Here is an 88,528-nt window from a genome sequence, read left to right on the forward strand (position 1 = left end):
CCTCCAGTTCTTCAGCGTGTACTAAGTCAGTATGGCACGCAGAGTGTCAGGTAGAGGGAGTCCATATCATTCGTTATACATACGGAGAATATTATGAATATATGGATATTTAGCTCGGGGTTATTAGCCCTGCTTACTACGTTAGTGCATGTATTTGCCGGTCAAATAGATCCGGTTAGACCTTTTCTTAAGTCGAAGCTTGATGATACCCCGAAAGCAACGCTTCTAGCTTGTTGGCACCTTGTCTCGGTCACTTTATTTGTTAGCTCACTTATGCTTTTATACGTCGGTTGGTATGGTATTGATTCACTCGATTTCCTAATCCAATTGCTAGGTTTTTTATATATTCTGTATGCAATAGTGTTTGTGGTGGTTGGGTTGTATTTTTTTGGAGCTAAGGTTTTAGTAAAGCTTCCACAATGGATATTGCTCCTTCCAATCGGCTTGCTAGCAACCTATGGTGTAATGTATGTATAACAAGAGACTATTGCGTCAATAGCTAATTTTTGGCGCTATCTTCATCCCACATAATGCCGTCTCTTAGCATCGAATTTAGTATCACAACCATCTTTCTCATACAGGCAACTATCGCTACTTTTTTTGGTTTTCCTGCCGCAAGTAATCGTTCATAAGTAGCCCTAAATACCGGGTTACATTGTATGGCGGACATCATGGCCATGTATAAAACTGTGCGAACTTGGGCACGCCCACCTTGGATCATCCGCTTATCTTTGAGGCGTCCACTTTCTCTTGTTATTGGAGCGACACCGATAAGAGAAGACGCTTGTTTATTGGTGATAAAGCCAAGTTCAGGAACGTTACTTATGATAGTTGTCGCCACTTTGTCGCCATTTTATTTTCTGTTTTATTCTAAGGTTATGATTTTAAAGTTTTAATTTCTATAGTTAATATTATTTGGATTAACATTCATGAGGCCATTGCTCATAACGAGAAGACCATGGCCGAGAGCCCGAAAAAGGGCATGAGCATTGAGCGCGAAACGTTTTTGCTGCATTTGATTGCTAAAGAAATGTTGTAGCTTCAGTCTACTCGAACACGAGCCGAACATGAAAAAACGCCTCAGACTACCGAAATAGTTTGAGGCGTTTTTTATTGGCAGCTTTCCTCACCCCCGAGGTTCACTACGAGACAATCAAGCGAAGTTTTTGTCTAGATCTAAAGTACTAACTAGGTTGCGCTGTGTAAAATATCAACAATTGCTTAATGTGACTTTGAGCATGTTTCCTAGCCTTAGTGCGACTTAGTATGCAGAAATTATGTAATTATTAGTTTGGTGAATATTACATGGTGAGACCTAAATCTAGGCATATGGCCGAATTTTGAAGTGACAATATTGTGATGCCTTCGAAGAGAATATCGACACGGTTTGGTCAAACGCTAGATTCTTCGTAAACTCATGTATATGACTGACTAGTAAATTGAATTAGAAAAGGATTTTGTGATGCTTCGAGCTGTGGTATTGGCGATGCTGTTGATGATTTCATCATGGTCTATTTTTGCTGAAGAAGTGAAATACTCTGAAAAGGAATATGTTGATCGGCCATTAGTCGAGCGTTACATACTTGATGAGTTAAAAAGCCTGAGAACCGATCAGCAGGATTTAGAGCGTCGCCTAACGATTCAGATTACTGATAGAGAGCTAGATGTGGCCGATAAGTCATTAAATTATGTAAACGTGACGGTAACGTACTTTTTCTACATTATTGCAGGCGTGGCGTCTCTTATTGCCCTGATCGGGTGGCAGTCGTTAAAAGACATTAAACACAACACCAAAGAAATGGCTGACCAACGCTTAAACAAAATCGCTCAAGAGTATGAGAAAAAGTTCTTAGCACTAGAAAGGGATTTGAAACGTAAGACGCGAATTATCTCTGAGAACAACCGAGAGATTGAGATCATTAATGAAATACATAACCTTTGGTTGAGAGCGCAGAATGCGCAAACAGCAGAGCAAAAAATCGAGACTTACGATGAGATTCTGAAGATTCGTCCGGGAGACCTCGAAGCGCTAACGTACAAAGCCGACGCCGCAATGGAAATTCAAGAATATCATTGGGCGATGAGCCTATGTAACAAAGTGCTCGAAGTGGATGACAGTAACGCTCATGCTTTATATCAAAGGGCGTGTGCCTATGCTCGCTTGGGCGCAGAAGGGCAGGCGATCGATGATTTGATTCGCTCAGTAGAGGCTAGTGGCTCTATGAGAGAGTTAATTGCGGAAGAGCCAGATTTCGAGATGTTACGAGGGCTAGACAGGTTTGAAGCTTTGCTAGAGGAGTAACTTCCAAAGGCGACAGTCGCGCGTATTCAAAGCGATGCTACCTCAATGCGATTTGACTGGTATTGCCTACTTTATCGATGACTTGACTCTCGTCAAAGTAGGCAATAAGCATTGATTACTTAAAGCCGTAACGCTCTAAAATCTGTTTTGCTTGGGCACTCTTTAAATACTTCATGAAATCTTCAGTTGCTGGCGAGTTCGAGATTTTTGCAAGTGGATAATCAATTTTAGAATGAAGGAAGTCATTGAAATGATGAACGATTCTGACTTTTTCACTCGCCATTGCATCGGTCTTATACACCATACCCAGTGGTGCTTCGCCCAGTTCGACCAGAACTAATGCCACGCGGACATTCTTTGTTGATGCCAAGTTACGGTCTACCGCTTCCCACACCCCCAAAGTTTTCAGTGCTTCTTTAGAGTAGATGCCAGCTGGCACACTATCAGGCTGGCCAATGGCTAAGCGTTGGTTTTCAAGGTGATGTCCCCATTCTGATTGCTCAGCGACGTCAAAGCTCACAGTTGAATCTTTTGGCGAAATTAGAACCAGGCTATTACTTGCAAAAATAGATACGTTGTCTTGTTTGATTGTCCCTTGTTTAACTAAATGGTTAACCCACTTTTGGTTTGCAGAAATGAAAATATCCGCAGGCGCACCTCTTTCAATTTGTCTTGCGAGTGAAGAAGAGCCACCAAACACTGGTGTGATTTTTACGTCATGCGATTGAGTAAACGCAGCTGACAACTCTGTGATAGCGTTTGTCATCGAAGAGGCTGCGTAAACTCGGATAGTTTCTTCAGCGTGTGCCGTAAAAGACAACAATGTAAGTAACAGGGTACTAATCTTTTTCATGATTTCCATTAGGCTTTGTAGGGGTAAATAATATTTTATCGTTTTAGTTCGGTTCTGTACGTAAGTATTTTATCGGCTTGGTCAGTGATTGTAAGGGGCTTTAAATTCGTTACGTAGCCAACTTCTAAGTTGTATGACACTTTCCAGTTTTAGCTTCTCTGGGGGGCATACAAAATAAAAGTTTTGATGAGGGTTTTTGATCGCCGGACCAATTTCCCGAAGTAGTCCGTGAGCGATATCGTCTCTTACAAACTGCCTATGAGTGATGAAAATCCCGAGTTTACGAATTGTAGCTTGCACAGCTTGGATAGAAACCGGAAAAGATAGGTTGTTTCTACCCGATGGAACAGGAACATTATGGGCGTCACACCATACGGACCAATCATGCTTGCGTCGGTCATTCGTTACATTGATTACGGGGAAACGTTCTATTAGCTCGCTTGGACTGAGCTTACAACTTTTAGAAAGAAGCTCAGGGCTGCACACCATGATAAGTTCATCGTCACTCAACTTCTCACAATAATAGTCTTGCCAATCATCGGGGTTACCATGAACGAGTGCTGCGTCAATGCCTTGCTTTTCAAGTTGAAAAACGCCAGTCAAAGTCGAAATCCTGACATCCATATTAGGGGCAAACTCTTGAAACCCTTGAACTCTGGGGATCCACCAATGCATTGCGAGTGAGTTGATCATATTCAATGTTACCCGATGATCTTCTACAGCATGGATAAGCTCGTCTGTAGCATTCACGATACTCTCCAATGCTGGTGCTACTTTTTTATAGTAACGCTTACCATCAGCGTTGAGTTTTACGTTTCTGCCGGTTCTTTGAAATAGGGGTTTACCTATTTGTTGCTCTAAAGATTTAATGGATTGGCTGACCGCTGAGTGGCTGACACAAAGCAGATTAGCAGCTTCGGTCATACTGCCAGTTTCTGAAACCGCGACAAATGAATAGATAGATTTTAACGGGACTAGCTTTCTCATTGGTAAGTTTTCCTTACAGGTTAGTTCAATATTACTCGCTATTTATCCATTCGTCACCTGATTAGAATATCGTCATCAGGAGGTGGAAATGTCAAAAAATTCTCACGCTATTGCGTTTATGTTGCTTTCTACGTTTAGCCTTTCGTTCACTGGGCTAATCGCAAAGTATCTTTCACAAATATTATCTGTTGAGGAACTTAGTTTTATTCGTTTTGCTGCGCCAGCACTTTTATTGTTTGCTCTTCTTAGCATGAAAACGATACGAACTTTTTCTTGGCTAACGTTTAAGCCGCTCGTGATTCGAGGGCTCTGTATTGCGGCATGCCAAGTGTGTTTTCTATTGTCGTTACAAACTCTGACTTTGGTTGAAAGCATCGTACTATTCAGTTCAGGACCCTTATTTATCCCGGTGTTAGAAAAACTAATCTTTGGCACTCGAATTCCGCTGTTTACTATTGTTGCTTTATTGATGACATTTGGTGGTGTTTTACTGATGGCAGGTGACCCGACACAAATAGAAATGCGTGCTGAGTTAATGATTGGCGTGCTTGCGGGAATATTTAACTCGGGGTCGCAATTGAGTTTGTATCGAGCATCGAAGGGTAAGATGACTCCTGTAGAGCTGAACGCGTGGACCTTTTTGATTGCCAGCGCAATAGTTAGTCCTTTTCTTATTGGTTCGAGTGTTATTGGTCATGTGGACTTTCAGTGGATGCAAAGCCGCTACCTTTGGGGAGTGGTTGCCGTTGGCGTGTTAGTCATGTCTTGTTTGATCATCAATACGCAAGTCTTTCGCGCAAAAGCTTATGCGGTATCAAAGAGCAGCTCACAATTAGCACCACTAATTTATACCAATTTGATGTTTACTGGGCTTTGGCAGTACTTGTTTTTTGAAGACCAATTTAGTCGTACGCAAGTGCTAGGCATATTGTTTATTATTTCAGCCAGCCTTTTTAATAGCTTTTGGCCGAAACTGAATCAACACCGATTTGGGGGGATAAAGATAGGCACTCGTTCTTTTTGAAGTAAGGAGTGCCACTAAAAGAAAATTGTGTTTTGAAGGTTAGAATAGGGAGCGTATATATTCTTTGACTTTAAGGATGTGTTGCTCTCTATCGACTTCAGTATGTTGTTTCTCATCAAGGAAAGCCTTAGCGTATTTTTGGTCGACTTCGCCCTCTAAGAACAACACATACAGTTTAGGGTCTATATGTCCGCTGGTTGCCATCTCTGTCATGATATTCAACGACTCAGTGAGCGTTTTCGCTTTTTTATATGGCCTATCACTGGAAGTCAGCGCTTCAAATACATCAGAAATTGCCATCACTCTTGCGGGAATGGAGAGTTGCTCTTGATCTAAGCCTCGTGGGTAGCCTTTACCATCGACTCGTTCATGGTGGCCGCCTGCAATACTTGGGATATTTTGTAAGTGTTCAGGGTAGGGAAGTCGTTCTAACATCGAAAGAGTTTGGATGATGTGGTCATTTATTATGAAGCGCTCTTCATCATTCAATGTTCCTCGTCTAATAGAGAGGTTATGCAATTCTCCTCTGTCATATTTGACCTTGCCAGGCGTGAGCACAAAATCTTCTTTCCAAACATCCATCGGGCTAAAGCCTTGTTGCCACGGAATACGGTGTACATCCTTATCGGCGAGTAATGGCTCCATGGTAGGTAGATAAGCTTTTGTTTCATGACGTTGTTTTTCCACCCACGAAACCCCTAGTTGATCATCGAGCGTTCTTTTCCAAGTACGGCTAGCGATTTTTTGCAGACGCTCGACCTTTTCATCGGCCATGAACTCACTGCCCAAATTACACTCCGCGACGAACGCAAACTCTTCATCAAGTTCTGCGTGTGTTTGGTTGAGTAACGCTTTTTGTTTCTCCTCATCTTCGCCTTTACTCACCGCTTGCCAGTAATCGGACTCAGCCTGAATTTTCAGTACTTCGAAGCGCATTCTGACCTCATGAATTCGGTCGTAAATCGTTTCAAGCTTAGTCGCTTTATCAACCACATATTCTGGGGTCGTAACCTTGCCACAATCGTGGAGCCAAGAGGCCAAATTAAGTTCTTCCCATTGTTTGTTGTTCAAATTGAAGTGAGGGAAATAACGTTGGTCTTGTTCGGTGACTTCAGTGAGCCATTTAGTTAATTCTGGCACTCGCTGACAGTGTCCTCCCGTATATGGAGATTTTGTATCTATGGCAGAAGCGATCAGTTCGATGAATGCATTTAGCATGTCTTTTTGCTGCTGCATTTGGTCGATATTGTCTTTAGCAATTTCGGCAAAACTGAGTAGCTCTCTTAAAAAGGCATGTTTATCGGCTTGCATTTGAGTAATTGCACGTTCGTAGCCAATCACAACAATTCCGACGAGTTGCTTTTCTCTGTTTAGGAGTGGGAACAGATAAATATCGGAATTGAAGATGGAGTTTTGATGGCGTTTTAGAGCGTTATCGTCTCGGTTAATATGGATGGTCTCACCGGATTTCAGTTTTGAAAGTAACCAAGCTGTATCTTTAATGAATTCATTAATGTCTGCTTTAAAAGGAATAATGGCATGGTTTGCCGCAACAGTGAATTTGTCGGTTTCTTCAGATTGAACAAACAACACGATGGTTTCAGCTTTGGTGATCAAATAGCTTTGGTGAGCCACAGTTTTAGCTAATACGCTGAACTCTTGGTTGCTTGCGGTATCACGCAATAAGTTAAGCAAATCGTGAAGCGTATGCTCCATGAGCTCGATGGATAAAGTGAGGTTAGAGACCTCTTTTATCATACTCTTTGGATAGTGAGTTCGTTTGAAATCAAAGCGAGCGATATTATCGGTAAGCTCTACCAAGTTTTGCAAAGGCAGTGCTAGCCTTTTGGCTATCAACCATACAAATATAAAACAAGTGATGAGCAGGATGATCGCCACTGTAATTTGCTTATCTCGCATGGACAGTAAGTCGGCCAGCAGATCGTTTTGTGGGGTGGCTTCAGCGAGTAACAGGGTGACATTGTCTGTGAGTGTGACTGGAGCGATAGTCAGCGACCAAGCACTTAAGTTGTAATTCACTTCTTTAAATAGCGGCTTTTCATAGCTATCTTCGTTGAGAAGGCTCGCAAGTACGCTTTCCCGCAATGCCACCTGTTGTTGTTCATGAGGCATGCTCATATCTAACCCAAGTTGATGCTGACCTAGTAACTGAAATTCGTTATCGAATAACGCGAGCTTGGTTTGTGGCGAATAGGCGAGCTTACTAATTTGAGTTGATAGGCTTTGTAGGGTGAAGTCTGCACCGATAACGTGCTCACCGTCTGCTGAGCGTCTTGAAAGCGTGATACCGCTTGTTTTCAGGAAGTGGAACAAATACGGTTTGGACAATCGAATTTCCCCATCGCTCTCTGCGTTGGTAAACCAAGGCCTAGTTCTAGGGTCAAATGTATTATCGTTGTCTTTCTTATAGCCTATCTGTTTGTGGTTCCCGTCCAGGTAGATGGTTTCATTCTTACCTGTTAAATCGGCACTATTGATCATCATGGTTGCTTTTGGCGGTGCGCCGGCAGCCTCTCGTAATTTGTTTGTTCCTAATGGCCTGAAAATAGTAAAAGCGCCGTCATTTGCTGTATAAAATAGTGCGACTAAGTTGGGGTTTTGTTTAAAAATGAGGTCGATGGAAGCTAGCCAAGGCCGCTGTTCTAGGGATTGACCTTGGTGCCTTATGAAGGAGCTGACAGCCATGAAATCTAATGTGGTTAATACAGGCGCGACAGCTTGCTTGAATACGGATTCAAGTTTATTACTGTGCTCTTTACTGAGTTCTTGAGCGGTTCCCGTTAATAGTTCTTGGGAATGGCGATAGCTAATCGTGATAAGTACTATACCAACTATGGTCGTCAAGACTAAAAAGAGGCTCGTAATATGTATACTTAGCGGGTAGCGGCGTTTCTTCATTCAAAATTCCGTGAGAACGAACTCGTTTAAGTATTGCCTATGATTCTAAGGTTGCAAAAAAAACAACCAAAATTTAGTAGGTTGAATTTGACCTTAAGTTAAGCTACTAACAAATTACTCACTGGCTATGGTCAGGCTCAAAAGTGGGACTACGTGAAGTTTGGTGAAGCTTTTGGGCTTGAAATGAGTGGTTAATAATTAACTTTTGGTGAATTGCTCCTCAATTAGTAATGAGGCTGTTAGACTTGCACTATTGATGACTACTCTGAGCAATATTCGATGAAGTTACTGGTCGACACTCACACTCATACTTACGCAAGTGGCCACGCCTATAGCACCCTGATTGAAAATGCCCAATCTGCTAAAGAAAATGGAATAGAAATGTTCTGCACCACGGATCATTCAGAATCGATGCCGGGGGCTCCTCACTATTGGTTTTTCAGTAACCAACGAGTCTTGCCTAGGTTTATTCATGATATCGCGATTATTCGCGGCGTAGAGTCGAATATTCTGAATGTTCAGGGTGAAATTGACATTCACCCAAGCGTTGATCGTAACCTTGACTGGGTGATTGCTAGTTTTCATGAGCCAGTATTTCGTCCTTCAGATAAGGCAAGTCATACCCAAGCCCTTTTAAATACGATAGAAAGCGGGCGTGTCGACGCATTGGGGCATTTAGGAAATCCTAACTTTGACTTCGAATTTGATACCGTGATCAAATGTGCAAAAGAGCACAACGTCGCCATTGAGATAAACAACACCACTTTAAAAGGAAAGAGCCGAGTGGGGAGCGTTGAACGTTGTTACGAGATTGCCTCAATCGCTAAAGAGTTAGGCGTGTTCATTACGACGGGAAGTGATGCCCATTTTTGCCAAGATGTGGGCGGGTTAAATTTAGTCTCAGACCTACTCGACAAAGTTGGATTTGATAGCAGTAAGGTCATCACGCACTCCCCTAGACAATTTTTAGACTTCTTACAGTTACGCGGGCGCGAGCCAATCGCAGAGTACTCAGAACTTTAGGTTTGGTCTTTACGCATTTCGAAACACATATTTGTCTCTATGAAGGTAAATATTGGTTACACTAGCGCCATAATAAAAATGCCAATGGCACCATTTAGCTTGGAGATGTAATGAAAAACCGCTCTATTTTACTGTCGGGATTGTTAGCTGCGTCATTAGTCGCTGCACCAGTTTTTGCGAAAAGCTCAGAACTTAAAAAAAACATGCAAGAAATGAAGCTTGCCTTTAAGCAAGCTGCAGAAGCGCAAAGTGTTGAAGAAATGCAAAAGCCAATTGCAGAGTTAGACGCCTTGATTTTGGGGGCGAAGCAAGGGGTATACCCGACTGAAAAAGAAGCTTTGTATATGGAAGGCTTTAAGAAACTGTCTCTTTCTATCGATAATATTGAAGCTCAATTAGAGCAGGGTAACTTGGAGCAAGCTCAGCAGGAGTTGCGTGAAATTGATTCTCTGAGAATCGAATATCACGACAGACGTAACCCAAGTATCTGGAGCAAAATCTTCGGCTAACCTCGAGGATAAACATTCAACGTTTCAAACTTGATTTAAAAAAGCGCCAATTGAGGCGCTTTTTTGTTTTCTTATTATCCATTTACAAACGAGTAACGTGCGTTAGCTTCAATAAATAATAAACGCCCTCTATATCACTATCTTGTGTTGCCAGCTTGATCCATAATGTCGCAAATTTATAAACCCTGCAAATAATGCGCAAAACCCCATTTAACTTCTCAATGTTATTTGCGTCTGCTTTAAGCTGGCTGCTGGTAACGTTAATGCCTGTTATCAATGCTCATGGTAACAGTGCGGGAGTATGGGCAACGTTATGTACAGTTAATGGCTTTGAGCTTGTCCAAGTTGAAGAGGGACAGCCTGAGACACACAATGGAAAACCGTGTCCATTTAGCCATTTTTCAACCTTTCACCATGATGAACTTCCGACTACTTTACTAGCCACTCGGCATAGTCTGATTGTTTCTGATAGCTACGCTTTTTTGGCTCTAAGCGAACGCTTTAAGAAGCAAGCTCCCCGCGCTCCCCCTTCTTTTTTATTGTCTTATCACTCTATGCAATACGCATAACAACAAAATTAATAAATTAGATAATAAGTAAAGTTAACGTGCTCACTCAACTTTCTGGTTAACCCAGAATGCGACTGCGTGCGTGTAAAAGGAAAACGCAATGTTGAGAAATGACTCTCAAGCTACACAGACGAACACCAACTCTGGCGAATCACGCTCTAAAACCCTTTATTTTCTTACTTGGCGTTGGCATTTCTACGCTGGGTTATTCGTTGTCCCTTTTTTGATCATGTTAAGTCTAACGGGCTTAGTGATGCTTTTTGATGACGAAATTGAAATGGTTCGTTATCAAGATATCTTACAAGTTTCGGTATCTGGTCAACAACACGCCGCTTCCGAGCAGTTACTTGCTGTTCAGACTGCCTACCCACACGGCAATGTCACTCAATTTATTCCGGGAAAAGAGCAAGGGCTGGCGAACCGTTTCTCTGTGAAATTTGAGGATGGCTCTTCGGTGTTTGTCACCTTGGACCCTTATAAAAATCAAGTGTTAGGTGAAATAGATCGCAGCGACAGTTGGTATCAATTGGCGAATGATATTCATGGCTCGCTTCTAATTGGTGATTGGGGAGATTACCTAATCGAGATATCTGCGAGCCTCTCAATCTTATTGCTCGTAAGTGGCATTTATTTGTGGCTACCACGAGATAACGCAACTAAAGCTGGTTTTCTTAAAATTCGCCTGTCATCAGGGACTCGGTTCTTAATGCGCGACTTGCACGCAAATGTTGGTGGCGTACTTTCGCTAGTTCTACTGTTGTTCGTATTGTCAGGACTTGCATGGGCTGGCATTTGGGGCGGCAAGATGGTTCAAGCGTGGAGCTCATTCCCTGCTCAAAAATGGAATGATGTGCCTCTTTCTACGCAAACACACGCTTCGCTGAACCACGGTTCAGAGGAAGAAATACCGTGGAATTTGGAGCAAACACCACTACCGAAGTCACACGACCATTCGAATATGGAAGGTGATCACACGACTGATTTGATCTCAGCAAAAGGCGTTGGTATTGATGTGATGGTCGCGAAAGCAGAAAAGCTAGGATTTACTCAATACAAACTTAACTTTCCTCGTTCAGAAACGGGTGTATTTACCTTATCGGCCAATACGATGAGCGGAGATATTACCGACCCAACTCAAGACAGAACAACACATATTGACCAGTATTCTGGTGAAGTACTAGCAGACGTTACTTGGTTAGATTATAACTTGATGGCGAAAGCAATGGCGGCAGGTATCGCGCTTCACCAAGGGGATGTCAGCGTCATCAACAAAGCGTTTAATACTCTGTTCTGTTTGGCATTTATCTTAATTTCTGTTTCAGGCGGAGTGATGTGGTGGATTCGCCGCCCGTCTGGGAAGAAGCAATTGGGTGCACCACCTAAGTTTGCGGATGCTGGGTTGTGGAAAACGGGTCTTGTTGCGCTTATCTCGATTTGTATTTTATTCCCATTAGGTGGGTTAACAATCGTATTGGTGTTGCTATTAGATTGGTTGGTGTTTACGCGAGTAGAAAAATTGAAGCTCGCATTTAGTTAATCTATGACCCTCTCAAGTTGGGTTCTCAGCTTGAGAGGATTACGTTAATCAAGATTATTTTTGATAGAGCTCCAGCGGAAGTCCATCTGGATCTGCAAAAAAGGTAAATGCCTTTCCAGTGAATTCATCAAGACGGATGGGTTCTACCTCCACTCCTTTTAGTTCCAACTTCTTTTTTGTTTCGGTGACATCATCGACGATAAATGCGAGGTGTCTTAACCCTTGAGCTTCGGGGCGACTTGGACGGGGTGGTGGTTCAGGAAAGCTGAATAATTCGATTTGGGAACCGTCTGGTAGGCGCAAGTCGAGTTTGTAAGACGCGCGCTCGGAGCGGTAGTTTTCCGCAATGATTGGAAGGTTCAGGATCTCAGTATAGAAATGTTTCGATTTCGAATAGTCTGAACAAATGATTGCGGCATGATGGATTCCATTCAACATGATTATTGCTCGCTCGCGAGTTTATGGGTTAAGTGATTCATCGCGTAGTCAATGAATACCCTAAGCCGGGCTGGCATGTATTTGGTTTGTGCGTACTGCATGGCTATCGCACCATGATAGTTACTTTTGAGTGTCCAATCTTCAAGAACGGGGACAACTCTCCCTTCTTTCAGCGCATCTTGAATGACAAAGTCATGAAATATTCCAATTCCTAAGCCATCTTTCACTCCATTGAGGCGCATTTGTGAGTGGTTAACTGCGTAGGGCCCGCTAACTGCGACGGTGTGAAATTCATCATCTTTCAAGAAGTCCCAGATATGATCTTTGTCGTTTTCTGCAAGGTACAAGCAGTCGTGCAAGCTCAGCTGAGTTGGGTGGTCTGGTAGCCCTTTGGCTTCTATGTATTCAGGGCTAGCACACAGCACTAGGTTGGTTTTACCGAGCTCTTTAAGTACTAAGCTTTCATCGGGTTTATCCGTTAAGCGGAAAGCCACATCAATGCCTTGTTTGAATAGGTCGATATCGCCATCAGCGGCCCTTAACTTCAGTTGTATCTGAGGATATTGCTTCAGAAATGGTACGACGAATGGTTGTAATACGGAGTTAAGAAAAGCTTCTGGTGCAGCCACTGTTAGTGAGCCAGATGGTTCACTATGGTCTGATGTGGAAAGGTCTATGGCTTGCTGCGCTGCATTCACCATCACCATGCTTTGATCATAAACTTGCTGACCCGCTTGAGTGATAAGTAGGGTTCGAGTTGTTCTTTCAAAAAGTTTAACTGACAAAGCTTTTTCAAGGCGCGTAATGAGTTTACTGAGTGCTGAAGGCGTAACCCCGAGTTGTTTGGCCGCTGCAGTAAAGCTGCCTTCGTTCACCACCAATATAAACGAAGCTAAGTCAGGAAGTAACGCGATCAGTTTCGGATTAATCATAAGATTGTACACTCAGTTATTCGGGCATTTTTATGGTCGAGGTTTTGCTAAACCATGAATCGGGCTTTGATGAAGCGCAGATAAATAGACGTCGCGTCATAATACGCCAAAAGGTTGGGTAGATTAAGCGCTCCGTTTGGTAATACCGGATTTAGTGAAACTAGCCTAACTCTAATTGGCATGTAAATAAGAAGTGATAACAGAAAAAGGGTACAAACATCAGGGAGCTTCATTAAGAGACTTACTGGTTGATTTGATAAACTTTAACTCACATCTGTATTTATCCAACTAAATCCATATACTGGCTGAATAATAAACAAGAACCAGTTAGTCGGCTAAGGATGGTGTATGGATAAATCGGAGAGCTTATTTCAAATACAGAGAGTGCATAGGTTCAATTTTTCAGTATGGACGGTTCTGACAGGGACTCTGCTCGCGCGCACTAGTTATTTCATGGCCTGGCCTTTTTTGATTGTTTTTCTCTATCAAGATTATGGCGCATCAGCGATTGAAGTGGGCTTCATGCTTGCCACCTCTGCTGTTGTTGGTGCGGCTACAGGGCTGTATTCAGGTTACCTCTCAGATAAATTTGGCCGAAAATGGGTCATGGTCGCAGGGAGTTGGGTGGCGTCTATCGCGTATACCGGGATTGGGCTCGCGAGTGAAATATGGCAATTTTACTTTTTGCTTATGCTTACTGGATTAATGAGGCCAATGATAGAGGCGCCTGCGAAAGCGGTGATCGGTGATAACTTGGCAGATCTGAAAGATCGCGAATTAGCACTGAATATTCGCTATTTCTTGCTTAACTTAGGCGGTGCGCTCGGGCCTTTACTCGGTATTACACTTGCGTTGTCTCAGCCTCAAAATTTGTTTTTGATCACTGGCGCGACCTACGTGGTTTATGGGTTTTGGTTGTTGTTTGGTATTGAGCGTAAAAAGACATTCATCAAACCTGACGCAAGTTCAATTCCTAACTTTTCTAGCACCCTAAACGTCATAAGAAAAGATAATATTTTCATGAAGTTAATGATCGCAAACTTCATCATGATGTTTGTGTATGCCCAAGTGGAATCTTCTATTCCTCAAGTCATTGTTCGTTCTGATATTGTCGATGCTGCCCAATTGATTGCTAGCTTGGTGTTAGTGAATACATTGACGATCATAGTCTTCCAGTTTCCAATGTTGAAGTGGCTAGAACATATCCCTTTATTTGTGAGAACACGCATAGGCATGGTGCTGATGGCGATCGCGCAAATAGGGTTTCTCTTTACACCAGAAGATTGGCCAATAGGGTGGGGAATCGCTTGTTTTGTATTGAGCCTTGGTGAAGTGATTGCTTTTCCAACTTTGAACGTACAGATAGACCGAATGGCGCCTCCTCATTTGAGAGGTTCATATTTTGGTGCCGCGGCTTTGTATTCCCTCGGTTTTGCTATCGCCCCGTTAGTTGGAGGTGTAGTGATTGAAACGCTGAGCTCAAATTGGTTATTTGTTCTTTGTTTTGCTTTATGTCTCGTCATGATTTGGTTGTATTGGCTAGCCGAACATGCGGAAGATTGCGTAGAAAGAGAACCGATCACTCAAGCCTAAAGATATATCGCGAGTACAAGCCGCAGTTTTGATGCTTCAGAACTGCGGCTTTTTGCATTTTCAAAAGACGATTCACTAGACGTGTGCTCTTGCGACTCCTACTTTTAATGATAGATATGTGAATATATCTGGCTCACAAATGCTTGTTGGTATTGAAATTGCCTATACGGAAAAGTAAGAGTTTGTGGTGCTAGAATAATAAAGCAAGCATGACTTTTCAGTTTAATCTACTGAAATCATTACAAAAATAAGAAGCAACGATATGAGCGAAGCAAGTAGCACCATACTTACGGAAAGTGGGACAAATGAACTGGAGATTATCGAGTTTCATTTAGTGAAGCACCTCCCTGATGGTAGTACGAAAACGTGCTATTACGGCATCAACGTCGCTAAAGTCCGCGAAGTTATTCAAGTACCTGAAACAACAGATTACCCTAATGCTCAGCCTCATATGGTTGGGGTATTTTCTTCCCGTGATATTTTGACCCCTCTTGTCGATTTGGGGGGCTGGCTTGGATTACCCACGAGCAAAGACATGGCGAAAAAGTTCGTTATTGTGACTGATTTTAATCGGATGACGAATGGCTTCCTAATAGACAGCATAAGCCGCATCCATCGTATATCGTGGAATGATGTGGAGTCTCCGAGCCAATTCCTAGAGGCGGGTGAACAAGATTGTGTAGTGGCGGTTGTCCGTAAAGACAAAAACCTAATTATGATTTTGGATTTCGAGAAGATCATTGCAGACATTAATCCAGAGCTCAGCATGGAGAAATATGATGTCACCGTCGACAAATCTGTCGATTTGAACCAGCGCATGATCACCAAGCGAAACGCCAAAACCGTAATTGTTGTGGATGATTCAGCGTTTATACGTGGGTTAATCCAAGATACGCTGACCTCAGCGGGCTATAACGTGATTGCTTGTAAGGATGGTGGTGAGGGTCATGACAAGTTAATGGAAATAGCGGAAACAGCCAAAGAAGAAAACTTACCGACTAATGAACTCGTCAATGCGGTCGTCACGGATGTAGAAATGCCGAGAATGGATGGTATGCATTTGCTTAAACGCCTACGAGAAAGTGAGGCCTACTGCAATACGCCAGTCATCATGTTCTCTTCTTTAATGAGTGACGATAACCGAGCCAAAGCACTTGCCCTTGGCGCCAATGATACGATCACCAAACCTGAGATTGGCAAGATGGTTACTATGATGGACAAGTACATTTTCAACTAGCATACCGGCGAGTTCCCTTACCCACTTCTAGAACCGGAAAGCACTGCGTCTTGTGGTGCTTTTTTAAGGCGGGCGACTACCCATACATAGAGTCTGAGCCTAGAACACTTCTTTCTAATATCAGTGCGACCAATGGAATGTTCAGATAAGCAATAATTACCTAAACCGCTCAATTTATGTGACCGCTATCATTAATAGTAATTATTTGTGATTTTGATTCATTAATGTTTTTCCGGCCCGAGGGATAATCGTTTCTTGATGGTTCAACTAAAATGTTCATATTAGTTTTACAGTGTAAATGATCGTTTTAGGATCGTTTATATCCCTACATAATGCGGCGCGCGATGCTGCTGAATAATAACTAGGAAGGAATGAGACAATGTCTTCTGCATTTTACCAACAGATTCAAACTCAAATCGAAGAAGTTAAAGAAGAAGGTCTTTACAAGTCTGAGCGCATTATCACTTCTGCTCAAAAAGCAGCGGTTTCTATCTCAACTGGTGAAGAAGTATTGAACTTCTGTGCAAATAACTATTTAGGCCTTGCTAACCACCCAGATCTTATCGAAGCAGCTAAAGGCGGTATGGATCAGCACGGTTTTGGTATGGCTTCAGTTCGTTTCATCTGTGGTACTCAAGATTCTCACAAAGAACTAGAGCAAAAGCTCTCTACGTTCCTAGGTAAAGAAGACACAATCCTGTACACATCTTGTTTTGATGCTAACGCTGGCCTATTCGAAACCATTCTAGGTAAAGAAGACGCAATCATCTCTGACGCACTAAACCACGCTTCAATCATCGATGGTGTTCGCCTATGTAAAGCGATGCGCTTCCGTTACGCGAACAACAACATGGAAGAGCTAGAGCAACAACTTATCGCTGCTAAAGAAGCTGGCGCTCGCCACACGCTAATCGTAACTGACGGCGTATTCTCAATGGACGGCGTAGTAGCAAACCTTCCTGCTATCTGTGACCTTGCAGACAAGTACGATGCACTAGTCATGGTTGATGATTCTCACGCTGTGGGCTTCATGGGTGAAAACGGCGCTGGTACTCATGAGTTCCACAACGTTGTTGACCGCATCGACATCATCACAGGTACGCTAGGTAAAGCAATGGGCGGCGCTTCAGGCGGTTACACGTCTGGTAAGAAAGAAGTGATCGACTGGCTACGTCAGCGTTCTCGTCCATACCTATTCTCTAACTCTGTTGCTCCTGCAATCGTATCGGCGTCTATCCGTGTTCTAGATCTTCTAGCAGAATCTGGTGACCTACGTACAACACTATGGGAAAACTCTGCTCACTTCCGTACTCGCATGGAAGCAGCTGGTTTCACTATGGGTGGTGCTGACCACGCGATCATTCCAATCATGCTTGGTGATGCAAAAGTAGCGGCTGAATTCGCAGAACGCGCTCTAGAAAAAGGTATCTACGTTGTAGGTTTCTCTTTCCCTGTAGTACCAAAAGGTCAAGCTCGTATCCGTACACAAATGTCTGCAGCACACTCTCGTGAGCAACTAGACCGTGCAATCGATGCGTTCATCCAAGTTGGTAAAGACATGGGTATCATCTAATTTTATTGCAGCTTGTTGGCGTAACGATAATGCTGTGATGATTAGATAAGAACAATAAGATTTTTGATTCTCGCCTTGCAGTTAGGCGAGATGAACTAGGTAACATTATGAAAATTAAAGCACTTTCTAAACTTAAGCCTGAAGAAGGCATTTGGATGACCGAGGTTGAAAAACCTGAAATGGGTCATAATGATCTTCTTATCCGTATTAAGAAAACCGCAATCTGTGGTACAGACGTACACATCTACAACTGGGATGAGTGGTCACAAAACACGATCCCAGTACCTATGGTTGTAGGTCACGAATACGTAGGTGAAGTTGTTGGTATCGGCCAAGAAGTTCGTGGTTTTGAAATCGGCGATCGTGTATCTGGCGAAGGTCACATCACATGTGGTCACTGTCGTAACTGTCGTGGCGGCCGTACTCACCTTTGTCGTAACACTACTGGTGTTGGTGTTAACCGCACTGGTGCATTCTCTGAATACCTTGTGATCCCTGCGTTCAACGCGTTTAAGATCCCTGCAGAGATTTCAGATGATCTAGCATCAATCTTTGACCCGTTCGGTAACGCAGTGCACACAGCGCTTTCTTTCGACCTAGTAGGTGAAGACGTGCTAATCACTGGTGCTGGCCCAATCGGTATCATGGCTGCTGCGGTTGCTAAGCACGTAGGTGCTCGTCACGTTGTAATTACTGACGTAAACGAATACCGCCTAGACCTAGCTAAGAAGATGGGTGTAACGCGCGCTGTAAACGTGATGGAAGAGAAGCTTGAAGATGTAATGGCTGATCTAGGCATGACAGAAGGCTTCGACGTAGGCCTAGAAATGTCTGGTGTACCATCAGCATTCAACAGCATGCTAACTAACATGAACCACGGCGGTAAGATCTCTCTACTAGGTATTCCACCGTCAGACATGGCAGTAGACTGGAACCAAGTAATCTTTAAAGGCTTGGTTATCAAAGGTATCTACGGTCGTGAGATGTTCGAAACTTGGTACAAGATGGCTTCACTAATCCAGTCTGGCCTAGATCTATCTCCAATCATTACTCACCACTACAAAGTGGACGACTTCCAAGCAGGCTTCGATATGATGCGCTCTGGTATGTCTGGTAAAGTAATCCTAGATTGGGAATAAGTTACCTAAAGTCTAAATGAAAAAAGCTGAACCCTAGGGTTCAGCTTTTTTGTATCTGTTGCATGGAAACAACAATACGATGTTTGTAAACACGGTTAGATGTTGTGAAAAAGCACTTCTAATCTCAGTGTAATTTTGGCTTCTGTGTAATGGTAAGGAAGTGGTTCGGTTTCCGAATCTAAGTCCTTGTTCCAGTTATATTCGGGAATGATTTCGTAGAAAAACCATTTTCGGCCGTAGTTGTGGCGATAAGTGACCGACAGGTTTGTATTTTCGATGTAATGATAGGGGCGATTGCTTCCTAGAATACTCGCTTGATAACTCAACGCTTGTTCTTGCGAGATATAGTGATAAAAAGTCGTGCCGGTAGCAAATTCCCACCCTTTTAAATCGTCATCGTAATTTGCGTAGTTTGTCCACCTGAGTAAGTACTTTTTACTGAACGAGTGCTCAATGTCGAGTTGGCTAGATTCGCCGGTAATTCGCTTTTTCTGATACACCCTCTGTGTGAATCGACCAATTGTGGACGTGGTAAAGGGGTAGGTGTATTGATATCTAGCTTCAATCGACGGGTGAAAGGTCGCTTTCAGATTAAAGCTGCTTCGACCTTTTGCGTACCAGTCGTAACGAACACCGACTTGGCTTTCAAAATCTTCCGTTGTTTCCGGTAACAGATCGTATGGCCCATCTTCTCCTTCAGACTCAAGAACCACTTTAAGCTTTTTGGTGACTTTCGGTAAGTTAAAGCGCAGTTTGAAGCGGGTTCGGTACTTAAAATAGTATTCGTCTGAATACGAAAAATCGTTGTACCAACGGATCAAAGTACCCGCTCTTGCATCATCTTCCACGCGCTCATCTACGAAAAAGCTATCAAACCATACCGCCGGCTGACAAAGTTTAGTGTTCACATAATCAAATGCTTTATCAATGGAATGTGTGTCATCGGACTGGCTTAGGCAAACCGCCTCGGTTGCTGATGGCCGTGCTACGGTAGGGGTTTCTTCACTGTAGCTTAGCGAGGAATAGGTAATGATACTGAGAGAGATAAACGAGCGTAGGGACAACTGCAAATACTAAAGTGACGATTGGAGTGTTAATCATAACACTTGCTGATGGAATAGAGAGATTGAAAATGGTGTTTTATCAGTAGCTTTGAGCAGATATCAATTGAGTAAATCTTTTCTAACAAAGTCTTTACTCGTTAAATGAGTAATTTTTGGTATAGTTTCGCTCTTAAATTGACTCAAAGAAGTCGACTAAAAAACTTGCTCAATAGGAATATCGTCAGACATGACAAAATTAGAAAAATCAGTAGACAAGCAATTGATGTCTTCAGGTTATAAAAACCTTCAAGAACGCTTTTTTAGACTGCGTAACAATAAGATTTTCGAACTATTCGTGATTTCAGTGATCATATGTTCGGCATTGATGATAGGTGTGAATACCTACGAAATTCCGTCTAGCATAATGAGTATTTTGAAGGTGTTGGACTGGATGATCACCGTGATCTTCTTGGTTGAAATTGTCATTCGATTTGTCGGTGAGCCAGACAAAAAGCGGTTCTTTCACAACTTCTGGAACGTGTTCGATACACTCATCGTCGTGGTGAGTTTAGTGCCAATTCAAAGTGGAGATATGGCTGTACTAGGGCGTTTAGTGCGTATTTTCCGCGTTCTAAGAATGGTCTCAATTATCCCAGAGCTGCGATTGCTGATTAATTCGTTAGTAAAGGCGTTGCCTCAACTTGGCTACGTCATGCTGCTAATGTTTATCATTTTCTACATTTATGCGGCAGTCGGCGCGACTTTCTTTGCAGAAATTAATCCAGTCCTTTGGGGGGACATCTCTATCAGTCTATTGACTCTATTTAGAGTGATGACATTCGAAGATTGGACTGATGTGATGTATGAGACGATGACAGTCTACCCATTGTCGTGGAGCTACTATTTAACTTTCATCTTTTTCACCGCGTTTGCATTTCTAAATATGGTCATTGGCATTGTAGTAAATGTTCTTGAGCAAGAACGTCAGGCCATTGAAAAAGAAGAAACGGCGCAAGCCAATGAGCCAACTATGGCTGATTTAAAGCAAGAGCTCGATGAAATTAAGCAGTTGTTGAAGCAGCAAAACGGACAAGCATAACCTGTTCGTACACACCATCAACAAAAATGGCTATCTACACCAGATAGCCGTTTTTTGTTTCGTATTATTCGCAGGGCTTAAGGGGTTCTACATCATCCCCGACATGTTCTGCGTAACCTTTTGGCGGTGGAGTCCAGCCCCTTTCAGAGCGAGCATGTTTATCGGAACGATCTTTTTGCATGTCCTCTTTGATTCGTTCTTCTAAGTGCATGAACAGCTTGCGATAGTTGTTATCGAATCGCTCACCTTCTGCGTCATCAAGCCAAGCTTGATACAACATATCAGATTTCCGGTTCTCTACATTTTTGTAGGTTGATTTCTGTTGTTCTACGAAAAATGGATGGTACCCCAAACTCCGCAAGGCTTCTGAGCCCACTTCTAGAGCGGAGTGATAAGTTTCCGATTCAATAAAGTCGGCTCCTGCGGCTTTCAAACGGTAGCTATGGCCGCGGTCGAATGCACGCACTAAGATTTTTACTTTCGGGTAAGTGTGTTTAACATATTTCACTAATTCGACACTGCTGTCTTGATTGTCGATTGCCACGACCAAAAGTGCCGCTTCTTCAATTCCTGCGGTATGCAGCAAATCAGGGCGGGTAGCATCGCCGAAATAAGCTTTGGTGTTAATTTTACGTACCACGTCCACTTGGTTTGCTTGATGATCCAATACGACAGTGTTGACCCCATTCGAGACCAATAGTCGGTTCACGATTTGTCCAAATCGACCAATACCAGCAATGATGACTGTGCCTTTTTCTTTTATTTGGTCTTCTTCTCGGTCATTCGATGTTTGTTCATAGCGTGGTAAGATCACTTTATCAAACAGAATAAATAACCCAGGCGTCAGGAACATCGAGAGTGCGACCACTAAAGAAAGCGTTTGTGCAATCTCCAATGGCAGCACATGGTTTTGCATTGAGAAACTTAGAAGAACGAAACCAAACTCACCAGCCTGTGCAAGGCTTAAAGTGAATAACCAACGGTCGCTGTTTCTAATTTTGAAAATAAGTGCAAGAGAGAATAGAACGATTGCCTTAAGTAACATCACGCCAACGGTCAAACCGATGATCAAAGCAAAGTCGTCCAGCAAGATCCCGAAGTCGATCCCAGCCCCAACGGTAATGAAGAATAAGCCTAAGAGAAGCCCTTTGAAGGGGTCGATGTTAGATTCGAGTTCGTGGCGGAATTCACTGTTCGCAAGCACAACCCCAGCCAAAAATGTCCCGAGCGCGGGAGACAGCCCAACAAGGCTCATTAGGGCGGCAATGCCAATTACGAGCATGAGAGCCGTGGCGGTAAAGATTTCTCGTAGCCCTGAGCTTGCAACAAAGCGAAAGAGAGGGCGGCTCAGAAAGTGACCTCCAACGACAACAATGGCAATGGAGGCGGTAATGACTAACCCATAAGCCCAGCCAGGCAAGCCTGCCACTAAGCTAAGCTCTTCATGATGCTCTGCTGCAGTTGCGGTCGCCGTTTGGGCTTGTTGAACTAACTCTGGTAAGGCTAACAGAGGGATAAACGCCAGCATTGGAATTACAGCAATATCTTGGAATAACAGAACAGAAAAGGCATTTTGGCCACCTTCTGTTTTGCTTAACCCTTTCTCATTGAACGTCTGCAGGACAATCGCAGTGGAAGATAAAGCGAAAATTAAGCCAATCGTGAGTGAGATAGTCCAAGGCTGATTAAAGAACAGCGCTATCGCCATAACCATTGCGGTGGTGCCGCCAACTTGTAGGCCGCCGAGCCCCATAAGACGATTACGCATCGACCATAGCATCTTAGGCTCTAACTCTAGGCCAACGAGAAACAACATCATCACGACACCAAACTCAGCGAAGTGTTGGATCGTTGTCGTTTCTTCACCGACTAAGCCAATAATCGGGCCAATAACCACACCTGCGATGAGATACCCTAGAACCGAACCAAGTCCAAGTCTCTTTGCAATAGGGACGGCGATGACGGCAGCGACTAAGTAGATGAATGCTTGTAAAAAATATCCGGTCATTTGTTAGCCCTCGGCCGTCATTTCTTTTAGGTAGTGGTTGAGTTTTGCAACTTGGTTTGCGCGATTGGTATCAATGTTGTCGTTGACTAAAGCGGTTAATAGTTGACGATAAAGTTCGATATGTTGTTCAACTCGATTCTCTTCGACGGCGGTTCTCGCTCCAAACAGCGCAAATGGAGCTAAGTAATCCATGCCGCACAGCGAGGCCGTTTGTTCTAACGGATAGAGTAATTCTCGAATCTTAAAGTGGTTGTAGCCTTCGGATTGGTAGGCGTCTTCTTTAGCGCCAGCGGTAATGGCACAAAAGAATGATTTCCCCTGTAGCGCATTACCGTCTGTTCCATAGGCATAACCGTATTCTAACACTAGGTCTTGCCATTCTTTTAGGATTGCAGGAGTGGAATACCAGTACAGTGGAAATTGGAAAATAATGACATCGTGTTCGTCGAGGCGCTTTTGCTCTTTATCAATATTGATGTTGAACGTGGGATATTCAGCGTAGAGATCGACCGTTGTGACACCATCAACTTTTTGTGCTTGTTCGAATAAGGGTTTGTTTACTTCTGAACGATGCAAAGAAGGGTGGGCGAAGAGCACCAGCACTCGTTTTTTTGACATAAGCCCTCTGATTGAAATAGGTGATAAATAGAACTTAGAGGATGATAAGGTTAACAATAAATGAAAACCGCTTTCCTAACAATGATTTAGCACTGTTTGGCAAAGAGTGTTTGGAGTTCCTCTAGATTGTCGACAACGATAGATGCTTGATGACGAAAAGGCTTATCGAGACCGTTGGTCACTAAGCAAGAAGGCATCTGCGCGTTTTCGGCGGCTTCTAGGTCATATAAGTAGTCGCCCACATACAAGAGTTGCCAACTCTCTAATTGCCATTCCTGTTGGAGAGCCAGTAGCGCGTCGGGTTCTGGCTTGGGTGCAAATTCCTCACGCGATACCACTCGTTCGATACTAATTTCACAGTGCTCTAGTTTCATTTCTGTCGCGGTTTCACAATTTCTTGTCACGATACCTAAGTGGTACTCAGATTCCTTCAAATAATTGAGTAGCGACAAACAGCCCTTCATTGGAGCTGCGCTCGTGGCATCACTGAGTTCATGATCAAGAATTTGCTGGTGGGCCTGTTGCTGTTCCGCTTCACTTGGTAGCGCGTCTGCGAAGGTAAGCAAGTCTTGATTCTTAGGGCAACCAATTTGCTCTCTTAAATGTTGAAAGTTAATTTGCGAGCTGACCAAGGTGTTGTCCAAATCAAAAACGACGGCCTTGATCATCTTCACATTCAACGGTATTGGCATTTTTACTCTCCGAAGCAACAATTCTTGTCTAAGTGTAGTCTCATTTTGTGTTAGTGAACTTTACTATTTTCAGAGAGATAGCTACGGTATTCAAAAATAAGAATGAAAAAGGATGAATCAAGGCTATGGATCTTAAATCGCAGTGCACTCAGACAATTTCGGGTAACGAAGAACTGAGCCCCGCCTTATTATTCAAAGAAATGGCAGACTGGTGTGAAGCCAACCATACCCAACATGATATTTATGGTGATGGACAAACTATCCAAGAATTTGAACAAAAAGTTGCGGATTTGCTGGGGTATGAAGCTGGCTTGTTTGTGATTTCTGGCACCATGACTCAGCCCACGGTTTTGGAGTTAGCGTGTAAACAAAAAAATAACCGTTTAGTTGCGATGCATGAGTCGAGTCATATCTTCCGTCATGAGAGACAAGGTTACCAACTACAAAATCGATTCGATATTCTCCCTGTCGGTAATGCTTTTAGAACGTGGAACGTTAGCGATTTACAAGCGTGGCCAGATGATATTGCCGCTGCGCTTTATGAGTTACCTATGCGCGAAATTGGTGGCCAGCTGCCATCTTGGGAGGAGCTAGAGGCCATAAAGGCTTATTGTAGAGAGGAGAATATCCACTTACATATGGATGGAGCTCGCTTATGGGAGTGTGCGGCTTATTACGGCAAGGCTTATCATGAGATTGCTCAAGGGTTCGATAGCACTTATGTCTCTTTGTATAAAGGCATCAACGGTCTTGGTGGCTCGATGCTGCTTGGTGATAAAGCCTTTATTGAACAGGCCTCGATGTGGATGAAAAGGCAGGGTGGTAATGTTTATCATCGAACGCCTTACATTGTCTCTGCTGCGATGCAGTTTGATCGCCGCATCGAAGCTATGCCGAGTTTGTTTGACCGGACTAAGCAGATATACCAAATATTTCAGGATTACCCTAAGTTCACATTAAATCCAACTGAGCCGCAAGCCAATATGCTGCATCTCTACTTGCCAGTGAGTTATGAGAATGCCGTTATTTTTCGTGATCGGCTAGCGGAAGAAAAAGGCATTTGGCTAGGGCACCCGCAAGTAACAGCGCTGCCTGAACAAGCAATGGTAGAGTGGTATGTCGGCGATCGGCTACTCAATATGGAAGATCATAAGCTGATCGAAATACTCGATTGGCTTGTTTCTGAAATCGGCTAGCTCGGCCTACTGTGAGCGACAATGAAAAATGGAGAGTCTACACTCTCCATTTTTGTTTTTTGAAAAGATAACGAGGGATTCTCGTTTTTACATTAGGCTGAAGCGGTTACATAGCGAGCTTTGGCTTTTAACGTGAAGTTAACTAACGCTATCAGTACTGGCACTTCAATCAGAGGGCCAATCACACCCGCGAACGCTTGGTCAGAATTGATACCAAATACAGCGATGGATACGGCGATTGCGAGCTCAAAATTATTGCCCGTTGCTGTGTAGGCAATGGATGCATTTTTGTCGTAAGGAATCCCCATTTTTTTACCGATAAAGAAGCTAATAAAGAACATCAAGACAAAGTAGATGGTTAATGGGATGGCAATGCGAACCACATCAAGTGGCAGCTCAACGATCATTTCGCCTTTTAAGCTAAACATTAGAACAATCGTACCGAGTAATGCGATCAAGGTCATCGGCGAGATGCGAGGGATAAAGACTTGGTTGTACCAATCCTCGCCTTTCAGCTTAACTAAGACTTCTCGGCTGACAAAACCGGCCATAAATGGAATACCTAGGTAGATCACAACGCTCTCAGCGATGTCAGACATAGAGATATCTACGACCATGCCTTCGTAACCAAAAACAGGCGGAAGAACAGTAATAAATAGCCATGCCATAAAGCTGTAGGTCACAATTTGGAACGCGCTGTTTAACGCGACAAGTGCAGCCCCATACTCTTTATTCCCCCCACCAATGTCGTTCCAAACTAAGACCATCGCAATACAGCGTGCAAGTCCGATAAGAATGATTCCAACCATATAGCCTGGGTGATCACCGAGGAAAGTCAGAGCCAGAACAAACATTAGGATCGGGCCGACAACCCAGTTCATTATCAAAGACAATGTGATGGCCTGCTTATCATGTGTTACTTGCCCTAGCAGTCGATAATTCACTTTTGCCAAGGGCGGGTACATCATCAAAATCAACCCAATAGCTAAGGGGATGTTGGTGCTGCCAACGGACATTGATTCATTCCATTGAGTCACTTGCGGGAACGCGTAGCCAATTCCTACGCCTACTAACATCGCTACGAATATCCATACAGTAAGGAATCGGTCTAAAAACCCGAGTTTCGGTTGATCACTTTGATGAGTCATACTAATTCTCTTTTCGTTTATCGTCGAAAGGCGATTTGTTTGGTTAAGCCAAACCATAAAATCAGGTACGGCTAAGAGTTATCTATTGATTGAGATGTTGCTAGTACTGGTAGTCTAAAACGAGTTCGTTTCAGTTTAGTTAAAGACGTTCGACAGCAAGTCTGCATAATCTTTTAGGCGAGTTCGATTGACGCGATAGCACATTTTAGGCGGCATAGGCTCGGCAGTGATCAGTTTGGATTGCTTAAGAATTCTGAGGTGTTCAGAGACTGTCGATTGCGCTAATCCGAGTTCGGAAACTAAATCACTGTTTAGGCAACCATTAGAATTATCTAACGTTATAAGGATTTTAAGGATACGAACCCTCGCAGGGTGGGAGAGTGCTTTAGCGAGTGAGGCGAATTCCTTTTCTTTATTAAGCTGCTCTTGATTAGCAGAAAAATCAATGACGCTGTTGTTGCAGGTATTGCTCATAATAAAGGGTCTTATAGTTAATCGTCGAATTGCGATTAAGTGTACTGCAAGCGCACACTTCGATCAATCACGCTGGGGGGTGTTTTTGTCAGAAAGTGTATTAGAAAAGAGAAGTTGGGACGGACAAATATGGAAACGCCCATCCCTTTTTAGGGGCGGGCGTCATCTCGCGTTACATATATTGATTGATGTAAACATCGACCAAAAACATGAACACAGGAATGGTACTGAGAATTCCGAAACCAACGATAGGAATCCAGTTACTCATTTTCTTCTTGGGTTTCTGTGAGTTACTCATAATGTTCTCATAAGTGGTTCTATTGAGCTCACCACAGTATATCAGTCGTGACCTTATGATTCCTTGATGATGACTGAAAAATACTAACTGAACGGCTTTTTTCGTCATCGTATAGGACGGTCAAATAGATCACGCACGTTGAATTTGTTCGCGTGTTAATAATAGGTTCATGTTCGATTGGGTAACCTAGATACGAGAATGGGGTTAATCGTCTACGAAATTAATTAAAATCAATAGGATAACGAACATCTGCTAGTGTTATCGATTGAATTAGAATGTCATAATCCAACATTCATAATGGACGGAATGAATATAAGAAGACGTGGAATGTTTAAGATTGAAACGAATCGTTTAATTTTGAGGGACTTTCATACGGGTGATGCCAACGCCTATGTGCAACTCACCCAAGATAAAAAGTATCAAAGGTTCTACAGCGAAGAAGATTGCACCGCAGAAAAGTCGTTAGCATTGGTTCAAATGTTTACAGAACAAGCGAATGAGTCGCCAAGAAGCAAATTCCAATTGGCGATTACAGTGAAAGAAACCGGACAAGTCATCGGGACTTGTGGCATCCGTCTGGAAGGCAATCAACAAGCTTCCATGGGATGTGGAGTGGCAAGAAGCGCTCAAGGAACAGGGTATGCACTAGAAGCTGCATCAGCATTAATAGAGTTTGGCTTTAACTCCTTACATTGCCATCGAATTTACGCGGAAACCATTGCTGACAACAAAGCGGCTATTGCGTTGTGCCGTCACCTTGGTATGCGAGAAGAAGCCATTTTTAAAGAGCATCGTTACTTTAAGGATAAATGGTGGGACACCGCGATTTACGCATTTCTTAAGTCGGAATGGGAACAAAATCTAGCCGACTAAATTAGCCAGTTGGTTTGAGAAATATCGAATTACAGAGAGAGGTTGTATGAGAACGTTAGGTAATATTATTTGGTTTTTGTTTGGTGGCGTTTTTATGGGACTCGCATGGTGGTTCTTCGGGTTGCTGGCTTTCATCACCATCGTCGGAATACCGTGGGGCAGAGCGTGTTTTGTGATGGGAAATTTTTCATTTTTCCCATTTGGTCAGGAAGCCATTGCGCGAGATGAATTGACGAACGAAACGGATATCGGCACGAGCGGATTCGGCGTAGTAGGTAACGTGATTTGGTTCTTATTTGCAGGTATTTGGCTTGCTATTGGGCATATTGCGTCTGCAGTTGCCTGTTTCATTACTATCATTGGTATCCCTTTCGCTATTCAGCATCTAAAGCTAGCGTTGATTTCATTAGCTCCGATTGGCAAAACCGTTGTCGACCGTCGTGAGGCAGAAGCCGCTCGGGTTTCTAATTACCACCGAAATCGTTAAAAATGGGATGGCTGTGCCGCGATAATGGCAAGACGAAGCGCAGCCAAGCTCTAACTAAATCAGGTCTCAGATCATTGTATAAATTGCGGTAAGCGCTTGTGTTACTTAGATGTGTTCTAGAATTATGTTTTCACAGTATAAAAGTCGAGGTCGATGAATGAAGCAGTATGAAGGCAAAATGGTTGAGTTTATTTCGAGTAAAATGCTCACCGACGCTGCTCATGATTTGAGTCATATCCTAAGAGTGGTTAAAACAGCTAAGCAATTGTGTGCCGCTGAGCAGGCAGCCTATGAAGTAGTGGTTCCCGCCGCTTATCTTCATGATTGTTTTACCTTCCCTAAGAACCACCCTAAACGAAATCAAAGTTCTACTTACGCAGCCGATATGGCGATAGAATTTCTTTCGAGTATCGATTATCCCGAGCAGTATTTTCCTAATATTCACCATGCCATTGTCTCGCATAGCTACAGTGCGAATACCCCACCAGAAACATTAGAAGCCAAAATAGTTCAAGATGCAGATAGACTCGATGCGTTAGGGGCGGTTGGTATTGCTCGCTGTGTTCAGGTTAGTACCGCGCTTGGACGAACTCTCTATTCGCTCGATGATGCATTTTGCGAGCAACGAACACCGGATGATAAAACTTATACCATCGATCATTTTTATATCAAATTGCTCCACTTAGCCTCAACCATGAATACGTTGTCAGCAACCGAAGAAGCCAGCAAGCGTACCCAATTTATGAAGGGGTATTTAGAGCAGCTGGCTTCAGAAATCTAAGGCTATTTGGTAGGGATGATTTGATAGATATTGCCATTATCCGTGCTGAAGTATATATGATCGTCAGGGCTAATCGTAATATCTCGGATTCGCTCATTTAAGTCTTCAAACAATCGCTGCTCTTCGGTGAGGGTTTGAGAACCCGAAATCTCTATGACGTTGATATGGGTAAGTTTCAAAGCGCCCGCTAGTAACTTCCCGTTTAGATCTGGATAGTTGTTGCCTCGATATAAAACCAAACTGCTTGGCGCGATCGACGGCACGTACACAAGAGATGGGCTGGTAATGCCGGGAAGCTCTTTCGCTTCTCCAACGGATATCGGCCCCCAGTATTCCTTACCGTGAGATGTCACGGGCCAGCCGTAGTTTTTCCCTTTGGAAATCAAGTTAATTTCATCTCCGCCTCTTGGCCCATGCTCTATCGCCCAAAGTTGATTTGTGGATTGGTCAAATACAATCCCTTGAGGGTTGCGATGTCCATAAGTCCATACTTCATCAGCGTACCCTTTGCGGTTCACAAAAGGGTTATCGTGCGGCACGCTGCCGTCTAGGTTAAGCCTTAGGATAGTTGCAGCGTGGTTTGACAAATCTTGCCCATAATCTCTTTCACCACGATCGCCTAGCGTCATGAAAAGGTGCTCATTATTGTCAAAGGCGATTCGGCTCCCAAAGTGGCGGCCAGTATCAGACTCGGCACTCGTCACAAGTAGGTCTGCCCATTGGCTGAGCGTTCCATTTTCATAGCGTGCATGAGCTAATGTTGTGGCTGCCCCTTCATTTGTCGTTCGACTATAGGTGAAATAAAGCTGGTGCTTGTCTTTAGGTGAGAGTGCGACATCCAATAGCCCTCCTTGTCCGCCGGCATTAACCTGCGGAACGTTAAACAACTTGCGACGTTGGCCGTCGGGAAGTGTGAGTTGATAAATGGCACCACTTTTCTCGGTAACAATCAGGGTTTGATTGTCGAGAAACTGTAACCCCCACGGGATATTGAACCCGCTAGCGATTTTAGAAACTTGGTAATCCGCACCGAAACTATGAAAGCTCAGTAGCGTTAGGAAAACAAAAAGAGGAAAGGTTTTCATCCATAAAGTCCTTTGTAGAAGACAACTGCATTAACTTTGGCACGAAACCGCCAGATAAAACACCGAAATATGTGAGCTGACTCTATAACCCTAATTTTACAAACGCCCATATGCAACTAAGATTTATCAATAGTGGAAAGGAACCACATACGTTATCGCGAATAATTAGAATTATGGCTAGGTATGGAGACTCAACATGAGTGCAGAGCGAACGGTAAACTGCTGGGATGAAAACACGAAACTGGAAATAGCTGGGTCAGGGCCCTATGAAGGCGCGAATGATATCCAACAACGAGTCGAAGCTGAGCGATACGAGGCGATACACAGCCGGACTCAAACTCAGAAAAAACATAAATCGGGTGTGTCTCCGTTTGTGTTTAATTTCTCGATGGCGATCATCGTCTGGTTCTTTACGGTGCTCGGCGCGAGCATTTGGTTAATTAACTACCCTGCGATAATGGTGCTGTTTTACATTTTGACCAGTGCGATTACTTATTCTGTCTACGCTTTTGATAAAGACGCGGCTCGCCAAGGGCACCGTGGTGTCAGCAATAGCATCCTTCACCTATTGTCTTTAATCGGTGGTTGGCCTGGGGCGCTGTTTGCGCAGTGTATGTTTAGTCACAAGTATCAAGACAAATGGTTTGCAAGTATGTTTTGGTGCTCGGTGATGGCGAACTTTGGGCTATTTGTCTGGACATTTACTGACACTGGGAATGGCTACTTATTATCGGCAGTGCATTATTTAAGAGTATTACTCAGCTAGCATTGGCTTAGATTGAGTAAATACGCAAGAAACAAAAAGCCCCACCTAATTTAGGTGGGGCTTTTTCATATGGGTAAGGTTAGTGTTGCGTTACTTTGAACACATGAGACCAAATGTCACCGTTACTTGCTTCGTCAACACCGTCCCAATCTGTAGCGCGTGAGAAACCTTTCAGTGTGAAATCAACACCGTCAGTTGCCACTATCGCTAGAGTATCAGTACCTGTGTTTTCACCGTCTGTTAGCGTTACCGTCACAAGATTCGTTGAATCGTCTACAGACCAAGTCATCTCCATGTCGTCTTGAGCAGTTAGGTATCGGCCGGTACCACTCGTTTCACCTTCAGCAAGTTCGTTGAATTGGAATGTCTCAAATTCATCGTTTTCGCCAGTCGTAGAGCTTGTGAAAGTAATGTTACGGTCGAAGTATTCAGTACTGAACGCTGCATTTTCATTTGTTTTACAATCGTCAATCGCGTCTAGGTAATCCTGCATGCTCGCCATCGTTACTGGTTGGTCAGCCTCATCATCCCACTCGGTATCACCTTGGTTACACTCATATACCCCTGGAAGTACATCAGTATTAGTAAAGGTGTTTGTCCAAATTTCATTCTCTTCTGGCTCGTAGAACGCAAAGGTGAGTTGACCATTTTCGTCATTTAGCAGAGCGAAGTAGTCAGAGACTTCAGTCTTAGCTTCATCGTAGTAAAGAACTAAGATACCATCGTCGTTGATGCCCCATGAGCGGCTACGAGGAATACCATTACGGTAGTCGTATGCAGAATAATCTGCATTGAATAGATAGCCACGTGTCTCACCGTTACTCTTGAAGTTGCTAATGGTTTGGTCAGCTACATCTTGCTCAGAGATAGTTGGTATACCACCAGTACACTCGTCGTAAGCTGATACTTTCGCTTTGAAACTGTCGTAGCTAGCGCCTTCTGCATCAGAGAAACCACAAACCGCGTCGTCAGTCAGTTCAACAGTATCAGACCAAATCCACTGTTGTGCGCCTTCGTCAGTGGTTGTTTCTGTTTCGTAGAACTTCAGAGACCATGTGTCAGTACCCTGTTCAACCAACGCCCAGTACCACTTGTAGTCATCTTCAGGGTACGAGATTACAACGTAACCATCTTCAATTGCCCAGTTATCGGTGTAAGTATCACCACTATTACCTTTAGTAACAGTTACAGTGTTGTCCGCGTGGAAGTAGTAATCACGAGTATCGCCATCGCCTCTTACACGTTTGAAGTTTTGCTCTGAAACCATCTCGCTGGTGATAGCAGTTGCACCGCCACATGCAGTGATTGCAGACTCAAATTGCTCAAATGTAGCAGAACCATCATCGTCATCATCTTCAGTCGTACACTTAGATACAGGTACATCTGAAGCTGCTAAAAATGCATCTCTCGCTGTTTCATTAAAGAATACAGATTCGTCTTCTTCTGGTACGCCAGCTTTCTCAAGAGAACCTAAGTGAAGCTTGCCTTCGAAAACGCTGAATAGTACATGAGCAGAATCTTGGTCAAACTTCTCTCCCCATGCTTCTAGAGCGGCATCAGGAACGGTGAATAGAATAAACTCTTCACCGTTTTGTGACTCTAGCGTCCAAGTTGAAGAAGCGACACGTACTGCTTCTCCGTCAGACCAGTTCATAGAGTAAAAATTAGCCGTGTTGTCAGTGACAAGTTCAACGGTCACATCCCAGCCTACAGCGGCACCAACAAAAGTATTCGGATCAGCGACTTCTCCAACACTCGTAGCAACTTGGATCTCTGCTAGAGACGTACCGTCAGGTCCACTCGTTTCGTTTTCACCACGAAGTACCCAAGGGCTCCAATTTGTCCATAAGTAGTAAGCGTCATTTTGTGGAGCAAAAGTTAGTACAGTGCTTTGTGAACCTTCTGGATACGTAGCAGTTTCATCCTCTACAAAATCAAGACCAAAGCTATTTTCACTAACATTGAGACCACTTAAATCAACAAGGCTACCCGTTGCAGAATAAGCAATATTAGGGAACTCAGTCGGGTATGCCGTTAGCGAGTCACTTGAAGAAAGATCGATCGTGTAAACTTCAGGGATCGCAGTCCAGCCATCGTCAGTCAATTGGTAATCTGAGTCTGAATCAGTAGGAACCGAAACTAACGAGCCATCAGATTTCAAGCGTTGTACTTGAGTTAATGACGCTGAATCACCGTTCACAGTGAAGGTTTCTACATATAGCTGCTCGATATCTTCTTCTTCGTCATCCCAAGTAGAGTAGAAGCTGCCACTTGTTTGTAAGAATTCGATAACTTCTGCAATATCCGATATGCCAACCGTTGGATCTGTAGGATCAACATCCACTTCATCTTCAACACCGTCACCATCATCATCAGTATCGGTATTATTGCCCACACCGTCACCGTCAGTATCAAGGTGTTCGTTAGGATCTAAGTCGAAGGCATCATCTTCGTCTAAGTAACCGTCATTGTCGTCATCAGTGTCGGCATTGTTACCGATCTTGTCACCGTCAGTATCGACAGATTCTGTTGGATCTAATGCGAATGCGTCATCTTCATCGGCAACACCGTCACCATCGTCATCAGTATCGGCATTGTTACCAGTACCGTCACCATCGGTGTCTAGAGATTCCGTAGGGTCGAAATCGAATGCGTCATCGATATCAAGTACGCCATCGTTGTCATCATCGAGATCAGCAACGTCGCCTTTTCCATCTAGATCTGAATCTAAGTGTTCTGCTTTGTTGAATGGAAGAGCATCGACGTCATCGTTGTAACCATCGTTATCATCATCATCGTCTAAGGTTTGATCACCTAGACCATCTTCATCGAAATCAGACCAGTTTTCTGCGTCATCTTTGAAGGCATCATCAGTGTCTGCGACGCCATCTTTATCGCTATCAATATCCGCTTCACCTGATTTGTTGAATACAACGTCATCTAGGTTTTGGCTATCGTCTTCGATAACTGTTTTGATTTTTTGGTTAACAGTCGCGATGTTATCTAGCAACTCGTTCGTGCCATCGTCATCATTTGCTGCTGTTTCTAAGTCATCAGTGGTTTCTGGAAGTACACCTGCAGCGACAATACTACGAGCGCCAAATGCAGCTTCTGTATTGTTTTCTTCTTTGTAATCACTTAATACGGCATCTTCTTCGATACCTAGCTCTAAAGCGACATTTTGAACCGCGGTATCTATGTCTTCAGCTTGGCCAGATTCAAGTTGTACGTGAACAAGTGTCGATAGAGGGGTGACATCTTGCTGGCCTGCTGGAGCTGACATCACGTAGTCACTCGCTACAGCATTACCGGTATCTTCATCGATAGTTTCACCTTTAATCGCACGTACGACTACAGCGTATTGCTCTGGGTTTTCAATACCATCAACGTTTAAATTGGCTTTACCACCATCACCTGACGTAGCGGTCGGTTCGCCATCATCAAGTTGGAAGTTTCCGTTAAGATCTAGCCATACTTGCGCACCTTTTAGGTATCCGTCGATTGCGGTTACGCTATAAGAAGAGCTGCTGGCAGCATCACTTGAAGAACTCGAATCAGAGTCACTTCCACAACCCACTAAGCCAACTGACGCTGTTAGTCCTAGTGCTATCACTAATTTATTTTGCTTCATTAGTTTTCCCTAATATTACCAATGCAAATGGTTCGACCGGAAACATAAATTAGAGAGAAGTGATATTCAACGGAGTACTTTCGATTGAATTTTGGATATGAATCTTAACCTTTGGGTGATTTTAACGAGAGGTGTGCTTTATAAGTGATCGCTAATTGACTGAGATGTAAAAAGTTATCATTAGAATTATCATTAAACAGGGTGTCATGCTGAAAAGTTAGTGGGATGTTAATTTGTTATGTTACAGAGCTTCGTATTGTTTTTTGTGTGATCAATATCACCAAATTACCACTTCTATTGACAATGTCATGACAATTATTTAAGGGTGGTATCTCTTTGGGTGGTTTGACCAATGGGTAGGGAGGGGAAGTTGAGTTCATTTGCGGAAAAATGCTCTTACGTGGTAAGAGCATTTTATAGCAGGGATGTCGAAGAGTATGTATTAGATGGCTAACTGAAACCAACCTTTAAGGTCGCTAACGACATTATTTAGCATTACATTGCAGCTTCAAAAATGGCTGAAATCTCTTCATGAGTTGCTTGTTTCGGGTTAGTGAAGCCACACGCGTCTTTCAGTGCGTTGTCTGCAAGAATAGAAATATCTTCAGACTTAGCACCTAGATCTTTCAGGCCTGCAGGAATGCCTACGGCCTTAGATAGTTCCATGATTGACTCTAATGCTGCTTCTGCACCTTGCTCTGCTGTCATGTTTTCAACATCAACGCCCATTGCTTTTGCCACATCTCGTAGACGCTCAGGGCATACTTGTGCGTTGTAGCGCTGTACATGAGGAAGAAGAACCGCATTACAAACACCATGAGGTAGGTCGTAGAAACCGCCAAGTTGGTGTGCCATGGCATGAACGTAACCAAGTGATGCGTTGTTGAATGCCATACCTGCCATGAACTGCGCGTAAGCCATTTGCTCACGGGCTTCAATATCTTCACCATTACTTACCGCTGTGCGTAGGTGAGCTTGGATCAATTCAATCGCTTTAATTGCAACAGCATCGGTAATTGGCGTTGCTGCAATTGATACGTAAGCTTCGACAGCGTGAGTTAATGCATCCATCCCCGTCGCTGCAGTTAATGAAGCTGGTTTTGCAAGCATGAGTTCAGGATCGTTCACTGAAATGAGTGGAGTCGTATGTTTGTCTACAATTGCCATTTTGATGTGGCGTTCTTCATCTGTGATGATGCAGAATCGTGTCATTTCTGATGCAGTACCTGCAGTCGTGTTAATAGCGATAAGCGGCATCATAGGTTTTGCTGATTGATCGACGCCTTCGTAGTCACCGATTTTTCCGCCATTGCTTGCTACAAGCGCAATACCTTTCGCACAGTCGTGTGGCGAACCGCCACCTAATGAAATAACAAAGTCGCAGTCGTTTTCTTGAAGTAATGCCAGTCCAGCATTAACGTTGCCAATGGTTGGGTTTGGTTGGGTTCCGTCAAAAACAACAGTGTCGACGCTGCGTGCTTCGAGCAGTTGCTGAACCTGGCCAACGACACCGATTTGGTTTAGTACTTTATCAGTAACGATAAGTCCTTTTTTAAAGCCTTGAGATTGAATACTGTCCATCGCGTCTGTTAGACAGCCAGCACCCATAAGATTGATTGTAGGGATAAAAAATGCACTCGCCATTGGAATACTCCGTAAATATTATGTTTTGAATTGCAGTTATCATCGCTAGTCCATGTAAATAAAATATTGATCTAAAACAACAATCAAAACCAATATACCTCTTTGTGGTTATGCTTGTGATATTCATCATGTAGCAAACGTTTAGCTAATGTCACTTTCTAGATATTGATTTAGTAAATGCTTTAGTAGGGGATGTACCGTTTTCAATGCGGATAGAATTTAAAAAGCCCAGCGAGAGCTGGGCCTTTGAATTTTTGATTTTGGGGCAGATAACTGATTACGAATCGGAGAGAGAGTCACCGTCTTGTTCGTGCTCTTCTACTTCGGATTGGTCGATACTTTCCTGCGATTCGTCATCATCGTAATACTTCACTAAAAAGGGTGTCAGCATGACAGATGAGGGTAGGAAATGCTTCATAGACTAAACTCCTCGCGTTGAATTTCCTTCATCCTATAAACCTTCAAAGTGACAAAAGATGTTCTCGATCATGCCTGCGTTTAGATTATGCACTTGAGGCATATGTTTGGTCGAAAGTTGCTAGTTTTGTCACGTTATCAACGATAAATCTCATCCCAAGGTGGTGTGCCTTGACCTAGCTTGGCATGGAGGAAGTCAACGAACACCCTAACTTTTAACGGTAAGTATTTTCGCTCTGGGAACATAGCGTAGATTGAATGTTCCGGTAAAGGAAACCCTTTTAATATAGGCTTTAGTTTTTTCGATGCGATGTCTTTGCCAACTAAAAAGGTGGGGAGCTGAGCAATGCCTAATCCCGAAAGTAGCGCTTGTCGAATGGCTTCACTGTTGTTGACCTTGAGGTTTCCTTTGGGAAGCACCTTAACCCTATCCGTTGGGCCATCAAACGACCATTCACTCCCGCCCTTAAAGTAGGAATACTGTAGGCAGTTATGATTGACTAAGTCACTTGGCTTCTCTGGTTCACCGTGCTTCTCAAGATAGAGCTCTGAAGCACATAACATGCTGTAGCAGGGGGCAATACGTTTTGCGACTAAGTTTGAATCAGGTAGGTTTCCAATTCGAATCGCCATGTCGAAGCCGCCTTCAATCAAATCGACCATTTGATCCTCTAGCGAAAGGTTAATCTCGACTTGCGGGTGCTCTTCAAGAAATTCAGCGATTAACGGAGCGATATGAAGCACGCCAAAAGACATGGGAGCTGTAATAGATAGCTTGCCTTGAGGGGAGCCTTGTAGCTCGCTAACGGCGTCCAGCCCTTCTTTCGCTAATGTATTCGCTTGTGATGCGTAATCGTAATAGCGAAGTCCTGCTTCTGTCAGGTTGAGCCTTCGAGTGGTTCGGTTGAGTAGCCTAGTACCAAGTTGATCTTCTAGCTGGTTGATGCGCTTACTGACCGCAGACTTAGTAAGATTGAGTTTTTCGGCAGCAAGTGAGAAGCTGCCGCATTCGACAACGGTGACAAAAACAGGAATACAAGAAAAGTGATTCATAAATTTAGTTGACCAAAACTCAACAATAAGTTTCTTTTAGTGAGTATTATCAATGAATATAAAACAATTTAAACTTAGCTCCAATTAGATAAGGAACAAATATGAAGTACGATTGGATCTTTTTTGATGCGGATGAAACCTTGTTTCACTTTGACTCTTTCAAAGGCATGCAGTTAATGTTTTCTCGATTTGGAATTGAATTTTCTAAGCAGGATTATCATGACTACCAACAAGTCAACTTGCCTTTATGGGTGGATTACCAAAATGGCGTCATTGATGCCCATCAGTTGAAACATACCCGATTTGAAATATGGGCAAAGAAATTAGAAACGACGACTGCAGAGTTAAACACCGCATTTTTGGCCGCAATGGCGGACATCTGTACTTTATTACCTGGCGCGAAAGAGCTGATTGAATCTCTTCATGGCAAAGTCAATATGGGAATTATTACCAATGGCTTTACCGAGCTTCAAGCGATCCGTTTAGAAAAGATGGGAATGACCGATTACTTTAAGCATGTGATCATTTCCGAAGAAGTGGGTATTGCTAAGCCTGATGCCGGTATTTTTTCTCATGCTCATCGAGTTGTTGGCGAGCCAGAAAAGCAAAGAATGTTAATGGTGGGGGATAACCCGCATTCCGATATTCTTGGCGGGATGAATTTTGGCATTGAAACTTGTTGGTTAAATACCGCAGAAAGTGAAGCCCCTGAAGGGGTCAAACCTAGCTATCAAGTGACTTGTCTTAAAGAACTACAAGGGATTTTACTCGGTTAGTTTGCCTGTATGTTCTATGATTTTGGCGTACTCAATGTGTGCGCCATCTCTGCCTTTCCTTTTCACTTTATATAGCGCCTCATCTGCTTGATGCAGCATGCCTTCGTTAGAATAATGACCCAACATATGGTTTGGGAACACCGCGCCTCCGATAGACAGTGTGAGATGATCGCTACATAGCGAGCTCTTGTGCTCTATCATTTGAGCTTTGACTGAAAAAAGTAAGTCTTTTATTTTGGTTTCAAGTAAAGGCTTTGATTGAGCCTTAGACAAAATAAGAAATTCATCCCCCCCATAACGGAAAACTTTATCGTACCTTTCGTCGAAACAGCGCTTGAGTAATGTGGCGACTTGAACCAACACTTCGTCACCGCGCACATGCCCATAGCTATCATTGAACTGTTTGTAGTAGTCGATATCAATCAAAAGTACCGATAGCGAGTGCTCCTGTCGGTTTTCATTACGCCAACGGTCTAACGAACGGTTCAGTGACAAGCGGTTCAATAAACCACTTAATGGATCAATTTGTACGAGCGCCTTGAGTTCTTTTTTCTGAGCTTCTAACTGCTTTTTTTGAAGCTTATTCTGAATGTCGATGGCGATGTATGAACACAAATGCTTGACCAAGGAAAAGTGATAATCCTGATACGCGTGGTGTTGATGCGTTTGAATCGTTAGCACGCCAAGTACCGAATTCTCCAGTATTAAAGGGACCATGATAACCGACGGGTAGTCTTCATCTGTCTTGCCGACAAAGGCTTGCTCGGTAGGTGTTTTGTCTAGCAGCTGATTTAATACTGATGACGAGAACTGCCCATGAATATAGGGCGTCTTGTTGTTGATGCAATAGGTACTCAGCGTCGATTCATTAGAACATTGAATCGAGAATGGTGGCAGCAACTCTCCTAAATCGACAAACTGGTTGTACTCCAAAACATTATTGAATGGGTCATACATTCCAATGGCTAGGCAGTCTACTGGCATGATGGTATTAAGATCTTTATATAACCTCATTACCATATCCGTGAAGTCTGCGTGTGAACTTAGGTATTCACCAAATGAGGAAATCAGAGTTAAGTTTTTAGCAAGCGACTGAGCATTTTCTAATTCAGGCCTTTCCGAGTGTAATCGATAGAGCTGAGAAACGGCTTTATGGTTACTGTCTGAGTGCTGTTGTAGCGCTTTTGATTGCAGCTCAAACGCTTGAGCCACCATCCGGTGCTTTTTCTTGAGGTCATGTTCATATTGGCTGAGCGTAACCAATACCTCTGCAAAAAACTTGAGCGAAGCCGAGTCACTGTATTGTTCTGTCAGTTCAATGGCTTGGCTAAGGTAAGGCTCAAGCTTGTTGAAGTGTTGATGTTCGACGGCACAAGCGCAGTACTCTTTTAAGGTACAGATTAGAAAGAACGTTTCATTAAGCGATCTGGCACATTCTATCGCACGGGTAAACGCGTTCAATGCTGCGTTAATATCCTGATTTATTTCCAAGTGGGAAGCATAGGCGCTGAAATAAAAATATTCGCCGATCACGTTCGGATATTGCTTCAGTGCGTTTCGATACAAGGCAAATAGCTCGTCAGCTTTTTGGTAGTTGCCGAGTTTAGTGTTGACGAACGCTAAGTTGCTCAGAACGGGCATTGAGGTGATAGAACTTGGCTCGGAATTTTGTTTGAACGCGAGGTCAAAGTAATAGTGTGCTTTGGAGTAATCCTCAGTTTCAAGAAAGATGTAACCGAGGTTGTTGTCTATGCGACAAGTCAGTTTGTCATTGCCTAACGAATGACACTCTCGAGCTTTTGTAAAAGCGACAATGGCTTCGGAGTAGCTGCTTAATCGAACCAAAGCGACACCTACTCCGTATTCTACATAGTATTTCATCCCTGGTATTTCGCTGTTGTTACAACGGCTTAACGCGGTAGCAAACTTATTCAGAGCCTCTGGGATGAGACCTTCCCTGAGTGTGCGAAAACCTTGGAAAAAGAATGTTACTGAACCAGGAATGCTGAGCTCTCTCACAAGGGCTTCATGTTCCAATTCCGATTGAATGCATTGTATCTGCTGGGCACTTGCTGCCTCAATTACATCGTTGAGTCGCTGACATATAGAGTGGACAAAATGCTGAGCAGGCTTCATAAATCAAATACACGGGAAGAGTAGAAAGATAGATATTGTGCGTCGTATTGTATGTGGTGAAAAGTTAAACCTATCATTTATTCCGATGGGAGGTATGATACGCGCTGCTTGATAAGCACTTTGTTTTACTACTCAATAGTTTAGGATTTATCATGTTCGCTCGTCATCGGTTTACAGTATTTGGCTGCTTAGCAATATTGCTTTGGAGTTGCCTAATGGCACTATCAAGAAATGTTTCAGAACAGCTTGGGCCAATAGGTGGCGCTGCATCGATGTATACGGTCAGCTCATTGTTTCTAATATTGGTGATGGGGCTGCCTGACATTCGTAAGTTTTCAAAAACTTACCTCATTGCTGGTGGAGCGATGTTTGTGTGCTACGAGATCTTTTTGTCCCTAGCTTTGGGTATGGCAAACGATAGGCATCAAGCAGTAGAAATGGCGGTGATTAATTACTTATGGCCAGCGATGACAGTATTGGTTGCCGTTATGATGAGCAAGAAGAAAACCAATACTTTTGTTTATCCAAGTATCTTTGTGGCTTTCTTTGGCGTGGCCTGGAGCATCAGTGGGGAGCAAGGGCTTTCGGTTAGTCAAATCTCCGCGAATATCGCCACTAACCCTGCGACATACTCAATGGCGTTCTTTGGTGCAATAATCTGGGCGGTGTATTGTAATTTCACTCAAAAAGTGGCGAAGGGACAAAATGCGATTGTGCTGTTTTTCATCGCGACGGCAATGACTCTCTGGATTCAATATGCACTGAGCAATGAAACTGGGATGAAATTTACGGTCGAAGCGAGTATCGACTTGTTGCTCGCTGGGTTAGTCATGGGATCAGGCTATGCGTTGTGGAATGTCGCGATTCTGGGCGGGAATATGGTTTTACTCGCGACGTTATCTTATTTTACCCCGATTTTTTCTACCTTCCTTTCATCGCTAATCTTAGGGATTTCGTTAACAGGCACTTTTTGGCAGGGTGTCGTTATGGTGACTCTTGGTTCTTTTGCTTGTTGGTGGGTGACTCGAGAGAGAAAAGAAGTGCAATCTGTCCAACAACACGACCTGCCATGATTGCGAGTCGTTAACTCGCAATATTCAAATTGAGTTGAAGGTCGTAGGGTAATTGAGAAAGACGGCGTTGCAATCGGCGGCGCGTTCTTTCTAGTTCATCGACTTCAATCGTATCCGTGTCGCTGTGAATATCCACGTTCACACGTAGCTCTTGACCTACCTTAGTGACTCCCGTCAGCTCTAAATCCTGCTGAGCGTCTTTATCAACGGCAATAACATTTTGATCGACGGTTTCGCATATCTCTTTGTTTGCTGACATCATCAGTAACTCTCTCATTGCTTCTTTCAGCATGTCGAAAGGCACTTTAATAAAGTAGAAAGACATTAACAGCATCATCAGGGGATCCGCGTAAACTGCGTATTGGCTAAATGGTGATAGTGCTACCATCCATGCCACCACAAAACCGGCTGTAACCGCCACACTTAAAAGTGTATCCATTTGCCACTGTTTCGATTCCGCACTGATTAAGCCTGATGAAAAATGGCGACTTTTTCTCGCGATGTACCACCAAGCGTATCCGCAACCAATTACGTTGACGACACCGAAAAGCGTTGCAATGGAAGCGTCAACTTCGCGCCCACCTGAAAATAACGCGACGATCGCTGAATACAATGAATAACCCACAACAAGTAAAATGACCAAGGCCTTGATTGCGATAACAATTGGTTCTATTACTGCACGGCCAAAAGGGAAGTTTGAGTCAGAAGGACGATTGATGTAACGAGAGGCTGCTAGTGACAATAAAGTTAACAGCAAACTGATTAGAGAGTAGACACCATCAAACATGATAACCAGTGAGCCAACCATAAGACCAAGTATCAAGCCCCCCAATGCAAACCCAGATGCTAAAAGGGCTGAGAAGGTCAGTACACGGTTTTCATTTTGGCTTTTCCTGTCACACATGTTGATTTCCTACGTTTGAACACACTTCAATTGTTCGCATACGTAGGAAAATTTACAATGTTTTATCGAAGCGACGAATAGTCCTTCTTTAATGTGATTTGTATAAGTATTTATATTTCAAAGGGTTAAATAAATCAGGTGCTGGCAGTAATTTTGACGCTGACTGATTTGTGAGCAAGCTGGAAATGCAAATAAACCTTTAGAAATCGAATAAGTAGTCACTGAGCTTGTCTGCGAGCCAACTCATTCCTGGGTGCTCAGACATGCCCGCGGCAGTAAACATACAGTAATCTTCTTGCGTAAGACCATAAGTGTGTTTGATAACCGCGATCTCTTGTTTTCTTAGTAGATGTCGAATTAATGGCTCAGGGAGTACCCCCCAAGCTTCTTCTTTTAAGATGGTATCCAGCATGTAGTCAAAGCTAGAGAAACCGATATAACGGCGGGAAAAAGGTTCGAGTTCTGGGTTATCTTTTTCATTAAGGTAAACCATGGTCGCTTGCATAGCGTTCCGCAGTTCTTCGTCTGAAACTCGGCGCATTGCGCTGAGTGGGTGTCCTTTCTTACACACAGACATTAAGCGTATTTTGCCCAGAGGGTTATAAGTGATACGAGGGTCATCTACACGCTCATAATCAACACCAAAAGCGAAATCGACCTGTTGAGTTTCTACAAGGTTGGCAAGGTCACCACTTGAGGCAAGCACAATGTTAAAGGAAGTTGAAGGATAGCGGTTATTGAGTCTATGGGATAAATCCTGCCACATGTCATCGGGCAATGAGTCATCTCGAGCGATCCATATTTCGGCGTTAAACTCCCCTGAAACTTGAGCGCACGTTTGCTTGATTCTGGCTGCGGTCACCAACATGCTTTCGCAATCTTTGTAAACGGCTTTACCGGCTTCCGATAAGGTCACATGATTACCAGAACGAACGAACAACTCCACGTCTAACTCTTTTTCCAACGCTTTAATCGCCATGCTTAATTTGGTTCGATTGCACTCGAGCTGGCGAGCGGCTTCAGAAACAGAGCCTAGATCGGCAACAGAGCAAAAGGCTTGGATTTGAGAGAGGTTCATGTAATGTCCAATGAAATAACAGGGGGCAACCAGTATAATAATCGATTATTGTGCTAGTTATCTTAGAATTTATCCATCATTGGGTGATAACTCTATGACGGAAAGGACAATTTAGTTTACCCTGAGAGGGTTCCTAATATACAAGAAGTAATGATGGAGGCCATGATGGCGAACGAATGGGACGAATACGCACAAGATTGGGAAAAAGACCAAGCGACTGGTGTATTCGCGCAATCAGTATTTGAGCAATTGCAAAAGCTTATTGATCTAGATGGAACCCGTGTTTTAGATTTTGGTTGTGGTACGGGACTATTGAGCCAAAAACTTTCTCCTTTAGTTAAAGAAATTGTTGCTATCGATGGCTCAGAAGCAATGATTGAAGAACTCGATAAAAAAGAGTTATCCAACGTTGAGCCGGTTGTGGATTTTCTTACACGAGGTATTGCCGCTCAGCACCCTGCGTTTAGAAATCAATTTGATGCTGTCGTGGCGTCATCGGTGTGCGGTTTTATCCCAAATCTGCAAGACACTGTGAGCATGATTTATACTCTGCTTGAAGAGGACGGTTTGTTCGTACATTGGGATTGGTGCGTAGAAAGTGATGATGAAGAGTTTGGTTTAACACGTGCGAAATCTATTAACGTATTAACTGCAGCTGGCTTTTCTAATGTGGAAGTGACCACGCCATTTTCCATAGATACAAAGAAAGGTAAGCGCCTTGTCTTAATGGGCGTTGGCTACAAATCTTCAATGAGCAGTACGGTTCATTACGAGTAACAATCATCGGTAAGCGGTATTTGTTTTGGATTCTTCCTAATCGCTCATCATGACGTTAGCGTGATTAAAAAATAGCCTTTGGTGTTTTCGCCAAGGGCTATTTTTTTGCCACCAACAAACCTTAACCCTAATGCTTAAACCCATTCCTGCCCATATTAGAAACGTCGCGGTTTTTACCAAATTTAGAAAGTTGGTCGCAAAGTACTCGTTTTCCAAATTGGAAATTAATTGTTAATTATACTTCATTAGTGGAAATGACTAAGGGTAAGTAAAATAAGACCATAACAACAAAAGGGGTAATTTATGAGCCACGAACATTCTCAATTGCAAAAACGTTTCTCGGACATTATTTCTGACGCTAACTTATCTCCAAAACAAAAATCCAATTACTTGGCGTTAGAGGCAGAAGCTAGCCTTCCATACATGGAAATAAGCGCTGAAGCTAAGCTCGCCCTTGAAGAAGGGGTGTTGTGCGATATGTTTGAGGGCCATGCACCATTTAAGCCGCGTTATGTCTTACCCGATTATTCTAAGTACTTACATCAAGGCTCAAAGTATTTAGAACTTAACGCGGCGACCAATTTTGATGAAGCATTGAATATGCTGACGATCTTGTATCATCACGTGCCATCGGTGACCTCAATCCCAGTTTATCTTGGCCAACTTGATGATGTGTTGATGCCGTTTGTTGGGGATTTGACGGATGAACAGGTCTATCAAAAGCTGAAACTATTCTGGATCATGTTAGATCGCACCTTACCGGATGCATTTATGCATGTGAATATTGGCCCTTCAGACAACATCGTATGTCGCACGATTCTTAAAGTCGATGCGGAACTGAAGCAGATCGCGCCAAATCTAACATTCATGTATGACCCAGCGGTGACCCCAGACGATTTACTTCGTCAAGCGGCTTCGAATATATGTGAGTGCAGCAAGCCCCACATTGCCAACTACCCAGCACACGCAGGCGCGTATGGTGACAAGCGATTTGGCATTGTAAGTTGCTACAACTCGCTTCCTCTAGCGGGTGGTTCTAATACATTGGTTAGAATGAACCTTAAAGAAGTTGCGTTGAAGGCTAACAACATTCAGGAGTTTCTAGAAGAAACGCTTCCTAGCTATAGCCAAGTAATGGTTGAGCTGATGGATGTGCGTAGTGAATTCTTACACGAAAAATCCAATTTCTTTGAAGGCTTCTTAACAAAAGAGGGCTTAATCGAAGAAGCTCGTTTTGCGCCTATGTTTGGCATATACGGTATGGCAGAAGCGGTCAACAACCTAATGGAAAAAGAAGGTTGTCATGAACGTTACGGACACGGCGAAAAAGCGAATCAACTAGGGCACACCATTTCAGAGAAACTGGCTAAGCTAGTGGATTCTATGCCGGTAAAATATGGGTTGGATGGCAAAGCCTTATTGCACGCCCAAGGTGGCATCAGCTTAGATAAGGATGTGACACCAGGTGTGCGAATTCCTTATGGTACAGAGCCTGATCCGGTTTCTTACGTGCGCGCTACGGCAGGGCATCACCAGTTTTATACATCGGGGATCAGCGATATCTTGACGATCGATGAGACGGTTAAGTCGAACCCTGAGGCAATGTTCAACTTATGCAAAGGTGCCATTCATGCAGGTTATCGCGAGTTTACCGCTAACGTTGCTTCCAACGATCTAGTCCGTGTAACAGGGTACATGATCAAGTTGTCTGAAATTGCTAAGTACGACGACGAAGGGTCTCGCACTAACACGACATTTCTTGGGAATGAGGCAGCGAAAAATACCGGCATTCTGGACCGTAAACCGAGAGTCGCAAGTATTGAGATGTCTCCGGTTTATGAATAGTTTTCTGATCTAACAACTCATGGCTAGGGTTATTAAAAATAATAAGACAGAAAAACAAGCGAAGGTCAGCCGTGTGCTGACCTTCTCTTGTGTTGACGGACCTGGAAATCGCTTGGTGCTTTTTCTGCAAGGTTGCAATTTTGATTGCATCACATGCCACAATCCTCACACCATTAATCACTGTAATCATTGCGGTGACTGTGTTGAACCTTGTCCGAGCGGTGCGCTTAGTATAAATGAACGTGGCCATGTTGAATGGGATGCGACGAAATGTACTCACTGTGACAAGTGCATTGAAGTTTGTGATCATAAATCCAGCCCCAAAATCACCCAGATGTCCGTCACTGAGGTTGTCAAACTCATCCACTTCAATCGCTTTTTCTTGAATGGCGTAACGGTATCCGGTGGTGAAGCAACAATGCAGTTGCCTTTCATTATCGACCTGTTTAAAGCAATAAAAGAAAACGAAGAGCTCTCTCACTTAACCTGTTTTATCGACAGCAATGGTTCACTCCCTATCAGTGGGTGGCAGCGTGTTTTGCCCTACTTAGACGGTGTAATGGTGGATTTGAAGTCGTGGCAAGACGATACCCACCAATGGTTAGTAGGCAGAAGTAACCACCGAGTGTTTAAGTCTATTCAATGGCTCGCCGATCACGACAAATTGCATGAGGTTCGTTTACTTCATATTCCGGGGAAAAGCGACCTAGATAGTGAAGTTGTTGCGGTTGGCGAATACCTAAAGCGTTTACCGCCGAAAGTGCAAATCCGCCTGAATGCGTTTCAGCATCATGGTGTTCAGGGTGAAGCGTTAGAATGGCCAAAGTGTAGCGAAGAACAAATGAGCGCATTCCATGAGCAGCTATCTGTGTTTGTGCAACGGCCCATTATCACGCCAAGCGTATATGTTTAACCTCAGTTATTGAACAGGTAGAGAGCTTTCTAGGAATTGATCCCTTAACCATTTCATCGCTTGATCGTTCATATTAGGTTTACTCCATACCAAGCTGTAGGCGACTTTTCCATAGTCGAATGGAAGGGGTTTGCTAATGAGTCCCTTTGCTTGAAGAGCTTTCTGAGACCAAGCCTTAGAGCAGGTGAAGAGTAATTCCGTATGATGGCACATGACTGCCGCAGAGCCAAAATCAGAGACTGTTACGGCGATCTCTCTGGCTTTGTGTTGCTGCACTAAGTGCTGCTCGAAGTAAGGTTGAGACAGCTCTTTATCAAGAATGGCGACATGTTGATAGTCCAGATAATTCTCGATGGTGAGTGGTTGCTTGGCAAGCGGATGAGCAGCGTCCATCAAGCAGATCATTTCGTCTGAATGAATGGTTTGCCACACTAAATCTTTATTATTGGTTGGCGGCTGGCTTATATCGTGCGGCAGTAAGATAAAGTCGATTTGCCCACTGAGTAAAGCATCAAACCCCAACTGTTCCTTCGAATAAACCGTTAAAGAAGCTTTTGGCGCTGACTGAGTGGTGATGTTACCTATTATTGGCGCAAACAACTCAAATGTGCTTTCACGCATCGCTAGGCTAAAGCTTCCTTGGTACTCGACAGGAGAAAAGCTTTTTTGGTGCAATAGCCCGTTCATACTCGACAATATTGCGTGAACTGTCGGGGCAATTTGAATCGCGAAAGGTGTCGGGATGAGCTTGGTTCCATCTCGATAAAAAAGCTCGTCTCTGAGCAAACCTCTAAGTTGCGTTAAAGTTTTACTGACACTTGATGGACTAACGCAGAGTTGATCGGCAGTCAGGGTAACACTATGCGTATTGAGCATGATGTGAAGCGCGGTTAAGTGCTTTAAACTTACGCGGGATAAATGCAGGTAATCCATTGAAATAGCTCAGTAAATGATAACGAACTTAGTATAACGTTTACTGAGCATATAAGAACAATAGATTTATCGCCAGGTGAGAGTTATGAAATGACTTGCTCGATCTCTTCAAGTACTTCCGGGTTGGCGATTGCACCAATGTTTTTGACTTCTTGCCCATGGACAATTTGTTTAACGGCTAGCTCGACGAGCTTCCCTGATTTGGTTTTTGGGATTTGGCTGATGGAGTAAATCGATTTAGGTACATGTCTTGGTGAACATTGCTTTCTAAGTAAAGATCGAATGAGAGCTTCTGTCTTTTCATCAAGAACTTGTTCAGCCGCCATTTGTACAAAAAGTATGATGGACTCATCGTTCTGTTCTTTGCGTCCTACGGCAATAGAGTCGGTGATCTCTGGCATTGCGTTCACTTGCTGGTAGATTTCTCCTGTACCAATACGTACTCCGCCAGGGTTCAGAGTTGTATCACTTCTTCCGTAAAAAAGCATACCGCATTCAGGTGTCTGTTTAACATCGTCGCCATGATGCCAAATCCCTTCGAATTTATCCCAATATGCCGCATGATACTTTTCACCATCGTCATTCCAAAAACCGATAGGCTGGTTAGGAAAGCTGTTGTGACAGGTGAGCTCTCCACGTTGATTCACGACAGGTTGGCCATGTTCGTTCATCACTCTTATATCTAACCCTAAGCCACTTCCTTGGCACTCCCCCCTAAAGACAGGGCTAATGGGGTTGCCTAATACAAAGCACCCGCATATATCGGTACCGCCGGAAATAGAGGCAAGATGAAGATCGGGCTTGACGTTCTGGTACACGAAATCGAACTGTTCTGGGTAAAGCACAGAGCCGGTTGAACATAAGGTCTTTAAATCGGATAGATCAAAGACGTCTGAAGGCGTAAAATCGGATTTTTGAAGGGCCTCTAAATATTTGGCAGAGGTTCCAAATAAAGTGATTTGATGTTTAGAAGCTAAACCCCACAGTACGCTTGGAGATGGGTACATAGGGCTACCATCAAATATGACGAGAGTCGCACCACTCGCTAGGGCAGAGACATGCCAATTCCACATCATCCAACCGCAAGTCGTGTAGTAAAAGACTCTATCTCTAGGTTTGATATCACAGTGTAATTGGTGCTCTTTGAGGTGGTTTATAGTCGTACCACCGACCGAGTGAATAATGCATTTAGGTTTTCCAGTGGTGCCGGAGGAGTAGAGTATGAATAGGGGATCATTGAAGCTAACTCTAGTAAAGCCTAGTGCTTTAGGAGCGTTTAACGATTCCATGTTGCTCCACGACAAAACAATGGGCGATGTATCGACTTGAGCAGCATAGTGGATCTCGCAGTTTGAGATTAAGCTTGGGAGCTGAGCGATAATGGCTTGATTCTTTTCCCTCATATCGAAAGTTTTGCCATTAAAGGAATAGCCGTTACAGCAGAAAAACACTTTAGGTTGGACTTGGCTAAATCGCTCAATAACGCTCTCAACGCCGAAGTCGGGGGAGGTAGATGTCCAGACCGCACCAAGGCTTGTCGTTGCCAGCATAGCGATCAGAGTTTCCGAGATGTGAGGCAGGTATCCGGCTACGACATCCCCTTGCTTGATCCCTTGCTGTTGTAACCATTGTTGTACGCAAGAGACTTTTTCGGACAATTCTTTCCACGTCAGAGTGTGACCATCACCATTTTCATTTTCGAAAATCAGCGCAACCTCGTCACTTAACTGTTCCGAATACGACAATAAATTTTCTGCGTAGTTGAGTTTAGCCTGAGGAAACCATTGGGTATCTCTAGCCGATAGAAAGGTATCCCACTTGGCCTCATCGTCGATGGTTGTGAGGTTTCCTTTCTCTCCGATTAGCTGACAATAGTTCCAGACTTCTTGCCAAAACTGAGCGGAGTCCTTGACTGACCATGCTTGAAGCTGAGCGTAATCTTCAATGCCACCGACTTTATTTTGGAGTCGCTGAATAAATTCGTTGAGATTCGACTGCTGAACTCTTTGCTGAGTAGGCACCCAAATTGGCTGAGTAGACGGCATAACATTCCTTGAGAGTCCATTCGTTAATTGTATTAGTTTTGTTATAAAAACCTCGAATGTCAAAAAAAGGCGAAATTTTACCCTGCTGATAAATAAGGTAAAAAACTACAAATGTAAAATAAATGTTACAGATGTTGTTTGTTTAAAATTCCACCAACCATTGGCAGGAACAAATCGAGTAGATAGGCTTAAAAGTAACTCAATTGGAAAGGAGGGAGTGATGAGTAAGTATCATTCCAAGCCAGTAAATGCGGCAGGGATTGTCGATTGGAGCCATGAAGAAGATTTGATATGGCGTGACTTGCTGACTCGGCAGTTATCCGTCGTAGAAGACCGCGCGTGCCGTGCTTATCTTGAAGGTTTGGAAACGCTAAACCTGTCGGTGGATCGGGTTCCACAATTACCAGACATTAATCGCGTATTGATGGAGAAAACGGGCTGGCGAGTTGAACCTGTACCTGCGTTGATTAATTTTGATCGGTTTTTTGGCCTGCTGTCTGAGAAAAAATTTCCAGTGGCTACGTTTTTGAGAAGCCGTGAAGAGTTTGATTATTTGCAAGAACCTGATTTTTTTCATGAGGTGTTTGGTCATTGTGCAATGCTTACTCACCCTGACTTTGCTTCGTTCACGCATCGATATGGCCAATTGGGCGTCACTGCAACCAGTAAAGAACGGGCATATTTAGCTCGTTTGTATTGGTTCACCGTTGAATTTGGGTTAGTTAAAGAAAACGGCCAAACAAAAATTTATGGCGGAGGCGTATTGTCTTCTCCTGGAGAAACCGTGTATTCGCTAGAAAGCGAGGTTGCGCTTCGAAAAGCATTCAAGGTCTCAGATGTGCTTAGGACCCCTTATAGAATCGATATTATGCAGCCGGTTTATTATGAGTTAAGTGACATTTCGGACCTTTACCAGTTAAGCCAAATGGATCTGATGGAAAGCGTTCATCAGGCGATGGCACTTGAATTATACCCACCACTATTTGAACCAAAGGAAGTAACACATGCTTGATGAATTACGTTGTGAAGCTTGTAGCGTGGATGCTATGGCGCTGTCGAAGGAAGAACGAGAGTTACTTTTGACAGAGCTTAATGGCTGGACAATGCTTGAAAGGGATTCGATTCCTCAGTTAGAAAAAGTCTACAAATTCAAAAACTTTAAATTGGCGTGGGCATTTAGTAATCGAGTCGCTGAATTGGCAGAAGATGAATTCCATCACCCTTCGATTTTATTGGAATGGGGAAAAGTGACAGTAACATGGTGGAGTCATTCTATTAAAGGGCTACATAAGAATGACTTTATCTGCGCAGCTAAATGCGATTCATTGATTGAATAAATCCCTTTTCGTCACATCTCTTTAAACTGAATTACCTCCTAGCTTGATAAGTTCCCCTTCATATCTTATCAAGCTATTTTCATGTCTGTTACTTGAGCGGAAACCTTAGGCTCACCTGTTAAGCTCGCATCGTTACTCGCACTATTATTTTCAAATAGGGCGATCACTTCTTTTAAGCTCACGGGCTTGGATTTTAAATACCCTTGGATGTAGTCGCAGCCGAACCCATTCAATATTGAAAGTTGAGTATCAGTTTCGACGCCTTCCGCGACCACTTTTAGTGAAATAGTATGTGCCATGTTGATAATGGCTTTGCACAACTTGCTCGACTTATGACTTGGTTGGTCAATATTATCGATGAAGGTTTTGTCCATTTTTAGAATGTCGATAGGGTAATCGCACAGAACAGACAGAGAAGAGAAGCCGGAACCAAAATCATCCAGGTAGATGGTAACGCCGAGCTTGCGAATCTCCTCAAGCGCCTCAATGGTGCATTCAGAATTACTCAACAATAGAGATTCGGTAATCTCGACGCCGAGCAAATGTGCTGGGAAATTTGAATGGTGTAATTCATTGAGTAGCGTGTGCACAATATGATTCGATTCAAACTGCTTTGCAGAGACGTTGATGTTGATCCTCGGCACATCAGTGATCAGTGGGTTTAGCCAAAGTTGCTCTAAGGTTCGACAGGCTTCTTTCACAACCCAATCGCCAATTCTAATGATCAACCCTGTTTCCTCGGCGATAGGGATGAAGTCGGCAGGAGAAATCGAACCAAAATCATGATGTTCCCAGCGAATAAGCGCTTCGATGCCTTTGAAGCTTTGTGTTTTCTGACAAAATATAGGTTGATAAGCGAGAGATAACTGCTGTTGCTCCGTGGCGAGAGTCAGTTCTTGCTCAAGAGTAAATCTCTGTTTTGCTTGAACAAACATGGCGTCATCGAAAAATACAACCCCCTCATTGCTCGAGCGTTTCGCTTTGTACATCGCGGTGTCTGCCTCACGCAATATTTGCGCTAGGGTATACCGACGGTCCGTAACAAGAGAGACACCGATACTTGCCCCTAAATGACAAATGCGCCCGTTGATTTTGTACGGTTGAGAAATCAGATCGTTATATCGTCGTGCGATATCGTGTAAGGTCTTTTGTTCAACGTGATTATCAAGACACACCACGAATTCGTCGCCCCCAAAGCGGAAACAGATATCACCGTCGCGAGTATTTTTGTTTAGCCTACTCGCGACTTGTTGCAAGACTAAGTCCCCAATGAGGTGCCCCATAGAGTCATTGATCACTTTGAACCTGTCGAGATCAATGAATAGAACGGAAAATCCGTCAATTTCAGGATCCTGAATCTGTTTGATCTTCTTTGACAAGTGTTGGTTCAGCGCCTGACGGTTATGCAACCCCGTCAGATCATCACGGATGGCTTGTTGCTCGATAGAGCGTGTTTTGTCTTCAACTAACTTGTTGGAAATCTCTAATCTAAGGGCGTAGAAGCGCGCGCCCCACGCAACCGAGAAGGTGAGCAGTAAGATCAACAGCATGCAAGTACCGCCATAGATAAGCGTGCTGTGGCTGTTGTCTAATGTCGAGACTTCAATTCGCCATGTACTATTTAGCGCGGGAATATACAGATCTTTAGTGCGAATGACCTTTCTTTCGAGTCCTGTTTTTCTAATCAAGTCACTGTTTAAATGAGATTGAAAAATAGGGGCAGAGTCGACATTTGACGCTAAGTAAACGTTGATATTTAAAGATTGTGCGTTCACTTCGTCTTGCCAAGTAATGCCTAGAAACTCGTAGAAAGTGATGTTGGCGATAATGAATCCATCGAGTTGATTGTCTTGGTCTGACACATGTAGGTACAGCTTGCTACCGGGATAACCATCTTGCTGCACGTTTTGTGCAATCAGGTTTCCAGTTGAAAACGCTTTAGACATCGCTGAGATATCGGCACAATTGGCGTCGATGCTGATTCCCAGTGCATCGCTACCTTCAAATTGTGGGGAGACATAAAATGCGGGGAAAAGAGCTTGGTTAAATGGGCTGTTACAGACTTTAGAAACTTGAGGATTATATTGGACGCGATACCCTAGGTGACCTTGCTTTTTAGCTTGCTGCTCAAGGCTGGGAATATTGTGCGGCGATGTCTTTGGGGCCCAAAGAATAGACTGGATACCCGAATCTATTCCTGTTTTTTGGTCTAAGTAATGCTGAAACTGAGTTTGAGAGGGGCTATTAGCATGAAGAAGAAATGCTCGTGTTGAGTTCATTAGGTTACTGACAGACTCAAAAGAAGCATTGAGTGCTTTGATTTTATTATCAAACTGGATGTCGAGTTGATCTTGAAGCCGACGGGATTCATAGAAGCCGATCGTAAGGAAACTGGCAATCGCAGTCAAAATTCCTATAAACCATATGAGACTAATTGTTCTGTAACCAAAAGAACGCAACAATCGATAAAATCCAGTTAATGATCACTGAGTCTTATCATAGTGGTAAAGTTATCATTTGCAAATGATAATTGTTGCTATTTATGAAAGGTCTTATGAGTTATGGGGCTTAGCTCTCTCTGAGATAGAAAGAGCTAAGACTTCAGATGAATATTAGCGAGCGAGTTTATGATGGGCTCTTGAGAAGTGACCTGCGCAGAACGCACCTACAATGGATAACTCCCCAGCCAAACACAGTGCAGCACACACTTCCGCGAGCGCTTGAGAGTTTCCGTTACCATGTAACCCCATCAAATCGAGACAGGCCTTTTGGCTTGGTAAGCTTGTACCTCCCCCCACAGTACCAAGCATTAAGTTTGGTAGTGTGACACTGGCGTACAAGTCTCCTTTTTTGTTCAGCTCCATACGGGTCATGCCGATGGCAGATTCAGCAACGCACGCTGCATCTTGACCGCATGCAATGTATAACGCGGCTAGCGCATTCGCATAATGCGCGTTGATACCAATAGTGCCGCTTAAAGCTCCCCCGACAGTCGTCATCTGGCCAAACTGCATCATTTTTTCTGGGGTCGTATGTAAATACTTTTTCACCAACTCCGCTGGAATGTGCACTTCGGCGGTGACTTTTTTACCGCGTACACTACGTAAGGTTTGTGAATTAGCTTTTTTGTCACCAGACAAATTTCCATCTAGAAAAGCGTATTCTGGCTTAACAGGCGTATTGTGAATGATGTATTCAAATACCGCATTCGTTGCGATGGTCACCATGTTTTGACCTGAAGCGTCGCCTGTCAAAAACTCAAATACCAAGTAAACATGGTTGCCTTCGATATTAATATTAATGTCGGTGAGCTTGCCGTGAGAGGTAGTCGCTTCAGCTAATTCTTTGAAGGTTTCGTATTGAGTCACTGCCCAAGCAACAAACTGACCCGCTTCAACCAAACCATAAAATGCAAAACCTGGTGTTCTTGTTACCCCTTCGTTCAATAACATTGCGCTTGCTCCGCCACAGGCGGTGAGCAATTGAGAACCTCTGTTGTATGAGGCAACTAAAGCGGCTTCAGTCGTCGCTAACGGAACGAGATAGTCACCTTTTGCAAATAACCCATGGACGCGCAGCGGGCCTGCAATGCCCACCGGTACTTTCACTGTACCGACAAAGTGTTCAATGTTCTTTTGATAGGCTAGGCACTGCTGCTGAGTATGGGGATCGAGCAGTTCACTTTGAGCATCCGGCAAGTCAATGGATGCCCAGCGTCTGTCGATATTTTTTTCAGTTAAAAATGGGCTAGGGGTAAGCTTATTGGCAGGCTTTGAAAAATTAGGTTCGAGTTTAAGCTCTAATTCGTCTGCGGAGATATCGCCTCCTAAGATGGAAACATAGTCACGGCGGTGCAGATTGAGTTTTGGCATAGTCTTATTAGATTATTATTTTGCGCTGATTTTACCGAGTAAAATCTCAGAAACAAGCGCTGGATATAAGGAGTTACAGTTTGATCCGCTTGGCAAGATAAATCGTAGGTTATTTGCACAGAATGGGTGTCACCATTAACACCAGTTACATTGATTTAACGAGCAGATGCTAGATATGAATATCAAGTAAGCTACCTATGACTTCATTGTTACGTTCGACGACACTCGCGCCAATACGGTTGTAGCTTGAGCTTTGATTCAGTTTCATTAAAGCATCGGAGTGAGACGCAGGAGGCGGAGGTGAAGAAGACTCGTCTTTGGATTCTTCTTTAGGCAAGTCAACTTTATTGAAAGAAAGATCATTGCGCTCTTGTTCGTATTCAGAGGCTTGGTTTGCTTCAAGCGCAGCTTCTTCAGCCATCTTAGATGACTGCTGTATCAGCTGATAACCTGATTGAACCCCTGAAATTGGCATAATGACCTCAAAGCACAAACTTACATTGTAAGTTTAGAACGGTGAAATATTGTACGCAACCTCTACCGTGTAAAACCGTTTAGTTGAACAGCGCTGAGATCATTGAGTGCTCTTCGTCTGTCACGATGTCGGTCGGTTGAACATCAAGAGATTGATGTATTTCACCTTGTAGCGACTTGAGCTGTTGTGGTGTGAGTAACTGTAATTGCTGTTTTAATGCTTCAAATTGTTGTGTATTCATAGCGCTAACCTTAGCTTCTCGTTGAACGGCAGTGTTGACGAGTTGAGCGTTTTCTACTGTATTGTGTTCTTGAAGGTTTTTTAGTTTTAAGCTCTGAAAAATGTTGGAGTTTGAGTGAGTTCCTTTCATAACAAAACTCATTTTCCAAATGATGATGACCACTATAAGTTTTGGTGCTCACTTTTTGTCCGAGAACTGTCAGGGAAGGTCAATGAAAAGTAAATCAGGAAGGGAAAATGCACCAATTATGAAACAAGCTGATAACAGGAAATTGGTGCATTGAATGGGGTAATGAAACAGCGCTAACTCACTTTCACCGCGAATTTAGTGGCTAGTGTGTGCAGTTCCGGAAGCATTCGATAAATCAGGTGAAGCTGTTGTAGCACCATTCGAACGGAACTTTCGTCTTCTTCTCGCCACTCCGTTAGCCGCTTATCCAAATCTGGGTCGTGAATATTGCTTACGTCGCACTCTTCACAATGACTGTATAGCTGGGATTGCAAGGCTTCTAAGTGCTGGTGAATAACACGGTGCGCATCCAACACAAGTTTGTGGGTGCTCTCATCTGAAATTCGAGTTCGGTGTGCGCCAAGAGCGGAAATGTAGCTGAGTAGCGCGTGGTTCAGAGTTAAGAAGCGAAAACTCTCATCAACCAGCGTTCGATATTTTCCCGGCTCTACAAGCATGCTGCTGATCACCGACGTTAAGTTCGCATCATGGTTGTGGGCGCTACGGCGGGCAATTCGATAACTGAGATTGTCTTTTTTACCAATTCGATATTGGCCGATGATTTGCCCTAAATAGAGTTTATTTGAGTCAACCGCGTCGGCCATCACTCGGTGTAATCGTTTAGATTGCCAGTCGGGTAGAATATACATGACAGCCAGTACTGCGAGGCCGCAGCCAATTAATGTATCGGCAAGCCTTGGTAATACTACGGCATACCCTTCGCCTAATTGATTGAAACAAAACAGCACTAATAAAGTGATGAAGCCAGTGGCAAAACTATAGTTGTTGATCCTGAAGGCAAAGAACATAACCCCGGAAATCACAATAAACACCAACTGGCTTCCTTGCGATGGGAAGAATGTCAGTAATGGCACACCAATCAGCAAACCTGCCAGAGTCCCTAAGACACGAGCAGTGAGTTTTTGACGGGTTGCACTGTAGTTTGGCTGACACACAAATAAGGTTGTTAGCAGAATCCAGTATCCTCGCTCAATATCAAACCCTTGAATGATGGCATAACCGGCGGTGAGGGCTAGAGACATACGTATTGCATGTCGAAACAACATTGAATCTTTGTTTAAGTTCGCTTTGATCTTTAGCCACATTGCTTTCAAGTTATGTGGGTTGGTGTCATCTAACGTGTCTTCTTCAAGCTTCTCGGCATCAGGGTTGTTGATGTTAGAAAGTTGCTTTTCAACGGTCGCCAAGTTATTGAACAGGTAGCCTAGTTGTCCAAGTAAGGCTTTCCACTGTGGGTTATTTTGCTGTTCTAAATGCATGAGTGACGATTGCAACTCATCCAGCGCCATCATTGATTTATCGCTATGTTGGTATTCAGTTCCAAGCTGTAGGGAATTTGCAATATCACGACACGCATTAGCCTGAGCTTCAAGTAGGTATTTGAAGCGGAATAGTATGTCAGAACGTTCAAAATGCTGAGCGAGCTCTTGGTATCGGTAATGGCTAGAACTTACCCGTTCATGAATGTCTTGCGCCATAAAATAGATATTCAAAAATCGGTCACTAGGTCCATCAATGTGACCTCGCTTTGAGCGATTTAATAACGTTAACTTACAGGTGTTTAAAGCTAATACGGTACTGGCATTGAGCTTCGCTTCCGTAATACGAAAAGGCTGCGGTGTTAAGTCACGAACTGGGTGGAATAGCTCTGACTTTGAGTCCATGTAGTTAGCAACTTCAGAAAAAACATTGGCAAGGTTTTGTTGAACAGGCTGCATTGGCCAAATTATTTGCCAAATCATCGACATGAAATAGTACCAAGCGGCACCAGAAAGAAGCAGCAAAGGCTGGAACCATAGGTTTTCGCTCTCGTGAGCACCAAGCATGGCGTAAATGGCAATGAGCAGTGAACCAAAAGCGATGCTCGCGTATTTGGGCCCAATCGCGCCAAGTATGATGAACGCAAAAGTAGAGGCGAATAAACCAATCGCGAACAGGATTGGCGTGTTGAATAACAATTCGATTGAGAAAGCGGCGATCGCAAAACAGATGAACGTGAGCGTGAGCGCTTTGAGGCGGCCAGTGAAACTGTCATCACTTTCCGCAAGTGCAGCGGCGATTACGCCGAGTATCAAAGGTGTAATGAGCGTGTTTTGTTCAAAGTACCAAGCGGGTACGACAACCCCCAGTAAAGTGATTAATATCAAGACACTGTAGTTAAAGGTTTTATTGGCCCAATAGAGGCGTAAATTTGCGGACAACGACACTGTGATTCACTGACTAGGGAAAACCACAATCCTAGCAGAAATCAACAATAAGATTATGATTCAGATTCAGAATTACCATTAGATGTTCAGGAAATCACCAATAGGCAGCGTGACATTATTATTTCCTTTAGCATCGTGATATAAATCGAGTATCCCCAGACTAAGAGCGAACAAAAATGCAGCTGAGCGCGAATAAGACTGCACAGTTTTTTATTCAAAATGAATATCACCAAGTAGAACTCGACGAGCACAAACTGCTGCTCTCTTCCATCGGAAGTGAAGAGCGGATTCCGTTTACCGTTTGGAACGGGAAGGTAGCGGTGCGTCGTGGGATCTTCTGGGGTTCGTTGCAATTCTTCGCTCACACAAATGACGGGGTGGAACGAAGCTGGCTAGTTCAAGGGTTACCTTGGGACAAATGCAGAAAGTTTGCACGTACCGCCATTGCGGCTTACCAACAGTGGCACAACAAACAATGCGAGCAGCTCGTTTTACATTTACCTCAATGGGAATCTGAACTCCATCGTTTGGAAAAGTTACCTGCGTTTTTGTCTAATTCCAAGTTGTCGACTTGGGTGAACCAAGTCGAACAAGACTTAGGAGCTATGTCGATGACGCTTGAAGAAGCGGAGCAACGACTTCCTCATCGTATCGACAAGCTGCAGCCTTGGTTGAATGATTCATTTGAAACGCTCAAAGATAGAAATCAACATTGGTTAGATCAAGAAAGGGAGAACTGGCAAGTCCTCTTTTCTCAATGTGAATCGTCGCCATTAAACGTGTCACAGCAATATGCGGTGCTGCTGAATGATGATCATAATCTTATATTGGCGGGGGCGGGTTCCGGTAAAACCAGCGTACTTACCGCTCGAGTGGCCTATTTACTGCAAAGCCACCAAGCTCAAGCGGAGCAGTTGCTACTTTTAGCGTTTGGACGAGAAGCCGCCGAAGAGATGAAGCAGCGTTTAGACGACAAAGTCGGCTTATCTGCAGAGCAAGTTCAAGTAAACACATTCCATCAACTTGGTTTGAAAATCCTCAACCAGGTGGAGTCTGAACCTGTCGTTATTTCTCCTATCGCGTTAGACAGTAATCAAAAACAAGCCTGGTGCATTGATTGGTTGAAGAAGCATTGGATGACACCAACCAATTTCAAACGTTGGCAAAAACACTTATCCAAATGGCCGATTGCGTACTTAACGGGTGACGACGAGCTCGGTAGCCATGCGTCTAATCCAAAGCTGATCAGTTGGTTAGAAACTCAGCTGGAGCAATTAGTCGCATCAGGGCTTACTAAAAAAGAGGTTCAGCAACAGCTTGTAGACCATCAAGACTATACGCGCCTTAATAGTGAACTCGCTCTATGTTGGCCATGTGTCTCAGCTTGGCAAAAAATGCTGAAAGAACAGAAGCACATTGATTTCTCGACAATGATAAGTCGCGCGACCCAGTATGTAGAGAAAGGGCGTTTTGTGTCGCCTTGGAAGTTCATCATGATTGATGAGTACCAAGATATCTCTCCGGATCGTCTGGCCTTGGTTGAGGCTTTATGTTCTCAATCTGACTCTGAACCTAAAGCCTCCATTTTTGCTGTCGGCGATGATTGGCAATCTATTTATCAGTTTGCGGGCTCTGATGTAGATCTGACGACTGGATTTAAAGAAAGGTTTGAAAGCTCGACCGTCCATCACTTAGATACTACTTATCGCTTTAACAATACGTTAGGGGAAGTGGCGAACCGGTTTATTCAAGAAAACCCGAAACAGTTGCCTAAAACACTCAATAGCTTTAAGCAACAGAAGCAAAAGTCTGTTTATACAGCGCCAAGTAAAGATGTCGAGAAGATCTTAGATCAGATCAACGCTCAAGCTAAGAAGCCTAAGTCTGTATTGTTGCTAGGGCGCAATCATTACCATAAACCAGAGCTATTAGAAGACTGGCGAAAAATCTATCGTTCAATTGACATCAGTTTTATGACTTGTCATGCAAGTAAAGGTAAAGAAGCTGATTTTGTCATTATACTTTCGGTTGACGAAGGTCAGTTTCCAACGAAGAAAAAGCAGCTGCATATTGATGGTGCGTTAACTCAGTCATCAGATAATTTCCCTTATGCTGAAGAGCGTCGACTTTTCTATGTGGCGATGACTCGAGCTAAAGAAAAAGTTTGGGTAACTCATAGTGGGGATGGGTCTGGGTTCGTTCAAGAGTTGAACGAGAATGACTACCCGGTGATAAAGAAAAGATAAGGATTTCGGATGTTAGAACACGGTTCAATTAATTACATTGAGTTTGCAGCAAAAGATATCCCTGCAACCAAAGCATTTTTTAGTCAGGTGTTTGAATGGGATTTTGAAGATTATGGTGACGAATATGCCGCTTTTACTGCTAAAGGGTTAACCGGCGGGTTTTACGCTGCAGAGTTGTCATCCAGTGCAAGTAACGGTGGGGCACTGATGGTGTTCTACAGTAATGATCTAGAAAGTACGTTAAGTGATGTACAAAAAGCTAATGGCCAAATCAACCGAGATATTTTTTCATTCCCTGGTGGGCGCCGTTTTCATTTCATTGAACCAAGTGGTAACGAAATGGCGGTTTGGAGTGATAAGTAGTTAGCTTGCTCAGTAACACCGCAGTAAAAACAAAAAAAGCCAGTGTTTTCACTGGCTTTTTGACGATTGGAATCCGTGATTAGGTACGCTGAGACAGGTACGCTTCGTAATCCGGAATTTCGATATCGACTTCACCTTCTAGCAAGGTAGAGGTGAATAGAAAGTTTGCGGTCGCTCGGTTAGCGGCCACAGGAATATTCCACACACTTGCAATACGAAGAAGTGCCTTTACATCTGGGTCATGAGGTACAGCGTTGAGAGGATCCCAGAAGAAAACGAGCATATCTATTTTACCTTCAGAGATAAGCGCACCAAGTTGTTGATCGCCCCCCATAGGGCCGCTGATCATACTTTTAATGGCTAACCCGGTTTCTTTACTTAGCATCGAGCCCGTTGTACCTGTCGCAAACAAAAAGTGCTTTTGTAGCTTTTCTTTGTTTTCAGTTACCCATCTAAGAAGCTCTGGCTTGCAATTGTCGTGAGCAACAAGTGCGATATGTTTATGGGCTGGCATAGTGCGAGTCGTTTTTTGCATTAAGTGTTCCCTAATTATTATTCGTTTTCTGTTTCACGTTTTTACCACCGCCATCGACATTAAAAATTGGTCGATACTCAGAAGGAGATAAGGAGTCAGCAATGATATCTCCTTGTAAAGTAGAGTGGGTCAGTGGTTCGATTGTAGGTGCTGCTTTGACGTCATAGCCCTGGCCTCGAAGATAACGCACGGCTTGATGAACAGAGAGCCTTCCTTGTTCAACCATTTTATCAGTGGGTGCAAAGAGTACTTTTTCTCGTAGCAGGCCGCGATAAATACCATGACTCAAGTAACTTGAGACTAAGCCTATCTCTTTGGTTTTATTAGCCGCTCTAAGCTCACTGATCGCCGCTTCGATCGCCACAGCACTACCTACAATATACTGAATATCTGGCAAATCAATGACACGCTGCACTAAATTGCGCTGTAGCTCCTTGTCGTTGTCTGCCCAATAGCTAATTTCGATGTTGATGTCACTATTTTCGATTGCATCAAAGAAACCAAGCGCAACGGGTTTGGTTCCACCGCTGGATTGTGGGCCTAGTAACAAAGCGATATCTGTTTTTCCTGAACCTGCAGGGTGTTTTTGCGCTAAGAATTTACCGGCTTTATATCCCATCTCATACCAATCGACGCCTACGGTGCCTTTGAGTAATTTAGACTGCTCTTCGTCTAAGGAAAGGTTGTTAACCGTAGCGAATACAGGCGTTTGCCCGACCCAAGAGCTGAGATTATTGTAAAAAGCATCCGGCGAGACAGTGCCTAGAATGATGGCGTCAGCGCCCCAACGAGTACAGAGCTCCATTTGAGACTGTTGTTTGACTTTATTTGGGTAGCCACCTGCTTCTAAAACTCTTAGCTGAATGCCTTCTTTTCTCGCTTCCGATACCATTCCATAGTTGATGGATAACCAGTATGAGTCCTTCAAGTGAGGGTAAATCGCGCAGACTTTCTCAGGCGTTTGTTGTTGATTGGTTTGTGATGCAGAAGCAGTGAGAGCAAACGTAGCCCCACATGAAGTAAGAAATAATGATAAAGCGGCGCGTTTGATTGGCATGAATAAGCAGTTTATTGGCATTGGTTAAGTAAACACTGCAAAATATAGCGTATTCTGCAAGGGTAAAGAAGAACGATTTTAGGGTTTAGGGAATATGTTGTTAGCGACGGCGAGTATAGGTCGGAAGTTACTGGTTTCTTTTATTGCGATGGCAATGCTAGTAATGCTCTCCGCGTTGATCGGGGTGTCGGGTTTTAGCTTTGTTGCCAAAACAGAGCGAAATGTTGTTGACTCTGCTTTACCTGCGATGATTGAAGCAAGGCAAGTATCTGAGCTCAGTTCTCGTATTATTTCCTCGGTGCAAACGTTAACCAACGCCAAAAATGAAAAAGAGAGAAAAGCGGCAGGGACGGTTCTGTTCGACCAACTTGAATCTTTACTCAAACACATTAAAGAACTTGGAGTCGATTCGTTTGACTCTGAACTTCTCAATAAGCTAGAAACTCACGTACAAAGTGTTATCGATACACTGGCTGAGTTGGGCGTGTCTGTTGAAAGAAAACTATGGCTCACCAAAGAGTTGAACTCTCGAGTAGAGGAGATGCGCCAATTAGGTGAAGAACTTGAGCAGCTCACTCGCACACAAGTATTGAACACCAGCACGATTGCTGTTGCTAACGTTACCCATATTTATGACTTGTTAGAAACTCAGCAAATGGACAAGGCGTATCAAGCCCTGGATGCGCTTGTTGAGGTCGACCTTGACCTTTCAGAACGCTTGCATGAATTGCACCTGTTGGCATTTCGGATGTTGAATCAAATCGAAGAAACGCAAACCGTGACCAACGTTGAGCGTATTCACCAAATCCAATCCGAATTTGAATCTAACTTGAAAATCATGAAGCGTCGGGTTAAGGCGGTAGAAGATCCGACTCGTTCAGAACAAATGTCGGTGTTACTGAGTAGTTTGGGTCAGCGACAAGTTGTCTTTGATATCTTATTAAAAAAATACGAAAACGAGCAACAATCTGATTATTTGATGCAGAACACGCTGGAGTTGTTCGCGCAGCTTAATACCACAGTTAATACGCTGGTGGACGACTCTAATGCAAGTACCACTGAAGCGGTCGAAGAGCTAACAACGACCTTACAATATGCCCAGTGGTCACTTTCTATCATTTCAATTTTTGGTCTCATTATTGTCGCTTTCATTGTGTGGCGCGTCGTCTATGTCTCGGTAGTGAAAAGGCTGACCGAGTATTCAGCGGCACTGATGTCTATCGCGCAAGGGAGATTGAATATTGATATCCCAGTGAAAGGCAATGATGAACTGGCGCATATTGGTCAGGCGATCATTACGGCGCGAAATACTGCTCAGGCGCTGCAAGTTGTAGCGGTAGGTGAAGCGAAAGCTAAGCGAGAGCTAGAAGATCATAAAGAGCATCTAGAAGAGTTAGTCACTGAGCGAACTTACCAGCTTCAAAAAACCAATGAGCGATTAAACGTCGAAGTGCTCAACCATGCAAAAGCTCGTTCAGCAGCAGAGCAAGCTAACCGTGCTAAGTCGGCGTTTCTCGCAACGATGAGCCATGAAATTCGTACCCCGATGAACGGGGTATTGGGGACTGCGCGTCTGTTGAAAGACACTGGATTGAATACGCTGCAGTTAGGTTATGCAGATATCATTAACCGAAGTGGTAAAAACCTACTGGCGATTTTGAATGATGTGTTGGATTACTCGAAAATCGAAGCGGGTCATCTGGAGATTCGCCTTGCATCGTTCGATCTCCATCAAATGGTTCAAGACACCTACCAGTTGATGGAAGGAAGAGCTAAAGAGAAGTCCCTCGATTTTAGCTACTTTATCGAAAGTGACGTTCCAAAGTTTTGGCGTGGTGATTCTACGCGCCTTAGCCAGATCTTGAATAACTTGGTGGGGAACGCGATCAAGTTTACCGACGAAGGCTCAGTGGATATTTACATCAGCCTTGATTTAGAAAAACCGGACACTTTGCTCTTTGAAGTTTCGGATACCGGCGTTGGTATTTCAGAATCAGAGCAGCATGGATTATTCGATGCTTTTACCCAAGCAAGTTCAGGTCATCATAAACCCGGTGGCACGGGGTTAGGGTTGGCCATTAGTAAGCGAATTATGCAAGCGATGGGTGGGGATATTAGCGTTGAATCTGTTGAGGGGGACGGAAGTCGATTTTGGTTCTCGATTGAATTGGAAGAGGGCAGGGAAGTTTCCGTGTCTAAGATTGAAGCACCAAAAGAGCAAGTACGTGCCAAGGTACTTTTGATTGAAGATAATCCAGTTAACCGCATTGTTGGAGAAGGCTTTCTAAGTAGCCTTGGTCATCAGGTTGTGATGGCCGAATCAGGAACCCAAGCGAAAGAAGTCTTTGAACAGGAAGCCTTTGATATCGCCTTAGTTGATATCAACTTACCTGATTGCAGCGGTGATGATCTCATTCATGAGCTTAAAGCGATAGAAGCAAAAGGGAATAGAAAAGCCATTCCGATGGTTGCTGTTTCGGCTCATGTTTTTAATGAAGAAGTGGAAAGCTACATCACCGCTGGCTTTGATGGCTTTTTACCTAAGCCATTAGAGAAAGAAGCCTTGGCGACTTTGATTGTCTCTCAATTGATTGGTAGGAGATTGTTATTACCACAGGCAGAAGAAGCCCCAGAAAGCAGTAATCTGATTAATCATGTGCAGGCTAACGTAGTTGCTGAACAAGCAGCCAAAGAATCGCAGGAGAACGAAATGGTGATCATCAACCCGAGTATTATTGAGTCTGACCTGAACGTGTTAGGCAAAGAGAAAATGGCGCAAATCATTCAACTGTTTGAAAGCAGTTGTTTTGAGATCTTAGAGCAGTTGGACGCCAACTTGATCTCTGAGAATGGGGTTATGGTAAAGTCGTTAGCCCACAAAATGAAAGGCTCTGCCGGTAGCTTAGGGCTGGATGCGTTACTTGAATGTTGTAAAGCAGTGGAATCCAGCGCACAGCCATTAGAAAAATACCGAGAAACGAAAGAAGAGCTAAAAGCACTGGTCAAGGAGTCGATACAAGTGCTCAAACCTTATATTTAAGATTCAATACCGGATAACAATAAAAAAGCCCTCACGTCACGTAGAGGGCTTTTTAAATGTGCTTGAGACGAATTATCTAGATGGCAAATCAAGACCAATCATCATTGGAAAATAACTGCGTATCTAGGGCATTAGCATCGTCGTCAAAAGGATGCTCGGCACGACCTCTGAGAAGTTCCAGTTGATTCTCCAGCATGTTCATAGTGTCATAATCTCCTTCTGAACATGCAATGTAGATTTGTTGCTCAAGAGCTTCGATATTTTCTCTGATCCTCATAGGAGCCTCCCAGTGAGTATATTACCGATTCTCAAAGCGATTATAGTCCAGCAATCCGAACTCGATAGGTTGATTCTGTTGATACCACTGATGAACTCTGTCACTGAACGGCCAAAACTCATTGGAACTTCTGCGAATTGCAAAGCGATCCAGTAACTTAATATAGTCTTCCTCAGTTTTGAGATTTTTAAGACTTTTAACGAGCTCACTAATCTCTTTTTCTTCTAAGGAGAGGTAAGCCGCCGGATAACTGCCTATCACGCCCCGCACGAGGGTCAAGTCATCATTCGCGTAATCTCGGTTACTTTCTTCGTTAAATAGGCTAGAGATATTGCTATGGGCGTTATTGTGCAGCATGGTAAACAACTGTTCGTTGCCATTTTCGCCTTCAATCATCAACATGACGATTTGTGGAACCGTTGTTAACCCTTCGCCTTTGATTTGGTTGATAGAGTCAAGTAACGCTTCGTTTTCGGCACTGAACCCGGTGTTTACGATGTCGTATCGATTACTTAGCACTGGCGCCAACTTAGCTATGATCTGGTCGTATAGTTCAGATTGGTAATCTTCTGTTTCGTATACGACGCCGGTTGGTTGATCGAACGGCGCTATGTTGCGCTGTAGGAAATCACTGAGTTGAGTACTCTGGTTTTGATACCAATCGGAGTGGACTTGGTGACGAACTTCTTTAGGCAGCAACGTCAGGAAGTTACTTTCTCCTTCAAGTCGTAAAAAGTCCATGAACATGCGAGTGATTAGCTGATGTCCAAAATTGCCATAAACATCGAAACCCGCAACCAATAAGTAGTGGATGCGCTCTAAAAGAGCGTAATCGAGAACCCAAGTGGTTTTTGGTTTTTCACCGACAAGACCTTGAACAACAGAAGCACTATCAAAGTGTCTGAATACGGTTAAGGCGGCATTGGCATTTACACCGTCACCTTGCCAAATAACATCGGTCGTTAGGTTCTCACCATTTTTAAACCATTTATTGGTGAACTCCGATTTTGCTTCTAAGTAACGAGCTTGTTGAGCGGCATATCTTACCCAGTTGGTGACTGGCACTGTGTTGCTTTCTAACTCGCTTGGAAGCTTTAGGTTGTCTTTTTGGTTGGCGTAGAACTCGTTGATCTCAGGTAGATCGGATTTGTTTGGGTCGATGAAAACGACCCAAAAACGATCATTGATGACATTCAGTGCCAGCTGGCCACGACATACTGGCCCTTTAATAAACGCCATAATGGTGTTTTGAGCATTATCTAGCATGAAATTGAAACGAGCACTTACCGGCAGGGCCTCAAAAGCCGTCATTGGGTTTGCTGCTACATCGATTTGGTAACTAGGAAGTTTGTCGACAACGTATGGAGCGTCAATGAACCACTTTTTCCAATTACTCATACGTTCAGTATTTAAGGCAAATGGCATATGGGTTTTGTCGACAATGGTCCCTTGTTCTGGGACTAGCCGATAAAAAACACGATCGACTTTTGGATCGTCATAAGGTCGACGTGTTGAGATTCGCTGTATTGGCTGGCCAGGAGGGGTCGCTGACCGAACCAAGCTGAAGAAGGTTTGGCTTTCGCCTTCAAGCTCGGAGAAATACAAATGCGACAAAAACAGGTGTTCGTAGATATATCGAGCCGTAAGCTGATTTTTGCGTGAACTTTTGTTTAGCAGTCGTTCGTACTCGGCGACGAGCTGAAGCTCTTCTTCAGTTAGTGGAAGCGGCGCATTCATGATGCCGCCATTCTCTAACCAGCTCATTAGAGTCGTGTATTCAGCTCGTTCTAGATTCGGCATACCATAAGGCATTCCCCACGTAGGATGGTCTTGTTCGTATTGAGCGTATTCTTCAATCGTTGGGCAAGTTTGCTGTCTGTCTACCGAGAAATCAAAATCCTCTAGTTGAACTTGATCGGGTAGTGGGTTGTTTTCTTTTTGAAGTAACATTCTGGCCATTAAGCCCGCATCTAAGTTTGCGGTTGGGCTTTGAATGCGTTCATTCAAAATGGGGTGAAAATCAGCGTCTCGCCATTCTTGAGTTGTTACCGCATCTTCGAATAGACGAGTTGGAGCCGACGCTGTTAAACGCGTGCCTTGGTAGACTAATTCTTTGCTCGCACCACGGTCGATACCGTCTACTGACGACATTTTTAACTGACAAGGCGCATCGTAGCAGGCATGACAAACCACACAGCGATTATCGATGATAGGTTTTACTTCATCTAAAAAGTGTTGAGCTTGAGCAGATATAACCGGAGCGGTGCGGTCGCGAACTTCTGGCTTACCAAATAACTCGTCGTAATTGAGGCCGGCATAAACAGCACAGCCGGAAAAGACGCTTACGAAAGCTAATATAAAGATTTTTTTTAGATTCATGCGGACATAGAGAATTAGAATTTTTCCTAAGTATATCGCAAATGATTGAAAATGCTCATAGTCGCGGGGGAGATATTGGTCGTAACGATAGGGTAGGCGGAGAAGAGAGATAAACGGCAAAGCATCATTTGCTTTGCCGTGATAGCGATATAAAGGTGATGTTTAGTCGAGAACCGATTGGATATCGTCGATCATTATTTGGGTCGCTGTGATACCACTTGCCGAGATATACCAAGCTTCGGAATTAAGGTGCGCGATATTTTTGTTTCGAGCGGCATTTGTGTTGTTGATCAGTGCGTTATCAAACTGAGCTAAGGCTTTCCCTTGAGCACGGCCGATGGCTTGGTCTCTATCTAAGATCAACAAGTAATCCGGATTAGCGGAAGCAATGTACTCAAAACTAATCACGTCACCATGTGTCGATGTTTTGATATTGCTAGAGGCTTCTTTGAATCCAAATAAGCGATAAATCGCACTATAACGCGACTGTTCACCAAACGTGGATAGGTTGCCGCCGTTGCTCATTACCGTTAGGGCTTTGGGTGCCGACACTTTTGTTTTCAATCGAATATCGTTTATTTGAGCTTGCTGCTGAGCAATGGTGCGATTAACGCGCTCTTCTTGTTCAAAGATTTGCCCTATCATCTGCCATGATTGCTGAGTCGTGTTCCAGTAATTTTGCGGGTCCACCATGAACAGCACGGTCGGCGCAATTTTAGACAGCTCTTCGATTGAGCCGGAGCTACGGTTGCTGACAATAATGAGATCCGGTTTCAGGGAGTAAATCGTTTCAAAGTCAGGTTCGAAAAGTGAACCAACAGATTTGAATTCATCAGCTTGATACTTATTTAAATAACTCGGCATCGGTGCTTTTACGACACCAATTGGGTCAATTCCTAAATGGTCAAGCACATCCAAACTGTCCATACCGAGCACGATCACACGCTCAGGCATGGTTTCTAAGGTGGTAGTGCCCATAGGGTGAGTCACGGTAATGGTTTTTGCTAGTGCCAATGGAGCAAGTGCCATTAATGTTATTAGTGCGATAGCTTTGCTAAACGAGCCTTTTAAGATTTTCATGATCCTTCCTTTTAGAATGCGTAGCTAACGTTGAAACGCACATCACGACCGGCACTAGCATAGCCTTGTGCTACTGGGCTACCGACGTATTCCATGTATGAAGCGTGGTCGAAGTAATATTTGTCGAAAACGTTTTTAACACTGACGGTCAGTATCAGTTCTTCATCGGTGAGCGGGAGCCATTGGGCATAAATATCGTGAACGCCGTAGCCTGGCTTCTCTGGGTGGATAGATGGGTCGGCTACATTATCAAGACGCTCTACAAAGTTTGCTGTCCAACCTAGTTCAAGTTCGTGCAGTGGCGCATAAACCAGATCGAGAACCCAAGTGTCGCCCACAGAAGTACCTAAATTCATGTGGCTATCAGACAGTGGTTCGCCGTTCAATTCAGGACGGGATTGGCTGTAGCTTAGGTAGGCTGAAACTTCAGAGAATGCATAGCCTGCGTATGCGCTTACCCCTTGGTTATCTAAATCACCAATGTTGTTGAGTGAGGTGCCATCGTCGCCAACCACATCTTCAATTGTGCTATAGAAGAAAGTGATTCCAGCTACGAAATCGCCGGAGTGGTACTTCGCACCAAACTCGGTGTTTTCTGCGGTTTCTTCTTTGCGGTTTGGATCATTAGGCTTGTAGTCAATGATGAACAGTTCTTTGATTTGTTGTCCACGTATTGCTTGAGCGTAGCTAGCAAACAAGTTTAACTCTTCAGTTCCTTGATAGCTGACACCAACATTAGGGCTTAGACCTTTAGCATCGAGTTCTAAACCTTGTGCGTCTTCAAGCTCGTACCAGTCGTAGCGCGCCCCGGCAGACACGATCAGTTCGTCGGTAATGTTCCAGTCATCTTGAATGAATAGACCAAAGACCGTTCCTTTTTCTTCAGCTTTTCCAGTACCTGAGCCTGTGCTTAGAAGGGAGTCATCTTTTTTGTAGTCAGCACCAAAAATTAGGGTATTGCTTTCTAAATTTGCTGAGTTACTGACTTTTCCGCCAACAGTGGTAATCGAGCCATCTGTGGTTTGCCAACGAGGGTGATCTTTGTGCGCGATACGGTTTTCAGTGTGATACAGGGTAGATTCTAGGTTTAAATATTCGCTACCTTTGTACCCATGGTTCAGGGTAAAGGTTTCACGATCCGCCTCTTGCTCCAGTGGATCATTTTTAAAGCTTGGTTGGAAGTGCGGACGGTTTAAACGGCGTCCATTATCTTCACGGTAATCATAACTGATGGATGCGGTTTGAGATTCGGTTAACTGCCCTGAAAGCTTAATTAGTGCCACTTTTTGCTCTAAGGCAGTGTATGGCTGTTCTTCTCCTCTTCCGTCTTCGATGTTGTCACCATCGACATAGCTGAGAGAAGCCAATAAACCTACTTGGTCTGCAACCTCACCATATAGGCTTGCCGAGCCTTTGTAACCACTGTTATTCGTATAATAACCAGACTTGAGCTGAGCTCCGAATTTTTGCCCAGGTTGGAGTAAATCGTGGGCATCTTTAGTGGTGAATTGAATGGCACCACCGAGCGCTCCCGGACCATTAGTTGCACGTCCTGCGCCTGCGCTGACATCGACTTGTTTGAGCAGCTCTGGTTCAATAGAAAGTCGCCCTTGGTGATGAAATAGACTTCCTGATTGTTCAGCTCCATCAATGGTGATGTTTAGCATCGTGTCTTCTAGCCCACGAACGTAAACCTTTTGTGAGATACTTGAAGCGCCGCCAACGCTGACTTCTGCGTCTTTACGGAAAATGTCATTTAGATCTTGGGCCTGACGCTTTTCCAGATCTTCAAGGGAAATACTAATATCGCTTTGTTGGACACGTTGTCCTGTTACTTCAATGACTTCAACGTCATCTGATGCAAGAGTGGGCTGCGCGACCAACATGATTGCGCTTGCGATAGGGCTTAATTTAAAAAGAGTGCTAATTTTCACCGAAACCTCCGATGTTAATGAGAATTATTATCGGTGTGGATTTTGGTGATTTATCAGTATTGAGTAAATGAATTTTACAACTGTTACAAATCCGCCGTTTAATGTATAAAAAATCCCCAGAAGTTCGTTTTTGGGGATTGTAAATAGTCGGGCGGACAAGGGAAATTAATCGCTTAACAAGGTAAAACTATCGTTACGCAAAGCCCTTGATTTGGAGAGTTGTGTGCATTCACGGTTCCTTTTACGGCTTCGATATGTCGTTTGGCAAGAGCCAAACCAACGCCAAAACCTTTTCGTGTACTTCTCTGATCTTTAGCTCGGAAAAATGGTGTGAAAATCTTGTCATAGAGGCTTTCGTGAAGCCCAGGGCCGGTATCAATGACGGATAACTGAGCAGTGTTACCGACTTGCTCAACTTGTATCGTTAGGCTCCCATTAATTGGAGTGTATCTTAGGCCGTTTCTCAATATGTTTTCAATCGCCTGCCCGAGGGCTCTTTGGCTTGAATTAGAAAGAAGCAGCGTCGATGGTATTCGCATATCTATCTTTCGGTCAGGGAACTCAAAAGCTGCGTCATCGACAATAGCTTCGAGTAACTCAGAAAGGTCGAAGGATTCATTTCGTAGATCTGGCTTTTCGTTTTCGATCCAAGCCAGTGTCAGGGTATCTTCCGCCAGTGTCCGCATTTCATTTATTTCTGATTTAATGCGTTCAAGCATGATGTCAGGTTTGATGTTTTGCTCAATGCAGTCAAGCGCCATTTCAATGCGTGTAATTGGGGTTCTTATTTCATGCGACATGTCTGAAATAAGGTTTCGATTGTGTTCGATTACCGTTGAGGTTCGCTCTGCCATCTGATCGAATGTGCGCGCGACTTGGCTTATTTCGTCGTCGCCCAAGGTTAGGTTATTACCAATTCGAGCGGAATAATCACCGTTACTGAATTCTTTAGCTGCACGATGAAAATGCTGAAGTGGACGCATCACATATCGGTATAAAAATATGGTGAGTGCAAGCAACGCGCAGAAAGGCACGATGACCCGGAAGAACCAGAATGCATGAGACATGTAAGTTCCTGGGCGCATACGATCAGGAAGGATGATAAGGAAGTGATGATTCGAAGGGGTTAACGCGACTTCCATAATTGGGTTCTCAGGAAAGTAGAGATGTATTTTCCATTCGACATTACGACCTATTCCATAACCACTCCAAAAGCGCTCGTTCAGTGGAGCTCCGGCAATAGTTTGCACGTCAGATTTCACCAATGTAACCCAAGTATCTTCCTCTTCGGCGAGACGCTTTAACCACTGGTCTAGCTCTACGATTTGGTTATTTTTTAGATAGTGCTGCGCTTGTGCTCCCCAATCAAGAATCTCTTGTTGGTATCGTTTGTCGATGTAGCTCATTTTTTCGTTGGATAAGATGGTGACGCTGTGAAGCAGAGAAAAGAAGATCACACCACCGAGAGACAAAACGACGAATAATCGCCAGAAAAGTAGTTTTTTCATTTCACTATGTACCCTTTACCATGAACGGTTTGAATTCTTTCATTTGCCATACCTTCAGAGATCAAACGTTTACGAATACGACTTAAATGCATGTCTAGGCTGCGGTCGTATTGGCTGAAGTCTCTTTCCAGTACTGCTTGGTAAAGGTAAGGCTTACTTTGTATAGAACCCGCATTCTGGATAAGAACCCAAAGGAGTTTGAATTGGATCGGCGTGAGATGAATTTCGGGTTGTTTCTCGTGAGTTTGAACAATCACCGTATGTTCGGATTTATTGAGTGTGAGTTCTTTATATTCAGCGACCGAAGCGTGATTGACTATTGGTGACTGAAAGTGACTTCGAGTTCGACGTAACACTGCTTCAATTCGCAAGCTGATCTCAGTAAAACTGCAAGGCTTGGAGATATAGTCGTCAGCTCCGGATTGAAACCCTCGAATTCGATGCTCTTCAGCACCGTATGCGGTCAGCATGATAACAGGCGCTTTGTGATTGGTATGAATGAAATTAAGCAAGCTAAACCCATCGATATTGGGAACATCGACATCGAGCAATATCAAATCAAAGTGTTTTGCCTTTAGCATATCTAATGCGTCTTGCCCACAAGTGCAATTCGTTACTTGATAGCCCTGATTGGATAGGAGGTCTGTTAACTGCTCATTCAATGCAATGTCATCTTCCACAACGAGAAGTGAACCGTGAGCCGAGTGGTTGGTCGTGTTCGAGTGAGCAAACGTGTGTGCAGTTGAAAAGAGCATATTGACGCCATTTATTGATAATGGTTTTTATTATCAATAAATGATTTGGTGATTGCAATATCAATAGGCGCGAATTCACTCGCAGTCTAGACAGGTTCGGAATGCCTTATGCCTTTTACAAAGGTGGCCTCATTGATTGACGAAGCAGACAGAGAACGGGATGTCGAGTCGGTTAAATTCACGTATCCAACGAAGCTGATTATCTTGTAGCTTATCGCCAGGGCCTTTTACTTCAATCCATTTAAATTCGCCTTCACGAAATGCAATCAAGTCTGGCATACCATTACGGTAGAGCTTTATGTCACTAAGAAGGACTTCAAACATATCGAGCAATAAAGCGGGTGGGATGTTGACGACGCACTGTTCGAGTAATTCTGATGTAAATGTATTCCACACAACAAAGGGGTTCGCAGTATTGTATTTGGTGCGATAGGTGTTTTCTAAATAGCGAAGGCCTTGCGTGGCAAGTTTCGCTTTTGACTCCGCCAATAATGAGGCTCGTTTGAACTTAAATTCATTGTGGTAAAGATCTTTCGGTTTGTATTGGTAGGCATTGACAAATACACCTTCAATTGGCGCGAAAATGGCATCCCAAAAAACCAACCCAAACAGCCCGTTTAACACGCAGTTCTCTGCGAAAAAAACTGTCCAGCCTTGCTGTTCAAAGTGTTCTTTCACCGCAATTTCAACGCGTAAGTCTGTTAGATCTAACTGTAAATCGATTCGGTTGATATTGGGTTTCTCGGGCCTTTTCACTTTTAGGCCGAGTTTACGTTGCAGACGCTGGTGGAGCTTTTCTCCGACTTCTAACTCCGCCACATCGTGCGCTTGTGTAAGCATGTTTTCGACAATGTTTTGCATGGACGTGATGTCATTTTGCTTATCATAAATTCGAGCTTGCCTTTCGAGGCTTGGAGGTAATGAAGTTTTTGAAAACAGGGCTAGCGCGGTATCGTAATCTTCCAAACGTTCAAAATCGCGTGCAATATCGTTGAGTAAGTGATCAAGTTTTCTTTGAGTTTGACGGTGAGAACTTTCACTAGGCAATTGATCAAGTAGCTCAAACAAGATGGAGGACTGCTTCCGATCTGAAGCATAGTGCTCATGTCTGACATGACTAATGCTCTGCAGCTCTTCGACTTGCTCACGGGTCGAGAAGTAACGGCAGGTAGTAGAAAGCGAATACGGCTCGAATTTGTGTAAGCCAAGATCGCTCAGGACAAACTGACTGAGGTCCTGATGGGTATTGGCAAAGAATAGAGCTAAGAGTAAATCAATGATGCTGTCATCAAGTAACTTGAGGTACTGGAAGTCGAGAGTTCCATCAAATGAACTGTCTGGAACTTTTTCTAAGATTTCTGATTTAGGCAGTTTTTTGTAGGAAGAATCAGCACAAATAGCAGGAATGAGCTTGGTAATTTCAGGCTTGGTCAGTAAGTTGCTTGCAAGTTCGTATTGAGTGATCGCTGGGTTCAGGTCTATAAAACGAGCTTCAGATAAACGTTTGACGCTAAGCGCTAAATCAGGGATTTCTTCGTAGCTCAGCTTATCACAGCGAAACCAAGTGCCTTTGCGTGAAAGCAACCGAACCAGCAAACATTGGTCGTAGCGATCTAAAACATTGAAATGCTCTATCCAGCGTTGCTCTTCAACGGTGAGTAAATCACGATACCAAGTTAGAGCATGTGTAATTAGCTTATGGAAGTTATCAAGATAATAGTCTTTAGGTAGAACTGGAATAGTGTCGGTCGGCTTTGGAGAAATCATGATTTCAATACAAACAAAAAGAGCTTAACCCTAAGGTTAAGCTCTTTAGCTTTGAATTCAATCTTTTATGGAGATTAAGCGTTCGCTGCTTTTAGTTCTGCTGCTTTTGCTTCAGTGATTGGTTTAGTGATGAATGCTAAAGCAATACATACGCCCATCATTACTGCAGAGATAGTGTAAGCCAAACCGTAACCACCGCCGTGAGTCATTGAGTAACCAACGACTGCAGCGCCGATTGCACCACCGATACCCCATGACGTGTATAGAACGCCGTAGTTAGTACCGTAGTTTTTCAGGCCATAGAATTCAGCTGTTAGCGATGGGAATACCGCTAGAAGCGTACCGTAACCAACCGCTGCAATTGCAGTACCGATGATTAGAGTAAATTCTGTATTGAATGTCGCGAATAGAACCATGTTCACGCCTTGCAGAATGAACGCAAGAAGAAGAGTACGAACGCCGCCGATCTTATCTGAAAGGATACCTGCAGCAACACGACCGCCTGAGTTGAAGATTGCTAGGATAGAAGCAAGGTAAACCGCATTAGGTAGGTTCGCTTGAACGCTAGCGATGTTGGTGATGTTACCAATGATCATAAGACCAACAGATGCAGCGAATGCGTACATAACCCATAGAGAGTAGAACTGAGGTGTTTTCAGCATTGCTTTCCAGCTGATGTCAGTTGCTTTTTTAACTTCGACAGGTGCTTTACCTGCTTTCACTTTAGGCGCGACTGGCGTGTAGTCTGATGGTGGGTTGTTGATTGTACAAGCAAGCGGTACAGCAATAGCAAGTACACCTACACCTAGGATCATAAATGCAGTGTTGATACCCATTTCAGTGATTAGCATTGAAGTTAGTGGAGCAAGGTAGATAGCCGCTAGGCCAAAACCAGCCGCGATAAGACCGTTAACCATGCCTTTTTTAGAAGCGTGGAACCACTTCATTGCTGAAGGAGATAAACATGCGTAGCCGAAGCCGATACCAGCACCAGTGATTACACCGAATGTAATGTTTAGCATAAGTGGTGAGTTAACAAAGCCAGATGCAATCATGCCTAAGCCTGTTAATACAGTACCTAAGATAAGAATTTTACGTGGACCCATGCGGTCTTGCAGAATACCAGCAACAAGAAGACAAACAGAGAAAGTGATAGTTGCGATAGCGTAAGGAGAAGAAGCTTCTGCCGCACTCCAACCAAAGTCAGTAACAAGTGCTTTGTTAAATACACTCCAAGCATACAGGATGCCCAGACACAGGTTGATACAGAAACCTGCTAGCAGGATGCGCATAGCTTTATCAATCTTGCTCATTTTAATTCTCAGTTTTGTCGATATTGAAGCCAATCATCTCTTCACATATGGACGGGTTAGTAGTGTAAATTATTCAAAATAAGTTTGCGTTTATCAACTGATAGCGCAAAAGAGCGCGGATTATAACCAATATAAATGTGATTGGAATCTCTTTTTGAGGTTTAGAGTCAATTAATTTTGAGGTGTTAAAGAATTGTTTTTATTAGGTTGTGCTTGTGTTTTTAATTGCTGCATTGCTTGTTAACTATCGCCTCTCAGGCCAAATAAACCCAAGCTTTAGCTCAAACGGAATGATCACTGGTACGAACAGTGTGCGTTGATCACATTGTGCAAAAAATCTTCATAATATTTTTAAGGTTAATTTTGTGTAACAAAAGAATTCTAAATGCGCTGTTCATAAGCAAAGGCTAGATAGGGCGGTATCTTTGCAAATACAAGTTGTTAATGCCTTGTTAACTCTATTTTGTTGGTTAATGTTTGTACACATTTTGTTGTTTTGATGCTCTTGTATTATGCGAAAAAACAAGGAAAATGGGCTGCAAAATGAGATTGCAAATTTGAAAGGATGCATTTCTAGTTTTATTGCGAGGCAAATATGATCAAGTTAATCCTAATTTTAGTTCTGTCTGTATCTGGTGGTTATGCCGCTGCAGATCACCTACATTCTTTCCTTCTTGGTTTATATATTTCTTCTTTAGCTGTTGGTAGCTGTTACTGGCTAGCTTTTCGTAGTACTCGTTTTCCACAGTTGGCGCTTGTACTTTTACTGTGCGGCTTCTTCGCTAAAATCGCAGTAACGGTAGCGGGTGTTAGCTGGGGTATTTCAAATGACTTAATCTCGTCACCATTTATTTTCTCATTGTCCTATTTGTTCTTCTCTATCGTTGTGACTTACTTTTGGTTTGCGTACCGCGATCGAGTTGAAACGAAAAAGAAACAGAAGAAACAACAAGAATTGAATGCGGCTACGGCATAAGCATTTAAAGAATTATGAAAAAGCCTTCTTCGGAAGGCTTTTTTTGATCGTGTCATCTAGAAGCTAGTTATGACTAGCGGAATGAGCGTCCTTTTATTGGTAGCCTAATTTGTTTAAGGCAGTTAGCTTCTAGTTTTCGGTGGGTTCTGACATTCGACAACTTCCTAAATATCTTTGGATTGAAGGCATCCTTATGTTTTAGATCGCAGCATAGGTCATCAATAAGTTCCTTAGTGACTCCCCACATCGTAAATAGGTGTACATATTGACGAACCTGACCGTCTATTTTGGCTGTTTCTTTAGCTAACGAATAACGGAAGATAATTTCTTCGTTCGGCTGGCAGAAGATCAATGACAAAGATAGAGGCGTCCGCTGTAGCCAAAGCCCTTCTGGTAAAGCATGACCTTGATTTTCATGCCACTGCGCCACTTCTTTTAGTTTCTCATGAGCGTATTTCGCCATTTCTTGCCCATACATGGCGAGTTCAACTTGTTTCTGATAGCTGTTTCTAGCGAAGTATTCCCACAGCACCAACGGAGATAGCCCGTTTCGGGAGCCTGCAAATGTAGTGTCAGGTGAACCTATATATTCAGGGTTGTCTGGAGGTGACACCATGAACTTCTGCTTGGTCATATAAACACCCGTTGGCCAAGGTGCGCCTGGCCATTTATGTCCGCTTGTGACAATAGAATGGATCATATCATTATTGAAATCGAAGTCCGGTCCTGTTCCTGCCCCTTCTTCTTTGAAAAATTCGTCGTACTGGCCTGAGCTTTTCGCCATTTTAATGAAAGGAACATAGCTCGCACCAAGCGCGCCATCGACATGAATCCAATAGCCAGTACGTTGTTCAACCCCCTTGCTAGGGTCGGCTTTGTCAATCGGAACTGTCCGCTCAAGCATCTCGTATTTCTCGAGTACTGCTCTAAGTTTGTCGGTAACCTGAGTCACATCATCATAAGCACCTTTAAACGTGGTACCGCAATTTAATACGACTAACACTGGGTATCCGCGCTTTGCGAAAAACTCTACGTATTTGATCAGCTTATCGACATCGATCGCACCTGAGCCTGCTGGTAATGCTTGGGTTGGCTGTTCAGAAGGTACTTCCGTCGGCCAAGGTTCGTTTGGCGTGACTGGGTTTTCGTTGGGGTACAGCCGGTTACCAAGATCGCCAAACGTGTCTATTTTCTCAACGGCCATCGCTTTTACGATGGAGTAGTGGGTATCTTCAGAGAAAAAGGCGACGGGCGTGTAGGCGTTTGGGTTATGATCGGGAGGGGATGGGTAGTGAGCGTAAAGTTGGCTATTTGAAACCGTCTTACCGGATTCGTCCTCGCCACGTATTTCTTCCTCTAGCAACATCACGCCGCTGAGGTAGTCTCGGGCGTTTAACATCGCGTAAAGGTTTCCCTCAGTACTACCCATTGTTAAAACGTAACCCCAATAACTATCAGGGTTGCCTGGTTGAAACTCCCCTTGCTTATCCAAATATGGACCTTGTGACGGCCACTTCGCGTTCCAAAGCGAGGCATAGTAATCGAGAACCGAGCGCTCGACACATTTCGTGTTAATGGTGTAATTGCCGTTAACAAACGGGTCGCCCACGTTATTCAAACTGACATCCAAAAATGGCGAAAGCCGAGTTTTGTATTTGATCCTTTCTTCGGTTTGATACCCCAGAAAGTGACTCTTCTGCGTATCGACAAATGCTTGGATCTGTTGGTATGCATTGTCTTGTTCGTGCGATGTTTGCCCTGTTGCCGGAAGTTCTATATCGAACCCGCTAATCGCATGTTCGGCGTAGTCAAACTCATAGTTTCGATCATCGTAGACTTTTATAGGGTCAGCACTAGGAGGCGAAACTCTACCAATAGCAAACTCGGGTATTTGTTCAATCCAGGGTGCCTGTTTCGGTCCGTACTTGATGTCTTTTTTAGTCATGTTTAGCTCCAAAATTTTATTTATTTTTTATTCGGAACAAGGTGCAAATCTTTCGATTTGCTGCCTAGCCAATGCAGACGAGCTGCATAATGTGACTATAGTTTGATGATTTTATAAATGTGATTTTGATTCCAAAATGCAAGCTGGCCCACAAAGTTGGCCTGTTTTAATGAGTGGTTAATTAATAGTCAAATAAATACTCTAATTTAGTCGAGCTTTGATTGCTTATTGGTGAGCTATCCACTAATTGTTATGTGTCAACGTGCATATTTTTTAAGTGCATTGGTTAGATGGGTGATAGTTGGTTGAGCAATCCACAATAAGCTGTATTTGGGCTTAGTGAGAATAATAAAACAGACTGAATATCACTATTATTCACGATTCGACTTGCTAAGTAGTGAGGGCTTTATGAAGAATTTAGGCTTTAAATCAAGGATATACTTAGGCGTAGGGGCGCTAGTTGCAGTGTCCCTCATCGTACTTGGAACACTCAACATGTTATCAATGAAAGAAAAAATGGTAACGGCGTTGGTTTCTAAAACGGAGGACAAGTTAGGCTTTCACGTCACTGAACTAGAGCAAATGATGGACTTTAAGATCAATGTGATTGCGAAAGGCGCAGACATATTTGATAACGAGTTATCTGAGTCAGAAAATCAAAACTTGGTCAACGTACTAGCGAGTAGCTCTGATATCTCGAATGTCATTATGACTTATGAAGATGGCAGAACTTATATGTCGTTAGCAGGTGACAAGCCAGATTTTCGGACTCGCGATTGGTACAAAAATGCGTTGAACGCTTCAGGCGTTACTTTGACTGGCATCTATCAGGATCAGGTCACTAAACAAGAAGTGATTAGTGTAACCATGCCTGTTAGGCAGAACGGTAAGGTGATAGGGGTACTGCTTGGGGATATTCAACTTGGCGACATTATTACCGCAGTGAGTAATATGCGCTTTGCCGGTGGGGCCGCCACTTTAACTGATAATAATGCCGTCTTCTTTGCAAGCGATGATCCAAATGATATCGGACGTACACCGTCGCAAATAAGTTCTAACTTTATTGAAATGGAAAAGGCCTTCTTTAACCAAACTAAAGGCCATCTAGTTTTTCCATATTTGGGCATACAATTCGATGGATACTTTCAACGAGTAAATTTAACCGATGATATGTATTGGACGTTAATGGTGTTTGTTGATCAGGATTCTGCATTAACGGGCGTCTTTGCGGCCATGAATCACTCTTTCATTACCGGGGCAATTCTATTGCTGATAAGTCTTGGGTCTATTTCAATTATTGTTCATTACGCTTATAAGCCAGTACTTAAACTTAAATCGGCAGTGTTAGATCTGTCTCAGGGAGATGGTGATTTAACCCAACGACTAGAAGTCGATGGAGATGACGACTTAGCAAAAATTAGCCTTGGTTTTAACCGCTTTGTAGAAAACCTCCAAGACATGATGCTGCACATTTCTCAGGCAAGCCAAAATATCTCTGTCAGCATTAATCAGCTAGGAAGTACTGCGAGAGATAATGAATCACAGCTTGTCACTCATTCAGCTGAAACAGAGCAAGTGGTTACCGCAATCACTGAAATGAGCGAGAGTGCACGCACTGTTGCCGAGAATGTTCACCAATCAAATCGTATTACCGAGGAAGCGAGTAAAGAAGCTCAATCTTCATTAAGCATTGTGAATAATGCGGTGACGACAGTGAGTGCGCTGGTGTCTGAAGTTGACGACATGTCTAACAGCATAATCCGGATGAACCAAGATGCGAATAAGATTAGTAATGTCTTAACAGTGATTGGAGAAATCTCTGAACAGACCAACTTATTGGCACTGAATGCGGCAATTGAGGCCGCGCGAGCTGGGGAACAAGGAAGAGGCTTTGCTGTAGTAGCAGATGAAGTAAGAGCCTTGGCAGCGCGTACGCAAAATAGCACCACGGAAATCTCCGATATGTTAAGTCAATTACTTGGAGGTACAGAAAGCGTCGTGAAAGCGATGGAAGCGACTAAGCGACAATGCCAAGAAACGGCAGAAAAAACATCAGAAGTTTCCGATAGCCTTACTTTGATGTGTGACTCTGTGAAAGAGATTGATGATGTCAGTACTCAAATTTCAGCGGCAACAGAGGAGCAAAGTACGGTAGCGGAAGAGCTCAGCCGCAACATGCTTTCGATTCGAGATATTGTCGAAACATTGGTGAATAGTGGCCAACAAACCGTAGAAGCGGGTGTGATGCTTCAAGAGTCTAATGATGATTTAAAACGCCAAGTCGCTAACTTCAAACTTGGATAAGCTCCTTGGGTTCAGGTGGGTATCTAAGTCACCTGAACCCAATAAACCTTCCTTTAAGCCTCCTTTCTTTATTATCCCGTTATTTGTCTCCTATTTTTGCTGTGAATTGATCACTAGACCATGGTCGTACAGAAGGTTCGAAGTTTTGTGAGTAATATAAAAAGGTTCAAATCGCCAGAAGGATTATAGAAATGGAAGTCGGAATTTTTTGGGCAGAAAAAGGCATGCTTATTTTGGGCGCGCTGTTCGTTCTAACCAGTGTGATGCAATACGGAAAGCGTAGCCAAGATTGGAAAGGTGTTATCACTATGTTTTACAAGCGTATTCCAATGAATGTCGCAGAGTATAAATGGTACCGTCTAGGCATTGCTTTACTGGTTTTTGCTGTGATTCTTCGTTTCGCGCTACTTATTTTATGGCCATCTTACCAGCTCTAATTGTTAATTTTGTTACTTGGTTAATATGCTTGAAATGAATATTAACCAAGTAAGATCAAAGTCTTATGCTGAACATGTAAATTTAGTGCTAGAAAAAGCTAACAAATCCTACCTCTTAAGAACCGCTGTTCTGTATCTGGGTTCAAAACAATCTGTTACACTGATATTTATAAGTTAAATTATTAGTGGTGGATGAATGTCGTTTCCCGTTCTCATTTGTGATGATTCTGCGCTTGCTCGAAAGCAAATGGCGCGCTCTCTGCCCGCAACTCTTAACGCCGATATTACCTTTGCGGTACATGGGCTTAACGCGTTAGAAGAGTTAAGTAACAACGAATTTAAACTAATGTTCCTTGACCTTACCATGCCAGAACTTGATGGCTATGGGACATTGGAAGAAATGCAGCGCTTAGGCAATCCAACGCCTGTTGTGGTGGTTTCTGGTGATATTCAGCCTAAAGCGCAAGAAAAAGTGATGTCTCTAGGGGCAAAAGCTTTTTTACAAAAACCAATCGACAAAGAAAAGCTTAAGGCGGTGCTCAAAGAGCTCGTTGAACCGCCACAGCAACCACAGATTGTCGCTCCTCAACCACTTGATCTCCCAATACTTCGCCGCAGAGATATCTATATGGAAGTGGCCAACGTAGCGATAGGTCGAGCTGCGGACGCGTTAGCCCGCCACTTTGATGTGTTTGTTCATTTGCCATTGCCGAATGTAAATATATTTGAAGTCAGCGAGCTTCATATGGCCTTGCGTGATCTTGCAGAAAACGATCAGGTGTCAGGTGTGTGCCAAGGCTTTAGTGGTGAAGGGATCGCTGGTGAAGCTTTAGTGCTGCTAAGTGATTCAAGTGTGGCCGACCTTAAAAAACTAATGAAAGTTCCGACAGACAGTGAAGAGCTTGAAGAATTAGAGTTGCTTATGGATGTATCGAACATTCTGGTCGGCTCTTTTTTGAATGGTCTAGGTGAACAATCTGAAGTGCGCTTCTTCCAAAGCTCTCCGGTACTTTTGGGGCAGCATATTTCAATCGATTCAGTTATTGCCAACACCGCCGGTTCTTTTCAGAAAACCATGACTTTCGAGGTTAGCTACAATATAGACGGCACTTCCATCCGCTGTGATTTGCTGTTTATGTTTGTCGATGAGTCGTTGCCGTTATTAGACAACAAGCTAGCGTATCTCATGGAGGAATTCTAAGAATGCTAAATCTTCCTGCAGAATTTGAGCAATTCCACTGGATGGTGGACATGGTGCAGAATGTCGATATGGGACTTATTGTTATCGATAAGGACTATAACGTACAAGTGTGGAATGGGTTTATGACTCACCACAGTGGTAAGCAGTCGCATGATGCTATTGGTAAATCGATCTTTGACCTTTTCCCTGAAATTCCTGAAGATTGGTTCCGATTAAAAACTAAGCCTGTTTATGATTTAGGCTGCCGTAGCTTCATTACTTGGCAACAGAGACCGTACCTATTCAAATGCCGAAACGTTAGGCCAGTCACTCAGCAAGCAGAGTTCATGTATCAGAATGTCACTCTCAATCCGATGAGAACGCCAACTGGACAAATCAATTCGATGTTTTTATCTATTCAGGACGCCACGGCAGAAGCGCTCGTGTCACTAAATGGATAGTATTTAAAGTGACATTACAGTCAGATCTAAAAAGCCAAGGTTAACGCCTTGGCTTTTTTGTCTAAGCTTGAAAAAGAATGGACATAATCAAGAGGGAAAATGGACAGTTTCTTTTTGTATTCAAGTGAAAAGGTGAGACAAGGTGAACGGGTTGCCGCTCGCCTGGCCGGCGTTGAAATGTACACACTAATGGAGCGTGCCGGCAGCGCGGTATTCGAGACCATAATTGAGCTTTACCCGAATATTCGAAATATCCTCGTGATGTGCGGGAATGGAAATAATGGTGGCGATGGTTATGTTGTAGCTCGCCTTGCCAAACAGAAAGGCTTAACGGTAACGCTTGTTCACGTAGGTGCGTTGGCAAAAATCGAGGGGGACGCGAGAACGGCATTTGATTGTTGGACGAATGCGGGTGGCAGTGTAGAGGAAATCTCAAACCCAGAAGCCTTGAAGCTAGGCAAAGAAGTGGATCTTATCGTCGACGCTTTACTTGGGACTGGTTTGAAAGGCCAAGTACGCGATAATCTCTCAGACATCATCCATAAACTGAATCAGCACTCAGCGCCAATTATTTCGGTTGATGTGCCCTCAGGGCTGTGTGCCGATACCGGTACCTTGTTGGGGGCGAGTATATGTGCAACTAACACTGTCACATTCATTGGTCGAAAGAAGGGGTTATATACGGGACAGGCACGCCAAGTCGTCGGAAAAGTTCACTTTGCTGGCTTGGGGGTAGAAAGCGAGTTCTGTTCAAGTGTCGGATCGCAGGTTCATTTACTGGATTTTCAAAGCGTCGAAAATCTTATTCCTATACGAATTCCTACTGCCCATAAAGGGAATCACGGTAGGCTTTTGTCTATTGGAGGGCAACTCGGAGCGGGAGGGGCAATCTTGCTTGCCACTGAAGCTGCACTGCGTTCAGGAGCAGGGTTAGTATGTACAGCGACTCATGAAAGGCATTTATCAGCGCTACTCACTAGAACGCCCGAGGCGATGTATTGTGATTGGGATGATTCGACAGCTTTACAAAGTCGACTGAATTGGGCGTCGGCAATTCTGTTTGGGCCGGGGCTAGGCATTGAGTCACAAGCTTCCGCTTTATTCACTCAAGTCTCCGAACTTGATGTGCCCAAAGTTTTCGATGCTGATGGGCTTAATCTCCTCGCTAAATCTCCGAGGGTGGATAATAACCGTGTGATCACGCCTCACCCCGGAGAAGCAGCACGGTTACTTGGTTGTTCGGTTCCAGTTGTGGAAGGTGATCGCTATTCTGCAGCTCGTGAACTAAGGAAACAATACGGTGGAGTGGTGGTATTGAAAGGTGCGGGAACCTTAATCGATAACGGCGAAAATACTTTCGTATGCTCCGCGGGTAACCCAGGTATGGCAGTAGGCGGTATGGGGGATGTTTTATCTGGTGTGATTGCCAGTTTGCTTGCTCAGGGACTTAATGTCAGGGATGCAGCCCTACTAGGCACAATGCTACATAGTAGCGCTGCGGATCATTGCCGCGAGCAGGACGGGGAACTTGGACTATTAGCAAGCGATCTGTTTTCTAAGATTCGAAGGTTACTTAATTGAGTGCGATTGTCCGCTACCGCACTCAATCTACTAGCACATAAACCTTAGTGATAAGATGGAATGATGCTCTATTCAAGATCGTTCCTTATTCTGCTGAAGGGCTTAGAACATTAAGTACACGCCAGCGGCAACCGATGTAGCGCTTTCTTTATTAGGCAGCATTTGATATGTCATCGATGCATCGAGTAAAAGAGGTGAGCCTAACGGCGCAAATTTGATACCTGCAGTAGCATAAGGCTTAATGCTATCGTCTGAGGTTGTTTCGGCAGCGTTTGTCGCGGTGTTCCAACGAGTAGTCTCAGAGGTGATGTAGCTCGCACCACCACTACCGTATATACTAAACCCGCCTAAGCCCTGTTCTACTTTTAACCCAAGGCTATATGAATCGTACTTAGAGGCAAACCCATCGGCCGCAGATGAAACTGAGCTGTCGATGGTGGAAGTGTGTCTGTAACTAGCGTCAATCGCTAGGAAATCATTAAAGTAATAGCTATATCCGGCTTGTCCGAAATAGGCGGTTTCCGAATCTGAGCCGTCTGAAATCATGGTGGCTCCGACATTGGTATAAAAAACGCCCGGTCCTGATTGTGCGAAGCTTGCGCTGCTTAGTGCGATTAAAATGCTTGCAACGGGAAGTGTCATCTTAAGATTTTTCATTCGCTAATTCCTGCCTAATATTCGAGCTGCCAAGTAACAATGTTGTACCCGGCAATAAAATTCCTTTGTAGTAAATATAAGCAAAAATCAATCCAAGCCATGAAATCATCAGAAAATTAAATTTATTTTCCAGAAAAGTGCGAAAAATTGCCTAAAAGCGCATGATTTTGGCGAAGAAAAATACCAAATTTATGTGACTTATTAGTTCGAACCGGATGGAGTGGGGAAGTTTTAACCTGACGCTTTCGAATCCAACGGTGAAAAAAGGCAAAGGATTGCGCAAGCGTTTCGTTATAAGTTGATGATTTTACTGGGGGGAGTGTAAATATATGGAAAATCGAAGAATTGTAGGTATGTAATCTTCCGTATGGTATCACAAAAAAAATGAAAATATCAGACTTGCTGTTATTAAATCACGACCTATAATGCTGAAAACCGGAGCGTCTGCCAACGCTCCGGTTTTTTTGTGTCCGAAAGAAATGTAATTCCGTCTGCCAACGGTTTACAACGCACATTGCGAGTGACACATATATCAATGAATCAAGGAAATACACCATGCGTATCGAACAAGAACTTAAGTTAGGTTTTAAAGATGTACTGTTTCGCCCTAAGCGTTCAACACTAAAAAGCCGTTCTCAAGTAAATTTAACCCGCGATTTTACATTCAAGCATAGTGGCCGTCAATGGTCTGGCACACCTGTTATTGCAGCCAATATGGATTCGGTAGGTAGCTTTGAAATGGCTACTGAGCTTGCGAAGCACGGTGTAATGACAGCAATGCATAAGCATTACACAATCGAGCAGTGGGCTGATTTTGTAAAAAATGCAGATAAAGAAACACTTAACAAAGTTTTCGTTTCAACTGGTACATCAGCGCGTGACTTCGACAAGACTAAAGAAATCCTAGCACTAAGCGAAGATCTTGAGTTTATCTGTATCGATATCGCGAACGGTTACTCAGAGCACCTAGTTGAATTCGTACAAAAAGTACGTGCTGAATTCCCAACAAAAACTATCTCTGCTGGTAACGTTGTAACTGGCGATATGTGTGAGGAGCTAATCTTAGCTGGTGCAGATATCGTTAAAGTGGGTATCGGCCCTGGTTCAGTATGTACAACACGTGTTAAGACAGGTGTTGGTTACCCTCAACTTTCTGCAATCATTGAGTGTGCAGACGCAGCTCACGGCCTTGGCGGTATGATCATTGGTGACGGTGGCTGTGCATGTGCTGGTGACGTAGCGAAAGCATTCGGTGGCGGTGCTGATTTCGTAATGCTTGGTGGTATGCTAGCAGGCCACGAACAGTCTGGCGGTGAAGTGATCGAAAAAGACGGCGAGAAGTTCATGAAGTTCTACGGCATGTCTTCAGAGTCGGCAATGGCTAAGCACTCTGGTGGCGTTGCTAAGTACCGTGCGGCTGAAGGTAAAACTGTTTTACTTCCATTCCGTGGCGACGTAAATGACACTATCTCAGACATCCTTGGTGGTGTACGTTCAACTTGTACATACGTAGGCGCAGCAAAGCTTAAAGAGCTAACTAAGCGTACTACTTTCATCCGTGTACAAGAGCAAGAGAACAATGTTTTCGGTAAAGATAAGTAATCTTACTGTTTGAAACGATGTTTTGAATTGAGAAAAAAGAGCCACTGTTTAGTGGCTCTTTTTTTGCTTGAAAATTGCTAAGTGGCGACAGCCGAGCAAAAAATTTTGTGGCGACAGGTTACAGGTTTGAAAGAGGGTTATGGATAATGGCTTCAGATAGGTGATCAGGTGCGAAGTGGGCATAGCGCATTGTCATACTTATGTCAGCGTGACCCAAATGATCTGCTCCAGTCAAACTGGACACTTAACTAAGCGACATTTTGCTTTTCAAAGTTCATTGGGCTTAGGTACCCAAGAGCACTGTGCCTTCTCGTTCGATTAT

Annotated in this window: 73 protein-coding genes and 3 pseudogenes; 35 read left to right on the top strand and 41 right to left on the bottom strand. The window is 43.6% G+C overall.

What is annotated here, in order from left to right; genetic code table 11:
- The first annotated feature begins 93 nt into the window (after positions 1-93).
- Positions 94-477 (top strand): hypothetical protein, encoded by a 384-nt coding sequence (locus ACHUFI_RS19525; protein ID WP_394252207.1) that lies wholly within the window; start codon positions 94-96, stop codon positions 475-477.
- 22 nt (positions 478-499) lie between these two features.
- On the opposite strand, the pseudogene ACHUFI_RS19530 reads toward ACHUFI_RS19525, so the two are convergent.
- Positions 500-838, bottom strand: a pseudogene (locus tag ACHUFI_RS19530) (transposase); the annotation flags it as partial.
- A 75-nt stretch (positions 839-913) separates the two neighbouring features.
- Between ACHUFI_RS19530 and ACHUFI_RS19535 the strand changes: the two are divergent.
- Both ACHUFI_RS19535 and ACHUFI_RS19540 read left to right on the top strand, forming a co-directional pair.
- A pseudogene (locus ACHUFI_RS19535) lies at positions 914-1,039 on the top strand (DNA mismatch repair protein MutT); the annotation flags it as partial.
- A gap of 447 nt (positions 1,040-1,486) precedes the next feature.
- On the top strand, positions 1,487-2,302 hold the full coding sequence (locus ACHUFI_RS19540) for a TPR end-of-group domain-containing protein (protein WP_394252338.1): 816 nt from the start codon (positions 1,487-1,489) through the stop codon (positions 2,300-2,302).
- Positions 2,303-2,417: 115 nt separating this feature from the next.
- On the opposite strand, the gene modA is transcribed toward ACHUFI_RS19540, so the two are convergent.
- Positions 2,418-3,155 (bottom strand): molybdate ABC transporter substrate-binding protein, encoded by a 738-nt coding sequence (modA, locus tag ACHUFI_RS19545; RefSeq protein ID WP_394252209.1) that lies wholly within the window; start codon positions 3,153-3,155, stop codon positions 2,418-2,420.
- Positions 3,156-3,236: 81 nt separating this feature from the next.
- Entirely contained in the window at positions 3,237-4,142 is a 906-nt protein-coding gene (locus tag ACHUFI_RS19550; RefSeq protein ID WP_394252211.1) for a LysR substrate-binding domain-containing protein, read from the bottom strand.
- A gap of 88 nt (positions 4,143-4,230) precedes the next feature.
- Here ACHUFI_RS19550 and ACHUFI_RS19555 point away from each other — a divergent pair, with 88 nt between their 5' ends.
- Positions 4,231-5,166, top strand: a complete 936-nt coding sequence (locus tag ACHUFI_RS19555) for a DMT family transporter (protein WP_394252213.1) — start codon at positions 4,231-4,233, stop codon at positions 5,164-5,166.
- A 39-nt stretch (positions 5,167-5,205) separates the two neighbouring features.
- On the opposite strand, the gene ACHUFI_RS19560 is transcribed toward ACHUFI_RS19555, so the two are convergent.
- Positions 5,206-8,085 (bottom strand): HD domain-containing phosphohydrolase, encoded by a 2,880-nt coding sequence (locus tag ACHUFI_RS19560; RefSeq protein ID WP_394252215.1) that lies wholly within the window; start codon positions 8,083-8,085, stop codon positions 5,206-5,208.
- A 279-nt stretch (positions 8,086-8,364) separates the two neighbouring features.
- Between ACHUFI_RS19560 and ACHUFI_RS19565 the strand changes: the two genes are divergently transcribed.
- The 4 genes from ACHUFI_RS19565 to ACHUFI_RS19580 all read left to right on the top strand — a co-directional run bounded on the left by ACHUFI_RS19565 (position 8,365) and on the right by ACHUFI_RS19580 (position 11,723).
- The gene (locus ACHUFI_RS19565) at positions 8,365-9,108 is read left to right on the top strand and encodes a phosphatase (protein WP_394252217.1); all 744 of its coding nucleotides are present in this window, start codon (positions 8,365-8,367) and stop codon (positions 9,106-9,108) included.
- A 110-nt stretch (positions 9,109-9,218) separates the two neighbouring features.
- Entirely contained in the window at positions 9,219-9,617 is a 399-nt protein-coding gene (locus ACHUFI_RS19570; protein ID WP_394252219.1) for a cytochrome b562, read from the top strand.
- A 194-nt stretch (positions 9,618-9,811) separates the two neighbouring features.
- Positions 9,812-10,186: a hypothetical protein gene (locus ACHUFI_RS19575; RefSeq protein ID WP_394252221.1), complete on the top strand. Its 375-nt coding sequence runs from the start codon at positions 9,812-9,814 to the stop codon at positions 10,184-10,186.
- 100 nt (positions 10,187-10,286) lie between these two features.
- Positions 10,287-11,723, top strand: coding sequence for a PepSY-associated TM helix domain-containing protein (locus tag ACHUFI_RS19580; protein WP_394252223.1), 1,437 nt, complete (start codon positions 10,287-10,289; stop codon positions 11,721-11,723).
- 54 nt (positions 11,724-11,777) lie between these two features.
- On the opposite strand, the gene gloA2 is transcribed toward ACHUFI_RS19580, so the two are convergent.
- Positions 11,778-12,161 (bottom strand): SMU1112c/YaeR family gloxylase I-like metalloprotein, encoded by a 384-nt coding sequence (gloA2, locus tag ACHUFI_RS19585; RefSeq protein WP_394252225.1) that lies wholly within the window; start codon positions 12,159-12,161, stop codon positions 11,778-11,780.
- Positions 12,162-12,163: 2 nt separating this feature from the next.
- A complete protein-coding gene (locus ACHUFI_RS19590) occupies positions 12,164-13,093 on the bottom strand; it encodes a LysR family transcriptional regulator (RefSeq protein ID WP_394252227.1) in 930 nt (309 codons plus the stop codon).
- 348 nt (positions 13,094-13,441) lie between these two features.
- On the opposite strand from ACHUFI_RS19590, the gene ACHUFI_RS19595 reads away from it, so the two are divergent.
- From ACHUFI_RS19595 to tdh, 4 genes are all read left to right on the top strand, one after another.
- The gene (locus ACHUFI_RS19595) at positions 13,442-14,686 is read left to right on the top strand and encodes an MDR family MFS transporter (protein WP_394252229.1); all 1,245 of its coding nucleotides are present in this window, start codon (positions 13,442-13,444) and stop codon (positions 14,684-14,686) included.
- 262 nt (positions 14,687-14,948) lie between these two features.
- Complete coding sequence (locus tag ACHUFI_RS19600; protein WP_394252231.1) at positions 14,949-15,923, top strand: chemotaxis protein; 975 nt, start codon at positions 14,949-14,951, stop codon at positions 15,921-15,923.
- A gap of 379 nt (positions 15,924-16,302) precedes the next feature.
- Positions 16,303-17,496, top strand: a complete 1,194-nt coding sequence (locus ACHUFI_RS19605; RefSeq protein ID WP_394252233.1) for a glycine C-acetyltransferase — start codon at positions 16,303-16,305, stop codon at positions 17,494-17,496.
- Between the two features lie 107 nt (positions 17,497-17,603).
- Positions 17,604-18,635: an L-threonine 3-dehydrogenase gene (gene tdh / locus ACHUFI_RS19610; protein ID WP_061031177.1), complete on the top strand. Its 1,032-nt coding sequence runs from the start codon at positions 17,604-17,606 to the stop codon at positions 18,633-18,635.
- A gap of 95 nt (positions 18,636-18,730) precedes the next feature.
- Here the strand turns inward: tdh and ACHUFI_RS19615 are convergent, their stop codons facing one another.
- Entirely contained in the window at positions 18,731-19,564 is an 834-nt protein-coding gene (locus ACHUFI_RS19615) for a hypothetical protein (RefSeq protein ID WP_394252340.1), read from the bottom strand.
- A 361-nt stretch (positions 19,565-19,925) separates the two neighbouring features.
- Here ACHUFI_RS19615 and ACHUFI_RS19620 point away from each other — a divergent pair, with 361 nt between their 5' ends.
- Positions 19,926-20,777, top strand: coding sequence for an ion transporter (locus ACHUFI_RS19620; protein WP_394252235.1), 852 nt, complete (start codon positions 19,926-19,928; stop codon positions 20,775-20,777).
- Positions 20,778-20,841: 64 nt separating this feature from the next.
- Here the strand turns inward: ACHUFI_RS19620 and ACHUFI_RS19625 are convergent, their stop codons facing one another.
- The 3 genes from ACHUFI_RS19625 to ACHUFI_RS19635 all read right to left on the bottom strand — a co-directional run bounded on the left by ACHUFI_RS19625 (position 20,842) and on the right by ACHUFI_RS19635 (position 24,095).
- Positions 20,842-22,785: a monovalent cation:proton antiporter-2 (CPA2) family protein gene (locus ACHUFI_RS19625; protein ID WP_394252237.1), complete on the bottom strand. Its 1,944-nt coding sequence runs from the start codon at positions 22,783-22,785 to the stop codon at positions 20,842-20,844.
- A 3-nt stretch (positions 22,786-22,788) separates the two neighbouring features.
- A complete protein-coding gene (locus ACHUFI_RS19630; protein ID WP_394252239.1) occupies positions 22,789-23,403 on the bottom strand; it encodes an NAD(P)H-dependent oxidoreductase in 615 nt (204 codons plus the stop codon).
- Between the two features lie 86 nt (positions 23,404-23,489).
- On the bottom strand, positions 23,490-24,095 hold the full coding sequence (locus tag ACHUFI_RS19635) for an HAD family hydrolase (protein WP_394252241.1): 606 nt from the start codon (positions 24,093-24,095) through the stop codon (positions 23,490-23,492).
- Between the two features lie 125 nt (positions 24,096-24,220).
- On the opposite strand from ACHUFI_RS19635, the gene ACHUFI_RS19640 reads away from it, so the two are divergent.
- Entirely contained in the window at positions 24,221-25,291 is a 1,071-nt protein-coding gene (locus ACHUFI_RS19640) for a threonine aldolase family protein (RefSeq protein ID WP_394252243.1), read from the top strand.
- Between the two features lie 92 nt (positions 25,292-25,383).
- On the opposite strand, the gene arsB is transcribed toward ACHUFI_RS19640, so the two are convergent.
- The 3 genes from arsB to ACHUFI_RS19655 form a co-directional block, all read right to left on the bottom strand.
- The gene (gene arsB / locus ACHUFI_RS19645) at positions 25,384-26,439 is read right to left on the bottom strand and encodes an ACR3 family arsenite efflux transporter (protein ID WP_394252245.1); all 1,056 of its coding nucleotides are present in this window, start codon (positions 26,437-26,439) and stop codon (positions 25,384-25,386) included.
- Between the two features lie 135 nt (positions 26,440-26,574).
- Positions 26,575-26,913, bottom strand: coding sequence for an ArsR/SmtB family transcription factor (locus ACHUFI_RS19650; protein WP_394252247.1), 339 nt, complete (start codon positions 26,911-26,913; stop codon positions 26,575-26,577).
- Positions 26,914-27,085: 172 nt separating this feature from the next.
- Positions 27,086-27,211, bottom strand: a complete 126-nt coding sequence (locus ACHUFI_RS19655) for a hypothetical protein (protein ID WP_394252249.1) — start codon at positions 27,209-27,211, stop codon at positions 27,086-27,088.
- Between the two features lie 327 nt (positions 27,212-27,538).
- Here ACHUFI_RS19655 and ACHUFI_RS19660 point away from each other — a divergent pair, with 327 nt between their 5' ends.
- The 3 genes from ACHUFI_RS19660 (at position 27,539) to ACHUFI_RS19670 (ending at position 29,352) form a co-directional block, all read left to right on the top strand.
- Positions 27,539-28,084, top strand: a complete 546-nt coding sequence (locus tag ACHUFI_RS19660) for a GNAT family N-acetyltransferase (protein ID WP_394252251.1) — start codon at positions 27,539-27,541, stop codon at positions 28,082-28,084.
- A 46-nt stretch (positions 28,085-28,130) separates the two neighbouring features.
- On the top strand, positions 28,131-28,571 hold the full coding sequence (locus ACHUFI_RS19665) for a YccF domain-containing protein (RefSeq protein ID WP_394252253.1): 441 nt from the start codon (positions 28,131-28,133) through the stop codon (positions 28,569-28,571).
- A gap of 157 nt (positions 28,572-28,728) precedes the next feature.
- Entirely contained in the window at positions 28,729-29,352 is a 624-nt protein-coding gene (locus tag ACHUFI_RS19670; protein ID WP_394252254.1) for an HD domain-containing protein, read from the top strand.
- Positions 29,353-29,354: 2 nt separating this feature from the next.
- Here ACHUFI_RS19670 and ACHUFI_RS19675 read toward each other — a convergent pair whose 3' ends face one another.
- Entirely contained in the window at positions 29,355-30,437 is a 1,083-nt protein-coding gene (locus ACHUFI_RS19675) for a PQQ-dependent sugar dehydrogenase (protein ID WP_394252255.1), read from the bottom strand.
- A 196-nt stretch (positions 30,438-30,633) separates the two neighbouring features.
- Here ACHUFI_RS19675 and ACHUFI_RS19680 point away from each other — a divergent pair, with 196 nt between their 5' ends.
- Positions 30,634-31,203, top strand: coding sequence for a DUF1294 domain-containing protein (locus tag ACHUFI_RS19680; protein WP_394252257.1), 570 nt, complete (start codon positions 30,634-30,636; stop codon positions 31,201-31,203).
- Positions 31,204-31,282: 79 nt separating this feature from the next.
- On the opposite strand, the gene ACHUFI_RS19685 is transcribed toward ACHUFI_RS19680, so the two are convergent.
- From ACHUFI_RS19685 to ACHUFI_RS19700, 4 genes are all read right to left on the bottom strand, one after another.
- Positions 31,283-34,834 (bottom strand): hypothetical protein, encoded by a 3,552-nt coding sequence (locus ACHUFI_RS19685; protein ID WP_394252259.1) that lies wholly within the window; start codon positions 34,832-34,834, stop codon positions 31,283-31,285.
- A 495-nt stretch (positions 34,835-35,329) separates the two neighbouring features.
- Positions 35,330-36,478 (bottom strand): L-threonine dehydrogenase, encoded by a 1,149-nt coding sequence (gene yiaY, locus ACHUFI_RS19690; protein WP_394252261.1) that lies wholly within the window; start codon positions 36,476-36,478, stop codon positions 35,330-35,332.
- A gap of 277 nt (positions 36,479-36,755) precedes the next feature.
- A complete protein-coding gene (locus tag ACHUFI_RS19695; protein WP_394252263.1) occupies positions 36,756-36,896 on the bottom strand; it encodes a hypothetical protein in 141 nt (46 codons plus the stop codon).
- A gap of 137 nt (positions 36,897-37,033) precedes the next feature.
- Positions 37,034-37,948, bottom strand: a complete 915-nt coding sequence (locus tag ACHUFI_RS19700; protein WP_394252265.1) for a LysR family transcriptional regulator — start codon at positions 37,946-37,948, stop codon at positions 37,034-37,036.
- A gap of 101 nt (positions 37,949-38,049) precedes the next feature.
- On the opposite strand from ACHUFI_RS19700, the gene yjjG reads away from it, so the two are divergent.
- Positions 38,050-38,724: a pyrimidine 5'-nucleotidase gene (gene yjjG / locus ACHUFI_RS19705; protein WP_394252267.1), complete on the top strand. Its 675-nt coding sequence runs from the start codon at positions 38,050-38,052 to the stop codon at positions 38,722-38,724.
- On the opposite strand, the gene ACHUFI_RS19710 is transcribed toward yjjG, so the two are convergent.
- Positions 38,713-40,860, bottom strand: a complete 2,148-nt coding sequence (locus ACHUFI_RS19710) for a diguanylate cyclase domain-containing protein (RefSeq protein WP_394252269.1) — start codon at positions 40,858-40,860, stop codon at positions 38,713-38,715. The two genes, yjjG and ACHUFI_RS19710, sit on opposite strands and share 12 nt — an antisense overlap.
- 152 nt (positions 40,861-41,012) lie before the next feature.
- On the opposite strand from ACHUFI_RS19710, the gene yddG reads away from it, so the two are divergent.
- On the top strand, positions 41,013-41,933 hold the full coding sequence (gene yddG, locus ACHUFI_RS19715) for an aromatic amino acid DMT transporter YddG (RefSeq protein ID WP_394252271.1): 921 nt from the start codon (positions 41,013-41,015) through the stop codon (positions 41,931-41,933).
- 10 nt (positions 41,934-41,943) lie between these two features.
- Here yddG and ACHUFI_RS19720 read toward each other — a convergent pair whose 3' ends face one another.
- Entirely contained in the window at positions 41,944-42,837 is an 894-nt protein-coding gene (locus tag ACHUFI_RS19720) for a cation diffusion facilitator family transporter (RefSeq protein ID WP_394252273.1), read from the bottom strand.
- Positions 42,838-43,036: 199 nt separating this feature from the next.
- A complete protein-coding gene (locus ACHUFI_RS19725) occupies positions 43,037-43,915 on the bottom strand; it encodes a LysR family transcriptional regulator (RefSeq protein ID WP_394252275.1) in 879 nt (292 codons plus the stop codon).
- A 165-nt stretch (positions 43,916-44,080) separates the two neighbouring features.
- Between ACHUFI_RS19725 and ACHUFI_RS19730 the strand changes: the two genes are divergently transcribed.
- The 3 genes from ACHUFI_RS19730 (at position 44,081) to ACHUFI_RS19740 (ending at position 47,450) form a co-directional block, all read left to right on the top strand.
- Positions 44,081-44,692 carry a class I SAM-dependent DNA methyltransferase gene (locus tag ACHUFI_RS19730; RefSeq protein WP_394252342.1) on the top strand — a complete coding sequence of 204 codons (612 nt, stop codon included), beginning with the start codon at positions 44,081-44,083 and terminating at the stop codon, positions 44,690-44,692.
- A 303-nt stretch (positions 44,693-44,995) separates the two neighbouring features.
- Positions 44,996-46,537, top strand: coding sequence for a YjjI family glycine radical enzyme (locus ACHUFI_RS19735; protein WP_394252277.1), 1,542 nt, complete (start codon positions 44,996-44,998; stop codon positions 46,535-46,537).
- 19 nt (positions 46,538-46,556) lie between these two features.
- Entirely contained in the window at positions 46,557-47,450 is an 894-nt protein-coding gene (locus ACHUFI_RS19740) for a YjjW family glycine radical enzyme activase (protein ID WP_394252279.1), read from the top strand.
- Positions 47,451-47,456: 6 nt separating this feature from the next.
- On the opposite strand, the gene ACHUFI_RS19745 is transcribed toward ACHUFI_RS19740, so the two are convergent.
- Positions 47,457-48,383, bottom strand: coding sequence for a LysR family transcriptional regulator (locus ACHUFI_RS19745; protein WP_394252281.1), 927 nt, complete (start codon positions 48,381-48,383; stop codon positions 47,457-47,459).
- 83 nt (positions 48,384-48,466) lie between these two features.
- Positions 48,467-50,428 carry an acetoacetate--CoA ligase gene (locus ACHUFI_RS19750; RefSeq protein ID WP_394252283.1) on the bottom strand — a complete coding sequence of 654 codons (1,962 nt, stop codon included), beginning with the start codon at positions 50,426-50,428 and terminating at the stop codon, positions 48,467-48,469.
- Between the two features lie 220 nt (positions 50,429-50,648).
- Between ACHUFI_RS19750 and phhA the strand changes: the two genes are divergently transcribed.
- Both phhA and ACHUFI_RS19760 read left to right on the top strand, forming a co-directional pair.
- Positions 50,649-51,440 carry a phenylalanine 4-monooxygenase gene (gene phhA / locus ACHUFI_RS19755; RefSeq protein ID WP_394252285.1) on the top strand — a complete coding sequence of 264 codons (792 nt, stop codon included), beginning with the start codon at positions 50,649-50,651 and terminating at the stop codon, positions 51,438-51,440.
- Complete coding sequence (locus ACHUFI_RS19760; RefSeq protein ID WP_394252287.1) at positions 51,433-51,765, top strand: 4a-hydroxytetrahydrobiopterin dehydratase; 333 nt, start codon at positions 51,433-51,435, stop codon at positions 51,763-51,765. The genes phhA and ACHUFI_RS19760 overlap by 8 nt, the downstream gene beginning before the upstream one ends.
- Positions 51,766-51,833: 68 nt before the next feature.
- Here ACHUFI_RS19760 and ACHUFI_RS19765 read toward each other — a convergent pair whose 3' ends face one another.
- The 5 genes from ACHUFI_RS19765 to yccS all read right to left on the bottom strand — a co-directional run bounded on the left by ACHUFI_RS19765 (position 51,834) and on the right by yccS (position 58,809).
- Positions 51,834-54,173, bottom strand: a complete 2,340-nt coding sequence (locus tag ACHUFI_RS19765; protein ID WP_394252289.1) for a bifunctional diguanylate cyclase/phosphodiesterase — start codon at positions 54,171-54,173, stop codon at positions 51,834-51,836.
- A gap of 204 nt (positions 54,174-54,377) precedes the next feature.
- Entirely contained in the window at positions 54,378-55,637 is a 1,260-nt protein-coding gene (locus ACHUFI_RS19770; protein ID WP_394252291.1) for a hydroxymethylglutaryl-CoA reductase, read from the bottom strand.
- Positions 55,638-55,806: 169 nt separating this feature from the next.
- Positions 55,807-56,112: a hypothetical protein gene (locus ACHUFI_RS19775; RefSeq protein ID WP_394252293.1), complete on the bottom strand. Its 306-nt coding sequence runs from the start codon at positions 56,110-56,112 to the stop codon at positions 55,807-55,809.
- Positions 56,113-56,191: 79 nt separating this feature from the next.
- Positions 56,192-56,482, bottom strand: a complete 291-nt coding sequence (locus tag ACHUFI_RS19780) for a hypothetical protein (protein WP_394252346.1) — start codon at positions 56,480-56,482, stop codon at positions 56,192-56,194.
- 173 nt (positions 56,483-56,655) lie between these two features.
- Entirely contained in the window at positions 56,656-58,809 is a 2,154-nt protein-coding gene (gene yccS / locus ACHUFI_RS19785) for a YccS family putative transporter (RefSeq protein ID WP_394252295.1), read from the bottom strand.
- Positions 58,810-58,985: 176 nt separating this feature from the next.
- Between yccS and helD the strand changes: the two genes are divergently transcribed.
- Together helD and ACHUFI_RS19795 are read left to right on the top strand one after the other, a co-directional pair.
- A complete protein-coding gene (gene helD, locus ACHUFI_RS19790; RefSeq protein ID WP_394252297.1) occupies positions 58,986-61,055 on the top strand; it encodes a DNA helicase IV in 2,070 nt (689 codons plus the stop codon).
- Between the two features lie 9 nt (positions 61,056-61,064).
- Positions 61,065-61,418: a VOC family protein gene (locus tag ACHUFI_RS19795; RefSeq protein WP_394252299.1), complete on the top strand. Its 354-nt coding sequence runs from the start codon at positions 61,065-61,067 to the stop codon at positions 61,416-61,418.
- A gap of 79 nt (positions 61,419-61,497) precedes the next feature.
- Here the strand turns inward: ACHUFI_RS19795 and ACHUFI_RS19800 are convergent, their stop codons facing one another.
- Both ACHUFI_RS19800 and torT read right to left on the bottom strand, forming a co-directional pair.
- Positions 61,498-61,953, bottom strand: a complete 456-nt coding sequence (locus ACHUFI_RS19800) for a methylglyoxal synthase (RefSeq protein WP_394252301.1) — start codon at positions 61,951-61,953, stop codon at positions 61,498-61,500.
- A 10-nt stretch (positions 61,954-61,963) separates the two neighbouring features.
- Positions 61,964-63,010 carry a TMAO reductase system periplasmic protein TorT gene (gene torT, locus ACHUFI_RS19805; protein ID WP_394252303.1) on the bottom strand — a complete coding sequence of 349 codons (1,047 nt, stop codon included), beginning with the start codon at positions 63,008-63,010 and terminating at the stop codon, positions 61,964-61,966.
- Positions 63,011-63,104: 94 nt separating this feature from the next.
- Here torT and torS point away from each other — a divergent pair, with 94 nt between their 5' ends.
- The gene (gene torS, locus ACHUFI_RS19810) at positions 63,105-66,050 is read left to right on the top strand and encodes a TMAO reductase system sensor histidine kinase/response regulator TorS (protein ID WP_394252305.1); all 2,946 of its coding nucleotides are present in this window, start codon (positions 63,105-63,107) and stop codon (positions 66,048-66,050) included.
- A gap of 88 nt (positions 66,051-66,138) precedes the next feature.
- Here torS and ACHUFI_RS19815 read toward each other — a convergent pair whose 3' ends face one another.
- The 8 genes from ACHUFI_RS19815 to ACHUFI_RS19850 all read right to left on the bottom strand — a co-directional run bounded on the left by ACHUFI_RS19815 (position 66,139) and on the right by ACHUFI_RS19850 (position 77,063).
- The gene (locus tag ACHUFI_RS19815) at positions 66,139-66,327 is read right to left on the bottom strand and encodes a hypothetical protein (RefSeq protein ID WP_394252307.1); all 189 of its coding nucleotides are present in this window, start codon (positions 66,325-66,327) and stop codon (positions 66,139-66,141) included.
- A gap of 21 nt (positions 66,328-66,348) precedes the next feature.
- Positions 66,349-68,706, bottom strand: coding sequence for a fatty acid cis/trans isomerase (locus tag ACHUFI_RS19820; protein ID WP_394252309.1), 2,358 nt, complete (start codon positions 68,704-68,706; stop codon positions 66,349-66,351).
- Between the two features lie 162 nt (positions 68,707-68,868).
- Positions 68,869-69,786 (bottom strand): siderophore ABC transporter substrate-binding protein, encoded by a 918-nt coding sequence (locus ACHUFI_RS19825; RefSeq protein WP_394252311.1) that lies wholly within the window; start codon positions 69,784-69,786, stop codon positions 68,869-68,871.
- 11 nt (positions 69,787-69,797) lie between these two features.
- Positions 69,798-71,720 (bottom strand): TonB-dependent receptor domain-containing protein, encoded by a 1,923-nt coding sequence (locus ACHUFI_RS19830; RefSeq protein ID WP_394252313.1) that lies wholly within the window; start codon positions 71,718-71,720, stop codon positions 69,798-69,800.
- A 173-nt stretch (positions 71,721-71,893) separates the two neighbouring features.
- Positions 71,894-73,228, bottom strand: a complete 1,335-nt coding sequence (locus ACHUFI_RS19835; protein WP_394252315.1) for a sensor histidine kinase — start codon at positions 73,226-73,228, stop codon at positions 71,894-71,896.
- The gene (locus ACHUFI_RS19840) at positions 73,225-73,983 is read right to left on the bottom strand and encodes a response regulator transcription factor (RefSeq protein WP_394252317.1); all 759 of its coding nucleotides are present in this window, start codon (positions 73,981-73,983) and stop codon (positions 73,225-73,227) included. Before ACHUFI_RS19840 ends, ACHUFI_RS19835 begins: the two co-directional genes overlap by 4 nt.
- Positions 73,984-74,112: 129 nt before the next feature.
- Positions 74,113-75,750 carry a VRR-NUC domain-containing protein gene (locus ACHUFI_RS19845; RefSeq protein WP_394252319.1) on the bottom strand — a complete coding sequence of 546 codons (1,638 nt, stop codon included), beginning with the start codon at positions 75,748-75,750 and terminating at the stop codon, positions 74,113-74,115.
- A 74-nt stretch (positions 75,751-75,824) separates the two neighbouring features.
- Positions 75,825-77,063, bottom strand: coding sequence for an L-lactate MFS transporter (locus tag ACHUFI_RS19850; protein WP_394252321.1), 1,239 nt, complete (start codon positions 77,061-77,063; stop codon positions 75,825-75,827).
- Between the two features lie 598 nt (positions 77,064-77,661).
- Between ACHUFI_RS19850 and ACHUFI_RS19855 the strand changes: the two genes are divergently transcribed.
- Positions 77,662-78,039, top strand: a complete 378-nt coding sequence (locus tag ACHUFI_RS19855; RefSeq protein ID WP_394252344.1) for an NADH:ubiquinone oxidoreductase — start codon at positions 77,662-77,664, stop codon at positions 78,037-78,039.
- A gap of 73 nt (positions 78,040-78,112) precedes the next feature.
- On the opposite strand, the gene ACHUFI_RS19860 is transcribed toward ACHUFI_RS19855, so the two are convergent.
- Positions 78,113-79,984 (bottom strand): PLP-dependent aminotransferase family protein, encoded by a 1,872-nt coding sequence (locus ACHUFI_RS19860; protein ID WP_394252323.1) that lies wholly within the window; start codon positions 79,982-79,984, stop codon positions 78,113-78,115.
- 408 nt (positions 79,985-80,392) lie between these two features.
- Here ACHUFI_RS19860 and ACHUFI_RS19865 point away from each other — a divergent pair, with 408 nt between their 5' ends.
- From ACHUFI_RS19865 to ACHUFI_RS19885, 5 genes are all read left to right on the top strand, one after another.
- On the top strand, positions 80,393-82,288 hold the full coding sequence (locus ACHUFI_RS19865) for a methyl-accepting chemotaxis protein (RefSeq protein WP_394252325.1): 1,896 nt from the start codon (positions 80,393-80,395) through the stop codon (positions 82,286-82,288).
- A gap of 191 nt (positions 82,289-82,479) precedes the next feature.
- On the top strand, positions 82,480-82,725 hold the full coding sequence (locus tag ACHUFI_RS19870) for a hypothetical protein (protein WP_394252326.1): 246 nt from the start codon (positions 82,480-82,482) through the stop codon (positions 82,723-82,725).
- A 196-nt stretch (positions 82,726-82,921) separates the two neighbouring features.
- Positions 82,922-83,926, top strand: coding sequence for a response regulator (locus tag ACHUFI_RS19875; protein WP_394252328.1), 1,005 nt, complete (start codon positions 82,922-82,924; stop codon positions 83,924-83,926).
- Between the two features lie 2 nt (positions 83,927-83,928).
- A complete protein-coding gene (locus tag ACHUFI_RS19880; RefSeq protein ID WP_394252330.1) occupies positions 83,929-84,366 on the top strand; it encodes a PAS domain-containing protein in 438 nt (145 codons plus the stop codon).
- Between the two features lie 99 nt (positions 84,367-84,465).
- Positions 84,466-85,947, top strand: a complete 1,482-nt coding sequence (locus tag ACHUFI_RS19885) for an NAD(P)H-hydrate dehydratase (RefSeq protein WP_394252332.1) — start codon at positions 84,466-84,468, stop codon at positions 85,945-85,947.
- 102 nt (positions 85,948-86,049) lie between these two features.
- On the opposite strand, the gene ACHUFI_RS19890 is transcribed toward ACHUFI_RS19885, so the two are convergent.
- A complete protein-coding gene (locus ACHUFI_RS19890) occupies positions 86,050-86,604 on the bottom strand; it encodes an outer membrane beta-barrel protein (protein ID WP_394252334.1) in 555 nt (184 codons plus the stop codon).
- A 555-nt stretch (positions 86,605-87,159) separates the two neighbouring features.
- Between ACHUFI_RS19890 and ACHUFI_RS19895 the strand changes: the two genes are divergently transcribed.
- Complete coding sequence (locus ACHUFI_RS19895; RefSeq protein WP_394252336.1) at positions 87,160-88,206, top strand: GMP reductase; 1,047 nt, start codon at positions 87,160-87,162, stop codon at positions 88,204-88,206.
- Between the two features lie 118 nt (positions 88,207-88,324).
- Here ACHUFI_RS19895 and ACHUFI_RS19900 read toward each other — a convergent pair.
- Positions 88,325-88,429, bottom strand: a pseudogene (locus ACHUFI_RS19900) (integrase); the annotation flags it as partial.
- Positions 88,430-88,528: the final 99 nt, after the last annotated feature.

Source organism: Vibrio profundi, from assembly GCF_043642225.1.
Taxonomy (GTDB): Bacteria; Pseudomonadota; Gammaproteobacteria; order Enterobacterales; family Vibrionaceae; genus Vibrio; species Vibrio profundi_A.

What these genes read in the sequence shown, in the direction of transcription:
- ACHUFI_RS19795 (WP_394252299.1), top strand. Translation starts at nt 61,065, where the DNA reads ATGTTAGAACACGGTTCAATTAATTACATTGAGTTTGCAGCAAAAGAT.
- ACHUFI_RS19890 (WP_394252334.1), bottom strand. Translation starts at nt 86,604, where the DNA reads ATGAAAAATCTTAAGATGACACTTCCCGTTGCAAGCATTTTAATCGCA.
- ACHUFI_RS19655 (WP_394252249.1), bottom strand. Translation starts at nt 27,211, where the DNA reads ATGAGTAACTCACAGAAACCCAAGAAGAAAATGAGTAACTGGATTCCT.
- ACHUFI_RS19650 (WP_394252247.1), bottom strand. Translation starts at nt 26,913, where the DNA reads ATGAGCAATACCTGCAACAACAGCGTCATTGATTTTTCTGCTAATCAA.
- helD (WP_394252297.1), top strand. Translation starts at nt 58,986, where the DNA reads ATGCAGCTGAGCGCGAATAAGACTGCACAGTTTTTTATTCAAAATGAA.
- ACHUFI_RS19565 (WP_394252217.1), top strand. Translation starts at nt 8,365, where the DNA reads ATGAAGTTACTGGTCGACACTCACACTCATACTTACGCAAGTGGCCAC.
- ACHUFI_RS19555 (WP_394252213.1), top strand. Translation starts at nt 4,231, where the DNA reads ATGTCAAAAAATTCTCACGCTATTGCGTTTATGTTGCTTTCTACGTTT.
- ACHUFI_RS19820 (WP_394252309.1), bottom strand. Translation starts at nt 68,706, where the DNA reads ATGAATCTAAAAAAAATCTTTATATTAGCTTTCGTAAGCGTCTTTTCC.
- tdh (WP_061031177.1), top strand. Translation starts at nt 17,604, where the DNA reads ATGAAAATTAAAGCACTTTCTAAACTTAAGCCTGAAGAAGGCATTTGG.
- ACHUFI_RS19815 (WP_394252307.1), bottom strand. Translation starts at nt 66,327, where the DNA reads ATGAGGATCAGAGAAAATATCGAAGCTCTTGAGCAACAAATCTACATT.
- yiaY (WP_394252261.1), bottom strand. Translation starts at nt 36,478, where the DNA reads ATGGCGAGTGCATTTTTTATCCCTACAATCAATCTTATGGGTGCTGGC.
- ACHUFI_RS19695 (WP_394252263.1), bottom strand. Translation starts at nt 36,896, where the DNA reads ATGAAGCATTTCCTACCCTCATCTGTCATGCTGACACCCTTTTTAGTG.
- ACHUFI_RS19745 (WP_394252281.1), bottom strand. Translation starts at nt 48,383, where the DNA reads ATGGATTACCTGCATTTATCCCGCGTAAGTTTAAAGCACTTAACCGCG.
- ACHUFI_RS19840 (WP_394252317.1), bottom strand. Translation starts at nt 73,983, where the DNA reads ATGCTCTTTTCAACTGCACACACGTTTGCTCACTCGAACACGACCAAC.
- ACHUFI_RS19605 (WP_394252233.1), top strand. Translation starts at nt 16,303, where the DNA reads ATGTCTTCTGCATTTTACCAACAGATTCAAACTCAAATCGAAGAAGTT.
- ACHUFI_RS19550 (WP_394252211.1), bottom strand. Translation starts at nt 4,142, where the DNA reads ATGAGAAAGCTAGTCCCGTTAAAATCTATCTATTCATTTGTCGCGGTT.
- ACHUFI_RS19895 (WP_394252336.1), top strand. Translation starts at nt 87,160, where the DNA reads ATGCGTATCGAACAAGAACTTAAGTTAGGTTTTAAAGATGTACTGTTT.
- ACHUFI_RS19880 (WP_394252330.1), top strand. Translation starts at nt 83,929, where the DNA reads ATGCTAAATCTTCCTGCAGAATTTGAGCAATTCCACTGGATGGTGGAC.
- gloA2 (WP_394252225.1), bottom strand. Translation starts at nt 12,161, where the DNA reads ATGTTGAATGGAATCCATCATGCCGCAATCATTTGTTCAGACTATTCG.
- ACHUFI_RS19620 (WP_394252235.1), top strand. Translation starts at nt 19,926, where the DNA reads ATGACAAAATTAGAAAAATCAGTAGACAAGCAATTGATGTCTTCAGGT.
- ACHUFI_RS19835 (WP_394252315.1), bottom strand. Translation starts at nt 73,228, where the DNA reads ATGAAAAAACTACTTTTCTGGCGATTATTCGTCGTTTTGTCTCTCGGT.
- ACHUFI_RS19770 (WP_394252291.1), bottom strand. Translation starts at nt 55,637, where the DNA reads ATGCCAAAACTCAATCTGCACCGCCGTGACTATGTTTCCATCTTAGGA.
- ACHUFI_RS19740 (WP_394252279.1), top strand. Translation starts at nt 46,557, where the DNA reads ATGGCTAGGGTTATTAAAAATAATAAGACAGAAAAACAAGCGAAGGTC.
- ACHUFI_RS19525 (WP_394252207.1), top strand. Translation starts at nt 94, where the DNA reads ATGAATATATGGATATTTAGCTCGGGGTTATTAGCCCTGCTTACTACG.
- ACHUFI_RS19825 (WP_394252311.1), bottom strand. Translation starts at nt 69,786, where the DNA reads ATGAAAATCTTAAAAGGCTCGTTTAGCAAAGCTATCGCACTAATAACA.
- ACHUFI_RS19635 (WP_394252241.1), bottom strand. Translation starts at nt 24,095, where the DNA reads ATGCCAATACCGTTGAATGTGAAGATGATCAAGGCCGTCGTTTTTGAT.
- ACHUFI_RS19665 (WP_394252253.1), top strand. Translation starts at nt 28,131, where the DNA reads ATGAGAACGTTAGGTAATATTATTTGGTTTTTGTTTGGTGGCGTTTTT.
- ACHUFI_RS19540 (WP_394252338.1), top strand. Translation starts at nt 1,487, where the DNA reads ATGCTGTTGATGATTTCATCATGGTCTATTTTTGCTGAAGAAGTGAAA.
- ACHUFI_RS19700 (WP_394252265.1), bottom strand. Translation starts at nt 37,948, where the DNA reads ATGAATCACTTTTCTTGTATTCCTGTTTTTGTCACCGTTGTCGAATGC.
- ACHUFI_RS19725 (WP_394252275.1), bottom strand. Translation starts at nt 43,915, where the DNA reads ATGAACCTCTCTCAAATCCAAGCCTTTTGCTCTGTTGCCGATCTAGGC.
- ACHUFI_RS19845 (WP_394252319.1), bottom strand. Translation starts at nt 75,750, where the DNA reads ATGATTTCTCCAAAGCCGACCGACACTATTCCAGTTCTACCTAAAGAC.
- ACHUFI_RS19885 (WP_394252332.1), top strand. Translation starts at nt 84,466, where the DNA reads ATGGACAGTTTCTTTTTGTATTCAAGTGAAAAGGTGAGACAAGGTGAA.
- ACHUFI_RS19730 (WP_394252342.1), top strand. Translation starts at nt 44,081, where the DNA reads ATGGCGAACGAATGGGACGAATACGCACAAGATTGGGAAAAAGACCAA.
- ACHUFI_RS19865 (WP_394252325.1), top strand. Translation starts at nt 80,393, where the DNA reads ATGAAGAATTTAGGCTTTAAATCAAGGATATACTTAGGCGTAGGGGCG.
- ACHUFI_RS19580 (WP_394252223.1), top strand. Translation starts at nt 10,287, where the DNA reads ATGTTGAGAAATGACTCTCAAGCTACACAGACGAACACCAACTCTGGC.
- ACHUFI_RS19675 (WP_394252255.1), bottom strand. Translation starts at nt 30,437, where the DNA reads ATGAAAACCTTTCCTCTTTTTGTTTTCCTAACGCTACTGAGCTTTCAT.
- modA (WP_394252209.1), bottom strand. Translation starts at nt 3,155, where the DNA reads ATGAAAAAGATTAGTACCCTGTTACTTACATTGTTGTCTTTTACGGCA.
- ACHUFI_RS19560 (WP_394252215.1), bottom strand. Translation starts at nt 8,085, where the DNA reads ATGAAGAAACGCCGCTACCCGCTAAGTATACATATTACGAGCCTCTTT.
- ACHUFI_RS19570 (WP_394252219.1), top strand. Translation starts at nt 9,219, where the DNA reads ATGAAAAACCGCTCTATTTTACTGTCGGGATTGTTAGCTGCGTCATTA.
- ACHUFI_RS19685 (WP_394252259.1), bottom strand. Translation starts at nt 34,834, where the DNA reads ATGAAGCAAAATAAATTAGTGATAGCACTAGGACTAACAGCGTCAGTT.
- ACHUFI_RS19775 (WP_394252293.1), bottom strand. Translation starts at nt 56,112, where the DNA reads ATGCCAATTTCAGGGGTTCAATCAGGTTATCAGCTGATACAGCAGTCA.
- ACHUFI_RS19595 (WP_394252229.1), top strand. Translation starts at nt 13,442, where the DNA reads ATGGATAAATCGGAGAGCTTATTTCAAATACAGAGAGTGCATAGGTTC.
- ACHUFI_RS19800 (WP_394252301.1), bottom strand. Translation starts at nt 61,953, where the DNA reads ATGCAAAAAACGACTCGCACTATGCCAGCCCATAAACATATCGCACTT.
- ACHUFI_RS19780 (WP_394252346.1), bottom strand. Translation starts at nt 56,482, where the DNA reads ATGAAAGGAACTCACTCAAACTCCAACATTTTTCAGAGCTTAAAACTA.
- phhA (WP_394252285.1), top strand. Translation starts at nt 50,649, where the DNA reads ATGAGTAAGTATCATTCCAAGCCAGTAAATGCGGCAGGGATTGTCGAT.
- torT (WP_394252303.1), bottom strand. Translation starts at nt 63,010, where the DNA reads ATGCCAATCAAACGCGCCGCTTTATCATTATTTCTTACTTCATGTGGG.
- ACHUFI_RS19720 (WP_394252273.1), bottom strand. Translation starts at nt 42,837, where the DNA reads ATGTGTGACAGGAAAAGCCAAAATGAAAACCGTGTACTGACCTTCTCA.
- ACHUFI_RS19850 (WP_394252321.1), bottom strand. Translation starts at nt 77,063, where the DNA reads ATGAGCAAGATTGATAAAGCTATGCGCATCCTGCTAGCAGGTTTCTGT.
- ACHUFI_RS19630 (WP_394252239.1), bottom strand. Translation starts at nt 23,403, where the DNA reads ATGTCAAAAAAACGAGTGCTGGTGCTCTTCGCCCACCCTTCTTTGCAT.
- ACHUFI_RS19680 (WP_394252257.1), top strand. Translation starts at nt 30,634, where the DNA reads ATGAGTGCAGAGCGAACGGTAAACTGCTGGGATGAAAACACGAAACTG.
- ACHUFI_RS19710 (WP_394252269.1), bottom strand. Translation starts at nt 40,860, where the DNA reads ATGAAGCCTGCTCAGCATTTTGTCCACTCTATATGTCAGCGACTCAAC.
- ACHUFI_RS19760 (WP_394252287.1), top strand. Translation starts at nt 51,433, where the DNA reads ATGCTTGATGAATTACGTTGTGAAGCTTGTAGCGTGGATGCTATGGCG.
- ACHUFI_RS19860 (WP_394252323.1), bottom strand. Translation starts at nt 79,984, where the DNA reads ATGACTAAAAAAGACATCAAGTACGGACCGAAACAGGCACCCTGGATT.
- yddG (WP_394252271.1), top strand. Translation starts at nt 41,013, where the DNA reads ATGTTCGCTCGTCATCGGTTTACAGTATTTGGCTGCTTAGCAATATTG.
- ACHUFI_RS19625 (WP_394252237.1), bottom strand. Translation starts at nt 22,785, where the DNA reads ATGACCGGATATTTTTTACAAGCATTCATCTACTTAGTCGCTGCCGTC.
- ACHUFI_RS19575 (WP_394252221.1), top strand. Translation starts at nt 9,812, where the DNA reads ATGCGCAAAACCCCATTTAACTTCTCAATGTTATTTGCGTCTGCTTTA.
- ACHUFI_RS19670 (WP_394252254.1), top strand. Translation starts at nt 28,729, where the DNA reads ATGAAGCAGTATGAAGGCAAAATGGTTGAGTTTATTTCGAGTAAAATG.
- ACHUFI_RS19660 (WP_394252251.1), top strand. Translation starts at nt 27,539, where the DNA reads ATGTTTAAGATTGAAACGAATCGTTTAATTTTGAGGGACTTTCATACG.
- ACHUFI_RS19735 (WP_394252277.1), top strand. Translation starts at nt 44,996, where the DNA reads ATGAGCCACGAACATTCTCAATTGCAAAAACGTTTCTCGGACATTATT.
- yjjG (WP_394252267.1), top strand. Translation starts at nt 38,050, where the DNA reads ATGAAGTACGATTGGATCTTTTTTGATGCGGATGAAACCTTGTTTCAC.
- ACHUFI_RS19750 (WP_394252283.1), bottom strand. Translation starts at nt 50,428, where the DNA reads ATGCCGTCTACTCAGCCAATTTGGGTGCCTACTCAGCAAAGAGTTCAG.
- torS (WP_394252305.1), top strand. Translation starts at nt 63,105, where the DNA reads ATGTTGTTAGCGACGGCGAGTATAGGTCGGAAGTTACTGGTTTCTTTT.
- ACHUFI_RS19870 (WP_394252326.1), top strand. Translation starts at nt 82,480, where the DNA reads ATGGAAGTCGGAATTTTTTGGGCAGAAAAAGGCATGCTTATTTTGGGC.
- ACHUFI_RS19590 (WP_394252227.1), bottom strand. Translation starts at nt 13,093, where the DNA reads ATGATTAATCCGAAACTGATCGCGTTACTTCCTGACTTAGCTTCGTTT.
- ACHUFI_RS19600 (WP_394252231.1), top strand. Translation starts at nt 14,949, where the DNA reads ATGAGCGAAGCAAGTAGCACCATACTTACGGAAAGTGGGACAAATGAA.
- arsB (WP_394252245.1), bottom strand. Translation starts at nt 26,439, where the DNA reads ATGACTCATCAAAGTGATCAACCGAAACTCGGGTTTTTAGACCGATTC.
- ACHUFI_RS19875 (WP_394252328.1), top strand. Translation starts at nt 82,922, where the DNA reads ATGTCGTTTCCCGTTCTCATTTGTGATGATTCTGCGCTTGCTCGAAAG.
- ACHUFI_RS19640 (WP_394252243.1), top strand. Translation starts at nt 24,221, where the DNA reads ATGGATCTTAAATCGCAGTGCACTCAGACAATTTCGGGTAACGAAGAA.